Origin of the sequence: Methylobacterium hispanicum, from assembly GCF_022179285.1 — a bacterium.
GTDB lineage: Bacteria > Pseudomonadota > Alphaproteobacteria > Rhizobiales > Beijerinckiaceae > Methylobacterium > Methylobacterium hispanicum.
In genome coordinates this window covers 52,553-139,389 of the sequence record NZ_BPQO01000018.1, presented here as the reverse complement: position 1 = coordinate 139,389, position 86,837 = coordinate 52,553, and the positions used below count along the sequence as shown (strand labels likewise).

At 71.2% G+C, this 86,837-nt stretch carries 70 protein-coding genes and 4 pseudogenes; 31 read left to right on the top strand and 43 right to left on the bottom strand.

The genetic code is table 11. The features are described 5' to 3' along the window. Positions 1–173: 173 nt before the first annotated feature. Positions 174–1,496: a polysaccharide biosynthesis protein GumE gene (locus MFF56_RS20020; protein WP_238230650.1), complete on the top strand. Its 1,323-nt coding sequence runs from the start codon at positions 174–176 to the stop codon at positions 1,494–1,496. Between the two features lie 7 nt (positions 1,497–1,503). After that, positions 1,504–2,598, top strand: coding sequence for a glycosyltransferase (locus tag MFF56_RS20015; RefSeq protein WP_066918630.1), 1,095 nt, complete (start codon positions 1,504–1,506; stop codon positions 2,596–2,598). A gap of 13 nt (positions 2,599–2,611) precedes the next feature. On the opposite strand, the gene MFF56_RS20010 is transcribed toward MFF56_RS20015, so the two are convergent. The 6 genes from MFF56_RS20010 to MFF56_RS19985 all read right to left on the bottom strand — a co-directional run bounded on the left by MFF56_RS20010 (position 2,612) and on the right by MFF56_RS19985 (position 9,574). Then, positions 2,612–2,893, bottom strand: a complete 282-nt coding sequence (locus MFF56_RS20010; RefSeq protein WP_156453483.1) for a hypothetical protein — start codon at positions 2,891–2,893, stop codon at positions 2,612–2,614. 338 nt (positions 2,894–3,231) lie between these two features. Further along, entirely contained in the window at positions 3,232–4,008 is a 777-nt protein-coding gene (locus tag MFF56_RS20005) for a hypothetical protein (protein WP_066918626.1), read from the bottom strand. Positions 4,009–4,012: 4 nt separating this feature from the next. Next, the gene (locus MFF56_RS20000; protein ID WP_238230648.1) at positions 4,013–4,972 is read right to left on the bottom strand and encodes a UDP-glucuronic acid decarboxylase family protein; all 960 of its coding nucleotides are present in this window, start codon (positions 4,970–4,972) and stop codon (positions 4,013–4,015) included. After that, on the bottom strand, positions 4,969–5,979 hold the full coding sequence (locus MFF56_RS19995; protein WP_066922120.1) for a glycosyl transferase family 90: 1,011 nt from the start codon (positions 5,977–5,979) through the stop codon (positions 4,969–4,971). Before MFF56_RS19995 ends, MFF56_RS20000 begins: the two co-directional genes overlap by 4 nt. Positions 5,980–6,186: 207 nt before the next feature. Next, the gene (locus MFF56_RS19990) at positions 6,187–8,676 is read right to left on the bottom strand and encodes a glycosyltransferase family 2 protein (RefSeq protein WP_066918575.1); all 2,490 of its coding nucleotides are present in this window, start codon (positions 8,674–8,676) and stop codon (positions 6,187–6,189) included. Between the two features lie 85 nt (positions 8,677–8,761). Next, positions 8,762–9,574 carry an ABC transporter permease gene (locus tag MFF56_RS19985; RefSeq protein WP_066918577.1) on the bottom strand — a complete coding sequence of 271 codons (813 nt, stop codon included), beginning with the start codon at positions 9,572–9,574 and terminating at the stop codon, positions 8,762–8,764. A gap of 245 nt (positions 9,575–9,819) precedes the next feature. On the opposite strand from MFF56_RS19985, the gene MFF56_RS19980 reads away from it, so the two are divergent. From MFF56_RS19980 to MFF56_RS19950, 7 genes are all read left to right on the top strand, one after another. Further along, positions 9,820–10,707, top strand: a complete 888-nt coding sequence (locus tag MFF56_RS19980; protein WP_066918579.1) for an SMP-30/gluconolactonase/LRE family protein — start codon at positions 9,820–9,822, stop codon at positions 10,705–10,707. A 70-nt stretch (positions 10,708–10,777) separates the two neighbouring features. Beyond that, positions 10,778–12,610: a glycoside hydrolase family 15 protein gene (locus MFF56_RS19975; RefSeq protein ID WP_066918581.1), complete on the top strand. Its 1,833-nt coding sequence runs from the start codon at positions 10,778–10,780 to the stop codon at positions 12,608–12,610. Between the two features lie 82 nt (positions 12,611–12,692). After that, positions 12,693–13,670, top strand: a complete 978-nt coding sequence (locus tag MFF56_RS19970) for a TIGR03885 family FMN-dependent LLM class oxidoreductase (protein WP_066918583.1) — start codon at positions 12,693–12,695, stop codon at positions 13,668–13,670. Between the two features lie 388 nt (positions 13,671–14,058). Beyond that, positions 14,059–15,270 (top strand): ABC transporter substrate-binding protein, encoded by a 1,212-nt coding sequence (locus tag MFF56_RS19965; RefSeq protein WP_066918585.1) that lies wholly within the window; start codon positions 14,059–14,061, stop codon positions 15,268–15,270. A gap of 325 nt (positions 15,271–15,595) precedes the next feature. Continuing rightward, a complete protein-coding gene (locus MFF56_RS19960; RefSeq protein WP_066918588.1) occupies positions 15,596–16,468 on the top strand; it encodes a branched-chain amino acid ABC transporter permease in 873 nt (290 codons plus the stop codon). A 39-nt stretch (positions 16,469–16,507) separates the two neighbouring features. Next, complete coding sequence (locus tag MFF56_RS19955) at positions 16,508–18,562, top strand: branched-chain amino acid ABC transporter ATP-binding protein/permease (RefSeq protein WP_066923721.1); 2,055 nt, start codon at positions 16,508–16,510, stop codon at positions 18,560–18,562. After that, positions 18,555–19,277: an ABC transporter ATP-binding protein gene (locus tag MFF56_RS19950; RefSeq protein WP_066923719.1), complete on the top strand. Its 723-nt coding sequence runs from the start codon at positions 18,555–18,557 to the stop codon at positions 19,275–19,277. Before MFF56_RS19955 ends, MFF56_RS19950 begins: the two co-directional genes overlap by 8 nt. Positions 19,278–19,353: 76 nt before the next feature. On the opposite strand, the gene MFF56_RS19945 is transcribed toward MFF56_RS19950, so the two are convergent. The 14 genes from MFF56_RS19945 to MFF56_RS19880 form a co-directional block, all read right to left on the bottom strand. Further along, positions 19,354–19,995: a response regulator transcription factor gene (locus MFF56_RS19945; protein WP_066921384.1), complete on the bottom strand. Its 642-nt coding sequence runs from the start codon at positions 19,993–19,995 to the stop codon at positions 19,354–19,356. A 10-nt stretch (positions 19,996–20,005) separates the two neighbouring features. Next, positions 20,006–20,512: a hypothetical protein gene (locus MFF56_RS19940; RefSeq protein ID WP_238230647.1), complete on the bottom strand. Its 507-nt coding sequence runs from the start codon at positions 20,510–20,512 to the stop codon at positions 20,006–20,008. Further along, positions 20,509–21,441, bottom strand: a complete 933-nt coding sequence (locus tag MFF56_RS19935; protein WP_066921382.1) for a YncE family protein — start codon at positions 21,439–21,441, stop codon at positions 20,509–20,511. Before MFF56_RS19935 ends, MFF56_RS19940 begins: the two co-directional genes overlap by 4 nt. Further along, positions 21,438–21,977 carry an SRPBCC family protein gene (locus MFF56_RS19930; protein WP_066921381.1) on the bottom strand — a complete coding sequence of 180 codons (540 nt, stop codon included), beginning with the start codon at positions 21,975–21,977 and terminating at the stop codon, positions 21,438–21,440. Before MFF56_RS19930 ends, MFF56_RS19935 begins: the two co-directional genes overlap by 4 nt. Positions 21,978–21,983: 6 nt before the next feature. Further along, the gene (locus MFF56_RS19925; protein ID WP_156453663.1) at positions 21,984–22,925 is read right to left on the bottom strand and encodes a vWA domain-containing protein; all 942 of its coding nucleotides are present in this window, start codon (positions 22,923–22,925) and stop codon (positions 21,984–21,986) included. A 47-nt stretch (positions 22,926–22,972) separates the two neighbouring features. Continuing rightward, positions 22,973–23,548 carry an MxaK protein gene (locus MFF56_RS19920; protein ID WP_066921377.1) on the bottom strand — a complete coding sequence of 192 codons (576 nt, stop codon included), beginning with the start codon at positions 23,546–23,548 and terminating at the stop codon, positions 22,973–22,975. 233 nt (positions 23,549–23,781) lie between these two features. Further along, on the bottom strand, positions 23,782–24,831 hold the full coding sequence (locus MFF56_RS19915) for a vWA domain-containing protein (protein WP_066926796.1): 1,050 nt from the start codon (positions 24,829–24,831) through the stop codon (positions 23,782–23,784). A gap of 14 nt (positions 24,832–24,845) precedes the next feature. Then, positions 24,846–25,751: a nonribosomal peptide synthetase MxaA gene (locus MFF56_RS19910; protein WP_238230645.1), complete on the bottom strand. Its 906-nt coding sequence runs from the start codon at positions 25,749–25,751 to the stop codon at positions 24,846–24,848. 5 nt (positions 25,752–25,756) lie between these two features. Beyond that, on the bottom strand, positions 25,757–26,617 hold the full coding sequence (locus tag MFF56_RS19905; protein WP_238230643.1) for a DUF58 domain-containing protein: 861 nt from the start codon (positions 26,615–26,617) through the stop codon (positions 25,757–25,759). Then, positions 26,614–27,648, bottom strand: coding sequence for an AAA family ATPase (locus MFF56_RS19900; protein WP_066918710.1), 1,035 nt, complete (start codon positions 27,646–27,648; stop codon positions 26,614–26,616). The genes MFF56_RS19905 and MFF56_RS19900 overlap by 4 nt, the downstream gene beginning before the upstream one ends. Before the next feature lie 62 nt (positions 27,649–27,710). After that, positions 27,711–27,992, bottom strand: a complete 282-nt coding sequence (locus MFF56_RS19895) for a methanol dehydrogenase [cytochrome c] subunit (RefSeq protein ID WP_066918708.1) — start codon at positions 27,990–27,992, stop codon at positions 27,711–27,713. A 65-nt stretch (positions 27,993–28,057) separates the two neighbouring features. Beyond that, positions 28,058–28,648, bottom strand: a complete 591-nt coding sequence (gene moxG, locus MFF56_RS19890) for a cytochrome c(L), periplasmic (RefSeq protein WP_066918706.1) — start codon at positions 28,646–28,648, stop codon at positions 28,058–28,060. Between the two features lie 34 nt (positions 28,649–28,682). After that, entirely contained in the window at positions 28,683–29,594 is a 912-nt protein-coding gene (gene moxJ / locus MFF56_RS19885) for a methanol oxidation system protein MoxJ (RefSeq protein WP_066918704.1), read from the bottom strand. A gap of 157 nt (positions 29,595–29,751) precedes the next feature. Continuing rightward, entirely contained in the window at positions 29,752–31,638 is a 1,887-nt protein-coding gene (locus tag MFF56_RS19880; protein ID WP_066918702.1) for a methanol/ethanol family PQQ-dependent dehydrogenase, read from the bottom strand. Positions 31,639–31,997: 359 nt separating this feature from the next. On the opposite strand from MFF56_RS19880, the gene MFF56_RS19875 reads away from it, so the two are divergent. After that, positions 31,998–32,846: a trypsin-like serine peptidase gene (locus tag MFF56_RS19875; protein WP_082772829.1), complete on the top strand. Its 849-nt coding sequence runs from the start codon at positions 31,998–32,000 to the stop codon at positions 32,844–32,846. 429 nt (positions 32,847–33,275) lie between these two features. Here the strand turns inward: MFF56_RS19875 and MFF56_RS19870 are convergent, their stop codons facing one another. The 3 genes from MFF56_RS19870 to MFF56_RS19860 all read right to left on the bottom strand — a co-directional run bounded on the left by MFF56_RS19870 (position 33,276) and on the right by MFF56_RS19860 (position 36,001). After that, the gene (locus MFF56_RS19870) at positions 33,276–33,542 is read right to left on the bottom strand and encodes a hypothetical protein (protein ID WP_066921572.1); all 267 of its coding nucleotides are present in this window, start codon (positions 33,540–33,542) and stop codon (positions 33,276–33,278) included. Between the two features lie 103 nt (positions 33,543–33,645). Beyond that, positions 33,646–34,671: a histone deacetylase family protein gene (locus MFF56_RS19865; RefSeq protein ID WP_066921574.1), complete on the bottom strand. Its 1,026-nt coding sequence runs from the start codon at positions 34,669–34,671 to the stop codon at positions 33,646–33,648. A gap of 19 nt (positions 34,672–34,690) precedes the next feature. After that, positions 34,691–36,001, bottom strand: coding sequence for an MFS transporter (locus MFF56_RS19860; protein WP_238230641.1), 1,311 nt, complete (start codon positions 35,999–36,001; stop codon positions 34,691–34,693). Positions 36,002–36,229: 228 nt separating this feature from the next. Between MFF56_RS19860 and MFF56_RS19855 the strand changes: the two genes are divergently transcribed. The 10 genes from MFF56_RS19855 to rutD all read left to right on the top strand — a co-directional run bounded on the left by MFF56_RS19855 (position 36,230) and on the right by rutD (position 48,048). Next, on the top strand, positions 36,230–36,712 hold the full coding sequence (locus MFF56_RS19855) for a DUF882 domain-containing protein (protein ID WP_066919913.1): 483 nt from the start codon (positions 36,230–36,232) through the stop codon (positions 36,710–36,712). A gap of 180 nt (positions 36,713–36,892) precedes the next feature. Next, positions 36,893–40,540, top strand: a complete 3,648-nt coding sequence (gene putA, locus MFF56_RS19850) for a bifunctional proline dehydrogenase/L-glutamate gamma-semialdehyde dehydrogenase PutA (RefSeq protein WP_238230639.1) — start codon at positions 36,893–36,895, stop codon at positions 40,538–40,540. A 101-nt stretch (positions 40,541–40,641) separates the two neighbouring features. Next, the gene (locus MFF56_RS19845) at positions 40,642–41,634 is read left to right on the top strand and encodes an ABC transporter ATP-binding protein (RefSeq protein WP_238230638.1); all 993 of its coding nucleotides are present in this window, start codon (positions 40,642–40,644) and stop codon (positions 41,632–41,634) included. 31 nt (positions 41,635–41,665) lie between these two features. Then, positions 41,666–42,940 (top strand): ABC transporter substrate-binding protein, encoded by a 1,275-nt coding sequence (locus tag MFF56_RS19840; RefSeq protein ID WP_066920391.1) that lies wholly within the window; start codon positions 41,666–41,668, stop codon positions 42,938–42,940. 31 nt (positions 42,941–42,971) lie between these two features. After that, the gene (locus tag MFF56_RS19835) at positions 42,972–43,916 is read left to right on the top strand and encodes an ABC transporter permease (protein ID WP_066920389.1); all 945 of its coding nucleotides are present in this window, start codon (positions 42,972–42,974) and stop codon (positions 43,914–43,916) included. Between the two features lie 5 nt (positions 43,917–43,921). Further along, positions 43,922–44,812, top strand: a complete 891-nt coding sequence (locus MFF56_RS19830) for an ABC transporter permease (RefSeq protein WP_066920386.1) — start codon at positions 43,922–43,924, stop codon at positions 44,810–44,812. A gap of 179 nt (positions 44,813–44,991) precedes the next feature. After that, positions 44,992–46,089: a pyrimidine utilization protein A gene (rutA, locus tag MFF56_RS19825; protein WP_066918204.1), complete on the top strand. Its 1,098-nt coding sequence runs from the start codon at positions 44,992–44,994 to the stop codon at positions 46,087–46,089. Continuing rightward, a complete protein-coding gene (gene rutB, locus MFF56_RS19820) occupies positions 46,089–46,838 on the top strand; it encodes a pyrimidine utilization protein B (protein ID WP_066918202.1) in 750 nt (249 codons plus the stop codon). The genes rutA and rutB overlap by 1 nt, the downstream gene beginning before the upstream one ends. Positions 46,839–46,856: 18 nt before the next feature. Then, entirely contained in the window at positions 46,857–47,261 is a 405-nt protein-coding gene (gene rutC / locus MFF56_RS19815) for a pyrimidine utilization protein C (protein WP_066918200.1), read from the top strand. Positions 47,262–47,265: 4 nt separating this feature from the next. Next, complete coding sequence (rutD, locus tag MFF56_RS19810) at positions 47,266–48,048, top strand: pyrimidine utilization protein D (protein WP_238230636.1); 783 nt, start codon at positions 47,266–47,268, stop codon at positions 48,046–48,048. A 565-nt stretch (positions 48,049–48,613) separates the two neighbouring features. On the opposite strand, the gene MFF56_RS19805 is transcribed toward rutD, so the two are convergent. From MFF56_RS19805 to urtA, 8 genes are all read right to left on the bottom strand, one after another. Then, positions 48,614–49,663 (bottom strand): aliphatic amidase, encoded by a 1,050-nt coding sequence (locus tag MFF56_RS19805; protein ID WP_066927958.1) that lies wholly within the window; start codon positions 49,661–49,663, stop codon positions 48,614–48,616. Positions 49,664–49,737: 74 nt separating this feature from the next. After that, positions 49,738–50,055: an FmdB family zinc ribbon protein gene (locus MFF56_RS19800; protein WP_066927956.1), complete on the bottom strand. Its 318-nt coding sequence runs from the start codon at positions 50,053–50,055 to the stop codon at positions 49,738–49,740. A 2-nt stretch (positions 50,056–50,057) separates the two neighbouring features. Continuing rightward, a complete protein-coding gene (gene fmdA / locus MFF56_RS19795) occupies positions 50,058–51,287 on the bottom strand; it encodes a formamidase (RefSeq protein WP_066927953.1) in 1,230 nt (409 codons plus the stop codon). 90 nt (positions 51,288–51,377) lie between these two features. Then, positions 51,378–52,067 carry an urea ABC transporter ATP-binding subunit UrtE gene (gene urtE / locus MFF56_RS19790; RefSeq protein WP_066927960.1) on the bottom strand — a complete coding sequence of 230 codons (690 nt, stop codon included), beginning with the start codon at positions 52,065–52,067 and terminating at the stop codon, positions 51,378–51,380. A 68-nt stretch (positions 52,068–52,135) separates the two neighbouring features. Continuing rightward, positions 52,136–52,921 (bottom strand): urea ABC transporter ATP-binding protein UrtD, encoded by a 786-nt coding sequence (gene urtD, locus MFF56_RS19785; RefSeq protein ID WP_066927951.1) that lies wholly within the window; start codon positions 52,919–52,921, stop codon positions 52,136–52,138. A 10-nt stretch (positions 52,922–52,931) separates the two neighbouring features. After that, entirely contained in the window at positions 52,932–54,104 is a 1,173-nt protein-coding gene (urtC, locus tag MFF56_RS19780; RefSeq protein WP_066927949.1) for an urea ABC transporter permease subunit UrtC, read from the bottom strand. Positions 54,105–54,115: 11 nt separating this feature from the next. Continuing rightward, positions 54,116–55,042 carry an urea ABC transporter permease subunit UrtB gene (urtB, locus tag MFF56_RS19775; RefSeq protein ID WP_066927947.1) on the bottom strand — a complete coding sequence of 309 codons (927 nt, stop codon included), beginning with the start codon at positions 55,040–55,042 and terminating at the stop codon, positions 54,116–54,118. Positions 55,043–55,162: 120 nt separating this feature from the next. Then, a complete protein-coding gene (gene urtA / locus MFF56_RS19770) occupies positions 55,163–56,428 on the bottom strand; it encodes an urea ABC transporter substrate-binding protein (protein ID WP_066927945.1) in 1,266 nt (421 codons plus the stop codon). 271 nt (positions 56,429–56,699) lie between these two features. Between urtA and MFF56_RS19765 the strand changes: the two genes are divergently transcribed. Together MFF56_RS19765 and MFF56_RS19760 are read left to right on the top strand one after the other, a co-directional pair. After that, positions 56,700–60,098: a hybrid sensor histidine kinase/response regulator gene (locus MFF56_RS19765; RefSeq protein WP_238230634.1), complete on the top strand. Its 3,399-nt coding sequence runs from the start codon at positions 56,700–56,702 to the stop codon at positions 60,096–60,098. A gap of 28 nt (positions 60,099–60,126) precedes the next feature. After that, entirely contained in the window at positions 60,127–61,038 is a 912-nt protein-coding gene (locus MFF56_RS19760) for a response regulator (RefSeq protein WP_066921841.1), read from the top strand. Positions 61,039–61,135: 97 nt separating this feature from the next. Here the strand turns inward: MFF56_RS19760 and MFF56_RS19755 are convergent, their stop codons facing one another. The 5 genes and pseudogenes from MFF56_RS19755 to MFF56_RS19735 form a co-directional block, all read right to left on the bottom strand. Next, complete coding sequence (locus MFF56_RS19755; protein WP_066921839.1) at positions 61,136–61,273, bottom strand: DUF2474 domain-containing protein; 138 nt, start codon at positions 61,271–61,273, stop codon at positions 61,136–61,138. After that, positions 61,273–62,253, bottom strand: a pseudogene (cydB, locus tag MFF56_RS19750) (cytochrome d ubiquinol oxidase subunit II); the annotation flags it as partial. The pseudogene cydB and the gene MFF56_RS19755, both read right to left, overlap by 1 nt. 37 nt (positions 62,254–62,290) lie before the next feature. Then, positions 62,291–63,708: pseudogene (locus MFF56_RS19745) on the bottom strand (cytochrome ubiquinol oxidase subunit I). Between the two features lie 147 nt (positions 63,709–63,855). Next, positions 63,856–64,176, bottom strand: a pseudogene (locus MFF56_RS19740) (aminotransferase class I/II-fold pyridoxal phosphate-dependent enzyme); the annotation flags it as partial. A gap of 257 nt (positions 64,177–64,433) precedes the next feature. Continuing rightward, positions 64,434–64,811 (bottom strand): DUF983 domain-containing protein, encoded by a 378-nt coding sequence (locus tag MFF56_RS19735; protein ID WP_238230630.1) that lies wholly within the window; start codon positions 64,809–64,811, stop codon positions 64,434–64,436. A 219-nt stretch (positions 64,812–65,030) separates the two neighbouring features. Here MFF56_RS19735 and MFF56_RS19730 point away from each other — a divergent pair, with 219 nt between their 5' ends. The 3 genes from MFF56_RS19730 (at position 65,031) to MFF56_RS19720 (ending at position 68,534) form a co-directional block, all read left to right on the top strand. Then, the gene (locus MFF56_RS19730; protein WP_066921833.1) at positions 65,031–66,422 is read left to right on the top strand and encodes an aminotransferase-like domain-containing protein; all 1,392 of its coding nucleotides are present in this window, start codon (positions 65,031–65,033) and stop codon (positions 66,420–66,422) included. Between the two features lie 319 nt (positions 66,423–66,741). Beyond that, positions 66,742–67,917 (top strand): zinc-dependent alcohol dehydrogenase, encoded by a 1,176-nt coding sequence (locus tag MFF56_RS19725; RefSeq protein WP_066921831.1) that lies wholly within the window; start codon positions 66,742–66,744, stop codon positions 67,915–67,917. A 17-nt stretch (positions 67,918–67,934) separates the two neighbouring features. After that, positions 67,935–68,534: a hypothetical protein gene (locus MFF56_RS19720; protein ID WP_082773013.1), complete on the top strand. Its 600-nt coding sequence runs from the start codon at positions 67,935–67,937 to the stop codon at positions 68,532–68,534. Here the strand turns inward: MFF56_RS19720 and MFF56_RS19715 are convergent. After that, positions 68,464–69,005 (bottom strand): annotated as a pseudogene (locus MFF56_RS19715) (DJ-1/PfpI family protein); the annotation flags it as partial. The gene MFF56_RS19720 and the pseudogene MFF56_RS19715 sit on opposite strands and share 71 nt — an antisense overlap. A gap of 837 nt (positions 69,006–69,842) precedes the next feature. Here MFF56_RS19715 and MFF56_RS19710 point away from each other — a divergent pair. The 4 genes from MFF56_RS19710 (at position 69,843) to MFF56_RS19695 (ending at position 76,918) form a co-directional block, all read left to right on the top strand. Beyond that, entirely contained in the window at positions 69,843–71,465 is a 1,623-nt protein-coding gene (locus tag MFF56_RS19710) for an ABC-F family ATP-binding cassette domain-containing protein (RefSeq protein WP_066921829.1), read from the top strand. Between the two features lie 1,003 nt (positions 71,466–72,468). Then, positions 72,469–73,422: an LpxL/LpxP family acyltransferase gene (locus MFF56_RS19705; RefSeq protein ID WP_066920152.1), complete on the top strand. Its 954-nt coding sequence runs from the start codon at positions 72,469–72,471 to the stop codon at positions 73,420–73,422. Positions 73,423–73,431: 9 nt separating this feature from the next. Next, a complete protein-coding gene (locus MFF56_RS19700; RefSeq protein ID WP_238230629.1) occupies positions 73,432–74,730 on the top strand; it encodes an HlyD family secretion protein in 1,299 nt (432 codons plus the stop codon). 37 nt (positions 74,731–74,767) lie between these two features. Further along, the gene (locus tag MFF56_RS19695) at positions 74,768–76,918 is read left to right on the top strand and encodes a peptidase domain-containing ABC transporter (protein ID WP_066928012.1); all 2,151 of its coding nucleotides are present in this window, start codon (positions 74,768–74,770) and stop codon (positions 76,916–76,918) included. A 132-nt stretch (positions 76,919–77,050) separates the two neighbouring features. On the opposite strand, the gene MFF56_RS19690 is transcribed toward MFF56_RS19695, so the two are convergent. From MFF56_RS19690 to MFF56_RS19680, 3 genes are all read right to left on the bottom strand, one after another. Further along, a complete protein-coding gene (locus MFF56_RS19690) occupies positions 77,051–78,595 on the bottom strand; it encodes a TolC family protein (RefSeq protein WP_066928010.1) in 1,545 nt (514 codons plus the stop codon). Positions 78,596–78,879: 284 nt separating this feature from the next. Continuing rightward, positions 78,880–79,758 (bottom strand): SDR family oxidoreductase, encoded by an 879-nt coding sequence (locus MFF56_RS19685; RefSeq protein ID WP_066928008.1) that lies wholly within the window; start codon positions 79,756–79,758, stop codon positions 78,880–78,882. 215 nt (positions 79,759–79,973) lie between these two features. After that, entirely contained in the window at positions 79,974–80,759 is a 786-nt protein-coding gene (locus MFF56_RS19680) for a glutathione S-transferase family protein (RefSeq protein ID WP_066928007.1), read from the bottom strand. A gap of 14 nt (positions 80,760–80,773) precedes the next feature. On the opposite strand from MFF56_RS19680, the gene MFF56_RS19675 reads away from it, so the two are divergent. Beyond that, complete coding sequence (locus MFF56_RS19675; protein ID WP_238230627.1) at positions 80,774–81,802, top strand: alpha/beta hydrolase; 1,029 nt, start codon at positions 80,774–80,776, stop codon at positions 81,800–81,802. A 157-nt stretch (positions 81,803–81,959) separates the two neighbouring features. Further along, complete coding sequence (locus tag MFF56_RS19670; protein ID WP_238230625.1) at positions 81,960–82,151, top strand: hypothetical protein; 192 nt, start codon at positions 81,960–81,962, stop codon at positions 82,149–82,151. Between the two features lie 151 nt (positions 82,152–82,302). Here MFF56_RS19670 and MFF56_RS19665 read toward each other — a convergent pair whose 3' ends face one another. Genes MFF56_RS19665 through MFF56_RS19655 form a run of 3 tightly spaced genes read right to left on the bottom strand, consistent with a single transcriptional unit; the run spans position 82,303 to position 86,759 of the window. Continuing rightward, positions 82,303–84,021, bottom strand: coding sequence for a response regulator (locus tag MFF56_RS19665; protein WP_066925928.1), 1,719 nt, complete (start codon positions 84,019–84,021; stop codon positions 82,303–82,305). A gap of 10 nt (positions 84,022–84,031) precedes the next feature. Then, positions 84,032–84,493 (bottom strand): response regulator, encoded by a 462-nt coding sequence (locus MFF56_RS19660; protein WP_066925925.1) that lies wholly within the window; start codon positions 84,491–84,493, stop codon positions 84,032–84,034. 1 nt (position 84,494) lies between these two features. Continuing rightward, positions 84,495–86,759: an ATP-binding protein gene (locus tag MFF56_RS19655; RefSeq protein WP_066925922.1), complete on the bottom strand. Its 2,265-nt coding sequence runs from the start codon at positions 86,757–86,759 to the stop codon at positions 84,495–84,497. Positions 86,760–86,837: the final 78 nt, after the last annotated feature.

Sequence of the window (86,837 nt, the reverse complement as noted above, 5' to 3'; positions counted from 1 at the left end):
GTCGTCGAGAGCCCGGTCTCGGAGGCGCGCCTGCGCGCCATGTTCGAGGCCGTCGACGCCGTCCTGCGCCAGAACCCAGAGGTCGGCGCCTACAACCAGACCATCTAGGGCTGCCGGACCGACCGCGCGCCGCCCCCTGGGGGGCGGCGCGACCATTCCACGAGGAGCCCGAGATGTCGTCCGCCTCCCCGATCCCCGCAGGTTTGGCCGGCCCGATCTGGTCCGCGGTGCCGGCCGGGCGCGCGACGGCCGCCGCGGGGACGCGCCTCCTGCATCTGCCGTACTGGCTGATGCTGACCGCGCTCACCTTCAACGCCGCGCTCGCCTTCGTGAACGGCAACGTCCGACCGCTGACGCCCGCCGTGGTGATCGCCCTCGAGGGCGCGCTGACGCTCGGCTGCCTCCTCGTCGCGCTGCTGCATCACCGGCGCGAGATGAACCTCGCGGTGGCGTTCATCGTCTGGCTGTTCCTGTTCATGATCCTGCGCAGCGCGATCGTGGATCCGGCGACCAGCGTGAAGTACTTCCGCGACCTCCTGATCGCGCCGACCTTCTTCATGCTCGGCCTGTGCACCGATCGGCGCTACCTCAACCGCTACGTCCTTATCGGGCACACGATCGTCTTCACGATCGGGGCCCTGGAGGCCTTCCGGACGGACCTGTACTCGAGCCTGTTCCACGTCAAGGACTACTTCATCGCCACCCGCGGCCTGACGGAAGCGGATTTCTGGAACTCGGATTCGGACCTCTTCGTCAGCGCGACGCGCCCGAACGCGCGTTTCCTGAGCATCGCCGACGCCGTGATGGCGAGCCACCGCGTGTCCTCGGTCTTCCTCGAGCCGGTCTCGCTGGGCACCTACTGCATCATCGCGTCGGCCTACCTGTTCGCGCTCTGGCGCAGCCTCGGCTGGAAGAGCCGGGCCTACCTGCTCTCGACCAACCTGTTCCTCATCGTCGCCTGCGACGGCCGCCTCGCCTTCGTGACCTTCTTCGCGACGCTGTTCGTCTGCGTGTTCTGGCGGCGCTGGTCGCGCTACCTGCCCGCGCTCTACCTCCCGGGCATCCTGCTGGCGGCCTTCGTGTTCGTGCACATCGTCGATCCGGCCCGCGGCAACGACGACTTCCTGGGCCGGGTGGTCTGGACGACCGACCTGCTCGAATCCTACGACGTCTCGGAATTCCTCGGCCTGTCGGAGGCGTTCATCGACAAGGCGGTCGACAGCGGCGTCGGCTACATCATCACGACGCAATCCATCTTCGGGCTGGCCCTGTTCTGGCTCTTCTGCTCGTGCTGCTCCCGGTACGCGACCCGCGAGCAGATCTGCTTCAACCACGCGCTCTGTCTCTATGTCTGCTTCAACTCGCTGGTCAGCTACGGCTTCCTGAGCATCAAGACGGCCGCGCTCCTGTGGCTGGTGAAGGGCATCATCGAGATCGGGCAGGCCCCGCCGGCGCCCGGCGGCGCCCGCCTGCCGGCGCGGCCCCTCCTGCGGTAGGCTCAGCATGATTCCAGGACCCGCCCTCGTCGTCGATCGAACCCATCTCGGACGCCGCGCCTCCGGCATCGAGCGCATCACCGAGGAACTGTTCTCGGAGGCCGCGCTCGCGCCGCTGCCGGTTGCCGGATGGGACGCCTCGGGCAGCCGCCCCTCGATGATGCTGAACCAGAGGCTGGCGATCCCGGCCGCGGCGCTCGCCCACAGGGACAAGCTCTGGCTGTTCTCCGGCTACCCGCCCTCGCCCGTGATGACGCGGCTGCCGGAGCGGACGGTCTTCTACGTCCACGACCTCTTCCTGCTGACCCGGACCGACGAACTCAACCGCTCGGCGAAGCTCTACATGGTCGGGCCCTTCCGGGCGGCGCTGGCGCGGCTGCGCTACTTCCTGGCGAATTCCGAGACCACCGCCGAGGCGCTGCGCGCCGCCGTGCGGCCGGACGCGACGGTCCTGCCCTACCGGCCGGGGATCCGGAACGTGTTCGGCCTCGCCGCCCATCCGCGCGCGGACGCGGAGGACCGGCCGCTCGTGGTCGGCGCGATGGGAACGATCGAGCCGCGCAAGAACTTCGTCGGCGCGGCGCGCCTGTGCGAGCATCTCGCGCGCGCGCTCGGGCGGAGGGTGGAGCTGCACATCATCGGCCGCAGCGGCTGGGGCGAGGACGCCGCGCGCCTGCGGGAGATGCCCCACGTCCGGCTGCGAGGTTTTCTCGACGACGACGCCGCGCGCCGGGTCATCGATACGTTCGACCTGTTCCTGTGCAGCTCCCACGACGAGGGCCTCGGCCTCCCGCTCCTGGAGATGCAGTTCGCGGGCCTCCTCGTGGTCGCGCCCGACAAGCCGGTGTTCCGCGAGGTTCTGGGCACGTCCGGCCTGCTCGTCGACATCGCCGACCCGGACGGCGCGGCGCGCGCGGTCGCGGGGCGCCTCGCCGAGCCGGGCTGGCGGGCGCGCAGCGCCGCGCAGGCCGCGGCGAACATCGCCCGGTGGAACCGGCAGGCCGCGGGCGACCGCGACGCCGTCCTGGCCTTCCTGGAGGAACGCCTCGCCGCGCTCAAGCCCGTCGGCACGCCGGCGCCCGCGCGGCTGGCGGGGGAATGAGCGGGCCGGCCGGCTAGTCCTTCGAGTGGACGTGCTTGGTGCGGCGGAAGACGCCCGACGGCGCGGCGGCGCGCTCCGGCCTGTTGAGCAGGAAGCCGGCGACGGCGTAGCTGACCTGAAGGATCGTCACCGCGAGGGCCCCGCAGCCGAGCGCGACGAGGACGCCGTCCGTCGGCACGGTGTAGATCAGGACGGCGAGGAACAGCAGGATGCCGAGCAAAAGAACCGGAACCCAGGCAATCGCATAGGCCAGGAGCGCGCCGGCGGCTGCCACGACGACGAGAAACAGCAGCATCAACACCCCCAGCAGCCGAGCCGCGGCAACGAATAAGACGTTCTTGTTTCTCGACCGTGCAACCGCACGGGACGGAAGCGCTCCTGCTTGCCGAAAGGCTTACGGAATGCTTGAGAGAACCTCCACAACACCACCTGTAAGAAAGTAGCACGAAACCCGACCGAGCGCCAACACGACGCCCGCCCGTCGAGCCCGGTCCGCGCGGAGCACGCCGACCGGGTGTCCCGCCGCGACGGGCTCCCGTGGACGGCGAGGGCGCGGGATCGCGGAAGCGCCGAGGACGGACGCCCCACGCATCCGTCGGCCCATCCGTCGGCCCATCCGCCGGACCGCCCCCGTCAACGCGAGCGGATGTCGGCGAACAGGGTCCGCAGCGCCTCGAGGCGCGGCGCGACCCAGGAGCCCTCCGGCGGGACGACGGCCTCCTCAAGAGCCCGCTGGAACCGCTCCAGGAACCGCTCCGGCGCCTCTCGGAACCCGGCCGCCATCTGGGCTCGCACGGCGACCGTGCTGCACGGGTGCTTGACCGCGCAGGACAGGTAGAGCGGACAGTCCTCGACCTGGAAATCCGCCGCACCGAAGGTGCGCTGCGCGGCCGTGTGCTCGCCCGCGCCCGCAACGCCGGCCCGGACGAGACCGCGCCCGGACAGCGCGTAATTGTTGGTGTAGACGATCTCCCCGAGCGGGCGTGCCGCACAGAACGGCGCGCCCGGCGCGGTCGGATCGAAATCGAGGCCGATTCGCAGGGATCCCCAGCGGTAGCCGTCCGGACCCGTCTCGGGCCCGGGTGCCGGCAGGGCACCGAACAGGCCTGGGCTGAGCCAGTCGTCGTCGTCCGCGAAGAGGATGCGGTCCCCCGGGGCGCAGGATCCGGGCACGAAGGCGGCGAGCGGCACGAGCGTCGCCCCCGCCACCGCCCGGTAACTCGCGAGAGCGAGCTGCTTCACGGCCTCGCGGACGGAACGGTAGTCGCGCGTGAAGGTCCGGTCCCAGACCGCCGCGAAGTCGATCACCAGATCCGGATCGAAGCCGACCCCGGACAGGAAGGCGCGGGATTCGCAGAGGTCGAAGCGCGGCCAGTCCGGCGAGGGCCTCAGGACGATGATGTCGGGCATGCGCTCAAGCCCCGACCGGTTTGTGCGACAGCACCGTGCGGAAATAATCGATCGTGCGGGCGAGCCCCTCGCGCAGGGGGATGGTCGGCGCCCAGCCGAGCAGTTCCTCCGCCTGCGCGATATCGGGCCGGCGCTGGCGCGGGTCGTCGGGCGGCAGCGGCCGGTGCACGATCTCCGAGGTCGAACCTGTCAGCTCGCGCACGAGGTCGGCCAATTCCCGGATGGTGAACTCCCCCGGATTGCCGAGGTTGACCGGCCCCGTCACCGCGGGGCCCGTCTCCATCATCCGGATCAGGCCCTCGACGAGGTCGTCCACGTAGCAGAACGAGCGCGTCTGCGTGCCCTCCCCGTAGAGGGTGATCGGTTCGCCCCTGAGCGCCTGCACGATCAGGTTCGAGACCACGCGCCCGTCGTTGGGGTGCATGCGCGGCCCGTAGGTGTTGAAGATGCGCACCACCTTCACGGGCATGCCGTGCTGGCGCCGGTAGTCGAAGAACAGCGTCTCGGCGCAGCGCTTGCCCTCGTCGTAGCAGGAGCGGAAGCCGATCGGGTTGACCCGGCCCCAGTAGCTCTCGGGCTGCGGATGCACGTCCGGGTCGCCGTAGACCTCCGAGGTCGAGGCCTGCAGGATCTTCGCCTTCACCCGCTTGGCCAGGCGCAGCATGTTGATCGCACCCACCACGCTCGTCTTCGTGGTCTGGACCGGGTCGGCCTGGTAGTGCACCGGCGAGGCCGGGCAGGCGAGGTTGTAGATCTCGTCCACCTCCACGTAGAGCGGGAAGGTCACGTCGTGGCGCATCAGCTCGAAGCGCGGATGCCCGAGCAGGTGCGCCACGTTCGCCCGCGCGCCCGTGAAGAAGTTGTCCACGCACAGCACCTCGTGCCCCTGCCCCAGCAGCCGCTCGCACAGATGCGAGCCCACGAAGCCCGCCCCGCCGGTGACGAGGACGCGTTTGGTGGTCATGCGCATGGCTGGGCCTTCGCGGCTCGGATATGGGCGATCACGCGCGGAGCGACGTCCAGGAGCGCCTGATCGAAGGTGATCGCGCAAGCCAGCGCCCGGCCCCGCGCTGCGATGGCGCGGGCCGCCTCGGGCTCCCGCGCGAGCCAGGTCCGCACCGCGTCGAGATCGCCGAGATCGGCGGAGACGGGCACGAAGTCGATCCAGGGCACGAGCCGGTCGTAGTACCATTGCCGGTGCCCGAGCGGCGAATCCACCTTGACCACGGTGCAGCCCATCAGGAGCTTGGTGAACAGCCCCATCCAGGCGCAGGAATTGCCGTCGATGTCGATGGCATGGCGGTAGCGCGCGAAGTCATGAAGCGCGACCCGGTCTGCGAGCAGGCCGAGGTCGCCGATCTCGACCCATCCCTCGGAGCCCGCCGCATTGCGCGGGTCGCCCACGAGCTTGGCGTCGAGCGGAACGCCCACGACCGACGCGCGGCCGGCAAGGCAGAGGCGCGCGCGTTGAAGCGTGCGCCATCCGGGCGCCCGACGCTTCGGATCGCCCGATAGCGTGCCGCGCCAGAACAGGTCGTTCTCTCGCTCGGGCCAGGGCAGCATGCCCTCGGCCTCGCGCCGGAGCTGCCGGTAGCCGTCCGACGCGACGAAATCCGGATCGGGCACCAGAACGTTCGAGCTCGCGCAGCCCGAGAAGGCGAGGCCGGGGGCTTCCGGGACGTCGCCCAGCCAGAGGTCGCACGTTCCGTCCAGCCCCGGTTCGATGTCCCGCAACGCGCCGAAGAACAACCGCATTCCCGCCAAGCGCTGCGCGAGGAAGGACCGGTCGGTCCAGTCCGGGTAGCTCGCCGAGAGCGCGTATCCGATCGGGCGGCCGGGCACGAAGCGGATCGTCGCGATGCGTGGGTGGCGATGGTGGACTGTGAGATCGAACGGGTCCGGTTGCGCGCGCCCGAGGATCGGGGCGGCGAGGCGCGCCCGCACGTCCGCGATGTCGATCGGCTTCGTCATCGGGTTTCCTCGCTCATCCGCCGGAGCGGCGGGCCCCGCCGCGTGGGGCGCGGGGCACTCGACGCGGCCCGGCGGACGGGGGGCCCGCGGGGAACCCCGGGCAGCGCCCCGGCATCGCCCGGACCGCGCGAAGCGTCGCGCCGGCGCCGAGCGGGCGTCGGCGGGGCATCGCGGCCGCGGGGGGCGGCGGATCGTCCGCGCCGTCCCTCACAGCCCCGCCCGCCCCTCGGACGCGGGCTCGTACGCGACCTCGATCTCCGGCGGCGCCTCGGGGCGCACCTCGGCCAGACCGGCCGGGTCCTTCCAGGGGATCGCCACGCGCGGGAACTCGGCGAGTTCGAAATCGCCGCTCCGGGCGGAGAAGGCCGGGTTGTAGAAGGGATCGCGCAGGCCCTCGCGACCCCAGCGCGCCTCCATGAGCTCCGCCTCGCGGCGCAGGCGCACCACCTTCGTGGGATCGACGTCGCGCCCGCGGCTGACCGATTCCTTGTGCACCAGCCGGATGCCGGGGTCGCAGATCACCTTGAGGCCCCGTTGGCGCAGCTTCAGGCAGAGATCGACGTCGTTGTAGGCGACCGCGAACGCCTCATCCATGCCGCCGACCGCCTCGTAATCGGCCTTGCGCAGGAAGCAGCAGGCGGCCGTGACCGCCACGAACTGCTGCAGCAGCACGCTCTTGCTGAACTGCACGTGCGCGTCGTCCGCCCGGCCCGCATGGGCGTGGGTGGCGATGCCGTAGGGGCCGACGCCCGTGTAGACGCCGAAATGCTGGACCGCCCCGTGCGGGTAGAGCAGGCGCGCGCCGACCGCGCCGACGTCGGGGATCGACAGGAAGGCCCGGGCGCGCTGGAACAGGTCCTGGCTCAGCACCTCGGTGTCGTTGTTCAGGAGGCAGACGATCTCGCCGCGCGCCCGCGCCACGCCGAGGTTGCACAGGTGCGGGAAGTTGAACGCTGTCTCGGAGCGCACCACGGTGATGCGGGCGCGGTCACGGCGCAGCCCGTCCAGGTAGGCGAGCGTTCCGGGATCATCCGAGAAGTTGTCGACGACCACGATCTCGACGAGCGGGTCGCCGACCGCCAGCAGGGACTCGATGCAGGGCCGCAGGAGGTCGAGTCCGTTGCGCGTTGGGATGACGACGCTGATCCGCTTCGGGTCGGCGACGCCCAGGGTGCGCACGGCCGCGATCCCGGGACCCGGGCCGTCGATCGATTCGAGCGGGTAGCCCATCCGCTCGAAATGGCTGTCGATCGCGCGCTTGGCCGCCGCGAAGGCGTAGGATTTCTGGCCGCCCCCGAGGGCGGTCGAGCCGGGGAGCTGGCGCCAGCGGTAGAGCACGTGCGGGATGTGCACGATCTCGGCCTCGGCGCAGCGCTCCATGCAGCGCAAGGCGAGGTCGTAGTCCTGGCTGCCCTCGTAGCCGACGCGGAAGCCGCCGACCGCCTCGAACAGGGCGCGCTCGTAGACGCCCAGATGGCTGAACATGTTGTGGCCGTACATCAGGAAGCGGTCGAAGGCTCCCTTCCGGTAGGGCTGGGCCCGGCGCCCCTCGAGGTTGATCTTGTCCTCGTCCGAGAACAGCATCCGGCAGCCGGGATGGCGGTCGATGGCGTCGGCGACCGTCCAGAGCGCGTGGTCCGGCAGCAGGTCGTCGTTGTCCATCAGGACGAGGAACCGGCCCCGCGCCAGGGCGGCGGCCGCGTTCGAGGCCTGCGAGATGTGGCCGTTCGTCTCGCGGAAGACGGGTCGAATGCGCGGATCCTCGGCGGCGAGCCGGCGGACCACGTCGCGCACGGCGAAGTCCCGCGAGGCGTCGTCGGCGAGGCACAGCTCCCAGTGCGGATAGGTCTGCCGCTGCAGGCTGCGGATCGCCTCCTCGAGCAGGTCGAGCGGCGGGTCGTAGACCGGCATCACCACGGAGAGGAGCGGCCGCTCGGCGAAGGCCGCCATGCGGCCGTCCATCCAGGCCCGGTCGGCCTCGCCGAGCCGGTCGTCCCGCTCGACGACGCCGACGTAGCGCGGATCGGAGGGCGCGGACTGCGCGTGGTCGGCGAGCAGGCCGCACCCGATCGCGGCCGCGAGCGCGGATTGCGGGCGCTCGGCCGCGGCATCCTCGGCGACCGCGTCGCGCCGGTCCTCCAGCGCGGCCAGCACGCCCGCGACCTTGGCCCCGGTCAGGCGTTGCCGCTCGGGCGCGGGCAGGCGGAACAGGTGATCGAGGAGGTCGCGCAGGTCCGAGCGCTGCACGAGGCAGGCATGGATCGTGGCCGGGCCCACGATCTGGTTGTGGAATTCCAGGCGCAGGCCGCGCACGAATTGCGGCAGCGGCACGTGCAGGGTCCAGCGCGTGCCCGCGTCGGGCCGGCGCAGCGGGACGGTGTGCTCGGGCGCGAACCCCGCGCCGTAATCCACCGCCAGCCAGGGCGGCCCGTTGACGGTCTCGGCCTCGATGTCGAGGACGACCTGCACCGAGAGCGCCGAGGCCGCGAGATAGGGCTTGATGCCGAAGCCGATCCGCGCGCCGGGAGCCAGCACGACGCGGCCCCGGCCCGAGACCGTCAGGTTCTCGCACCGGGCCCCCGTGATGCCGGCGACGCGGCCGGCGAAATCGGGCGTCCCCCCGAACGGACCCAGGCTCCCCTGCCCCGTCGCGATCCGCCGGAGCGCGGCCCGCAGGCCCTTGATCGTCAGTCCCACACGCAACCCCGGCTCGGCCGCATCCGCGGCGCGGGCCGGCGCGGGGCGCCGGCCCGAAGATGACACGCTCAAGGCCCTCGCGCGGCTACGACAGCCTGCGGACCACGAACCGCTCCATGAGCAGGCCGATGCTCAGCGTCGTGAGCCCGAACATGATCACGTAGAAGTAGTCCACCTGGACGTCGAGTGTCGGATAGTACCCCAGCCGAACCCACTCGATGATCTGCACGGCCGGGTTGTACTTGAAGATCGCGTAGAGCTGCTCGGGCAGGTAGTTGGGCAGGAACATCACGCCGCTGGTGATGTAGATGATGATGTTGAACAGCACGTATCCCAGTGCCCAGGTGGGAAAGAACGCCATGATGCAGACGTTCACGAAGCCGATCCCGATCCCGAGCAGGATCGCCGCCAGGAAGCCGGTCACCGCCGTGAAGGGGTCGGCCGGCCGCGGATCGATGCCGAGCGCGGTCAGGATCGCCAGCACGGTGATCAGGGTGAGCGAGCCGCTCACGATCTCCACGAGCAGGCGGGCGATGATCACGTCGATGAGCTTGACCTGCGGGTAGTAGGTCAACGGCCGGTTCGCGCCGACCGACTTCATCACCTCGCGGGACATGTACTGGTAGACCAGCACCGGAACCGCGCCGCTGGCGAAGAAGATCGGGCTGCTCTCGCCGATCGGCGCCGGGACCTTGCGGAAGTAGTAGATCGCCACCAGCATGAAGACGTGGGCGCAGGGCCAGAGCACGACCACCGCGTAGCCCCAGTAGGAGGCGCCGAAGCGCGTGCGCATGTCGCGCAGCATCAGGGCGTGCAGCACGCGCAGGTAGGATTCGGTCGCGCTCAGCCGCGGCGCGGCTTCGGGGAGCGCGAGGGCCGGCTGACCCGGGTAGCTCATGGCGTCTTGCGTCTCTCGGCTCGGGGCGTCCGCCACCGGTTAAGCCGCAGGCTCTGCGGGGGCAACACGTCGAGAGTATGGCCTTGCGGCGCGGGGCGCGCACACCCGGGATTAATCCCCGCGCCGCGCGGGGCGCCGCACGCCGCGGTGCGCCCGCGCACCCGGGCCGGCGCGGGGCGCGGCGCGGCCGGAACCGCGCTCCCTCCCGGGACGTCGTCCTGCGCAGTCAGCCAGGAAAAAGAGCCTTGCAGCCAGCGCGCGTCCGCATCCTCGACACGTCCCGCTGCCATCTCGGCGAGGGGCCGAGCTACGATCCGGCGACCGATACGGCGTGGTGGGTCGATATCCCGGAGCGCCGGCTGTTCGAGCTGCGCCTCGGCGAAGCGGGTCCGGCCCGGATCCACGCGCTGCCCGTCATGGCGAGCGACGTCGCGGCGATCGACGACCGGCGGCAGCTCTTGTCGGCCGAGGACGGCCTCTACGTCCGGACGATCGCGGATGGCGGGCTCTCGCTCTGCTGCCCGCTCGAGGCGGACGACCCCGGCACCCGCTCGAACGACGGGCGCGTCCACCCGGCCGGCGCCGTCTGGATCGGCACGATGGGCCGCGACGCCGAGCCCGGGCGGGGCGCCATCTACCACGTCGCCGGCACGCGGGTGACGCGGCTCTTCGCCAACCTGACGATCCCGAACGGCATCGCCTTCTCGCCCGACGGCGCGACCGGCTACTTCGTGGATACGGACGAGGGCGTGCTGCGCCGGGTCGCCCTCGACCCCGCGACGGGCCTGCCGACGGGCGAGCCCGAGACGCATTACGACCATCGCGGCGGCGCGGGCGGCATCGACGGCGCCGCGGTGGACGCCGAGGGGCTGATCTGGACGGCCCGGTTCGGCGCGGGCTGCCTCGACGCCTACAGCCCGGCCGGCGAGCGGGTGCGCACGGTTCCGGTGCCCCCGTCCCGGCCGACCTGCCCGACCTTCGCGGGCCGCGCGCTCGACTGGCTCCTCGTGACCTCGGCTTACGAGGGCATGGACGCGGCGGAGCGCGGAGCCGACCCCGAGCACGGCCGCACGCTGCGGGTCGATGTCGGCGCGCGGGGCTTGCTGGAGCCCGCCTTCCGGCTCGCGGACTGAGCGGCCCTCGCGGCGGACGACGACGGCGACCGTCCGGGAGGCGGCGCAAGGCAAGGAGGGGGGAAGAGCCATGCCGGGATTCGACGACGAGCGCGACTACCAGCCGATCGAGGCCTACGCGCTCCTCAGCAACTGCGAGGGCTGCGCGCTGGTAGCGCGCGACGGCGGGATCGACTGGGCCTGCCTGGAGCGCTTCGACGCCGACCCGACCTTCTCGCGACTGCTCGACCGGCGGCGCGGGGGCCACTTCACGCTGCGGCCCGCCGAGCGCTTCGAGACGGCGCGGCAGTATCTGAGCCGCAGCAACATCCTCGAGACCACCTTCACCACCGCGACCGGCTTCGTCACCCTGCACGACTTCATGGTCGGGCCGGAGGGCGGGGCGGACCGGCCGCGCCTCGTCCGGCTCGTCGCCGGCGTCTCGGGGCGGGTGCCGATGGTCGCGGTCTACCGGCCGCTCGCGGGCTTCGCCGAGGCGGCCGCGCCGCTCGCCGCGACGGACGGGCGCGTGGCGGCGAACGGCTGCCCCGGGCTCGTCTCCGACGCCGCCTTCGCGGTCGAGGACGCGGGCGCTGTCGCCCGCTTCACCCTGGAGGCCGGGCAGGAGCGGCGCTTCGCGCTCTATCCGGGCGCCACGCCCGACGCCCCGCCGGACGCCCGCGCGCTGATGGAGGAGACCCGCCGGGCCTGGGTGCTGTGGACGCAAGGGGCGGCCTATGTGGGGCCGCTGGCGGGCGAGCTGATGCGCTCGGCCCTGGTGCTGAAGGCGCTGACCTACGCGCCCTCGGGGGCGATCGTGGCGGCGGCCACCACCTCGCTGCCCGAGGAGGTCGGCGGCATCCGGAACTGGGACTACCGCTTCTGCTGGATCCGCGACGCCTGCCTGTCCTTCTACGTCCTGAAGAAGTTTGGCATGGTCCGGGAGGCGGAGGCCTTCTTCGGCTTCGTCTCCGACCTGTGCGCGCGCGCCGAGGGCCGGCTGAAGCCTCTCTACGGCATCGCGGGCGAGGACGATCTCGGCGAGGTCACGATCTCGCATTTCGAGGGCTGGCGCGGCAGCGCGCCGGTGCGCCACGGCAACGAGGCCGCAGAGCAGCACCAGGCCGACGCCTACGGGCAGGTGCTCGACCTGCTCTACCTCTACGAGCGCCTCGGCGGCACGCTGCCGGAGGCGATGCGCGCGCACGGCGCGCGGCTGGCCGATATCTCGGCCGCGCACTGGGCGGAGCCGGATGCGGGCCTGTGGGAGCCGAGGAAGCCCGAGCAGCGCTACCTGCACGCCGCGATCATGAACTGGGTCGCCCTCGACCGGGCGATCCGCCTGTTCGGCGAGCGCCCGCACTGGTGCCGCGAGCGCGACCGGATCGTCGCCTGGGTCAACGGCGAGGCCATCCACCGCGACGGCCACTATCCGCAATATCTCGGCACCGACGAGCCGGACGCCGCCCTGCTCGTCGCACCGATGGTCGGCTTCCCCGTGGACGAGGCCGCCTTCGCCCGCACCGTCGATGCGGTGATCGCGCGGCTCGGCCACGGCCACCTCGTCTACCGCTACCGGAACGACGACGGCCTGCCGGGCCACGAGGGCACCTTCCTGCTCTGCGCCTTCTGGCTCGTCGATGCCCTGCTCTGGCTCGGCCGCGACGCGGAGGCCCGCACCCGTTTCGACGCGCTGCGGGCGCTGCAGAACGATGTCGGGCTCTACGCCGAGGAGGCGGCGGAGGACGGCGGCTTCCTCGGCAACTTCCCCCAGGCCTTCAGCCATCTGGGCTTCATCCACAGCGCTCTGACGCTCGACCTCTACGACCATGGCGGTCGGGCGGCCGTGCAGGGCACCTACGCCGACCGCTCCCTGCGCGAGACCGATTCGCGCCGGGCGCCGCGCATCGCCGGGGCGGATTGAGGCGTTTGCCCCGCCGCACGGAAGCGCGGGCCGGGCGTTTCCATCGACATCGACAGACCCCACGGCGACCGGGAGACCAGGTTTGGCACGCATCGGCTACCACGCGTCGCACGAGCAGCACGCGCCCTCCGCGCTGCTGCGCCATGTCCGGGCGGCCGAGGCGGCGGGCTTCGCCTGCGCGATGTCGTCCGAGCACTTCAAGCCGTGGAGCCGGGCACAGGGCCATTCGGGCCATGCCTGGTCCTGGCTCGGGGCCGCGCTCGCCGTCACCGGGATGCCGTTCGGGATCATCACCGCGCCGGGCTACCGCCACCACCCGGCCGTGCTCGCCCAGTCGGCCGCGACGCTCGCCGAGATGTTCCCCGACCGCCTGTGGCTGGCGCTCGGCAGCGGGCAGCGCCTCAACGAGGACGTCACCGGCCTGCCCTGGCCGGAGAAGGCCGAGCGGACCGAACGGCTCGGCGAGTGCGCGGCGATCATCCGGGCGCTCTTCGCGGGCGAGACCGTGACGCATCGCGGCCGCGTCACGGTGGTGGATGCCAAGCTCTACTCGCGGCCCCGGACTCCCCCGCTCCTGGTCGGCGGCGCCGTCACGCCCGCGACCGCGCGCAAGGTCGCGGCCTGGGCGGACGGGCTCGTCACGGTCGGGATCGATCCGGAGAAGCTGCGCCCGGTGCTCGACGCGTTCCGCGAGGGCGGCGGCGCGGGCAAGCCGGTCTTCCTGCAGACGAAGGTGTGCTGGGACCCCGATCCGGCCCGCGCGCTCGCCGAGGCGCACGCGCAGTGGGCGAGCAACGCCATCGAGGGGGACGTGAACTGGGAGCTGCGCACGCCCGAGGAGTTCGAGACCGCCGCACGCTTCGTGCGGCCGGAGGACATCCACGCCTGCGTGCGGGTCTCGGACGACCTGGGCCGGCACGCGGCCTGGCTCGCGGAACTGGCCGAGCTGGGCTTCGCGGAGATCATCGTCCACCAGGTCGGAGGCAGTCAGGAGGCCTTCTTGGAGGCGTTCGGCCGCGCGGTCCTGCCCGCCTTCGCGGACCCCGCCCGGGCCGGCTGAACCTCGCGCGCCGATCCGCGCACCGACGCATCCGTCGGCCGGGCTCGGAACGGGGGCTCGGAACGGGACGATCCGTCGCCGGCACGGTCGCGGCGCCGTTCGCGCGGACGCGCGTCGGCACCCGAAGAACCACGTCCCATCTCGGAGGGCACGAACGTAACGCGACGTTCTGCCAAGCGTGCGGTTTAATCCCCGCCGCGATGCGCGCCCGATACCCAGCCGCGCTGCTTTGTCATCGCGGTTCGGCAACATGCCCACATCATCGGCAGTAAAAACCCAGCTCCGCTCCCGTCGGCCGCTTGACGGTCGATCTGAATTCAAGGCACCTGAATACAGAGTGCCACATCGAAGGGCACGCCGCGCGAGCGGCCTGTTGGGAGAGGAAACGATGCGATTTACCGTAGGCGCGTCCGCGCTCGCGCTGAGCTGCGCGCTGGCGCTCACACCGGCCCGCGCCGCCGATCCGATCAAGATCGGCCTGACCGGCCCGTACACGGGCGGCTCCTCCTCGATGGGCGTGTCGATGCGCGACGGCGCCAAGCTCGCCGCGGCCGAGATCAACAAGGCCGGCGGCGTGCTCGGCCGGCAGATCCAGCTCGTGGAGCGGGACGACGAGGCCAAGAACGAGGTCGGCGCGCAGGTCGCGCAGGAACTCATTAACAAGGAGAAGGTCGTCGCCACCGTCGGCTTCATCAACACCGGCGTGGCGCTGGCCGCCCAGCGCTTCTACCAGGAAGCCGAGATCCCGGTGTTCAACAACGTCGCCACCGGCACGATCATCACCAACCAGTTCAAGGAACCGGATTACGACGCCAACTACGTCTTCCGGAACTCCGCCTACGACGTGCTCCAGGCCGGCCTGATGGTGGACGAGGCCCTGGCGCAGGGCCACAAGAAGATCGCGGTGCTGGCCGACTCGACCAATTACGGCCAGCTCGGCCGTGAGGACATCGAGAAGTACCTTGCCACCAAGTCGATCAAGCCGGTCGCCGTCGAGAAGTTCAACATCAAGGACGTCGACATGACGGCCCAGCTGCTGAAGGCGCAGCAGGCCGGCGCCGAGGTCATCCTCGCCTACGGCATCGGGCCGGAGCTGGCCCAGATCTCCAACGGCATGGCCAAGCTCGGCTGGAAGGTGCCGATGATCACGAGCTGGCCCTCTTCGATGCAGAGCTTCATCGATATCGCGGGTGCCAACGGCAACGGCGTGATCATGCCGCAGACCTTCATCGAGGATCAGACGCTGCCGAAGCGCAAGGCGTTCCTCGAGAACTACTACAAGACCTACGGCGTGACGAAGATTCCGACCCCGGTGGCGGGCGCTCAAGGCTACGACTCGATCTTCCTGCTGGCCGCCGCCATCAAGCAGGCGGGCGGCACCGACGGGCCGAAGATCCGCGCCGCGCTCGAGAACCTGAACGAGCGGGTCGAGGGCGTCGTCACCACCTACGAGAAGCCCTTCACGGCCAAGGACCACAACGCGATCTCGCGGAACATGGTCGTGTTCGGCAAGGTGCAGGACGGCAAGATCGTCTACGCCAAGCCCGAGGACGCCAAGAACGCGGGCGTCGTGCGCCTCAAGGAGAAGAGCTCGAACTGAGCTCGGCTATGGCCGCCGCCGGTCACGACCGGCGGCGCACTAACGTAGCCCGAACACAGGGCACGCGCGAACCACGACCGTGCCGGACGTGTTGGCCACCACCGCCGTCATTCCGGGGCGCCGCAGGCGAACCCGGAATCCATGAACACCGAAGCGGCAGGACGAGGCTCTGCGGTGTTCATGGATCCCGGGTTCCGCTGCGCGGCCCCGGGATGACGAAGCGGGGTCGGCATCGAAGCGGCCAAGCCGGAAGACGGCAACCCCACCCATCGATCCGGCGGCGCTATCCGCGGATCCCAGACTTCCACCCCCTCACGGCGCACCCATGGCCATCCTGCTCCAGCTCATCGCGTCCGGCGTCGCGGTCGGCATGATCTACGCGGCGATCGCGTTCGGCTACCAGCTGACCTTCGCCACCTCGAAGACGCTGAATTTCGGCCAGGGCGAGGCGCTGGCGCTCGGCGCCCTGTTCGGCCTGACGCTGGTGCCCTTCACGGGCTACTGGTTGATGATCCCGCTGGTCCTCGTCTTCGGCTTCGCGCTCGGCGCCGTGGTCGAGCGGCTCGGCGTCCGCCCGGCCGTGAAGATCAAATCCGAGTACGGATGGATCATGGCCACCATCGCGCTCGGCATCATCTTCAAGAACGTCGCCGAGAACGTCTGGGGCCGCGACGACCTCAAGTTCCCCTCGCCGCTCCCCGAGGAGGCGATCCAGGTCGCGGGCATCCGCATCCTGCCGATGGAGCTGCTGATCGTGGCCGGCGCTCTGCTGATGATGCTCGCGGTCGAGATCTTCAACCGCAAGTCGATCTGGGGGAAGGCGGTCGTCGCCACCTCCAACGACATCGACGCCGCCGGCCTGATGGGCATCAACACCCAAAAGGTCATCACGCTGTCCTACTCGATCAGCGCCATGACGGCGGCCTTCGCGGGCGTGCTCGTCGCTCCCGTGACGCTCACCGGCGCCACCATGGGCGCGGTGCTGGCCCTGAAGGCGTTCGCGGTGGCGATCATCGGCGGCCTCGAATCCGGCCTCGGCGTCATCGTCGGCGGCCTGATCCTCGGCGTCGCCGAGACGCTCACCGGCTTCTACATCTCGACCGGCTACAAGGACGTGCCGGGCCTGATCCTGCTTCTCGTCGTTCTCTCGATCCGCCCCGTCGGCCTGTTCGGCAAGGCGGTCATCAAGAAGGTCTGAGCGTGTTCCCCCGCCTCCCCCTGACGGCAGCCTGACGCCATGGCGCAGACCCTCGCCCCCAACTCCGCCGCGGCGCCCGCGCCCGCCTCCGCCCCCGGCCTGTCGCGCTACGCGGGCCTCGTCGGCACGATCCTGCTGGTGGCGTTCCTCGCCGCCTTCCCGCACGTGGTCACCAGCTCGTACTACATCCACCTCGTGGTGGTGATCGCGATCTACGCGATCCTGATCCTCGGCCTCGACATCGTGGTCGGCTACACGGGTCAGGTCAGCCTCGGCCATGCCGGCCTGTTCGGCGTCGGCGCCTACGGGGCGGCGGTGCTGTTCCTGCACTTCAAGCTCGGCCTGTGGTGGGGGATCCTCGCCGGCATCGGCGTGACCTCGGCCTTCGGCGTGCTGCTCGCCGTGCCGGCGCTGCGCGTCACCGGCCCCTACCTCGCCATGGTGACGCTCGCCTTCGGCACGATCGTGCAGATCTTCATCAACGAGCTGACGCCGCTGACCAACGGCCCGCTGGGCATCACCCTGCCGCCGGCCCGCGTGCTCGACTTCTCGCTCATCGGCATGCAGGCGCCCTGGGGCGCGGCCGGGCGCAAGCTCGAGTTCTACTATCTCACCTGCATCGCGCTGCTCGGCACGATCCTCGTGGTCAACCGGGTGGTGCGCTCGCCCTTCGGTCGCGCCTTCGAGGCTTTGCGCGATTCGCCGATCGCCTGCGACTGCATGGGCGTCTCGGTCTACCGCTACAAGGTCTACGCCTTCGTGATCTCGGCCGCGCTCGCCGGGCTCGCGGGCGCGCTCTTCGCGTGGTCCGAGCGCTACGTCGCGCCGAACTCCTACGGGTTCGAGCTGACGGTGCTGTTCCTGCTCGCAGTCACGATGGGCGGCCGCAAGTCGCGCGCCGGCCCGATCATCGGCGCGGCCATCATCGTGATGATGCCCAACATCCTGGCCGACATCGAGCTGGTGCGGATCATGGCCGGCCTCATCGCGGCGGTCGCCCTGGTGGTCGGCGCGCTGGCCTTCCTGCGCCGCCAGGAGAACCGCTTCGCGATCCTCGTGCCCGTGCTGCTCTGCCTTGCCTTCTTCCCGGCGACGCTCGCCCTGCAATCGGTCACGGATTTCCGCCTGACGGTCTTCGGCCTGATGATCCTGTTCGTGGTCTACTACCTGCCGGACGGCATCGTCGGCTTCGTCCGCGAGAAGATCCCGGCGCTCCGCCCGGCCCACACGGCCGAGGGCAAGAGCGTGCAGGCCGCGGGGGCGGCGCTCAGCGTCCAGAGCGGGCGCGGCGGCGCCGACCCGCTCCTCCGGGTCGAGCAGGCGCTGATGCAGTTCGGCGGCCTGAAGGCGCTGGCCGGGGTGGACCTGACGGTGCGACCGGGCACGATCCACGGGCTGATCGGCCCGAACGGCTCGGGCAAGAGCACGATGATGAACGTGCTCACCGGCATCTACAAACCCACCGCCGGCTCGGTGACGCTCGCCCGCGCCGACGGGAGCACGCGGCTCGACGGGCGCACGCCCTCCGAGATCGCGGCCTCCGGCGTCGCCCGCACCTTCCAGAACGTGCAGCTCTTCCGCGAGATGACCGCCCTGGAGAACGTGCTGGTGGGCCTCCATCACAGCTTCCGCGGCAACATCTTCGACGCGATCCTCGGCACGCCGCGGCGCAAGCGCGAGGAGCGCGAGCAGCGCGCCCGCGCCATGTCGATCCTTGACTTCGTGGGCTTGGGCGCGCTCGCGCAGGTGGAGGCGAGGAACCTTCCCTACGGCAAGCAGCGCCTCCTCGAGATCGGCCGCGCGCTCGCGCTCGACCCGGTGCTGCTCCTCCTCGACGAGCCGGCGGCGGGCCTCACCGCCCCCGACATCGCGGAGCTGACCGCGATCATCCGCAAGATCCGCGATGCCGGCATCACCGTGATCCTGATCGAGCATCACATGGACGTGGTGATGGGGCTCTGCGACCGGGTCAGCGTGCTCGATTTCGGCCACAAGATCGCCGAGGGCAGCGCGCGGGAGGTGCAGCAGGATCCCAAGGTCGTCGAGGCCTATCTCGGCAGCCCGGTCGCCGACGAGGAGACGACCCATGCTTGAGGTCTCGGGTCTGTCGGCCGGCTACGGCCAGATCGAGGTGCTGCACGGCCTCGATTTCGCGGTGCCGAAAGGTCAGGTCGTGGCGCTGATCGGCTCGAACGGGGCCGGCAAGACCACGACGATGCGGGCGCTCTCAGGGATGATCCGGCCGCGTGCCGGCTCGATCCGCCTCAACGGGCGCGAGATCGGCGGGCTCGAGAGCTACGACGTCGCCCGCTTCGGCCTCGCCCACTCGCCCGAGGGGCGCCGGGTCTTCCCGACCCTCTCGGTGGAGGACAACCTGACGCTCGGCGCCTTCCCGCGGCTCACCGGCTCGCGGCCGAAGGGCGACGTGGCCGCCGACCGCGACCGGGCCTTCGAGCTGTTCCCGCGGCTGAAGGAGCGGCGCACGCAGCTCGCCGGCACGCTGTCGGGCGGCGAGCAGCAGATGCTCGCCATGGGCCGCGCGCTGATGCTGCGCCCGGAGATCCTGCTCCTCGACGAGCCCTCGATGGGGCTCGCCCCGAAGCTCGTGGAGGAGGTGTTCCGGATCATCCGCCAGCTCAAGACCGAGCAGGTGACGATGCTGCTGGTCGAGCAGTTCGCCATGGCGGCGCTGGGCGTGGCCGACCACGCCTACGTGCTGGAGAACGGCCGCATCCGCTTCCAGGGCCCGGCCCAGCAGCTCCGCAACGACCCGGCCGTGCGCGCGGCCTATCTGGGCGGCGGGCACTGACGGGGGCGCGACGCCTCCCGCATCCTCCCTCCCCCCTCCCTCCCCCTCCCGCGGGGGAGGGAGAACGCGCGGTGCATCACCCGTGCGAGCCGAGATCCTCCACGGCGAGGATCATCCCGAGCAACTCCGCCTGCGTGCGGGCGCCGAGCTTCTTCCGGATCGACGCGCAGGTGTTGACCACCGACCGGTAGCCGATCGACAGGTTGTCGGCGATGAAGCGGTAGTCGCGCCCCTCCCGGAGCAGGATCGAGACCTGGATCTCGCGCGCGCTCAGCGTGTCGTAGCGCGACGGCTCCGAGGCCGCGCCGAGACCCGCGATCTGCGTCGCGAGGCGGTGGGGCAGGTAGGGGCGGCCCGCCCGGACGGCGTCGAAGGCCGCCAGGAAATCGCCCACCGGCAGGTCCTTGAAGACGTAGCCGATGGCGCCCGCTTCCAGCGCGCGCGCCGCGATGACGGGGTCGCGGTGCATGCTGAAGGCGAGGATGCGGGCGCGCGGCTCGAGCGCGCGCATGCGCCGGATCAGCGCGAGCCCCGCGAGCCCGCTGCCCCGGAAGGCCAGATCGACCACCGCCACCTGCGGGCGGATGCGGTGGAACAGCCGGTAGCCCGAGACCGGGTCTGCCGCCTCGAGGATCATGGCGACGCCCGCATCCTCGACCACCCGCCGGAAGCCCTGCAGGATCACCGGGTGATCGTCCACGATCAGGACGCCCGTCACCGCGCCCTCCTCACCGGGCCTGCGCGGCGTAGCGCTCGCGCAGGCGCGCCAGCGCCGCCTCGCGGGAGTGCCCGTCGCGCCGCACCGTGACGTAGTGCTGGCACATCTCGCCGTAGAGCTGGCGCCGCCCGCTCGCGGCCGCGACCCCGGCGAGATCGGCTATCAAGGCGGCCGGGCTCTCCGCGACCCGGATCTCGGCGAGCATCGCCTCGAGCTGCATCGTGCGGTTGGCGACCATGCGGGGATCCTCGACGAAGCGCCCGCGCGCCTCCGCGAGGCTCGCCCGCAGCGCCACGAGCGCGGACGGATCGACCGGCTGGCCGCCGGCCGCGTGCCGGGCGAGCCAGACCGCCGGCTCGGTCCGGTCGGTGGGCGAGAGCCACGCGGTCTCGGGGGCCGCCCGGTCGCTGCGCGCCGCGATGGCGCCGGGCTCGCGCTCCCGCTCCTCCTCGCCGCCGCAGCCGGCGAGCGGGAGCGCGACGGCCCCGAGGAGCGCGAGGGCGCGCAGGGTCGTCACCGCCCGGCCCCGGCCGGCAGCGCCACGGCGGCGCGCGGCCCGCCCGGCACCTTGCGCCGGGCCACCTCGCGCATCTGCGCGAGATCGATCACCGAGACGTCGTCCGAGAACCAGTTCGCCACGTAGGCGCGCGCGCCCTCGACCGCGATCCCCTCCGGATAGCGGCCCACCGGAATCGTGGCCGTGATCGCGAGATCCGCGTCGAGCACCGAGACGCTGGCCGATTCCTGGTTCGTCACCAGGATCCGCTCGCCGTGGACCGCGACACCGTAGGGGCTGCGCCCGGCGGGCCTCGTCGCGAGGGCCTCGAGCGCGGCGGTGTCGATCGCCGTGAGGTCGTTGCTGCGCACGTTGCCGACATAGAGGCGGTGCCCGTCCGCCGATAGCCCGAGCGCGAAGGGTGCCCGGCCCACGGGCACGCGGGCGAGGCGGGTCATCGTGGCCCCGTCCACCACCGCGACCGAATCGCCGCCGCGCTCGGCCACGTAGAGGCGCCCGGCCGCGTCCGCCACCAGCCCGGCGGGCTCGGGCCCGACCGCGGCCTCGGCCTCGCGCGCGCCGCTCGCGGCGTCGATCCGCACCAGCCGCCCGCCCTGCCAGTCGCCGACGAAAAGCTTGGCGCCGTCGCCCGAGACCGCGATGCCGAAGGGCTGGCCGGCGAAGGGCAGCTGCCGCAGCACCCGCGCTCCGCCGGGCGCGACCGCAGTGATCGTGCGGCGGTCGGGATGGGTGAGGTAGAGCGTGCCGTCCGGCCCCGCCGCGAGGCCGGCCGGGCCGGCGCCGACGGCGACGGGCGCCGGCTCGGAGGCGTCGCCGACCTCGGTCAGCGCGCCGCCGTCCTGGCTCGCCACGTAGACGGCCGCCTCGCCCCGCGGGGCGCAGAGCGCGAGAGCGAGCGCCGCCGCGAGCCCGGCCGGGCCGAGTCTCACCGCGTCCCCTCGACCTTGGCCTTCAGGCCTTTCAGCCCGTCGGCGAAGTAGCGCGCCATCGCGGCGTGGCCGGCGGCGTCGCTCAGCTCCTCCGGCGGCTCGTTGCCGGTGTCGCCGCGGTAGAACCGCCCGGCCCAGGAGACCTTCGCGCCCTGGCCGTCCGGCGTCACCGTGACGGTGGCCGAGTAGGAGGAGACCGGCAGCGCCTTCAGGTCGGGCTCGCCCATCCGGTACGAATAGGTCATCGCGTCGGCCTTCCACTCGTCGAGGCCCTCGTCGAGGGTGCCTCCGCTCTTCAGCGTCACCTTGCGGCTCGCGCCGCTGGCGTCGCCGCCCGTGGCCTCGACCTTGGCCACGTCCGGATGCCATGCGCCGATAGTGCCGAACGGCCCGACCACCTTCCAGACCGCGGCCGGGGGCGCCGCGATGGTGACCGTCTGCTCGACCTTCTGGGGCGTCGGGCCGTGGGCGAGCGTCGCGACCGGCGCGAGGCCGGGGAGAAAAGCGAGGACGAGCGTCGGCAGGGTGAGGCGCATGCAGGATCAGGCCTTTCGCGGGGTGGGAACGCGCATCGTGAGGGCGCGCAGCGGCGCGGCCAGGAAGGCCGCGAGCACGAGGACGAGGGCGGCGGCGCCGAGGTACGGCCGCAGGTCGAGCCGCCCGGCCACCGGGCTCCGTGTAGCGACCGCCCGCAGGGGCGCATCGAGCGAGGCCGGCCCGTCGAGATGGGCGTAGGCGAGGCCGGTGCGGTCGGCGAGCGCCTTCAGGTGGGGCTCGCGCACCGACGAGAGGTGTTCGGTGCCGCCCGCGGCCGCGGCGCCGAACGGGGCGTTCCTCGGGTTGTAGCCCTCGCGCGATTCGGCGTCGGCCGGGGGCGGGCCGAAGCGGTTCTCCTGCTGCACGTCGGTCTCGCCGTAGAAGCCGGTCTCGCGGCCGCGGTCGTTGTACTTCGGGATCGGCGAGAGGCCGTAGCCGCCCGCGCCCACGATCAGCCCCCGCACCGCACCGGGCTGCCCCTCGAAGGGCGGCAGCGCGCCGGCCCGGAGCGGCGGCGCCTCCTGCCCGTCCGTGACGAAGACGAGGTCGGTGCCGATCTCGCCCGCCATCGCGATCGCGCGGTCGAGCCCGGCGGTGATGCGGCTGTCGGCCTCCCAGGCCATGCGCCAATCGAGCGCCGCGATGGCGCCGTCGAGCGGCGCGAAGTTCTCGCAGACCTCGACGGGCGCGAAGAGCAGGAACGGCCGCCGCTCGGTGAACAAGCCGAGCGCCAGCCGGGAGCCGCAGGGCAGGCCCGCGAGCAGGTGGCGCAGCGCCGCCTTTGCGGCCTCCAGCCGGCTCTGCGGCTGGCCGCCCGCCGCGTAGTCGCGCACGTTCATGCTGCCGGTGATGTCGACCACCGCCAGCACCTGCACGCCGGTCCGGGTGAGCGGCAGCGGCGGCACCCAGGCGGTCGCGAGCGCCAGGGCGAGCGCGGCGGCGAGCATCCGGAAGCGGGCGTCGCGCAGGTTGCGCCGCCAGGGCGGCCGGGCGCTCACGGCGCCCCCCGCGGCTGGCCGGGGATGTCGGTCCAGATCTTCTTGGGCTCGGCCTTCAGCTCGTCGCCGATCTGGCGATCCAGTTCGGGGAAATCGCGGATCAGCCGGGAGGCGACGTCGAGGTTGAACTTGGCGTCCCAGAACGCGGGCCGGGCCTGGAGGGCGCGGCGGTATTCCTGCCGGGCCAGCACGATCAGCGGGCCGGCCGGGTCGAGCTGACCGCGCTCGATCAAGTCGAGGGCGCGGCGCAGGCGCGCGTTGCCGAGCGCGTAGCGGGCGCGGGCGAGGAGGGCCGGGGCATCGCGGGATTCGAGGGCGGCGACGAGGGGCTCCATCGCCTCGGTGGCGTCGCGGCGGGCGAGCTGGAGCACGCGGGCCAGGATGAGCTGGGCCGGGGCCTCGGTCGTCACCGGGCGGTCGTGGTTGGCCTCCAGCGCGGCGATGTCGCGGTTGGTGGCCTGCGCCCGCCAGGACAGCCCGCCCGCGACGAGCGCGCCCGCGAGGAGCAGGCCGGGCAGTGCGAGGAGCAGGTGCGGCCGCGAGCGGGACCAGGCGCTGCTGAGGGAGGACATGCGCTACCCCCGATCCCGAACACGCCCTCCCTCCCCCCTCTGCGGGGGAGGGTACCCTGCAAAGCAGGGGGGGAGAGGGGAGCGACGGTGCAGGGTGAGGTTTCGCCCTACATGACGGCCACGCCCATCTCGGAAACGTCGCTCCCCTCTCCCGACCCCCTTCGGGGGCCACCCTCCCCCGCAGAGGGGGGAGGGAGTGCCGCGGTGCGGGCGGTGCCTATCCAAGATCCGGATCATGCCGCCATCCTCCGCTCCGGCGCGCGGGCCGCCCCCTGCCCGGCCCGGCCGCGGGCGAGATCCACCTCGGCGAGCTTGGCCAGCACCAGGAGCACCAGCCCGAAGGCCGCGAAGCCGTAGGCCCGTCCGGCGAGATCGCGGCGCGGGCGCACCTCCACGTAGGGGATCGGGTCGCGCTCCAGGCTCTCGATCTGCCGGATCGCGGCGGCGACCGCCTCCGGCCCCTCGGCCTCGAAGGCGCGGTAGGGCACGCGCAGGCTCTTGAAGAACAGGTCGAGATGGCGCTCGGGCGCGGCCTGCGGCGTGTCCTCGCCGGCCGGGCGGTCGGCGATGCCGGGCGAGCCCTTGGTGCGCAGGAAGAGCCAGTACAGGTTCGGCCGGATCTTGGCGAAGGCGGCCCGCAGGGTGTCCTGCACCCGCGGATCGATCACCGCCGCCCCGTCCGAGACGAGGAGCAGCACCCGCGAGGCGTCGCCCGAGGCCGCACCGAACTGGCCGAGCGCCATGGCGAGCCCCCGCCCGACATTGGTGTAGTCGAGGCCGGGCCGGTCGATCGCCGTGATCGCGGCGCGGACCGCGTCGTGCCGGTCGGTCATCGGCAGGACCAGCATCGGCGCGGTCGAGAAGGCGGTGACGGCGAAGAGGTCGTGCGCCCGGCTGCCCACGAAGTCGCCGAGGATCCGCCGCGAGGCCGCGGCCTTCGATTCCTCCGCGCCCGAGGGCTGCCGCCCGGCGAAGGTCTCGTTCATGCTGCCCGAGCGGTCGATCAGCATCGAGACCTCGGCGCCGATGCCGGTGCGGGTCACCCGCTCGCCGGCCCGGTAGGGACCGGCGATCCCGGCGACGAGCCCCGTCACCGCGAGGCATCCCGCCGCCCGCAGCAGGCCCGCGAGCGCGCGCGAGAACGGGTCCGGTGGCACCGCGGCGAGGTCCGCCCAGGCGGCTCGGCGGCGGGGCGCGGCGACGAGCGGCAGCAGGGCGAGCGGCAGAAGCCAGAGCACCCACGGCCGTTCGGCCCCGAACCGGGCGAGTTCCGCCGGAAGCATGGTCCAGGGCCCGCTCACGCGGCGCGCTCAGCCGCCGCCAGCGCGCGGGCGGTCGCCCCCGCCTCGGCGAGCGGCAGGCGGTCGCGCGCCTCGGCGACCGAACCGCCGAAGAAGGCGATCCGCGAGGCCGCGAAGAAGCGGGCCAAGCCCTCCCGCTGCGCCCGGAAGGCGGGGTGCCGGGCGAGGAAGTCGTCGAGGTCGTCGGCGAGCAGGCGGTGCCCGGCCTTGGCGTCGAGCCCGCGGTGGAGCGCCAGCAGCCCCTCGCGGTAGCCCGCCTCGCTCTCCGGCCCACGGGCGAGCGCGGCGAGCCGCCGGGCGGCGTCCGCGAAGGCGCGGGCCGGGCGCGGCCGGAACGGCCACCAGGCGCGGTCGCGGGCGAGCAGCACCAGGGCGAGGAGCCCCGCCACGCCCAGGCCCAGGGCAGCGTTCCGGGCAGGGATAGGGTCGAGCCGGGGCCCGAGCCCGTCCGGGCGCAGGTAGTCGGCCGGGTCGGCGCGGCGGGCCGGCTGCACCTCGCGCAACGGCGAGAGGCCGAGGCTCCAGCCCGGCACCTCCACGGGCGCGGTGGTGGAGCCGTGATCCGCCCCGCGGGTCAGCACCAGGGGAAAGCCCGGCACCTCGAGGCTGCGCGCGTCGATCGCCGCGTAGAAGGTCTGGTAGGTCAGGTGCAGGATGTGGCGCGTGCCCTCCTGCCGGGTCTCCACCCGGCGCAGGTCGAGCCAGTAGGTCACCGGCCCCGCTTGCGGCAGCGAGGAGGCCTGGAGCGCGAAGCCGGGCTCGGCCTCGACCGCGACGGTGGCCTCCACGAGGTCGCCGAGGAAATAGCCGAAGGTGCGCGGCACCCGCACCTCGACGCCGCGCAGCTGCGCGACGGCCGGGCCGGCGAGAACCGTGAGGAGGAGCGCGAGGGCGAGGCGCATCGGGCTCAGGCCCCTAGCAGGTGGCGGCTGAGCGCGGCGGGATCGAAGCGCTCGGCCAGCCGAAATGGCGCGCGCCCATGGCGGCGCGCGAGGCGGGCGAGGTGGGCCAGCCGCTCCTGCTCCGCGGCGATCCAGCGTCGGCGGAGCGCCGGCCGCATCAGCACGAGGCGGGTGCCCGCGCCTTCCAGATCCTCCAGCTCGACGAGGCCCCATTCGGGCAGCGCCTCCGCCTCGGCCGGGTCGGCGAGGACGACCGGCACCACATCGTGGAAGGCGAGGCCCGCGAAGACCCGCTCGATCAGGGCAGCGGGCCAGCGATAATCCGAGACGAGGAAGACCAGCTTGGGCCGGCCGGCGATGCGGGAGGCGGCCGCCACGAGACCGGCGGCGCTCGCACCCGCCGGCACGGCCCCGGCGAGGCGCCGAGCCGCGAGCGCCGCCCCGGCACGGCTCCGGGTGGGGGGCAGGAACAGCTCCTCGCGGATGGCGGCGTCGCAGGCGATCAGCCCGAAGCCGTCGCCGATGCGCGTGGCGGAGGCGGCGAGACTCGCGCAGAGCGCGCCGGCCAGCGCCATCCGGTCGGCGGTGCCGCGGAAGCGCATCGAGGCCGAGAGATCGATGAGCGCCCAGACCTCGACCGCCTTGCGCGCCTCGAAGCGGCGCACGTAGGTGCCCTCGAACGGGTCGCGCAACGTGGCGCGCAGATCGAGCCGGCGCGCGTCCGGCTCGCGCAGGAACGGGACCTGATCCTTGAAGGTGCCGGGCCCGCCGGCGTCGCGCCCGCGATGGGCGCCGAGGCGGTTCCCGCGCGCGCGCCAGCGCGGCAGGTAGAGGATGTCGGCGCCGGTCCGGGGCTCCTCGCTCACGGAGCCGGCACCGTCTCGAACACCGCCCGGCACAGCGCGGGCACGATCTCGCTGCGGTGCAACTCGTGGATCGGCTCCAGGAAGACGCGGTGGGCCATCACCGGCTCGAAGACCGCGCGGATGTCCTCCGGCACCAGCCAGTCGCGCTCCTCCAGCCAGGCGCGCACGCGGGCGGCGCGGACGAGCGCCGCCACGCCGCGGGGCGAGGCGCCGCCCTGGACGAGGCCCGCCATGTCGTCGATGCCGGGAAGCCGGATGCCGGCTTCGTGCGGGCGGACCAGAGCCTCCCAGAGGGCGACCACGTAGGCTTGAATCGCCTCGCTCGCCCGCACCCCGTGCTGGATCGCCGAGGCGATGCCGCCGAGCCGGGCGGGATCGAGCAATCCCGTCGGGATGCCGGCGATCAGCCCGTCGGTGTCGTGGAAGCGTGGGTCGAAGGCCAGTGCGCGGCGCGTCGCGGGATCGCGCGGCGCCTCCATGCCGATCTCCATCAGGAAGCGGTCGCGGGCGGCGGCCGGCAGCTCGAAGGTCTCCTCGCGCTCGACCCGGTTGCGGTCGGCGAAGACCTGCAGGAGCGGGAACCGGTACTCGCGGTTGAAGGCCTGGAGGCTGCGCTCGGCCATCAGGCGCAGGAGCAGCGCGTGGACCTGGGGGCGCGCCCGGTTGATCTCGTTGAAGAAGAAGATCGCGAGGTCTTCGGACGAGCGCAGCACCGGCCCCGGCTCGACGCGCGGGCGCCCGTCCTCGGCGAGGTAGGTGTGGTAGACGAGGTCCGTCGGCATCATGTCGACCGTGCCCTCGACGCGCTCGTAGGCGCCGCCCATGGCGCGGGCGACCGCGCGCAGCAGCGTGGTCTTGCCGACGCCGACATCGCCCTCCAGCAGCACGTGGCCGCGGGCGAAGACCGCGATGGTGACGAGGCGGATGATCCGCTCCTGCCCGAGCACCGCGCCCGCCACCGCCGCCTCGAAGGCCTGCGCGGCGGCGCGCCAGTCTGTCAGCATCGCGTCGCCGCGGCGGATGTCGTTCATGGATGCCCCTGGCAAGGCGCGCCCGCGCGAGGCGGGCGCGCGCGTCGATCAATTGCCGATCTTCAATTGCCGATCTTGGCGACGTCGTACTCGAACTTGCCGGTCTTCTTGGCGTTCTCGATGCGCTTCTTGTTGCGCTCCTCCATGCCCTTGATCGACTCGGCCTGCTTGTTGAGTTCCTTCGGGTCGTGCTTCGGGTCGTACTTCGAGCCGGCGATCTTCTCCGGGAAGCCGGGCTTGGGCTCCCAGCAATTGCCCGGCGCCTTGCACTTGGTGCCGTCGTAGGCGAGCGCGGGGGCGGCCAGCGCCAGGGTCGCTCCGAGGGCGAGGATCAGGGTGCGCATGCGGTTTCCTCCTTGGGATGGGTGCGTTCTGGGCGCGCCCGGGGCGCGCGGTGTCCTGCAGGGCCTCACTCCAGCGGCTTGCACTGGCCCTTGGCGTCCTGCGGGATCTTCTCGCCCTCCTTGTAGGGCGTGTAGGCCTTCTTCTGGTCGGCGGTGAGCCAGACCGCGTCCTTCGCCGGCCCGGTGTAGAGATGCCGGATCCAGGCGATGGTCTGGAGCATCTCGTCCGGGGTCAGGTTCTCGTTGTGCGGGCCCATCATGCCGTTGGCGCCGCCGAAGATCGTGGCGAACAGGCCCGTATCCTCGGTGTTGGACGGATAGGTCCAGTAATTGTCGTTGAGGCCGGGCCCGAGCTTGCCCTCGGCCAGGTGCCCGTGACAGCCGGAGCACGAGGTGGCGTAGAGGCTCTCGCCGTTGCGGAGACACGACTTGTCGTCGATGTAGAGGTTCTTGCCGGTCTCGAAGAAGGTCTTCACGGCCTGGGTGTCGCGGCCGCCTTCCTTGCCCTCCGCGGTGTTCAAGGGCTCGCCCGTCACGGTGTTGCGGAAGACGATGCCGGTCTGCGGCCCGGCACTCGGCTGGGCCAGTGCGGCGAGTCCGGCGCCGGCCAGCGCGAGACCCAGGAAGGCAGCGAGCGTTTTCTTGGTCTTGATCATGCGGGGATCCGGATCGCTCTCTCGCCAGAGGGGGTCAGTTCGAGGCGGGCGCGACCGGCACGCCCTCCTGCTTGAGGATCGCGTCGATCTGGGGCTTGGCCTTCACCAGGGCTGCGTCGAGGGCGTCGCGGAGCGCCGTGTCGTCCCGGCGCACCCCCATCGACTGGTCGAAGACCTGCGGCATCCGCTTGCCGTCGCTGCGGGTGGTGTCGTCGGGCACTGGCGTCATGCGCAGCTTCACGCTCGAATCGCGCACGTAGCGGGCCACGTCCGGCGCGAAGGCGACGCCCACGTCGGCCTTGCCCTGCGCCACCTCCGAGACCATCCGGGCCGGATCGATCTGGGTGTACTGGTTGCGCGGCGCGCGGAAGTTCACCAGCGAGTAGAGGTAGGCCATGTCCTCCTCGTAGCGGCCGATGTCCTTGAGCATCGCCTCGCCCGGCGTGCCGAAGCCCACCACCATGTGGCCGATGTCCTTCAGGCGCGGGTCGGACCAGGACTTCACGTCGAGGTCGCCGTCGGCCTTGGTGAGGAAGACGTAGCCGGCCCGGTAGTAGGGCTTGGTGGCGAGCACCCGCTGGTCGTCGGAATCGAGGCCGACGACGACGTCGCAGGTCTTCTTGTCGAGGCCGTCGCGCACCGCGTAGACCGCGGGCTTGCCGGAGAACACGAAGACGGGCTTGCGCCCCATCGCCTCCGCGACCGCGACCGCGATCCTGTTCTCGAGCCCCGAGCCGTCCTTCAGCGAGAGCGGCGGCTGCTCGGCCGCGCAGATGCGCAGGGTGCCGGGATCGGCGGCCTGCTGGGCATCCTTGGACTGGGAATCCTTGGACTGGGAATCCTTGGCCGCGGGCTCTTGCGCGGCGGCGGTGCCGCCGAGGCAGGCCAGGGCGATCAGGAGGGCGGCCGGACGGGCCGCGCCGTGTCGTCCGATGACGCGCGACATGATGGATCTTCCGTTTCCTCGGGGTTTTCTCGTTCGGCGCGGCGGCGGGTCATCGCGAGGGAGCATGGCGTGCCCCTCTTCGCTTCGTCCTGCGCCCGGTGGCTTGGGAAACCCCGCCGGCTGAGAGCCGGCGGGGCGTCCGTTCGCTGAGCGGGCCTTACTTCTTGGCGGCCTGCTGCTCGTACTCGCCGACGTTCGGGTCGTCGTAGGGGTTCTTGCCGTCGAGCGAGAACACCATCACGCCGCCGCCCATCTGGGTGTAGTTGGCGAGCTTCTTGAAGGCTCCGACCGCGCCGAGGCCGGCGGTCGGGTCGGCGAGGTCGAACACCAGGCCCACGCCCGGCCATCCGCCGACGCCGTAGTAGATGGCGACGTACTGCGTGCCCTTGTGGCTGTAGGTCATCGGGTAGCCGATCGCGCCCGACGGCAGCTTGTGCTTCCAGAGCAGGTCGCCGTTGTCGGAGTCGCGGGCCTTGATGAAGCCGTCGAGCGTTCCGTAGATCACGAGGTTGCCGGCGGTGGCCGTCGTGCCGCCCCAGACCGCGAAGCGCTCCATCTTCTCCCAGTTGAACTTGCCGGTGATCGCGTTGTAGCTCTTGATCTGGCCAAGTCCCTCGTAGTTCTGCCGGTCACCCTTCGGGCCCGGATACATGTTCAGCGTCGCGCCGACGAAGAACTGACCCGCCCGGTAGGGCAGCATGAAGGGCTCCCAATCCATGCAGATGTGGTTGATGCCCATGAAGAAGGCCTGACGCTTCGGATCGTACGAATCGTGGCCCTGGTTGTGGTAGCCCATCGCCGAGGGGCAGATGTCCTTGGCGAGGTGGTCCATCCGGGTGCCGTACTCGGGGTCGCGCACCGGCTGGCCGGTCTTCAGGTCGACCGACTTGAACACGTTGACGGTATCGTCGATCTTGTCGGCCGAGACGAGCGAGCCGTCCGTCCGGTCGAGCGTGTAGACGATGCCGTTGCGGTCGGGGTGGGTCAGAAGCTTGCGCATCTTACCCGACTTGTCCTTCTGCTCGGACAGCATCATCACGTTGACGCCGGCATAATCCCACTCGTCGTGCGGGGTCTTCTGGTAGCCGAACTTGGCCTCGCCCGTGTCGGCGTCGCGGCCGAAGATCGTCATCGTCCACTTGTTGTCGCCCGGACGCATGGTCTCGTTCCACGGCGCCGGGTTGCCGGTGCCGAAGTAGATCAGGTTCGTGCCCGGGTCGTAGGCGTACCAGCCCCAGTTGGTGCCGCCGCCGATCTTCCAGGCGTCGCCCTCCCAGGTCGCGGTGCCGAGGCCCTTCTGGCCGTAATGGGCGTTCTTGATGTTGAAGTCGTCGGCCAGCAGCAGGTCCTTGTCCGGACCCGTGGCGTAGGCGCGCCACTTCTGCTCGCCGGTGCGCACGTCGTAGGCGGTGAGGTAGCCGCGCACGCCGAGCTCGGCGCCCGAGGAGCCGATGATCACCTTGTCCTTGACCACGTAGGGGGCGATGGTGAGCGTCGAACCGACCTTGATGTCCGAGTTCTCGACCTTCCACACCGTCTCGCCGGTCTCGGCGTTGAGCGCCGCGACGTTGCCGTCGAGCTGCGTCTTCAGGATGAGCGCGGGCACCTTGCCGTCGCCCGGCCAGTAGGCGAGGCCGCGGTTGACGAGGTCGCAGCAGGCGACGGCGCGCGCGGCCGGGTTCTGCTTCGGCTTGTCCTGCCACAGGATCCGGCCCGGATCGTTGAGATCGAGCGCGAAGGTGTTGTTCGGGAACGAGGTGTGGACGAACATCTTGCCGTCCACCACCAGGGGCGCGCCCTCGTGGCCGTTGAGCAGGCCGGTCGAGAAGCTCCAGGCGGGCTTGAGGTTCTTGACGGTGTCCTTGTTGATCTGGGTCAGCTCGCTGTAATTGTTCGAATCGTAGTTCTTGCCGGGCATCACCCAGTTCTCGTCGCTCTTGGCCATCTCGACGAGCTTGTCGTTCGCCTGTGCCGTCGCGGCGAGGCCGAGGGGCGCCATCGCCATCACGGCGAGCACCGAGACCGAATTCAGAAGCCTCAACATGTGCGTCTCCTTGCCGTCTCGTTCCGTCTCTCGACCCCGTGGTCTCGCGGAACCTCTAGCGTCGGAAGTCTGAAGCAGATCCGGGATCAGTCCCGACATCTCCGCACTTTCTAAGAAGAGAAGCTTGCGTTCTTATCTTATGAAGTGCTTATTACTGCCTCAGTCCCCAATATTTCTAAGACGAAGGATCGGCGCGTGTCTGCGGGAAGGCGGTCATTTTAGGCCGGGAGCATCCGGCAAGTCGCGCCTGTGCTTTGGGCATGTGGCAACACGGTTCTTGACCGGCTCGGCGCCCGCGCCAACACTCGGGTGACGAGGGGTGCGGCAACGGTGCACCGGCGGCGCGGGGGGCTGAAACGATGAGGGCAGTGCGCGCGCGCCGGCCGCATTCCGGGTCCGGGATCGCCCTCGCACTGGCCCTCGCGCCGCTCGGCCCGCTCGCGCCCTCCGTCGCCGCCGCGCCGGATGCGGCGCATGTCCGGGAGGCCGCGCTCTACCCGCGCGACGGGCGCCGCGAGATGGGGGGCGAGGATCATCGGCGCTTTCCCGGGGCGGGCGTGCTCTGGTGCCGGCGCTCGGACGGCGTGCCCCAGAAGGCCGCCGCCGCGTGGCTCGTCGGCGCGCCCGATCTCGTGGTGCTGAACGCCCACAATTTCCGCGATCGGCGCCTCGCCGTCACCCGCGCGGTCTCGGATTGCCACTTCCAGATCGGCGGGCGGAACTACGCTTTCGTGGCCGCCTCGCTGCAGATCGGCACCGCGCCCGACGCGCAGGCCCTCCACATCACCGACGACTGGGCGCTGCTGCGCCTCGCCGGCCCCGTCGAGGGGGTGCGGCCGCAGCCGGTGCCGGCGGCGCCCGACCTCGCGCTCGGGCCGGTCTCGATCCCGGTCACGATGGTCTCACCCGGGGGGCACGGCAATTTCGAAGGGGGCAGCAGCCTCGAATCCTGCACGATCCACTTCGTCGATCCGCCGGGCGAGGACGCCATCCGGCGGGTGCGCCACGATTGCAACGACGGGTACGGCGGCTCGGGATCAGGGCTGTTCGACGAGGGCGGCCGCCTCGTGGCGCTCCAGAGCGCGTCGCTCTCCATGAACTCGCGGCGGCCGTTCGACGTGGAGTTCCACTACGGCTCGGCGATGCTGTTCGAGGGCGCGCTCCTGGCGGCGATCCGGGCGGTGGCGGGGGACAGGCCGGCGCCGTGAGGACGGGGGCTGCGGCGTAGGACCGCGCGAGGGCGGCTCAGGAAAAGGCTCGTTCGCCGAAGCTTCCACCGCTCTCCCTCCCCCTCTGCGGCAGGGCGATCGCATATGCCGAGCGAGCCTAGCCCCGGTCAGGCGCGGGTCCCCTCTCCCATAGGGAGAGGGACAGGGTGAGGGGTATGAGGTTTCGGAGTGTGGCGCTGTCCTGAACGCGCGTCGATGGCGTGCTCAGATCTGAAAGGTCATACCCCTCACCCCAACCCTCTCCCTATGGGAGAGGGGGCGCGGCGCGGTTCCAGTGGCGATCGAGGAGACGACCCCCGCCATATGCGATCGCCCTGCCTCTGCGGAGAGGGAGAGCTTGGCGGGCGTCGGCACACTCCGCTCAAACCCGGTCGCGGCGCGTCGGGAGAGAGGATACGCGCCCCGAACTCAGCGGCTGCTGCCGCCGCCGTTCGCGCTGCCCTGGGGCACGCCGCGCTCGGGCTGGCCGGCATTGCCGCCTGCGGCCGAGTTCGTGGTGGCGGTCTCCGCGCCCGTGCCGCCGCGGGAGATCACGACGTCGGGGGTGTTGCCGGTGGTGTTGGGCTGGGTCGTCACGGTGCCGCCCGCCGGGGGCGCGGCCGTGGTCGCGGGCTGCGCCAGCGCGGGACCGGCCACCAGGACGGCGAGGATGGCGAGCGGGCGTGCTTTGATCATCGAGTGCTCCGAGGAATCGTTACGGTCACGGATGCAACTGCGACGTGTGGCCATGGTTTCACGGACGCGACCGAACGTCCCGCAACACCGCGGGCGGGCCGCCTCAGGCGCGGGCCGCTGCGAAGCCCGTGAAGAAGCGCCGGGACAGATCGGTCAGGGCTTCGATGCAGTAGCCGCCCTCCTGCACGACGAGCGTCGGCAGGCGAAGGCCGCCGACCGCCGCACCCAGGCGCGCGAAACCCTCCGCGCCGACCGCCACCTTCGCCTGGGGATCGCCCGCGTAGATGTCGAAGCCGAGCGACAGGACGAGGGCGTCCGGGCGGTAGAGGTCGAGCGCCCGCAGCGCCCGCGCGAGTTCGCCGAAGAACACCGCCTCGTCGGAGCCGTGCGGCATCGGCAGGTTCAGGTTGTAGCCCTCCCCTGCCCCGCTGCCGCGCTCCTCGGCGAAGCCCGCCACCGCGGGGTAGAAGTTCGTCGGGTCGCCGTGGATCGAGACGTAGAACACGTCCGCCCGGTCGTAGAAGATCTCCTGGATCCCCTGGCCGTGGTGCATGTCGGTGTCGAGGATGGCGACCCGGGGGTGGCGCATGCGCAGGCGCTCGGCCGCGACGGCCGCGTTGTTGAGGAAGCAGAAGCCGCCGGCCGCCTCGCGCCGCGCGTGGTGGCCGGGCGGTCGGCAGAGCGCGTAGGCCTCCCGCGCGCCCGCGTTCAGCGCGTCGGCGCCCGCGATCGCGCATTGCGCGGAGGCGTAGGCCGCCTGGAAGGTACCGGGACCGATCGGGGCGCTGCCGTCCGCGATGTAGCGCCCGGCCCGCGCCAGCACGCCGCGCAGGGCGTTCGGCTCGCGCACGAAGATGTTCGAGACCACCTCGTCCCCCCAGTCTGGGCCGAGCGCCGTCCAGTCCGCGTGCGCGTCCTGCAGGAAGCGCAGGTAGTCCATCCCGTGCACGGCGAGGATCGGGCCTGCGCCGGCGTCGGGCGGCTCCGCCACGGGGAAGCCGAGGTCGCGCACCGCGGCGAGCAGCGCCGGCTCGCGGGCGGGCACCTCCTGCGGCTCGCGCATCTGCCCGCGGGAGAAGTAGCTGCGCGGGTGGTGGAGCGCTTGGTCGGGGTGGTGGAAGGTCTTCATCCGGTCCTCCTCTCGGGGCTCAGGCCGCGCGCAGCATCTGGCGCTCGCGCGGGGCCCGTAGCGCCAGGACCGAGACCAGCGAGATCGCCGCGATCGCGCTGAACAGGAGGGCCAGCGGCCACCACGCGCCGCCGGCCCGCTCGGCGAGGATCGTGCCGAGGATCGGGGTGAGGCCGCCGAAGATCGCGCCGCTGAGCTGGTAGGCCATCGAGATGCCGGTGTAGCGCGTGCGGGTCGGGAAGGCGTCGCTGACGTAGCCCGCGATCACCGCGTAGAAGGCGCCGAGCCCGGCCACCGCGAGGCCGACGCCGAGCGTGAGGCCGGTGAGCGTGCCCTGATCGACCAGGGTGAACATCGCGTAGGGGGTGAGCACCGAGACCGCCGCGGTGGCGACGAGGAAGCGGTGCACGCCGACCCGCTCGGCGATGTAGGCCGAGAGCGGCGTGATCAGGAACTGCATCACCGAGACGATCAGCAGGCAGTCGAGCACGAGGGCGCGCGGGATCTTCAGGTAGGTCGTCGTGTAGGCGATCATGAACGTGTTGGTGAAGTAGAAGCCCGCGATGCCGAGCACGTTGGCGCAGATCGCCAGCGCCAAGAGGCCCGGCGCGCCGCGCAGCACCTCGCCGAGCGGGGGCGCCGCCGCCTGCGCCTGCGCGAGCCGGCGCCGCCGCTCGGCGAGGAAATCGGGCGATTCGCTGACGCCGAGCCGGATGGCGAGCCCCACCACCAGCATCACGGCGCTGAACCAGAACGGCACCCGCCAGCCCCAGGCGAGGAAGTCGGCGTCCGGCAGGGTGGTGACCAGCTTGAACATCAGCATCGACAGGATCAGCCCCGCCGGGCTGCCGAGCTGCGCGAAGGAGGCGAAGAAGGTGCGCCGGTCCCGGGTCGGCGCGTGCTCGCCCGCCATCAGCACCGCCCCGCCCCACTCGCCGCCGACCGCGATGCCCTGGACGAGGCGCAGGGCGACCAGCAGCACCGGCGCCCAGATGCCGGCAGTCTCGTAGGTCGGCAGGCAGCCGATCAGCACCGTGACGACGCCCATCATCAGCAGGGTGATGATCAGCGAGGTCTTGCGCCCGACCCGGTCGCCGAGATGGCCGAACACCGCCCCGCCGAGCGGCCGCGCCAGGAAGCCGACCGCGAAGGTGCCGAAGGCCGCAAGCGTCCCGTAGAACCCATCGACCTGCGGGAAGAACAAGCGGCCGAAGACCAGGGCGGCGGCGGTGCCGTAGACGTAGAAGTCGTACCACTCGATCATCGTGCCGACGAAGGCGGCGATGGATGCGCGCACCGGTTGGTGCACGCCGTCTGAAGCCTGTGCCATCGTTCCCCGTCGTCTCCCCCGCCGCAGCACCGGCCGCACGCGTGGCCGCGATCATAGGCGGGTGCCCGCCCGCAGGCGGGCACCCGCCCACCGGCGGGCATCAGGCCAGCCCCCGGCCGCCGGATCAAGGGCGCGGGCCTGCAACCGGGGCGTGTGCCCGCTCCGGTTGACCCCGCCGGAGGCTTCCCCTAACCCGCCCGCCTTCTCCAACAACCAAGGGATGACTGGATGCGGATCCGGATCGCGCTCGCCTGCCTCGCCGCCCTCTCGGGCCTCTCGACGGCCGCCCAAGCCCGACCAATTCACGCCCGACCCGCCACGAGCTACGTCTCCTTCCAACCCCAGGTCCGCGGCCTCGGCTGCCTGCAGCCCCGCACCCGCGCGATGATCGCCCGGCTGACCGCCCGCGTCGGACCGATCCAGATCACCTCGACCTGCGGCGGGCGCCACGCCCACAACTCGCAGCACTATCGCGGCGCGGCGGTCGACTTCCGGCCCCGCGCAGCCTCCGTCGCCCGCACGCTCGCGGCTTTGCGCGGCATGCCCGAGGTCGGCGGCATCGGCTCCTATCCGGGCGGCCTCATCCACGCCGATACGGGCCCGCGCCGGCTCGCCTGGCACGGGAGCGCCCGCCACCGCGTCGCCCGGGCGCATCGCGGCTACGCGCGCTACGCGGTTCGGCGCGGGTCGTCCCGGTCGGGCTCCGTCTGATACGGTCTTCGGCCGAACCATGCGCCCGGAAGCCGTCTGATCCGCAGTCCGGGGTATTTTTCGGGATGCCGAGGGATATCCTCCTCCCTGCGCGCGGGGGAAGCCGCACCGATCGAGGCGGCGGCCCCTGGCTCCGCCTGCGGCGGGTGGTAAGCTCCGGCGCGAGGAGGCCGCCGGACGATGACCGAGATCGCAGGTTCGCCCTTCGCCGACCTCGCCGGGCCACCGGCCCCGGGCGACCCGCTGCGGGCCCGCATCCGCGCCGCCGGCCGTCGATCCGAGCCCGAATGCCTGCTGCCGCTCCTCGCCGAGGCCGCCCCGACCCCGGCCGAGGAAGCCGTGGCCGGGCCGCTCGCCCGCCGCCTCGTCGAGGCGCTGCGTGCGCGGGGGCAGCGCGGCCCGGTCGAGAGCCTGATGCGGGAATACGACCTCTCGACCCGCGAGGGCGTCGCGCTGATGTGCCTCGCCGAGGCGCTGCTGCGCATCCCCGACGCGGCGACCCGGGACGCGCTGATCCGCGACAAGGTCGGCGGCGGCGACTGGCAGGCCCATCTCGCCCATCCCGCCTCGCTCTTCGCGGGCGCGGCGACCTGGGGGCTCGTGGTGGCGGGCGCCATCCTGGCGCCCGACGCGCCGGAGGGGCTCGGGCCCGCGCTGACCCCCCTGCTGCGCCGGGGCGGCGAGCCGCTGGTGCGGGCCGGGCTCGACCGGGCCATGCGGGTGCTGGGCGGCCAGTTCGTCACCGGCCGCACCATCGCCGAGGCGCTGGCGCACGCCGCGCCCTGGGAGGCGCGGGGCTTCACCCACTCCTACGACATGCTCGGCGAGGCGGCGATGACCGCGGCCGACGCGGACGGCTACGCGGCCGCCTACGCGGAGGCCGTCGCGGCGATCGGCGCGGCCTCGGCGGGGCGCGGGCCTTATGCGGGGCCGGGCATCTCGATCAAGCTCTCGGCGCTCCACCCCCGCTACACCCGCGCACAGCGCGAGCGGGTGATGGCCGAGCTCCTGCCCCGCGTCGCCGACCTCGCCGCGGCGGCGCGCGCCGGGGACATCGGCCTCAACATCGACGCCGAGGAAGCCGACCGGCTCGACCTCTCCCTCGACATCCTGGCGGCGCTCGCGGCGGATCCGCGGCTCGCCGGCTGGGACGGCCTCGGCTTCGTGGTGCAGGCCTACGGCCGGCGGGCGCCGGCCGTGATCGACATGGTCGTCGATCTCGCCCGGCGGACGCGGCGCCGCCTCATGCTCCGCCTCGTCAAGGGCGCCTACTGGGACACCGAGATCAAGCGCGCCCAGGTCGAGGGGATCGGCGAATTCCCGGTCTTCACCCGCAAGCTCCACACAGACGTCGCCTACCTCGCCTGCGCGCGACGACTGCTCGCGGCGCGGGACGCGGTCTTCCCGCAATTCGCCACCCACAACGCCCGCACCCTCGCCGCCGTGCTGGCGATGGCGGGGCCGCGGTTCCGGCCCGGCGACTACGAGTTCCAGTGCCTGCACGGGATGGGCGAGGCCCTCTACGGAGAGGTGGTCGGCCCGGCCAAGCTCGACCGGCCCTGCCGCATCTACGCGCCGGTTGGCAGCCACGAGACGCTGCTCGCCTACCTCGTGCGCCGGCTTCTGGAGAACGGCGCGAACGCCTCCTTCGTCCACCGGATCGGCGACCCCGCGGTGCCGGTGGCGGAGCTGGCCCTGGACCCGGTCGCGGAGGCGATGGCGCTCGTCCCGCCCGGCGCGGCCCATCCCGGCATCCGCCAGCCCGGCGCGTTGTTTCCGGACCGGGCGAACGCGTCCGGCTACGACCTCGCCGACGAGGACGTGCTGGCGGACCTCGCGCGCGGCCTCGCGGCGGCGGCTCGCGTGCCGGCCGAGGCCGGGCCGCTCCTCGGCGACGGGCCGGGCACGGGCGAGGCCCGCCCGGTCGCGAACCCGGCCGACGGGGCCGACATCGTCGGGCGGGTCGTGGAGGCCGACGCGCGGACCGTGGAGGCCGCGCTCGTCCAGGCCGCCTCCGCCGATTGGGCCCTGACGCCTCCGGACGCGCGCGCCGCGATCCTCGAGCGCGCCGCCGACCGGATGGAGGCCGAGCCCCACGCGCTGCTGGCCCTGATGATCCGTGAAGCCGGCAAGAGCCTGCCGAACGCGATCGCCGAACTGCGCGAGGCGGTCGATTTCCTGCGCGCCTACGCGGGTGAGGTCCGGCGGGACTTCGCGAACGACACGCACCGCCCGCTCGGACCCGTCGCCTGCATCAGCCCCTGGAACTTCCCGCTGGCGATCTTCACGGGGCAGGTCGCGGCCGCGCTCGCCGCCGGCAACCCGGTCCTGGCCAAGCCCGCCGAGGAGACGCCGCTCACCGCCGCGCGCGCCGTCGCCATCCTGCGCGCGGCCGGGGTGCCGCCGGACGCCCTCCAGCTCCTGCCGGGCGACGGCGCGGTCGGGGCGCGTCTCGTCGCCGACGCGCGCGTCTGCGGGGTGATGTTCACCGGCTCGACCGAGGTCGCCAAGCGCATCCAGGCCGCGCTCGCCGGGCGGCTCGGGCCGGACGGGCGCCCGGTGCCGCTGGTGGCCGAGACCGGCGGCCTGAACGCGATGGTGGTGGATTCCTCCGCGCTGCCCGAGCAGGTGGTGGCCGACGTGCTGGCCTCCGCCTTCGATTCGGCCGGCCAGCGCTGCTCGGCCCTGCGGGTGCTCTGCCTGCAGGCGGAGATCGCCGACCGGGTGCTCGCCATGCTGAAGGGCGCGATGGCGGAACTGCGCGTCGGCGACCCGGCCCGGCTCGCCACCGATGTCGGCCCGGTGATCTCGGAGACGGCGCGCACGGGCATCCTCGACCACGTGGCACGGATGCGCGCGCGGGGCCGGCCGGTCCACGCCCCGTCCCTGCCGCCGGAGACCGCGGCCGGGCACTTCGTGGCCCCGACGCTCGTCGAGGTCGCCGACCTCGCGGCGTTGGAGCGCGAGGTGTTCGGGCCGGTGCTGCACGTGCTGCGCTACGAGGCGGCGGGGCTCGACGCGCTGCTCGCCGGGATCGCGGCGACCGGCTACGGCCTGACCTTCGGCGCGCACAGCCGCATCGACGCCGCAGCCCGGCGGATGGCCGACGCGGCGGAGGCCGGCAACATCTACGTGAATCGCAACATGATCGGCGCGGTCGTCGGAACGCAGCCCTTCGGCGGCGCGGGCCTCTCCGGCACCGGCCCGAAGGCCGGCGGCCCGCTCTACCTGCGCCGCTTGCTCGCCGCCTGCCCGGCCGAGACCGGCCTCGCCGCGGACGCGCCGATCCCGGCCCCCTTGCGGGACCTGCGCGACGCGCTGCGTCGGGAGGGCCGCACGGCGGAGGCGGCCCTCGCCGAACGGACGGCGGCCCACTCGCCACTCGGCCACGGCGCGCTCCTGCCCGGCCCGGTCGGCGAGGAGAACCGCTACGACCTGCTCCCGCGCGGGACGATCCTCTGCCTGCCGCTGACGGAAGCCGGCCTGCACGCCCAGCTCGCCGCCGCGCTCGCCACGGGCAACCGGGTGCGGCTCTGCGCAAGGGACGTCTTGCGCAGCCGGGTCGCGGACCTGCCCGAATCGGTTCGCACCGTGATCGACCTCTCGGACGCGCCCGATCCGGCGGGCTGCGCGGCGGTCCTCGCCGAGGCGGAAGGAGCCGCGCTCGAAGCGGTGCTGCACGCGGTCGCCGAGGGCGCGCCCGCCGTGATCCCGGTCCACACGGCGGTGGACGGCCTCTACCCGACCGGATGGCTCCTGCGCGAGCGCAGCCTCAGCATCAACACCGCCGCGGCCGGAGGCAACGCGAGCCTGATGGCACTGGGGTGAGTCCGGCTCGGAGGAGCGTGCGCGGGGCCCGCAGCGGGGTGAGGATCCGATCCGTGCCTCGGCTGGCCCGCCCCTTGCTGGACCTGCCGCGGGAGAGACGCATGGAAGTCGAGCTGATCCGCCTGACGAAGCGCTACGGCGGCACGGTCGCCGTGGACGGGATCGACCTCAAGGTCCGCTCCGGCGCCTATTGCTGCCTGCTCGGCCCCTCGGGCTGCGGCAAGACCACGACCCTGCGGATGATCGGCGGCCACGAGACGGTGTCCTCCGGCGACGTGGTGATCGGCCCGCGCGCGGTGGGCGACGCGGCGCCCTCTGAGCGCGGCACCGCGATGATGTTCCAGAGCTACGCCCTCTTCCCGCACCTCGATTGCCGCGACAACGTCGCCTTCAGCCTGAAGATGCGGGGCGTGGGCAAGGCCGAGCGCCGCGCCCGGGCGCTGGCCATGCTCGACCTCGTGCAGATGGCCCACCTCGCCGAGCGGATGCCGGCCCAGCTCTCCGGCGGCCAGCAGCAGCGCGTGGCGCTCGCCCGCGCCCTCGTCACCGGCCCGAAGGTCCTGCTCCTCGACGAGCCGCTCTCGGCCCTCGACCCGTTCCTGCGGGTGCGGATGCGGACCGAGCTGAAGCGGATCCAGGCGGAACTCGGCCTCACCTTCATCCACGTCACCCACAGCCAGGAGGAGGCGATGGCGCTCTCCGACCTCGTGGTGGTGATGAACGGCGGCCGCATCGAGCAGGCCGCCGACCCGCGCACCGTCTTCGAGCGGCCCGCCACCGCCTTCGTCGCCCGCTTCATCGGCGGCCACAACGTCATCCGCCTGCCCGATGCCGGCGAGATCGCCGTGCGCGCCGACCGGATGCGCCTCGGTCCGGAGGCGGGCGCCGAGGCCGTACCGGCCCGCGTCGTATCGATCGAGTACCAGGGCACCAGCGTGCATGTCGGTCTGGAGGCGGACGGCCTCGGCGGCCGGGAGCCCGCCGCGCTCACCGCCATCATCGACGACGGCGCCTACGCCGCCCGGCCGCTCGCCCTCGGCCAGACCGTGCCGCTCGGCTGGGACGAGGCCGCCGCCCACCGCCTGAGCGCCTGATCCGTTCTCTCACCTGCGTCGAGGACCCCGCATGACCACCACGATCAAGCTCAGCCGCCGCACCCTGCTCCGCGGGGCGGGTGCCGCCGGGCTGACGCTCGGTGCCGGCCCGATCACCGGATTCCCGAACGTGATCGCCGCCGAGCCCGTGACCCTGCGCTACCTCGGCACCGCCGTGAACCAGTCCGGCGACATCGCCCGCAAGGTCAAGGAGGATCTCGGCATCACCATCGAGTACATCCCCGTCGTCACCGACGAGGTGACCAAGCGCGTGGTGACGCAGCCGAACTCTTTCGACCTCCTCGACACGGAGTATTTCAGCCTCCGGAAGCTCATCCCGTCCGGCAACATCCAGGGCATGGACGCCCGCCGGATCAAGCAGGCCGACAACATCACGCCGGTCTTCACCCGGGGCGAGGTGGGTAGTAAGAAGATCGGCGACCAGGGCACGGCCCCGAAGAAGGTCTTCTACCTGGAAGGCCAGAACGCCAAGACCTTCGCCGGCTCGGCCACCGAGTGGATCACCCTGATCCCCACCACCTACAACGCCGACACCCTCGGCATCCGCCCGGACCTGATCAAGCGCCCGGTCACGAGCTGGCGGGAGCTGCTCAACCCCGAATTCAAGGGCAAGGCCTCGATCCTCAACATCCCCTCCATCGGCATCATGGACGCCGCCATGGTGATCGAGGCCAGCGGCGACTACACCTATCCCGACAAGGGCAACATGACGAAGGCCGAGATCGACCGCACCATCAAGGTGCTGATCGAGGCCAAGCGCGCCGGCCAGTTCCGCGCCTTCTGGCAGGATTTCAACGAGTCCGTGAACCTGATGGCGTCGGGCGAGACGGTGATCCAGTCCATGTGGTCGCCCGCCGTGACCAAGGTGCGCTCGCAGGGCGTGGCCTGCACCTACCAGCCGCTGAAGGAGGGCTACCGGGCCTGGGCCTCGGGCTTCGGCCTGCCCAAGACGCTCACGGGCCGCAAGCTCGACGCGGCCTACGACTTCATCAACTGGTTCCTCTCCGGCTGGGCCGGCGCCTACCTCAACCGCCAGGGCTACTACTCGGCGGTGCTGGAGACCGCCAAGGCGCAGATGGAGCCCTACGAGTGGGCCTACTGGATGGAGGGCAAGCCCGCCGAGCGGGACATCAAGGGCCCGGACGGAAGCGTGCTGGAGAAGGCCGGCGCCACCCGCGACGGCGGCTCCTTCGAGGCGCGCATGGGCGGCGTCGCCTGCTGGAACGCGGTGATGGACGAGAACACCTACATGGTCCGCAAGTGGAACGAGTTCATCGCGGCGTGAGGGCGCCCCGGTGTCCCGCGGGGGCGGAGCCATGACCGAGGCCGCCCTGCCCGCCCTCGCGGACGCGCCCATCGCGCCGGCCGCCGCGAGCCTTGCCGCGAAGACCCGACGACGGCGGGCGCTGGCCTACGTCCAGGCGGCGCCGATGGCGCTGGTCTTCGGGTTCTTCTTCCTCGTGCCGCTCCTCCTGACCCTGATGGTCAGCTTCTGGGAGTACAACGAGTACGAGATCATCCCCGCCTTCACGCTGCAGAACTACGTCGACGTGTTCGAGGGCTGCCTCGACACGGGCAACGCCTGCACGACCCTGCGGACCTACCTCTCGACGCTGAAGTTCTGCGCGCTCACCTGGGTCTTCACCCTGCTGATCGGCTTCACGGTGGCGTATTTCGTCGCCTTCCACGTCCGCTCGCGCAACGTTCAGATGGTGCTGTTCCTCGTCTGCACCATCCCGTTCTGGACCTCGAACGTGATTCGGATGATCTCGTGGATCCCGCTGCTCGGCCGCAACGGCCTCGTCAACGACACGCTGATGGGGCTGGGGCTGATCGCGCGGCCGATCGAGGGGCTGCTCTACTCCGACTTCGCGGTGGTGCTGGCCTTCGTGCACCTCAACACGGTCTTCATGATCGTGCCGATCTTCAACAGCATGGCGCGCATCGACCGCGCGCTGATCGAGGCGGCCTACGACGCCGGCGCCACCGGCTGGCAGACCCTGTGGAACGTGGTGATCCCGCTCGCGAAACCCGGCATCGCCATCGGGTCGATCTTCGTGATCACGCTGGTGATGGGCGACTTCGTCACCGTCGGCGTCATGGGCGGCCAGCAGATCGCCTCGGTCGGCAAGATCATCCAGGTGCAGATGTCGGCGCTCCAGCTGCCCGCGGCGGCCGCGAACGCCGCGGTGCTGCTCGGCGCCGTGATGCTGATGATCGTCGCGATGACGCGGCTCATCGACCTGCGCAAGGAGCTGTGAGCCAGATGACCGACCGGCCCCGCACCCCCGCCTTCTACGCGCTTGCGGCCTTCTTCGCCCTGTTCGTCGCCTTCCTGTACGGGCCGACGCTGACCATCCTGGTCCTCAGCTTCCAGGGCCCGCAGGGCGGCCTGACCTTCCCGATGAACGGGGTCTCGACGCACTGGTTCGGCAAGCTCTGGGCGGGCTCCGGCATCGTCGACATCTGGGGCGCGCTCTGGCGCTCGCTCCGCCTCGGCCTCGTGGTGATGGGGCTCACCGTCGGGATCGCGTTCTTTGCAGGGTTGGCCTTCCGCAAGCGCTTCGCCGGCGAGGGCGCGCTGTTCACGGTCGCGGTGGCGAGCCTGATCGTGCCCTCCATCGTGGTCTCGCTCGGCATCGGGTTGGAGTTCCGGCTCCTCGACGACGCGGTGAAGTGGCTGGCTGCCGAAACCGGCTGGGGCTGGCTGCAGGAGCATGGCACGCTGATGGGGCTCTACACCTCGGCGCTCGGCGCCCATCTCACCTGGACGCTGCCCTTCGGCCTCCTGATCATGTTCGCGGTCTTCAACCGCTTCGACCCGGCCTACGAGGAGGCCGCCCGCGACCTCGGCGCCACGGGCGCCCAGACCCTGCGCCACGTCGTGGTGCCGATCCTCGGGCCCTCGCTCGTCGGCGTCGCGCTGTTCGGCTTCACCCTGTCCTTCGACGAGCTCGCCCGCACCAGCCAGGCCATCGGCGGCCGCAACACCCTGCCGCTGGAATTGCAGGGCCTGACCACCACCGTGACGACGCCGGAGATCTACGCGCTCGGCACACTCACCACCGGCCTCTCCCTCGCGGTGATCGCCGCGGCGCTCGGCGCCAGCCTGTACCTGCAGCGGCGCAGGGCCAGGCGGGGGCTGCGGCTCGGGTGAGTCTCGCCGCGCGCGCGGGCAGGCCCCGCCTATCCCGCGGGCAGCCCGCGGAGAGTTTGTGCAAATGGCCGAGCGCCGCGATTTGACGTTTGACCACCCGGCTCGATTGGCCAACCTTACTCGATGGGACAAGTCTTCGGACGGCTCCTGCGCTGCACGAGGTGACTATGACCGAGCCTATGGAGATCGGCGTCTTCATCCCGATCGGAAACAACGGCTGGCTGCTGTCCGAGAACGCGCCGCAATACATGCCGAGCTTCGCGCTGAACAAGGCAGTGACGCTGAAGGCGGAAGGGTACGGGCTCGATTTCGCCCTCTCGATGATCAAGCTGCGCGGCTTCGGCGGCAAGACCGAGTTCTGGGACCACAACCTCGAATCCTTCACGCTGATGTCGGGGCTCGCCGCCGTCACCAGCCGGATCAAGCTCTACGCGACCGCGCCGACCCTGTGCCTGCCGCCGGCGATCGTCGCCCGGATGGCCTCGACCATCGACTCGATCTCGAACGGCCGCTTCGGCCTCAACCTGATCACCGGTTGGCAGAAGCCAGAATATTCCCAGATGGGCCTCTGGCCGGGCGATGAATATTTCGCCCGCCGCTACGAGTACCTGTCCGAGTACGCGCAGATCCTGCGCGACCTCTGGGAGACCGGCCGCAGCGACCGCAAGGGCGCGTTCTTCCAGATGGACGATTGCCGCCTGAGCCCGCGCCCGCAGGCGCCGATGAAGCTGATCTGCGCCGGCCAGAGCGGCGCCGGCATGGCTTTCGCCGCGACCCATGCGGACTACAATTTCTGCTTCGGCAAGGGCGTCAACACCCCGACCGCCTTCGCGCCGACCGTGGCGCGGCTGGAGGAGGCGCGGGCGAAGACCGGCCGCGCGGTCTCGTCCTACGTGCTGTTCATGATCATCTCGGACGAGACCGACGCGGCGGCCGAGGCCAAGTGGGAGCACTACAAGGCCGGGGCGGATCAGGAGGCGATCGCCTGGCTCGGGCTCCAGGGCCAGGCCGACACGAAGTCCGGCGCCGACACCAACGTGCGCCAGATGGCCGACCCGACCTCGGCGGTGAACATCAACATGGGCACGCTGGTCGGCTCCTACGCCACCGTCGCGCGGCTCCTCGACGCGGTGATGACGGTGCCCGGCACCGGCGGCGTGCTCCTCGTCTTCGACGACTTCCTCGCGGGGCTCGACGCCTTCGGACAGCGGATTCAGCCGCTGATGGAGACGCGCCGGCACGTCGCGGCCGCCGCACCGATGGCGCAGGTGGCGTGATGGGGGACGAGGCACCGGCCGGATACCGCGACCCGGCGGGCCGCTACGGCGGCGTGGTCCTCCCCGCGCGCCCTGAGCCGATCGCCCTCGATCCGGCCATGAGCGCGCTCATCGTGGTCGACATGCAGAACGCCTACGCCAGCGCGGGGGGGTATCTCGATCTCGCCGGCTTCGACGTCTCGGCGACCGGGCCCGTGATCGAGCGGATCGCCCAGGCCGTCGCCGCCGCGCGCGCGGCCGGCATCTTGGTGATCTGGTTCCAGAACGGCTGGGACGCCGACTACGTCGAGGCGGGCGGCCCGGGCTCGCCGAACTGGCACAAGTCGAACGCGCTCAAGACTATGCGGCGGCGCCCCGAGATGAACCAGCGGCTGCTGGCCAAGGGGAGCTGGGACTATGAACTGGTCGATGCGCTGAGGCCGGAGCCGGGCGACATCGTCCTGCCCAAGCCCCGCTACAGCGGCTTCTACAACACCCCGCTCGACAGCATGCTCCGGGCGCGCGGCATCCGCAGCCTGATCTTCACCGGCATCGCCACCAATGTCTGCGTGGAATCGACCCTGCGCGACGGCTACCACCGCGAGTATTTCGGCATCGTGCTCGCCGACGCCACCCACCAGGCCGGGCCGCCGAGCCTGCAGGAGGGCGCGCTCCGCAACATCGAGACGTTCTTCGGCTGGGTCTCCGACGTCGAGGCCCTGACGGCGGCGCTCGCTGCGGAACCGAGCCGCGCGGCCGAACGGGCCTGAACAGGGAAACGTGAGACCATGCCGAAGACCGCAGTGATCCCGCCCGGCACCGGCAAGCCGCTCGCGCCCTACGTGCCCGGAACGCTGGCCGACGGCGTGCTCTACGTCTCGGGCACCCTGCCGCTCGATGCCGAGGCCAACGTCGTGCATGTGGGTGATGCGGGCGCGCAGACCCGCCACGTGCTGGAGACGATCAAGGGCGTCGTCGAGGCCGCGGGCGGCAGCATGGACGACGTCACCTTCAACCACGTCTTCCTGAAAGATTGGGCCGATTACGCCGCGATCAACGCGGTCTACGGGGCGTACTTTCCGGGCGAGAAGCCGGCGCGCTACTGTATCCAGTGCGGGTTGGTGAAGCCCGAGGCGCTGGTCGAGATCGCCTCGGTCGCGCATCTCGGGACGGCTGGCCGAGGGGCTGCCTGAGCGGATGATCGCGCCGGTTCACCACGAGATCCACGGCCGGGCCGAGGGCCGGACCGTCCTGCTCTCGCCGGGGCTCGGCGGATCGGCCGGCTACTTCGCGCCGCAGATCCCGGCCCTCGCCGAGCGCTTCCGCGTCGTCGCCTACGATCATCGCGGGACCGGCCGTTCGGCCGGACCGCTGGAGCCCGGCCACGACATTCCGGCCATGGCCGAGGACGTGCGCGCCCTCCTCGACCGTCTCGATGTGGAGACGGCCGACATCGTCGGGCACGCGCTCGGCGGGTTGATCGCGCTGCAACTCGCGCTCGCCTGCCCCGGGCGGGTCGGGCGCATCGTCGTGATCAACGGCTGGGACGTGATGGACCCGGCGACCCGGCGCTGCTTCGCGGCCCGCAAGGCGCTGCTGACGCGGGCCGGTCCCGAGGCCTTCGTCCGGGCGCAAGCGATCTTCCTGTATCCGGCGCCCTGGATCTCGGCTGAAGGGGAGCGCTTGGCGGCGGACGAGGCGCACGCCCTGGCGCATTTCCCCGGGGCCGACACCGTTCTGGCGCGCATCGCCGCCCTGGAGACCTTCGATCTGACGGGCCGCCTCGGCGCTATCTCCCACGAGACGCTGGTGATGGCCGCGCGCGACGACGTGCTGGTGCCCTACACCGCCTCGGAGCGGCTTGCCGCGGGGCTGCCGAACGCGCGGCTCGACCTCATGCCCGATGGCGGCCACGCCCACAGCGTGACGCGCGCCGAGACCGTGACCAGGACCCTCCTCGGATTTCTCGATCGGGCCTGACCCTCGGCACCCACCTGTCGGGACGATGCTTCAGGGCTGGCGGGTCATGCCATGTCCGATTGTCTGGTTCGGTCTGACGCATCGTCTGAGGACGAAGCGCGGGTCCCCTCTCCCATAGGGAGAGGTCTGCTTTCGCAGAAAGCCGGGTGAGGGGTATGAGGTTTCCGAACGAGACGCGGCCCCGAACGCGCGTCGATGCCGTGCTCAGTCCTGTAAGGTCATACCCCTCACCCCGACCCTCTCCCTATGGGCAGGGCGATCGCATATGCCGGCCGAGCCCCGAGGCGGATAGGGCGCGGGTCCCCTCTCCCGTGCGGGAGAGGGACAGGATGAGGGACGAGAACTGTCAGGATGGGGCGTAGCAGGCCCGCTCGGTGGCGTCGCGTCATGTCCGTAGAGTTCTCATCCCTCACCCCAACCCTCTCCCGCACGGGAGAGGGGGCGCGGTGCGGTTCAGGTGCGAGCCGAGGAAGGGGGCCCGCCATATGCGATCGCCCTGCCCTATGGGAGAGGGGGCCCGGCGCGGTTCGCCGCACGCGGCCGAACCGATCGACCGGGGGCCGTATCAGGGGTCGGGCGGCGCTTCACCCTGGCCGATGAAGGGGATGCCCGCGATCGGGCATTCCTCCGTGCCGACGCTCCGACGGGTGATGGCTCGCACCGCTTCGCGGGTGCCGTCGGGATCCTCGATCCAGCGCCGGTAGAAGTCGTAAGGGCAATCCGACATCCCGTGCCGATTTTCCTTCGAGTTGATCATGCCCGTATAGCCGCGGTGCAGCAGCTTGAAGAGGTGGTTCTCGGACTGGCCATGGGCCCGGAAGTCGCGGATCAGGAACTTCGACAGGGCCGCGTACTGGATGCCCATCGCCTCCTCGCCGCACTCGCCGAGCGTGCGCCCGTCGAAGCCGATCAGCGCCGAATGGCCGAAATAGGTGTAGACGCCGTCGAAGCCGGCCGCGTTGGCCACCGCCACGTAGGTGTTGTTGGCGAAGGCCATCGCCTTCGAGATGACGATCTGCTGCTCCTTGGCCGGATACATGTAGCCCTGGCAGCGGACGATCAGCTCGGCCCCGCGCATGGCGCAGTCGCGCCAGATCTCGGGATAGTTGCCGTCGTCGCAGATGATCAGGCTGACCTTCAGTCCCTTGGGACCGTCCGAGACGTAGGTCCGATCGCCCGGATACCAGCCCTCGATCGGCGTCCAGGGCATGATCTTGCGATACTTCTGCACGATCTCGCCCTGGTCGTTCATCAGGATCAGGGTGTTGTAGGGCGCCTTGCGGGGGTGCTCCTCGTGGCGCTCGCCGGTCAGCGAGAACACGCCCCAGACCTTAGCCTCCCGGCAGGCGGCGGCGAAGATCTCGGTTTCGGCCCCCGGGATGGCCGAGGCGGTCTCGTACATCTCCGCGGCGTCGTACATGATCCCGTGCGTCGAGTATTCGGGGAAGATCACGAGGTCGAGCCCGGGCAGGCCCGACTTCATGCCGACGATCATCCGGCCGATCGCCCGGGCGTTCTCCAAGACCTCGGCCCGCGTGTGCAGGCGGGGCATCGTGTAGTTCACGACGGCGACGCCGACGCTGTCCTGGCTGGACGAGATGTCTCCGTGGATCATGGTGTCGCTCCTCCCCATCTCATGGCCGCGCGCCTCCTCCCGCTCCGCGGCGGAACGGGAGGGGGGTGGCGGCGTCAGTGGCTGATCATCCAGGGCCGCGCGTTCGGGAAGCTCTTGGCCGCCGCGGGCGGGGACGCCGTCTTCCGCGGCGTGCAGCAGCCGCAGCCCGCCCCGTGCCCACCCGAGCGCCGCGGCGCGTGGCGGCTGCGCTCGTTGGTGGCGTGGGCGGCCTTCAACGCCGGATCGAGCCCCGAGAGGCGCGGCGCGGTGAGGAAGGCCCGGCGACAGGCCGCCCCGCATCCGGGGCAGTCGTGCGGGTGCTGGAACTCGGCCATCGGCCGCATCACCGTGAACGGGCCGCAGGCTGCGCAGGCGTAGTCGTAGACCGGCATGATCAGAGATCCGGCGAGAGCGGCATCTGGATCGAGCCGTCGAGGAACTTCGTCGGCCCGGCGGCGCTCGGATTGATGTCGAACTCGAAGATCTTCGTCGGGATCCAGAGCGTCGCGCAGGCGTTCGGGATGTCGACCACGCCCGAGATGTGGCCCTGGACCGGCGCGGTGCCGAGGATCGAGTAGGCCTGCGCGCCGGAATAGCCGAACTTCTTCAGGTACTCGATCGCGTTGAGGCAGGCCTGCCGGTAGGCGACGTGGACGTCGAGGTAGTGCTGCTTGCCCCACTCGTCGACCGAGATGCCCTCGAAGATCAGGTAGTCGTCGTATTGCGGCGTGATCGGCGACGGCTTGAAGATCGGGTTCTTGATCCCGTACTTGGCCATGCCGTCCTTGATCAGGTCGACCTTGAGATGGACCCAGCCCGCCATCTCGATGGCGCCGCAGAAGGTGATCTCGCCGTCGCCCTGGCTGAAATGGAGGTCGCCCATCGAGAGGCCGGCGCCCGGCACGTAGACCGGGAAGTAGATCTTCGAACCGCGCGACAGGTCCTTGATGTCGCAATTGCCGCCGTGCTCGCGCGGCGGCACGGTACGGGCGCCCTCGGCCGCCGCCTTGTCCCGCGCCTCGCCCGTGAGCCGGCCCATATGGGCGGTCGGCCCGAACGGCACGGTGCCGAGCGCCGGCACCCGCTCCGGATCGGTGTTGACGAAGGCGATCTCGCGCTCGTTCCAGGTCGCGAGCAGCTTCGGGTCGGGCAGGCAGCCGATCAGGCCGGGATGGATCAGGCCGGGGAAGCGCACGCCCGGGATGTGGCGGGACTTGGTGAACATCCCCTCGAAGTCCCAGATCGACTTCTGGGCCTGCGGGAAGTGCTCGGTGAGGAAGCCGCCGCCGTTCTTCTTCGAGAAGAAGCCGTTGAAGCCCCACTGGCTCTCGGGCTTGGCGCCGATGTCGAGGAGGTCGACCACCAGGAGGTCGCCGGGCTCGGCGCCCTCGACGCCGATCGGACCCGAGAGGAAATGCACGATCGAGAGGTCGATGTCGCGCACGTCGTCGGCGGAATCGTTGTTCTTGATGAAGCCGCCGGTCCAGTCGTAGGTCTCGACGATGAAGTCGGCCCCGGGCTTGACGGTGGCGACCATCGGGATGTCCGGGTGCCAGCGGTTGTGCACCATGTCGTTGTCGTAGGCCGACTGGCTCAGATCGACCTTGATCAGCGTCTCGGGCATGTTCTCTCGTCTCCAGCTCCCTGTCCGCCGGGGCGGACGCCTTTCCGCGCGGGGCGCGCGCGAACTTCGCCGTCGGCCGGCCCAGCCCTCTCAGACCGAGAGGAAGCGGGCGACCTGCGCCTCGTCGATGTCGGCGCGCGGGCTCTCGTGGACGATCGCGCCGTTCTCGATGACGAGCACCCGGTCGGCCACGTCGAGGGCGAAGCTCAGCACCTGCTCGGAGACGACGATGGAGAGCCCGCGCGCGTCGCGGATCGCCTTGAGGGTGCGGCCCATCTCGCGGATGATCGAGGGCTGGATGCCCTCCGTCGGCTCGTCGAGGAGGAGTACCTTCGGCCGGCTCGCGAGCGCCCGCGCGATGGCGAGCTGCTGCTGCTGGCCGCCCGAGAGGTTGCCCCCGCGCCGGCCCTTCATCTCGAGGAGCACCGGGAACATCGCGTAGAGGTCCTCGGGCACCCGCCGCGCGCCCGTGACGGTGAGGCCCGTCTCGATGTTCTCCTGCACCGTCATGGTGGAGAAGATCATCCGCCCTTGCGGCACGTAGGCGAGGCCGCGGGCGACGCGGGCGTGGCTCTTGAGCCCTGTGACGTCGTGGCCGTCGACCGCGATCGTGCCGAAGGTCGCGGGCAGGATCCCCATCAGGGTCTTCATGAGCGTGGACTTGCCCATGCCGTTGCGGCCCATCACCGCGACGATCTCGCCGGGGGCCACCGCGATGTCGAGACCGTGCAGGACCTCGCTCTGCCCGTAGGCGGCGTGGAGCCCGCGGATCGCCAGCATGGCGGGGTCGGTCGGCCTCACGTCCGGAGGCGGCGGCGCGGGGACGGTCTGCAGCATCTGCGGCTCCTCTAATGGCCGAGATAGACTTCGATCACCTTGGGGTCGTTCTTGACGCGCTCCATCGAGCCCTCGGAGAGGACCCGCCCCTGGTGCAGCACGGTGACCCGGTGGGCGATGTCCTCGACGAACTTCATGTCGTGCTCGATCACCAGCACCGAGCGGCCCCGGATGATCTGGTTGAGGAGCTCGGCGGTCTTCACACGCTCGCCCACGCTCATCCCGGCCACCGGCTCGTCGAGCATCAGGAGTTCCGGGTCCTGGATCAGCAGCATGCCGATCTCCAGCCACTGCTTCTGGCCGTGGCTCAGGAACTCGGCGCGCTCCGCGAGGTGGTCCTTGAGGAAGATCGTCTCGGCGATCTCGTGGATGCGCTCGCGCACCGCGGCGTCCCGCCGGAAGGTCAGCGCGCCCAGCACCGAGCGCCCGCGCGGATAGGAGATCTCCAGGTTCTCGAACACCGTGAGGTCGTCGTAGATCGACGGCGTCTGGAACTTGCGGCCCACGCCCGCCTGGACGATCGCGCTCTCGGAGAGCCGCGTCAGCTCCTGGCCCTTGTAGCGGATCGAGCCGGCGCTCGCCCGCGTGCGCCCGCAGATCAGGTCGAGCACGGTGGTCTTGCCGGCCCCGTTCGGACCGATGATCACCCGGATCTCGTCCGGATCGACGTAGAACGAGACGTCGTTGACCGCCTTGAACCCGTCGAAGGAGACGGTGAGCGCCTCGACCGCCAGGAGGTAGTCGGGCGCGGCCGAGGCGGCGCCGATGACGGGGGAGGCGAGGAGCGCGGCGTTCATCGGGGAATCCTCAGGCGGCCGGGGCGCCGTGGGGCGGGGCGATCGCGGGCGGTGGCGCGCGGAGCGCCTTCACCCGGCGGGTGAGGCGCGGCTCGATCCGCTCGCGCCAGAGGCCGGCGAGCCCGTTCGGGAAGGCCAGCACTACGCCGATGAACAGCGCGCCGAGGCCGAACAGCCAGAGTTCGGGGAAGCTCTCGGAGAAGGTGGTCTTGGCCCAGTTGACCAGCAGCGTCCCCCAGACCGCGCCGAACAGCGACAGGCGCCCGCCGACCGCGGTGTAGATCACCATCTCGATCGAGGGCACGATGCCGACGAAGGAGGGCGACATGAACCCGACCTGGAGGGTGAACATCGCGCCCCCGACCGCCGCGAAGGCCGCCGCGAGGCAGAAGGCGAAGACCTTGAAGCCCGCCACCGAGTAGCCGGAGAAGCGGACCCGGTCCTCCTTGTCGCGCAGGGCGACGAGGATGCGGCCGAGCTTCGAGCGCTTCACGTACTGCGCCGCCAGGATGCAGGCGACGAGAAGCCCGCCGTTGACGAAGTACAGCACGGTCTTGGCGTGGTTGGTGCGGATGTCCCAGCCGTGGAGCGTGCGCAGGTCCGTGATGCCGTTGATGCCGCCCGTGTAGCCCTGCTGGCCGACGATCAGGATCGTCAGGATCGCGGCGATCGCCTGGGTGATGATCGCGAAATAGGTGCCGCCGACCCGGCGCTTGAACATCGCGAAGGAGATCAGAAGCGCGAACAGCACCGGCACCGCGACCACCAGGAGGAGCGTCAGCGGCAGGCTCTTGAACGGCTGCCAGAACCATGGCAGCGCCGTGATCTGGTTCCAGTCCATGAAGTCGGGGATCCCCGGCGTCGACTGGATCTTCGTGTTCTCGACGCTCGAGGCTTCGAGCTTCAGGTACATCGCCATGCAGTACCCGCCGAGCCCGAAGAACACGCCCTGGCCGAGCGACAGGATGCCGGCATAGCCCCAGCAGATCACGAGGCCGAGCGCCACGAAGGCGTAGGTGAGGTACTTGCCCACGAGGTTGAGCCGGAACCCGTCGAGCGCGAGCGGCAGCACGACCAGGATCACGGCGGCGAGGAGGAGAAGGCTCAGCCACTCCATCGGCTTCATGAAGGGATTGTCGTTGACCGTGACGGATTTCGTCAGCGCCTGGACGGGATTCGTCATCGCGGGCCTCCTCAGCGCCGGACCTTGAGGGTGAAGAGGCCCTGCGGCCGCAGCATCAGGATGCCGACCACGGCGAGCAGGGTGAGCACCTTGGCCATCGAGCCGGAGAGGAAGAATTCGAGCGTGGACTGGGTCTGGGAGATCGAGAAGGCGGACGCGATGGTGCCGACGAGGCTCGCGGCGCCGCCGAAGACCACGATCAGGAACGTGTCGACGATGTAGAGCTGGCCCGAGGTCGGACCCGTGGAGCCGATCATCGTGAAGGCCGAGCCCGCGACGCCCGCGATGCCGCAGCCGAGGCCGAAGGTGGTGCGGTCGACCTTGTCCGTATCGATGCCGACGGCGCCCGCCATGGCGCGGTTGGCCATCACGGCGCGCATCTGCTGGCCGAAGCGCGAGCGGAAGATCAGCAGCGCCACCGCGCCGGTGATCAGCAGGGTGACGGCCATCACGAACAGGCCGTTGATCGGCACCTCGATCGTGTCGGTGACCTGAACCGAACCGATCAGCCAGGCGGGCAGCTCGACGCCAACCTCGCGCGCGCCGAAGATCGAGCGGTAGGCCTGCTGCAGGATCAGCGACAGGCCCCAGGTGGCGAGCAGGGTGTCGAGGGGGCGCTTGTAGAGGAAGCGGATCAGGCCCCACTCGACCAGCATCCCGAGCGCGCCCGAGGCCAGGAAGGCGAGGCCCATCGCCACGAAGAAGGAGATCGGGAACAGGCCCGGCAGGTAGGACTGGAAGAACGTCGAGCACAGATAGGTGACGTAGGCGCCGAGGATCATGAACTCCCCGTGCGCCATGTTGATCACGCCCATCTGGCCGAAGATGATCGCGAGCCCCAGCGCCATCAGCAGGTAGACCGAGAACAGGATCAGGCCGGCAAAGCCCTGCATCGCGAAGATCGCGCCGAGATCGCCGAGGGAGTAGTCGCCGAACATGCCGTCACGGGCCTCCGGGGCGGTGTGGGGGCGGAGGGCGGTTGTCCTCCGATCGTGTCTCGCGGCGTTCCCGGAACGCCTTCCCTCCCCCCCCTCTGCGGGGGAGGGAGAATCTCGCGCCTACTGGTACCCCTTCGGGAAGGGATCGGGCCTGATCAGGTCCGGGCTGGTGTAGACGATCTCGAACTGGCCGTCGGTCTTGGCCCGGCCCACCCGGGTCTTCGACCAGAGGTGATGGTTCGGGTCGATCTTCACGTAGCCCTCGGGCGCGGCCGTGAACTCGATGCCGGGGGAGGCCGCGACCACCTTGTCCACGTCGAAGGAGCCCGCCTTCTCGCAGGCCATCTTCCAGAGGAACGGCCCGAGATAGGCCGCCTGGGTCACGTCGCCGATGACGGTCTTCTCGCCCCACATCTTCTTGAAGGCGGCCACGAAGGCCTTGTTGTTGTCGTTCTCGATCGACTGGAAGTACTTCATGCAGGCGTAGGCGCCGGCGATGTTCTCGCCGCCGATGCCGTCGATCTCGTCCTCGGTGACCGAGATCGTGATCAGCACCTGCTTCGAGAGGTCGATGCCCGCGGCCTTGAGCTGCTTGTAGAAGGCCACGTTCGAGCCGCCGACCACGTCGGTGAAGATCACCTTCGGCTTGGTGAGCTTGATCTTGTTGATCACCGAGTTGAACTGCGTGTGGCCCAGCGGGAAGTACTCCTCGCCGACGACACGCCCCTTGAGCACGTTCTCGACGTGCTTGCGGGCGATCTTGTTCGAGGTGCGCGGCCAGATATAGTCCGAGCCGATGAAGTAGAAGGTGTCGCCGCCCTTCTCCTTGTGCACCCAGTCGAGCCCGGCGAGGATCTGCTGCGTCGCCTCCTGGCCGGTGTAGAAGACGTTCTTGGACTGCTCCAGGCCCTCGTAGAAGGTCGGGTAGTACAGGAGACCGTTGTACTGCTCGAACACCGGCAGCACCGCCTTGCGGGAGGCCGAGGTCCAGCAGCCCATCACGGCCGCGCACTTGTCGTTGACGAGGAGCTTCTTGGCCTTCTCGGCGAAGGTCGGCCAGTCGGAGGCGCCGTCCTCCTGGATGATCCGGATCTTGCGGCCGAGCACGCCGCCCGCCTCGTTGATCTGGGCGATCGCGAGCTTCTCGGCCTGCTGCGCCCCGGTCTCGGAGATCGCCATCGTACCGGTGACCGAGTGCAGGATGCCGACCGTGACCTCGCTGTCCGTCACCGCGAGCCCGGTCGTGTTGACCGCAGCGGTCGGGGCCGCGGCCCGTGCGGGCCCCGGCAGCAGCGCCAGCGCCGGGAGGCCGGCCATTCCCATGAGCAGCCTGCGCCGCAGCGGCGAGAAGCCGGAATCCGAACCGGTATCGGTGTCGTCTGCCATCGTGCCTGACCCCGTGGACGTCCGGCGGTCTTGAGAGGCGACCGCGGATCGACGGGGTTCAGGCTAGGTCGGCCGCCGCGGCGCGGCCTATACGCGGTTTTGCGTATGGCCGGGCCTTTGCGTGGGCGGCACAGTCGATCCGTCTATTCCGGAAACCGATGGAAGCCAGGGCAGAGCATTCGGGCCGCGTCGGGGCGACTGGCCGCGCGCGCCGCATCGTTCGCGCCGCAGTCTTGGCGCGCGCGCCGGGCCGCGTCGGGATCCGCGCGCGATGAGCGGCTCGCAGCGCATCGTCCCGATCCGGCGCGCCTACAACCGCTTCGTGGCGGACGAGACCCTGGAGGATTACGCGCTCCGCTTCACCGCCAAGAAGGCCCGGCGCTGGTCGGGCTCCGCGGTGGCGCAGACGGCGCTCGGCTCGGTCTCGTTCCTGGCGCTGGAGGCGATCGGCGGCACGCTGGTGCTCACCGCGGGCTTCACGAACGCCCTCGCGGCGATCCTCTTCGTCGGGCTGGTCATCTTCGCCACCGCCGCGCCGATCACCGTCTACGCCGCCCGCCACGGCGTCGACATGGACCTGCTCACCCGCGGGGCCGGCTTCGGCTATCTCGGCTCGACCGTGACCTCGCTGATCTACGCGAGCTTCACCTTCCTGTTCTTCGCCATCGAAGCGGCGATCATGGCGTTGGCGCTGCAGATCTGCCTCGGGCTGCCGCTCTGGCTCGGCTATCTCGTCTGCGCGGGCGCGGTGATCCCCCTCGTGGCCTACGGCATCCGCCTGATCAGCCGGTTCCAGATCTGGACGCAGCCGCTCTGGATCGGTCTCAACCTCCTGCCGCTCGTCTGCATCGCCGCGCAGGATCCGGCCGCGCTCGGCGCGGCGGCCGCCTTCCCGGGCCTCGACGGCGGCGGGGGCGGGTTCGATGTCGTGCGCTTCGGCGCCGCGACCGGCGTGCTGCTGGCTCTCCTGGCACAGGTCGGCGAGCAGGTGGACTTCCTGCGCTTCGTGCCCGAGCCCGCCTCGCCCCGCGACCGGCGCTGGTGGCTCGCCGTGCTGGCGGGGGGCGCCGGCTGGATCCTGCCCGGCATGGCCAAGATCCTGCTCGGCGCCGGGCTCGCGGTCCTGGCCCTCGCACACGGCGTCCCCCCGGGGGAGGCGGCGGAGCCGACCCAGATGTACCGGGTCGCCTTCGGCTACGTGGCGGGCGCGGACAGCCGGGCCGCCCTGCTGCTGATGGGGGCCTTCGTGCTCGTCTCGCAGCTCAAGATCAACCTGACCAACGCCTATGCGGGCTCGATCGCGTGGTCGAACTTCTTCTCGCGGCTCACCCACAGCCATCCGGGCCGGGTGGTCTGGCTCGTCTTCAACGTCGCCATCGCCGTGCTGCTGATGATGCTCGGCATCGACAAGACGATCGGCAGCACCCTGCCGCTCTACGCCTGCGTCGTCTCGGCCTGGGTCGGGGCGCTCGCCGCCGATCTTGCGGTCAACAAGCCGCTGCGCCTCTCGCCGCCCGGCATCGAGTTCAAGCGGGCGCATCTCTACGCGGTCAATCCGGTCGGCACCGGGGCGATGCTGCTGGCGCTCACGGCGGGCTGCCTCGTCCATCTCGGGCTCGCGGGGCCGGCGTTCCAGCCCTTCGCCCCGCTGCTGACGCTCGCCATCGCCTTCTGCGCGGCGCCCGCCATCGCCTGGGCGACGGGCGGGCGCTGGTACCTCGCGCGCCGGCCGCGTCGGGACTGGGGTGCCGGCGAGATCGCCTGCCGGGTCTGCGAGCTGCCCTTCGAGGGCGAGGACATGGCCCATTGCCCGGCCTACGACGCCCCGATCTGCTCGCTCTGCTGCTCCCTCGACGCGCGCTGCGCCGACCTCTGCAAGCCGCACGGCCGGCTGGAGGCCCAGGCCCAGCACATGCTCGGCCGCCTCCTGCCGCGCCGGACCGCCGCCTGGATCGGCGCCCCGCTCGGGCGCTACCTCGCGGTGATGCTGACGCTCTGCGCGGTGATCGGCCTGATCCTCGCCATCGTGCACGCGGGCGCGAGCCTCGCCCATCCGGAGCATCGTGCGGTGCTGCGCGCCGCGCTGACCAGCGTGTTCTTCACCCTCGTGATCATCCTCGGCGTGGTCGCGTGGCTGTTCGTGCTGGCGCAGGAGAGCCGGCGCGTCGCCCAGGCCGAGACCCTGCGGCAGACCGCCCTCTACGAGGCCGAGATCGCCGCCCACAGGATCACCGACGCGAAGCTGCAGGAGGCCAAGGAGCGGGCCGAGGCGGCCAACCACGCCAAGAGCCGCTACGTCGTCGGGCTGAGCCACGAGCTGCGCACGCCGCTCTCCAGCGTGCTCGGCTACGCCCAGCTCCTCGAGACCGACCCCACGATCCCGCCGGCCCGGCTCAACGGCATCCGGGTGATCCGGCGCAGCGCCCAGCACCTCTCGGGCCTGATCGACGGACTGCTCGACATCTCGCGGATGGAGGCGGGCCGCCTGCAGATCAACCGCGACGAGGTGCGGCTCGCCGACTTCCTCGACCAGCTCGCCGACATGGTCCGGCTCCAGGCCCGCGAGGCGGGGCTCGACTTCCGCTTCACCCGGCCCGAGATCCTGCCGCAGGTGGTCGCCACCGACGAGAAGCGCCTGCGGCAGGTGCTCCTCAACCTCCTCTCGAACGCCATCAAGTTCACGCCCCGCGGGACCGTCTCGCTCGACCTGAGCTACCGCAGCCAAGTCGCGGTCTTCACGATCCACGACACCGGGCCCGGCATCCCCGCGGCGGACCTCGCCCGGATCTTCGAGCCGTTCGAGCGCGGATCGACCCCGGCCGCCCGCCGCACGCCCGGAACCGGGCTCGGGCTCACCATCGCCAACCTGCTGGCGCAGCTCCTCGGCGGCGAGATCGCGCTGACGGCGGCGCCCGGCGGCGGGACGCAGGCGCGGCTGCGCCTGATGCTGGCCGCGGTGGCGCAGCCCGCCCTCGCGCCCGCGCCGGCGGCGCGCGCCGAGCCGGTCTATGCCGGGCCGCGCCGGACCGTCCTCGTGGTCGACGACGACCCGGCTCACCGCACCCTGATGGGCGCCATCCTCGAACCGCTCGGGCTCACGGTGCGCGAGGCCGGGACGGGCGCGGCCTGCCTCGCCTGCGTGGCGGAGGCGGCGGGCGGCATCGACCTGATCGTCCTGGACATCGCGATGCCGGGCATGAGCGGCTGGGACGTGGCGGAGACCCTGCGCGCGCGGGGCCATGCCGGGCCGATCGCGATGATGTCGGCCAACGTTCACGAGCTCGGCCCCGTGCGCGGCGACAGCCCGCCCCACAACGCGATCCTCGCCAAGCCCTTCGACCTGCGCGACGTGCGGGACCGGACCATGGCGCTGCTGCGCCTCGACTGGACGGATGCGGATGCGGCGGCGCTCCCGGCCGCCGCGGTGGACGCGGTACCCGCCGCGGTGGACGCGGTGCCCGCGGCGGTCCGTCCCGGCGCGGACCATGTCGGGGAGTTGCTGCGGCTCGGTCGCATCGGGCACATCCGGGGCATCGAGGCGAAGCTCTCGGCGATGGAACAGGACGGAACCGGGCCGCAGACCTTCGTGAAGCAGATGCGCGGGCTGATCGCCGGCTACGACCTGCGCCGCTACCTCGCCGTGCTGACGGAGCTTGTCGGCGATGACTGAGCCGATGACTGAATCGATGACTGAACCGATGACCGGGCCCGCCCGGGACGTGGTCCTCGTCGTCGACGATTCGCCCGAGACCCTGAGCTTCCTCACCGAGGCGATCGAGCGCTCCGGCGCGACGGTCCTGATCGCGGTCGCAGGCGATCTCGCCCTCTCCCTCGTCGACGAGGTCACCCCCGACGTGATCCTGCTCGACGCGGTCATGCCCGGCATGGACGGGTTCGAGACCTGCCGCCGCCTCAAGGCGAAGCCGCATCTCGCAGGCGTGCCGGTGATCTTCATGACCGGCCTCAGCGAGACCGAGCACATTGTCCGGGGGCTCGATGCGGGCGGGGTCGATTACGTCACGAAGCCCATCGCCCCCGACGAAATCCTTGCGCGCATCCGCACCCACCTCGCCGGGGCCCGCTCGGCCCGCAGCGCGCGCACCGCCCTCGACACGATGGGCCGGACCCTGCTGGCGGTCTCGGCGGACGGTCGGGTCCTCTGGTGCACGCCCCAGGCCGGGCAGCTCATCGCCGCTCTGGCCTCGACACCCGACGGCGTCCTCTCCCTGCCTCCCGAGGCTGCCGCGTGGCTGCGGGCCTGTCTCGCGGGTACGACGACCGGCTCCGTGACGCTGAGGGGACCGAACGGTCCGCCCCACAGCCTCAGCTTCGTCGGCGGGACGGCCGACGAGATCCTTTTGCGGCTGTCGCAGGACGATCTGGCGCTGAGCCTCGCCCGATTGCGCACGTGCCTGCCTGTGACCGCGCGAGAGGCGGACGTCCTGTTCTGGCTGTCCCAGGGCAAGTCGAGCCGCGACATCGGAGAGATCCTGGGTCTCAGTCACCGGACCGTGACCAAGCATCTCGAAGCCATCTATGCCAAGCTCGGGGTCGAGAACCGGACTGCGGCCTCGATGATCGCCAATCGCTACATCGGAGGCGCTCGGTGACGCGCCGCGAGGCCGCCGACGGCACGCGATCCGTCCTGAGCGACCCCGGCCTTGGCGTAGCGGTAGCCCTCGCGCCGGACCTTGCGCGCGCCGTGGGTCAGCCCGCCTTCAGCCAGGCTCTCAGGAGGCCGGCGACGACACCGAGCGAGAGGACGCTGCCGGCCCACAGCAAGGCGAACCAGACGAGGCGGCGCCACAAGGGAGCGGGGTGTCGGGGAGCGGAGGTGGTGCCCATCAGTGGTACCCCGCCGCGTCGACCTTCCCGCGGAAGACCCAGTACGAGTAGGCCGTGTAGATCAGGATGACCGGGATCAAGACGGACGCGCCCACGAGTAGGAAGACCTGGCTCGAATGCGGTGCCGCCGCCTCCCAGATGGTGATCCGACCCGGCACGATGTCGGGAAAGATGCTGATCCCGAGCCCAACGAAGGAGAGCAGGAACAGGCCGAGCGCCAGCAGGAACGGCGTCCTCTCCGCACCGCCGCGAAGCAGACGGAAGAACAGGAACGAGGCCACCGCGACGAGGAGCGGCACCTGGGCGGTGAGAAGCACGTTCGGCATCGCGAACCAGCGTTCCCAATATTTGCCTTCCAGGAAGGGCGTCGCCGCGCTGACGGCCGCAATCACCGCGACCGTGGCCGCGCCGAGCCAGAGCGAGAAGGTGCGCGACCGATCCTGCAGGCTCCCCTCCGTCCGCATCACCAGCCACGTGGCGCCGAGCAGCGCGTAGCCGCAGACGATGCCGAGACCGACGAGCAGGCTGAACGGCGTGAGCCAGTCCCACCAGCCGCCCGCGTAGGCGCGGCCCTCCACCTTGATGCCCTGCAGGAGCGCGCCGAGGGTGATCCCTTGAGCGAGCGCCGCCACGACCGAGCCCCCGGTGAAGGCGACATCCCAGAGCGCCCGGTGGCCGGGATCGCGCCAGCGGAACTCGAAGGCGACGCCGCGGAAGATCAGCCCGAGCAGCATCGCGATGATCGGCGCGTAGAGGGCCGGCATGATCACCGCGTAGGCCAGCGGGAACACCGCGAACAGGCCGCCGCCGCCGAGCACCAGCCAGGTCTCGTTGCCGTCCCAGACCGGCGCGATGGAATTCATCGCGGTGTCGCGCTCGTGGCCCGGCCTGAAGGCCGGGAACAGGATGCCGATGCCGAGATCGAAGCCGTCCATCACGATATAGGCGAACACCGCGAAGGCGATGATCAGCGCCCAAACGACCGAGAGATCGACGTTGGCGAGCATGGTGGGCTCCTCACTCGGCCGGGTGGAGGGTGCGGTCGCGGTCGACCAGGGCGCGGGCGTGATGCCGGCGGTGCGGATCGGTGCCCCGGGCTCGATCCCGCGTTCGCCACGATGCGGCGACTTCGCCATGAGGTGCAGGATGTAGACGGTGCCCATCCCGAACACGGCGAAGTAGACCAGCACGAAGGCGGTGAGCGACGCGGCGACGGCCGGCGCGTGGAGCGGGGAGGCCGATTCCGCCGTGCGCAGCAGGCCGTAGACCGTGAAGGGCTGGCGCCCGACCTCGGTGGTGATCCACCCGGCCACGACGGCCACGAAGCCGGCCGGGCCCATGGCGAGGGCGAAGCGGTGCAGGGCCGCCCACTGGTAGAGCTTGCCCTTGTAGCGGGCGAGCAGGCTGAGGCAGCCCAGCAGGAGCATCAGCATGCCGAGGCCGACCATCACCCGGAAGGACCAGAACACCACGGGCACCGGCGGCCAGTTCTCCCGCGGCACGCTGTCGAGGCCCTTCAGCGGCTCGTCGAGGCCGTGCTTCAGGATCAGGGAGGAGAGCTTCGGCACCTCGACGGCGTAGCGCACCGTGCCGGCCTCCTGGTCGGGCAGGCCGAACAGGATGAGCGGCGCGCCGTCGGGGTGGCTCCGGTAATGGCCCTCCATGGCCATGACCTTGGTCGGCTGGTGCTCCAACGTGTTGAGGCCGTGGGCGTCGCCGGCCAGGATCTGGAGGGGCGCGACGACGGCAAGCATCCACATGGCCATCGAGAACATCGTCCGCGCGCCCTCGTTCGTCCGGTCGCGCAGCAGGTGCCAGGCGCCGACCGCGCCGACGACGAGGGCGGTCGTCAGGTAGGCGGCCAGGACCATGTGGACGAGGCGGTAGGGGAAGGACGGGTTGAAAACGATGGCCCACCAGTCGGCCGGCACGAATTGCCCGGCGTCGTTCGTGGCGTAACCCTGCGGCGTCTGCATCCAGGAGTTCACGGACAGGATCCAGAACGCCGAGAAGAAGGTCCCGACGGCTACCATCAGGGTGGCGAGGAAGTGCAAGCGCGGCCCGACCTTCGTCATCCCGAACAGCATGACCCCCAGGAAGCCGGCCTCCAGGAAGAAGGCCGAGAGCACCTCGTAGGCCATCAGCGGACCGAGCACGGGCCCCGTCTTGTCGGCGTAGACCGACCAGTTCGTGCCGAACTGGTAGGACATGACCAGCCCGGACACGACGCCCATGGCAAAGCCGATGGCGAAGATCTTGATCCAGTACCGGAACAGATCGATGAACACCTGTCGGCCGGTGGCGAGCCACAGGCCCTCCAAAACCATCAGGTAGCTCGCCAACCCGATGGAGAAGGCTGGGAACACGATGTGGAAGGCCACCGTGAAACCGAATTGCCACCGCGCGAGCAGCAGGGCGTCAACGTTCGCCAGCATGTCGGTCACCTCTTGCGCATCTCGATGGGGCCGCGGTCGGGCGGCCAGCGAAACCTCGCCCCGGCCCAGGCGCGAGCGATCCTCGACCAGCGCCTCCACGAGTGCCCGCCTGTGCGTCTCGGTTCGCAGCGGCGACGGGGTGATCCTCAGGCGCTCGCCGCCGCGCGGCACGGTCGGGTCGTCGATGGGCTGCACGGAGATGCCGTGAGGCTCCAGCAACGCCTCGCTGATCCGGCGACGGAGGTGGACGTCGCCGGCCATGACCGGCAAGACGTGGCTCTGGCCCGGCAGGACCGGCAGGCCGGCCTTGCGCAGCCTCGCCATCAAGGCCGCCGCGCTCCGCTGCTGCGCGCCCCGCTCCGCTCGACTGGCCCCGAGGTGCCGCAGCGCCGCCCGCGCGCCGGCGGCGCGGTACGGGACATAGCGAGGTCGTGACGTTGAAGTCGGCCGCGCGGCCGCGGATGACATCGAGGACCGTGACGGGCCGACGGCTGCCGTCCGGATGCCTTCGGACAGCCGTCGGAAGCATGCCGACGTTCCGCACGCGCCCGATGGACGTTCGGTAGCAACCGTCCTCGCGCCGCGCCTGGAGGGAGGTCTCGAACACGTCGGAAGCGGGGAGCATCGTCCCGGTCCTCGTCAGGTCGGATGACGTCACGGCAAGCCCGGGGGCAGGCGATGCCGCCAGCGCGTCCGCCCGCGACCGCGCCGGGCCGGGGGCGCGATCAGTCCCGGGTCGTGGCACCGACAACAGGCACTTCCGGGACCGCGAAGCGCCCCTCCTCGGCCTTGTGGATGTACTGGCTGGCGATGAAGAGCCCCTTCATCGGCCGGATGATCGGCACGCAGGCCAGAAGCAGCAGCGGCAGCGTCACGACCGCATGGAGCCAGAGCGGCGGGTCGTAGGCGAGCTCGAGCCAGATACCGAATGCGGTGACCGGGAAGGCCATCGTCATCATGATGAAGAAGGCGGGTCCGTCGGCCGGGTCGGCGAAGCTGAAATCGAGGCCACACGCCTCGCAGCGCGGCTTGAGGGTGATGAACCCATCGAACAGGCGTCCCTCGCCGCACCGCGGGCAGCGGCACCGCAGGCCGACGGACATCAGGGATCGATCGGTCGTCCTTTGCATCGTCCACGTTCCTGAACCGCCCGCCATCCGGCCGCACGGAGGGGCGCCTTGCGCGCTCCGAATGTATGGCTTAGATATCCATACATTCCTGGCGGAGTCCCGCGACTCGTCGAAGTTCTCTCCAGGGCAACGCGGCCTTTCGCCTCGCCTGCCCGGTGCGGGTATGCATACGCCAACGCGAGATCAGGGGCAATGTTGGAATCCTGGAACCCGACAATAGCCGGCGACGCAGGCCCGAAATACCTCGCCATCGTGAAGGCGCTGGCCGAGGACATCCGTGCCGGCCGTTTGCCGCCGGGCGTGCGCCTGCCGCCGCAGCGCGCTCTGGCCAAGCACCTCAACGTCGATCTCACCACGGTCACGCGCGCCTTCAACGTGGCGCGCAGGTCGGGCCTGATCGATGCCACCGCCGGCCGGGGCAGCTTCGTTCGCGCCGCCGCGCGACCGGCCGCCGAGATGCGCCGGCCGGACCCGGGGGGAAGCGTCGACTTCAGCATGAACATGCCACCGCAGCCGGTCCTGGCGCGTTTGGCCGAGCGTATGGGGGCGGGTCTGTCGAGGCTTGCCGGCTCGCCGGGCTTCCTCGACCGCATGCAGTACCAGGACAGCGCCGGGAACCTCGCGGACCGGACCGCGGCGGTGCAGTGGCTCGGCGGCCGGCTCGGGCCACTTCCCGTGCAGCGCGTCCTCGTGGGGGGCGGGGCCCAGGCGGTCCTTGCCGCCGTGCTCGCAGCCATCCTCAAGCCGGGCGACGCGCTCTGCGTGCCGGCCTTGACCTATCCTGGCCTGCGTATGGCCGCCGAGCGCCGCGGACTTCGCCTCGTTCCGGTCGCCTGCGACGAGGAGGGCCTCGACCCGGACGCATTCCTCGAATGCTGCAAGGCCGGGCGGCCGCGGGCCCTCTACCTGGTCCCGACCCTCGACAACCCGACGACCGCGACGCTGCCGAGGTCGCGCCGCGAGCGGATCGCCGAGGTCGCGCGCTCGCACGGCGTCGCGATCATCGAGGACGACGCCTACGGCGCATTGCCGCCCGAGGCTCCGGCACCCATCGCGGCCATCGCGGGTGACATCACCTGGCACATCGCGACGCTGTCCAAGTGCGTCAGCCCAGGCCTGCGCATCGCCTACGTCGCGGTACCCGGGACGAACGAGGCGGTACGGCTCTCCGCCGAGCTACGGGCCGTCAACATGATGGCCTCGCCCCTCGCGGCCGCGCTCGCCTCGCAGTGGATCGCCGAGGGCGAGCTCGATGCGGTCGTCGCGGCCATCCGCCAGGAGAACGGCCTCCGGCAATCGGTCGCGCGCGAGGCCTTGCGTGGTCTCGATGTCCGCGCGCATCCCTGCGGGCACCACCTCTGGCTCCGGCTTCCCGAGCCGTGGCGGCGCGGCGAGTTCGGGGCCCATGCCCGGCAGCTCGGGCTGTCCGTCATCCTGAGCGACGCCTTCGCGGTCGGACCCGCTCCGGACGCCATCCGCGTCTCCCTGGGCGCGGCATCGGATGCCGAGACGCTGCGCTACGGCCTCAGCCTGCTGGCGACGTTGCTCACGCATCCGCCCGGCGCGATCTCGACGGTCGTCTGACATTTCCGACGCGGCGAGCGCGTCCGGCGAGGAGGAATGCTCGGGCAAGCGCCGGCGGCCCTCCACCCGGCCTCGGCGGACCAGGGCCCCTTCGCCGGTCTGACGCGGCCTCGCGCCGCCCGCGGGGGCGGTCCGCGCTCGACCCGGGACCTCCGCTCACGCCGGAGGTCTCCTAGGGGATTGTCCGCAGGAACGGGGCGGTCGTCGCCCCGGTTCGCCTCGTTGCAGTACCGACCACCATCCCCGCGAGCGCCCTGGCCCGGACCGGTCGTCCCGCCAGGATTCGGCCTCGCACCTCAGCCGATGGGAGAAGACGGCTATGCGAGCCCTGGTTTGGCACGGGAAGGAAGACATCCGCTGCGACACCGTCAGCGATCCGGAGATCGAGGACGGGCGCGACGTCATCGTCAAGGTCACGAGCTGCGCGATCTGCGGCTCCGACCTCCACCTGTTTCACAACTTCATCCCCGCCATGCTCCCCGGCGACGTCCTGGGCCACGAGACCATGGGCGAGGTCGTCGAGACCGGGCGCGGGCTCAACGGCACGGTGAAGAAGGGCGACCGGGTCGTGGTACCCTTCACCATCGTCTGCGGCGAGTGCGACCAGTGCAAGCGCGGCTACTTCTCCGTGTGTCAGCGGAGCAATCGGAAGAAGCACCTCGCCGACAAGGTCTTCGGCCACACCACGGCGGGCCTGTTCGGCTACTCGCACCTCACCGGCGGCTATCCGGGCGGCCAGGCCGAGTACCTGCGCGTGCCCTTCGCCGACGCGACGGTCCAGAAGGTGCCCGAGGGCATCCCCGACGAGAAGCTGCTCTTCCTCTCCGACATCTTCCCGACCGGCTGGCAGGCGGCGGTCCAGGCGGACATCCAGCCCACCGATACCGTGGCGATCTGGGGTTGCGGGCCCGTCGGCCAGATGACGATCCGCTCCGCGGTCCTCCTCGGCGCCGAGCAGGTCGTCGCCATCGACCACCTCCCGGAGCGGCTGGAAATGGCCGAGGCCGGGGGCGCCATCACCATCAACTTCGAGGAGGAGAACGTCGTCGAACGGCTGAACGAGCTGACCGGGGGCGAGGGTCCCGAGAAGTGCATCGACTGCATCGGCATGGAGAGCCATGTCACGCCCGCCATGCCGGACACGGTCTACGACCGGGCCAAGCAGATCCTGCTCGCCGAGAGCGACCGGCCGCACGTGCTGCGCGAGATGATCTACGTCTGTCGGCCGGGCGGCCTGATCTCGATCCCGGGCGTCTACGGCGGCCTGGCCGACAAGATCCCGATGGGCGCGGCGATGAACAAGGGCCTGACCTTCCGCATGGGCCAGACCCACGTCCAGCGCTGGACCGCCGACCTGCTGCGCCGGATCGAGGAGGACCAGATCGATCCCTCCTTCGTCATCACGCACGAGGTCCCGCTCGACAAGGGACCCGAGATGTACCGGACGTTCCGGGACAAGCAGGACAGCTGCATCAAGGTCGTTCTCAAACCCTGACACGCGAGAGGGAGATCATGACGAACATCTCAAGCATCGCGAGCCTCTCGAACATCACGCGCTCCGAGGGCGATCCGAAGGTGCTCCGTTCCGGGCCGAGTTCGCGCGGCGTACCGGACAGGCTCGCCAAGGGGCTCGGCTGGTTCAGCCTCGGCCTCGGGCTGACCGAACTGCTGGCGCCCCGACGCATCACCCGGGCGCTCGGGATGGAGGGCAAGGAAGCCCTGGTGCGCGTCTATGGTGCGCGGGAGATCGGCAGCGGCATCCTCTCGCTGTCGGTCGACAAGAATCTCGGCCTCTGGAGCCGGGTCGCCGGTGACGGCCTCGATATCGCGACGGTGATGACGGCGCTTCGATCGGACAATCCGAAGCGGGAGAATGCCGTCATCGCCCTGGCGCTCCTCCTCGGCATCACGGCGATCGACCTGATCGATGCCCAAGCCAGCACGGCGCGGCACAGCCGCAATGTGGGGCGGAAGAGATCCTACCGGGACCGCAGCGGTTTTCCGCGCGGCGTCCAGGCCTCCCGCGGCGCCGCCCGGGACTTCAAGACACCGCCCGACCTCCGGCATGCCCCCTCCCTCGCCGCGGTCTCGCCGCATACGTCCGCGGCTTGAGGCAGTCCTCGGCCTCGCGGGCGCGGCGGTTCAGGCCGGTGATCGGCAGCCCGTCCCCGACCACGTCGGACTGCCGGTCGGCGGCCCTGGGGTAGACGCCGCCACTCCGCCTGATCTCGTCCTCGACGAGGAAGGGGACGATGGCGGTCAGGCCCAAAGCCGCCGCCTCGGTGTTCGTGAAGCCGGTGACGGCCTTGTACGCGACGAGTGGCGTGCCGTCCGGTGCCTTGGCCTGACGCAGCACGCCGGGGGCGTGGCAGACGCGGGCAACCGGCTTGCCGGCCCGGAGCGCCCTCTCGATCAGCCGGATCGAGGCGGGGTCTTCGGCCAGATGCCATAAGGGACCGTGCCCGCCGGGATAGAAAACGGCGTCGACCCCGCGTGGGCGACGCCGTCAAGCTGGACCGTGTTCGACAGGGCGTCGTTGGCTTCGCCGTCGGTCTCGAAGCGCCGGGTCAGGTCGGTCTGATACCCTTTTCGATTGATGGGTTTGCAACCATCCGCTTAAGAGCGCTTATCCATTCAAGCCGACATCGCTCTTGCGCCCCTGCTGACCCACTGCATGTCTCACGTGCTAGGGTTTTATCACTTTGCAGGCGGGCACAACGAGGATCCGATCTAATGCGCTTAAAATTGGCAGCCATTCTTATATCTCTTGCTGAAACTGCCAACGCAGAGTGCAAACAAGTTCAATGCATGCCATGGTCACCCGACGATTTTAATGCATGCAAATATTCAATCGCGCCTACTTCAACAAATATGTACGAGTTCCGGGAAATTAGCGTGATCATAACAGGATTGTCATTTAACGATGATTGCTCTACGAAAATGGATGTTGAAGGCAAGGAGGCGCGCAAACTCGGAATAACATCTCTAAAAGTTCGGAGATGTATGTTCGTCAGAAAGCCTAAGGGGTCGAGCGTCACGATTGTTGCTGCTCGCAGAAGAGACGGGAGCGATTGGCGCCTGTCTTGTCCTTCGGACTTCTAGGTTTCACTCTCTCGAAGTACAAGTAACTGGGGCAGCCCACGCTATGCCGAAGTTCCAGGGTGGCCGACACGTGACCGCCTAGGGGAAGCGCATGCTGCGGTCTGGATGGCCGTCATGGGTCGGAAACGGAATGTTCGCTCTCGGGCAGCTAGGTAGGCGCCGCTTCCCACCCTCTGCGGCGCTTCGCATCCTGAACTGAACGAATCTCGAACCGAGCGCCGCGCAGGCGGCATTCGAGCCGGCTCCGCGGCCGCGCCTTCCGCTCGCCCGTCCCATGCCGTAAGGCCGGCGGCGACCCTCCTCAGCACCCGCGACCCGATGATACGCCTCGACAAGATCACCAAGCAGAACGGCCGGCAGCTCGTCTTCGTCGAGGCCTCGGCCGCCCTGCAGCGCGGCGAGAAGGCCGGGCTCGTCGGGCCGAACGGGGCCGGCAAGACCACCCTGTTCCGGATGATGACCGGCGAGGAGCAGCCCGACGAGGGCCAGGTCGCGGCCGACCGCGGCATCACCATCGGGTATTTCAGCCAGGATGTCGGCGAGATGTCCGGTTGCTCCACCGTCGCGGCGGTGATGGAGGGCGCCGGCCCCGTGAGCGCGGTCGCGACGGAGCTGCAGGCGCTCGAGACGGCGCTGGCCGACCCCGACCGGATGGACGAGATGGAGGCGCTGGTCGAGCGCTACGGCGAGGTCCAGGCCCGCTTCGAGGAACTCGACGGCTACGCCCTCGAGGGCCGCGCCCAGGAGGTGCTGGCCGGGCTCGGCTTCAGCCAGGAGATGATGGAGGGCGACGTCGGCAAGCTCTCGGGCGGGTGGAAGATGCGGGTCGCGCTCGCCCGCATCCTGCTGATGCGGCCCGACGTGATGCTGCTCGACGAGCCCTCCAACCATCTCGACATCGAGAGCCTGATCTGGCTCGAGAGCTTCCTCAAGGGCTTCGAGGGCGCCCTGATGATGACCTCGCACGACCGCGAGTTCATGAACCGCATCGTCTCGAAGGTCATCGAGATCGACGGCGGCACGCTGACCACCTATTCGGGCGATTTCGCCTTCTACGAGCAGCAGCGCCAACTCGCCGAGCAGCAGCAGCAGGCCCAGTTCGAGCGCCAGCAGGCGATGCTCGCCAAGGAGATCGCCTTCATCGAGCGCTTCAAGGCCCGCGCCTCCCACGCCGCCCAGGTGCAGAGCCGGGTGAAGAAGCTCGACAAGATCGAGCGCGTCGAGCCGCCGAAGCGGCGCCAGTCCGTCGCCTTCGAGTTCCAGCCCGCGCCCCGCTCCGGCGAGGAGGTCGCGACCCTGAAGGGCGTGCACAAGCGCTACGGCAGCCGCACCATCTACGAGGGTCTGGACTTCGCGGTGCGCCGCCGCGAGCGCTGGTGCGTGATGGGCATCAACGGCGCCGGCAAATCGACGCTCCTCAAGCTCGTCACCGGCACGACCGAGCCCGACACCGGCAGCGTGGCGCTCGGATCGAGCGTGAAGCTCGGCTACTTCGCCCAGCACGCGATGGACATCCTCGACGGCGATCAGACCATCTTCGAGATGCTGGAAGAGACCTTCCCGCAGGCCGGGCAAGGGTCGCTGCGCAACCTCGCGGGCTGCTTCGGCTTCTCGGGCGACGACGTGGAGAAGCGCTGCCGGGTGCTGTCGGGCGGCGAGAAGGCTCGCCTCGTGATGGCCCGGATGCTCTACGACCCGCCGAACTTCCTGGTGCTCGACGAGCCGACCAACCACCTCGACATGGCCACCAAGGAGATGCTGATCGCCGCGCTCGCGCGCTACGAGGGCACGATGCTGTTCGTCTCCCACGACCGGCACTTCCTGGCCGCGCTCTCGAACCGCGTGCTGGAGCTGACCCCGGACGGGGTGCACCATTACGGCGGCGGCTACACCGAGTACGTCGCCCGCACCGGCCAGGAAGCGCCGGGCCTGCGCGGCTGAGGCCGCACCCGGCCGCCAGCCATCCCGCACGCGCGGCCGACGCCCCGCCCCTCCCCTCCCCGCCCGCCTCAAGGCCGCCATCCGGCGGGCTGCGGCTCCGTGCGCCGCGCAACGGACCCGGCCGGTCCCGCGGGAGCCGCCGGGGCGCCGGGCCTGCCACCACCAAGAATTGGCACGTTCTCTCAAGTTCAAACTTCCGGTTGTATTGATCTCGCTACGTACGTAGTCTTCGATCGGCTTAACCAAGACTTTCTATCCTGTGCAGAGATGGTATAAAATCCCTTACCGTTCGCTGGACATCAATGTTTCAAATCAGCATTCTCCCCTTACCGAACGGGGGAACACCGGTTCGGATCAGGAGGCAGAACCATGACGAAGCTCGACGCGAAGACCCTCAAGGCCGTCACCGGCGGCAATGCCGCCCCGTGCCCCCCGGCCAAGGACCCCTGCGCCCCCAAGGGCAACGGCGACAAGTCCAAGAAGTGCTGATCTGACGGGCGCGCGCCGCGCTCGCGGCGCGCGCCCTCCGAGACATCGACGCACAGACGCAATCCAGAGATCGGGAATCCACGCCATGACGAAGCTCGACGCCAAGACCCTCAAGGCCGTCACCGGCGGCAACGCCGCCCCGTGCCCCCCGGCCAAGGACCCCTGCGCCCCCAAGGGCAACGGCGACAAGTCCAAGAAGTGCTGATCTGACGGGCGCGCGCCGCGCTCGCGGCGCGCGCCCTCCGAGACATCGACGCACAGACGCAATCCAGAGATCGGGAATCCACGCCATGACGAAGCTCGACGCCAAGACCCTCAAGGCCGTCACCGGCGGCAACGCCGCCCCGTGCCCACCGGCCAAGGCCCCCTGCGCCCCCAAGGGCAACGGCGACAAGTCCAAGAAGTGCTGAGGACGTGATGCGGGGCGCGCGGCCCGCAGCCGCGCGCCCCGATGGGCGACGAGGAGGCGCGCCCCGGCGCGAACCCTCGTGCGAGGGGAGGCTGAGGCCGCGACATGACGGAGAATGACCCCCGCATCGGCTTTCTGGCCCGCCGCATCGCCGGCCTGCCGCTGCGGACCCGGCGCCGCATCCTGCGCGCGCGGTTCACGCTCGCAGGCGCCCTGCGGGGCTTCGAGAAGACCGGCCATGCCGGCCTGTTCCAGCGCGTCCTGCGCCAGTCGAGCCGGGAGGCCCGGCGCCTGGAGCGCGAGGTGAACCTGCACAACCTGCAGACCGAGGCGGAGTGGGCGGCGCTCCTCGTGCGCAGCGTGCCCGCGCTCAAGCGGGACGCGCGCCACATCGCGGTCACGGACCCGGCCGCCCTGGAGCGGGCCGCCGCGACCGGACGGCCGGTGATCCTGACGCCGCTGCACATGGGCGCCTACGTCCTCGCGCTCGCCTGCCTGATGGTGCGCTTCTTCCCCGGCCGGCCGCTCCTCGTGCTGCGCCAGCGCGACGACATGCCCCTGGAGACCGCCGTGATGGAGCGGATCCGCGAGGTCGGCGTCACGATGCGCTTCCATCAGGTCACCGACCGGATGGGCTTCCTGGAGGCCGTGCGCTTCGCCCGCAACGGCGCGGTGATCGTGAACTTCTGCGACCTCGATCCCGCCTACGGCGCCGCCGCCCCGATGCCGGTGCTGGGCCTGGAGACGCGGTTCGCCTTCGGCACGGACACGCTGGCCCGCCTCACCAACGGCCTCGTCGTGCCGCTGGCCTGCACGATGGAGCCGGAGGGCGACCTCGTCCGGGTCGGCCCCACCTTCGAGGTCCACACGAGCGCGCCCGAGGAGCGGGCCCGCGTCGCCGGGCTGGTGCGCGCCCATATCGAGGCGAGCCTCAGGGCCCGGCCCGAGCAGTGGCACCTCTGGTCCGCGCTGCGAGACTATTTACCGGTCACCGATACAGTCACGGACGCCGCCTCCCGGACCGAAGAGGCGGATGAACAGATCCGGACCGCCGCGTGATCCCGAACCATGAGCGAGACTGATACGCCGGACGCCGGTCCCGACCGGTCCTCTGCCGTCGCAGCCTTCCAGAGGCGCCGGCCCGGCGCGACGATCCACCTGCAGCAGGACCGCGGCGCCGCGTGGATGGCGTGGTTCTTCGGCGCGATCGTGGTCGCCCTGGTGGCGGCCCTGTTCCTCGGGCGCTTCGCGCGCAGCGAATCGGTGCGCGGCTACGTCTCGGCCGCCTCCGGCCTGACCCGGCTCGACGCGCGGGCCGCGGGCATCGTCCAGACCATCGACGTGAGACAGGGCGACCGCGTCGCCCGCGGCCAGCGCCTGATGCAGATCCAGGTGCGCGACCAGACCACGGGCGGCGTCTCGACCGTGACGGCCAACCTGCGCAGCCTGCGCGAGCGCAAGGCCAACCTCCAGCGCGACCGCGAGCGCCTGATCACCTTCCTCGACGCCACGAAGGGCGACCGCAGCGAGACCGAGCGCAACGTCGCCAACGTCACCCGCGCCTTCGACGAGCAGGAGCGGGCCCTGAAGGAGGGCCTGCGCCAGCAGGAGGAGATGGTGGCCCGCGTCCAGACCTACATGAACCAGGGCTACGCGACGCGCGAATCGCTCAACGGCCAGCGCCGCATCGCCCTCGACTACGCGCGCCAGATCGCGGAGCTGCGCGCCCGCCGGGCCGAGCTGAAGCAATCGACCGCCGAGCGCCTGACGGGGCAGCGCACCACCGCCACCGAGAAGGCCGCCCAGCTCGCCGCCACCGAGAACGAGTTGAGCGCGATCGAGGCGCAGCTCACCGGCTACAGCGCGCTGGAGCGCCTCGACATCGTCTCGCCCGTGGACGGCGAGGTGGCGGGCCTGTTCGTGGAGCCCGGCGCCTCGGTCTCCGCCGACCAGATCCTCGCGATCGTGGGCGATTCCGGCGCCGAGCCGGTGATCGTGCTGGAGGTGCCGGCCCGCGCCATCGGCCTCGCCAAGGTCGGCCAGGACGTGGTGATCAAGTACGACGCCTTCCCGTTCAAGACCTTCGGCATCGCGCACGGCACGATCACGCAGATCGCCGGCACGCCGCTCCGCGCGCCCGCCGTCGCGATGGCGGATGCGGGCGAGGCGGTGTTCGACCCGACCTCGCTCACCCGCCAATCGACCTACCGGATCGACGTGCGGCCCGACGCGCGCACGATCCGGGCCTACGGCGTGGACGAGCCGATCCGCGTCGGCTCGACGCTGTCGGCCGACATCGTGGTCGAGAAGCGGCGGCTGATCGACTGGATGCTGGACCCGATCCGCGCCATGCGCGGCCGCGGCTGACCCCTCACCACCTGCCAGGAACCGGAACGAGGCTCGGATGAGCGAGTGGCTGAAGGGCTTGGGCCCCGGACGGCGGCGCGTGCGCTCGCTGGTCCAGAGCGAGGCCAACGAGTGCGGGCTGACCTGCCTCGCCATGGTGGCGAACTACCACCGGCACGACATCGACCTCGCCTACCTGCGCGCGCTCTTTCCCCTCTCCCGCACCGGCATGTCGCTCGCCGACATCGTGGAGCTCGCCGACACGCTGGGCCTGGATGCCGGCGGCTACGCGCTCACGAACATCGACGAGCTGAAGGGCGTCCAGCTGCCCGCGATCCTGCACTGGAAGGGCAACCACTTCGTGGTGCTCGAATCGGTCCGGGGCGGGCGCTACCGGGTGCACGACCCGGAATTCGGCCCGCGCCTCTACGAGCGCGCCGACATGGAGCAGCTGTTCTCGGGCGTGGTGCTGGAATTCGCGCCCCGGATGGACCTCGAACGGGTCCGCGCCGAGAAGAAGCTGACCTTCCGCGCGGTGTTCCGCGCGACGAGCGGGCTCGGCAGCACGGTCTGGCAGATCAGCCTCGTCACGGTGGCGATCGCGCTCCTCGGCCTCGCCATGCCGGTCCTCCTGCAGATCGCCCTCGACGTGGTGATCCCGCAGGTCGATCTCGACCTGCTCCACGTGCTGGCGATCGGCCTCGTCCTGCTGATGGGCTTCGAGGCGATCGGGCGCTGGCTGCGGGACTACGTGACGCTCAGGGCCTCGACGCTGCTCCAGCTCCAGTTCACCCGCAACGTCGTCGGCCACGCCTTCCGGCTGCCGCTGAACTACTTCGAGCTGCGCCACCCCGGCGACTTCGTGGCCCGGGTCGACTCGATCGAGCACGTCAAGGCGTTCCTCGTCGGCGGCCTCGTCACGGCGTTTGCCGACAGCGCCACCTCGATCCTGATCATCGGGCTGATGCTCTACTACGCGCCCGCCATGGCGGTGGTGACCATGCTCACCCTGGTCGCGGTGATCGGGATGCGCTTCCTCACCTTCCCGAAGCTCAACCAGGCGACCTTCGGCTCGCTGGAGGCGCGCTCGGAGGAGCGGGCCCGCCTCCTCGACGGCCTGCGCCGGGTCGACAGCCTGAAGGCGCATAACGGCACCGAACGCTTCGCGATGCGCTGGTTCGAGAGCTTCTCGCGCTTCGCCAACCTCGACTTCCGGGCGCGCAAGGCCGAGATCGACGCCGAACTGTTCATGCACGTCGTCATCGTGCTGAGCACGGTCGCGACCCTCTACATGGGCATCGTCGGCGTGATCGCGAACACGCTGACGATCGGCACGCTCTACGCCTTCTTCGCCCTGCGCTCCGAGTTCTTCGCGCGCGTCAACCTGCTCACCAGCAACCTGATGCACCTCTCGGCGATGCGGGTGCACTTCCAGCGCCTCGACGACGTGCTCGGCCAGGAGCCGGAGGCGGGCCTGCAGGACGCGACCTTCCACCGGACGCTCAACCGCGAGGTCCGCCTGGAGGACGTGACGGTGCAGTTCGGTCGGGCCGACGAACCGATCCTGCGCGCGGTGAACCTGAGCATCGATCTCGGCGCGCACGAGACCGTGGCGATCGTCGGCGTGTCGGGCTCGGGCAAGTCCTCGCTGATGAAGATCCTGGCGAGCCTGCACGAGCCGGCGGAAGGCCGCGTCATGGTGGACGGCAGCCCGCTCGCCCAGTTCGGCAAGCGCGAGTACCGCAGCAACCTCGGCGTGGTCTTCGCCGACGACGGCCTGTTCGCCGGCACGGTCGCCGACAACCTCGCGCTGTTCGACCCGGCCGTCTCGCGGGCCGAGATGGAGGCGGCGCTCGTCTGCGTCGGTCTGCGCGACGAGATCGAGCGCCTGCCGCAGGGCTACGCCACCCAGGTCTCGGAAGAGGGCGGCCTGCTCTCGACCGGCCAGCGCCGCCGGCTGCTCCTCGCCCGCGCGCTCTGCCGCCGCCCGCGCCTGCTGCTCCTCGACGAGGTCACGGCCAACCTCGACCCGACCACCGAGGCGGCGCTCGTCGAGAGCCTGAAGCGGGTCCGGGCCGCCAAGGTCTTCATCACCCACAGCGAGCGCATGCTCGATCAGGTCGATCGCGTCCTGCGCATCGAGGGCGGCCGCCTCGTCGAGGACGACTGGGCGCCGGGCGCGGGGCGCAGGATCCCGGCGCGGGCGTGAGACGGCCCCCGGTCGATCGGTTCGGCTGGTCGGGGTGAACGCGCGCCGCGCCCCCTCTCCCCTACGGGAGAGGGGACCCGCGCTTCCTCCCGAGACGACGCGTCGAACCGAACGCTTCGACCGGACACGGTATCACCGGGTCAGCACCACCCATCCGGTGCGCCCGTGGGAGGCGAGGCCGAAGCGGGCCGGGGCCGGCTCGCCGATCGAGCCGCGCAGGGCGGGCACACCCGGTTCCGGCCGGGCGCCCCCGGCGCGGGCGGCGCGCCTCACCGGGCCGGCCTCGCCGCCGCGACGCAGCGCGGCGGTCGTCAGCGGGTCGCGCACGGCGGCGAGCGTCTCGAAGCGGCGGTCCGCCGGCACGCTCTGGCCGACGTCGAGGAGGTTCGCGGCGGCCGAGAGCTGCAGGCTCAGCGCGTCGCGCTCGGTCGTCACGATCGCGGTCGCGACCTCCGCGTCGGCGAGTTCCGCCCGCAGGTTCAGCTCGTCCAGAACGGTGCGGAAACCCGCGCCGCGCTCCACCTCGAAGCCCCGGATCGTCGCCCGCAGGAAGGTGACACGCTCGGTCAGGCGCCGGACCTGATCGGTCACCGCCACCCGCCGGGCGAAGGCGGTGCGGGCCGCGGTCAGCGTCGCCAGCTCCTGGTCCTGCACCTCGTAGCCGCGCTGGCGCGCGAGCGCCGATGCCTCGGCGATCCTCGGGAAGGCGCCGGGCTGGTAGAGGGGCACGCGCGCGATCACCCGGGCGGTGGTGTCGGTGATGCGGTCGAGGGTGGGGCTGTAGCCGAAGGTCGAGCCGTGGCTGACCTGGAGGTTCACCTGCGGCAGCACCGCGCCCACCGTCGCGCTCGCCTGGAAGGCGGCCGACTTCGCGTCGAGGCGGGCGGCGGCGAGCCCCGGATTGGCCGCGCGCACCAGTTCGGCATAGGCCAGCTCGTCGCGCGGCAGCCGGTCGGGGAAGCGCGGCGGCACCATCCGCTCGGGCTCGATCTGCGTGACGCGCTTGAAGCCGAGGCGGGCGGCGGCCAGTTCCGCCTGGGCCCGGTCGCGGGCGGCCTCGGCCGCCTGCACGCGGGACTCGGTCAGCGCCACGTCGGTGCGGGTCGCGTCGTTGACCTCGAACTGCCGCGCGGTCGCGTCGCGGATGCGCAGGATCGCGCCGATCTGCGCCTCGCGGGCGGCGAGGATCCGGACGTCGCGCAGCACCGTGATGTAGGCGACCGCCGTGTCGAGCAGCACCTGCTGGCGCTGGCCGAGGGTGATGAAGCGGCCGGCATCGGTCAGCGCCTCGGCCGAGCGCAGGGTGTGCAGGCGCCCGAAGCCGTCGAACAGGGGCAGGTCGGCGGTGATGCCGTACTGGCGGGGGGCCGCGCGGGGCGTCGAATCGATGCCGATCTGGGTCGGCTCGATGCGCGGGCCGTAGGTGAAGCGGCTGGAGAGCGGCTTGTCGCCGAGGAGCGACACCGTCGGCATGAAGGCGTCGAGCGCGCCGCGCTCGCGCGCCTCCGCGCCCTCCTGCCGCGCCCGGTCGGCGCGCAGGACGAAGCTGTTCTCCAGCGCCGCAGCGGCGGCCTGATCGAGGGTCTGGGCCTGCGCGGGCGCGCCGTGGAGGGCCGCGGCGAGGACGACGAGCAGCGCGCGCTCACCGGTCCGTGCTGTGATGGTGCGACCCGACATCCCTCGTCCCATGGCGCGAAGCCTGAAGACCGCTCGGGACCCGGCGGGCGCCGGTCCGCGAACGTGACCGCCATTCATCCGGGATTAGGCTTAATGAATCGCTCTCGCCGCCCGGATCCGGACAGTCGATCCGGGCAGATCCGGAACCTGGGAGGGATTTTTCTCTACATTCGCGCCAAGGTTGCATATGGATGCTGCAGATCCGGGCGCGCGTCAGGTATTGGGGGGCCGGACGAGCCTCTCCCGCCCGCGCCGGGCGGGTCCTGGCCGTCCGGCCGGGCCGCTCAGAGCACGGGCATCGCGCCCGCGACCGTGACGAGGGCGCCCGAGGTGTAGCTGCTCTCGTCCGCCGCGAGCATCACGTAGGCCGAGGCGAGTTCGGCCGGCTGCCCGGGGCGACCGAACGGGACCTGGCTGCCGAAATTCTTCACGGAATCCTCCTCCATCCCCGAGGGGATGAACGGCGTCCAGATCGGGCCCGGCAGCACGCCGTTCACCCGGACGCCCTTCGGGGCCAGGAGCTGCGCGAGGCTGAGCACGAGGTTGCTCAGCGCGCCCTTGGTGGCGCTGTAGGCGAGCAGCGATGGCATCGGGTGCTTCGAGTTGACCGACGAGGTGAAGATCACCGAGGCGCCGGGCTTCAGATGGCCGGCTGCCGCCTTGGTCACGTAGAAGGCCCCGAAGACGTTCGTGCGGAAATGGTCCTCGAACACCGCGTCCTCGATCCCGTCGAGATCCTGGTTCGGCTGCTGGAAGGCGCCGTTGTTTACCACCACGTCGAGGCGGCCGAACGTCTCGGCGGTGCGGGACACGATCTCGCGGGCGTAGGCCGCGTCCTTGAGGTCGCCCGGCAGCAGCAGGGCGCGCCGTCCGGCCCGCTCGATCCAGGCGCCGACCGCCTCGGCGTCCGCCTGCTCCTCGGGCAGGTAGGACAGGGCGACGTCGGCCCCCTCGCGCGCGTACGCGATGGCGACCGCCCGGCCGATGCCCGAATCGCCGCCGGTGATCAGCGCAGCCTTGCCGGCGAGCTTGCCCGAACCCCGGTAGCTCTCCTCGCCGTGGTCCGGCTCCGGCGCCATCCGGCCGGTCTTGCCGGGGAAGCTCTGCGGCTGGCCCTCGAAGGGCGGGCGCGGGTACTTGGTCAGCGGGTTGCTGTCGGTCATCGGTCGCTCCGGATGATTTGGAGGGCCAACCGGGCGCGCCGCCGGGCGTTCCGCGGCGGGGTGGGCGTCGCGATGCCGCGAACGTCGCCGGCGCCGCCCGCCGGGACGCCCCTAGAGCCGCTCCCGATCGCGTTACGCTCGGGAACGGCTCCGACCTCTCGTCCCGACGCGCTCTCATGCGCCGGACCGGCGTCCACTTCGGCGCTGAGAGCGCTCTATTCGCCGTGCGGCCAGGAGAAGCGGATGTTGTCCTCGCGCAGACCCGCCAGCACCACCGCGACGCCGCCGGACCTGACCATCCATTCGAGCCGGTGGTCGCGGTACGCCCGGCGGCGCCCGCCCGTCGTGTAGTGCTCCGAGGCCGCCGCCATCTGCGCGGCGGCGGCGTCGAACTCCGCGAAGGTCGCGGCGACGGCGGGGCGTTCGCACAGGCGCGCGTGCCAGCGCGCGAGCGGGCTGCCCGCGTCCGGCCCGAGGCCGTAATGGACCGAGCGGTTGACCATCGGGGCCGCAGCGGCGTCGGCCCAGCCGAAACGCGCGCCGCCGAACCAGTCCGCCTCGCCGAGCCGCTCCGTCAGCCAGGCCTGAAGCTCCGCGGTCTGGCGGGCGGCCCGCGCCTTCAGCCGGCCGGCGAGGTCCCCGGTGGCGCGGCGGAACCAGAGCACCTCGCCGAAGCCCCAGTTCACGGCCTCGTACTGCGTGTCGCAGACCTCCTCGGTCAGGCGCGCCCGGGCGCGGGCGGCGGGCGCGCGCGGCAGCAGCGGCGGCTCCGGCCAGCGTTCCTCGATGTATTCGAGGATCACGGTCGATTCGAAGAGCGTGACGTCCCCGTCGATGAGGACCGGGACCTCGGCCCGTGGGTTGGCCTGCCCGAGGGGCCCGCCGCGGTGCCCCGTGCCGAAATCCGCGGGGCGTTCCGCGGTGAAGTCCAGGCCCTTCTCCCGCAGCGCGATCTTCACCTTCTGCGCGTAGGACGAGAGCGGGTGCTCGTAGAGCAGCATGGTCGGACTCCGCCATGGGGATCGGTGCCGTCATCGGCGCGCCCGCGGCGGAAGTCGAGCCCGGCGGCGTGACACGGATCGGTGATGCGGGGGAGCGTGCGGTGGATCTGGACCCGGAGGCTGCGGCTTTCCTCGAGCGCATCGCGCGGCGGCGCACCCCGCCGATGAGCGCGCTGGCGGTCTCCGAGGCCCGCGCGATGTACCGGCGCCAGAGCCGGCATTTCGGCGGCCCCGCGGTCGAGATGGCGTCGGTCGCGGACATTCCGGCGGCGGGTCCGGCCGGCCCGATCCCGCTCCGCCTCTACCGGCCGTGGGCGGCCGGGGACGCGCCGGCCCCGGCGCTCGTCTACCTGCACGGCGGCGGCTGGGTGGTGGGCGATCTCGAATCGCACGACAAGGTCTGCCGCCAGATCGCGGCGCGGGCGGGCGTCGCGGTCGTCGCGGTCGATTACCGGCTCGCCCCGGAGCACCCGGCGCCCGCCGCCGCCGAGGACGCGGTCGCGGCCCTGCGCTGGATCGCCGCGGAGGCCGGCAGGCTCGGGCTCGACCCGGCCCGGCTCGCGGTCGGCGGCGACAGTGCCGGGGGCAGCCTCGCGGCCGTCGCGGCGATCGCGGCGCGCGACGCCGGCCTGGCCCTGCGCGGGCAGGTGCTGATCTACCCGAGCACCGACAACCGCCTCGATCCGGACCTCTACCCCTCCCGCCGCCGCAACGCGGCGGTGCCGCCGCTGACCTGGGAGATGGTGCGCTATTTCCACGCCCGGCACATGCCCGACCCGAGCCTCGCCCTCGACTGGCGGACCTCGCCGATCCTCGTGCCGGACGCCGCCGGCCTCGCGCCCGCGCTGCTCGTCGGCGGCGCCCGCGACGTGCTGCACGACGAGGGCGAGGCCTATGCCGACCGGCTGGCCGCCGCGGGCGTCGCGGTGGAGCGGCGGACCTATCCGGGCATGGTCCACGGCTTCATCGAGCTTGGCGGCGTGATCGCGGCCGCGGCAGACGCGCTCGACCTGATCGCGGGCTGGCTGCGGCGCCGGCTCTGATCCCCCTGCCCGGCTGAGCTCGCCGGAGGCCGTCGGATCCGCTCACCTGCGCGGCGATCGCGCCCCGGCCCCGCGGTCGTCCACGATCTTGCGAGGATCGGACTCCTCCCCTGTGGCGTTCATCGACTGCGACTTCGGCCAATCAGGAGGAACACCCATGCGCATCCGCACCGTCTTGCCGCTCGTCGGCCTGCTCGCGCTCACGGCCTGCAAGGACGAGAAGAAGGCCGAGGCTCCCCCGCCGCCGGCGCCCGCCGCACCCGCGCCCACCACTGCCGCGCCCGCCAACCCCGCCCCTCCGGCGTCGAACACCAACCCCGCTCCGGCCAGCAAGCCCGCCGGTCAGTAACCCCCGCGGGACGGTCGGCCCCCGGCATCGCGTCGAGCCCGGGGGCCGACCCGGCGGAGGGCGGTCGCGACCGGGCCGCCTCCACCGGCTACTGCGGCTCCGGGACATCCGGATCCCGCGAGGAGCCCCGCCGGATCCGGACGCCCGCGCCTCACGCGCTCCGGTCGCGGTCCGTGACCAGCCTCAAGCGCGGCACCGGGCGAGCCGCGAGCGCTGCGGCGACCTTGCGCTCCAGTTCACCGTCCCGGAACGGCTTCTGCACGATGCCGTCGGCCCCCACCGCACCCGCCTGGGTCAGCGCCGCGGTGTCGGCGTAGCCCGTGACGAACAGGACCGGGATGTGCGGCCAGCGCTTGCGGAGCTCGATCGCGGCCTCCGCCCCGTTCATGCCGGGCATCGCGAAATCGATCACCACGAGATCGACGCACGGGTCCGCCTCGAGCGCCGCCAGGGCCTGCAGGCCCGAGGCCGCCTCGCGCACGGCGTAGCCCGCCTCGCCGAGCCGGGTCGCGGTCACCTCGCGCACGCCGCCGTCGTCGTCGACGACCAGCAGCGCGGGCTTGGCGCCCAGCGGGTGGTCGCGCAGGCAATCGACCTCGTCGTCCGCGGCCGGGGCGATCGCCCGCTCGCCTTCGGCCCGCGGCAGGTACACCTTGATCGACGTGCCCTCGCCGGGCGCCGTGTCGATGCGCAGGCCGCCGCCGGACTGCTTCACGAAGCCGTAGACCTGGGCGAGCCCGAGGCCCGATCCCTTGCCGACCGCCTTGGTGGTGAAGAAGGGCTCGAAGACCCGCGCCAGCACCTCCGGCGACATCCCGGTCCCGGTGTCGCTGACCGAGACCATGACGTACGCGCCCGGCTGCGGGTGCTCGGGCCGCGTCGGCCTCGCCTGCACCGTCATGTTGGCGGTCTCGATGGTGAGGCGGCCGCCCACCGCCATCGCGTCCCGGGCGTTGATGGCGAGGTTCAGGATGACGAGCTCGACCTGGGTGGCATCGACCAGGGCCCGCCAGAGCCCCTCGTGCAGGGCGGTCTCGATCCGCACCGCCCCGCCGATCGAGCTGGTGAGCAGGTCGCGCATCGAGGCGACCGTCCGGTTCAGGTTCACCGGGGTCGGCTCGAGACGCTGGCGTCGGGAGAAGGCGAGGAGCTGGGCGGTCAGGTTGGCGCCGCGCGCGGCGGCGCCGCGCATCATGTCGAGGCGCCGCCGCGAGCGCTCGTCGGCGACGGCGCGCTCCAGGAACTCGATGTTGCCGGCGATCACCGTGAGGAGGTTGTTGAAGTCGTGCGCGACGCCGCTGGTGAGCTGTCCGACGGCCTCGAGGCGCTGGGCCAGCCGCAGGGCCTCCTCGACGCGCTCGCGCTCCTCGATCTGCGCCTTGAGCGCGGCGTTGGCCTCGGCGAGTTCGCGGGTCCGCTCGGCGACGCGCGCCTCCAGCGTCCGGTTCAGGGCCTCGAGTTCGGCCCGCGCGGCGCTCTTCTCCGCCCGGATGCGGGCCTCGGCGAGCGCCCGCACGATCGTGCGCGGCAGGCGGTCGAGCCGCTGCTTGGTCACGTAGTCGGTGGCGCCGTTCTTGAGCGCCTCGACGGCGACCTCCTCGCCGAGCGTGCCCGAGCAGAAGACGAACGGGACCTCGGGGCACTGGGCGTTGGCCAGGGAGAGCGCGCTGATGCCGTCGAAGGTCGGCAGCACGTAGTCGGCGAGGATCAGGTCGTGCCGGCCGGGCACGGCCTCGGCGGCGAACGCGTCGCGGCTCATCACGCGCACGATCCGCACGGCCTGTCCGAGACGCTCGAGTTCGGCCTCGATCAGCTCGGCGTCGAGGTCGCTGTCCTCGAGGTGCAGGAGGCGCAAGGGTGCGGCGTCCATCAGTGGGTCATCACGCGTTCGATGGCCAGCCTCCCCGGTGCGGCGGCGGTTCGTTCAGGAGCGCCCAGAAGACGCCGATCTCCTTGATGGCGGCGAAGAACTCGTCGAAGGCGACGGGCTTCACCACGAAGGCGTTCACGCCGAGATTGTAGGAGCGCACCACGTCGGTCTCCTCCCGCGAGGAGGTCAGCATCACCACCGGGATGGCGCGCGTGCCCGGGTCGCCCTTCACCTTGGCCAGCACCTCCAGCCCGTCGACCTTGGGCAGTTTCAGGTCGAGCAGCACCACGGCCGGGTCCTGCCGCGCGCGGCCCTCGTGGCTGCCGCGCCGGTAGATGAAGTCGAGCGCCTCGGCGCCGTCGCGGCAGATGACGATCTCGTTGGCGAGCTGGCTCGATTCGAGCGCGGCGAGCGTCAGCTCGATGTCGTTCGGGTTGTCCTCGACGAGGAGGATGGGCTTCAGGGCCGCCATCTCAGTGCGCTTCCTCCCGGACCGGCAGTGTGAAGTAGAACGTCGCGCCCTCGCCCAGCCGGCTCTCGGCCCAGGTCCGGCCGCCGTGACGCTCGACGATGCGGCGGACGTTCGCGAGCCCGATGCCGGTGCCCTCGAACTCCTCGACCCGGTGCAGGCGCTGGAACACGCCGAAGAGCTTGTCCACGTAGGCCATGTCGAAGCCGACGCCGTTGTCGCGCACGTAGAAGACGCTCTCCCCGTCGCGCGGGGGCAGGCGGCCGACCTCGATGACCGCCTCGTCCCGGCCGCGGGTGTACTTCACGGCGTTCGAGAGCAGGTTCTCGAGCACCAGCCGCAGCATCGCCGGGTCGGCGTAGGCGCGCCCGAGCGGCGCCACCTCCCACCGGACGACGCGCTCGGGTCCCACGTCGCGCAGGACCTTGCGCCGGACCTCCTCGACGAGCGCGCCCATATCCCCCGTCACCCGGTTCAGGGCGTGCCGCCCCATCTGCGAGAAGCTCAGCAGGTTGTCGACGAGCGTGCCCGCCGAGAAGGCCGCCTCGATGATGGTCTCGACGTAGTGCCGTCCCTTGTCGGAGAGGTTCGGGCCCTCCCGGTTCTTGAGCAGGTTGGCGTAGCCGACGATGTGGCGGAAGGGGGCGCGCAGGTCGTGGCTGACCGAGTAGGAGAACGCCTCCAGCTCCTTGTTCGAGCGCTGCAGTTCCTCGCTCATGGCGGCGAGTTCCTCGGCCCTGCGCAGCACGATCCCGAGGACCGAGGCGCGCAGGTCCTCGGCCACCTCGACCTCCGGGAGCGACCAGGGCAGCGAGCGGCCCTTCACCGTCTCCTTCCAGATGTCGAAGGACTTGCGCGGGTGCAGCCGGTCCGGGCCGCCCTCCGGGTCGGGGCTGGCGGCCTTCACGGGGTTGCCGCCCCACCGCACGGTGCGCACCACCTCCGGCCGGAACCAGAGGATGTAGCTCGCGTACCGTTTCGAGACCGAGATCGCCAGGAGGCCGCTCGCCCGGTCGGCGAAGCCCGCGGCGCGCGGGAAGGCCTCGGCCAGGCACTCGGTGACGTAGACGTCGTCGGCCTCCCCGCGCGCCGAGAGCCATGCGTAGAGGGCGCGCACCTCCGCCTCCGGGGGCGCCGCGCCGAGGAGACGGCAGCGGTCGGCCGTGACGACGGCCGCGCCCGAGGCGTTCACCAGCGCGAGGACGTCGTCCGGGTGGTTCAGGAGCCCGTCGACGAAGCTGTCCTCCTCCGCCATGAATCCGAGGAGACGGCCCTGCACGGCGCCGAGCGCGAGGCGCTGCTCGGCCTGCTCGCCGCGGACCTTCGCGGAGAGCTGCAGCGCGAAGATCTGGGTGAGGACGTCGCAGGCGTTGCGGGCCTGGAACGGGACGCGTCGCGGCTCCCGGTTGTGGCAGGAGACCAGCCCCCAGAGCGCCCCGTCCACCAGGATCGACACCGACATCGACGCCATGGTGCCCATGTTGCGCATGTAGGCGACGTGGACCGGCGAGACCGAGCGGAGGATCGACTGGCTGAGGTCGAGGGGCTCGCCGGCGGCCGTCGTGCCGGGGCGGATCGGCACCGGCACGTAGCCGGCGTCCGGAATGATGCGCAGGCGGTTGCGCCGGTAGAGCTCGCGCGCCTGGGCTGGGATGTCGGAGGCGGGGAAACGCAGGTCGAGGTAGGACGGCAGCACGCCGTTGCCGTCCTCGGCGAGCACCGTGCCGTGCCAGTCCCGATCGAAGCGGTAGACCAGCGCGCGGTCGAAGCCGGTGAGGCGGCGGATGTCCTGCGCGAGCAGCTGGCAGAGATCCTCGACCCCGCGGGCCCCGTGCAGGCGCCGCACGAAGGCGCGCAGCCGCGGGTTCAGCGCGTCGAGGCCGGCCTCCCCGGAGGCGTCGTCGGTCTCCTCCAGCTCCAGGACGAGGAGGTCGTCGATCCGGTGCGCCGCGACCTCGTAGGATTGGCGCGCGGGGCCGAGCCCCAGCGTGACGGTGCGCAGGTAGAGGGCGCCGTCCTCCTCCGCACCCGCGTCGCGGTAGCGTTCGGCGAGCGCGGCGAGTTCGGGATAGGCGCTCTCCAGGGCCGTGCCGACCGATGCGGCCGCGGGTGCGTTCGCGCTCGCCTGGAGGACGACGAGGCTTCGCGGATCGAGGGCGAGCAGGAAGCCGTGCGGCTGGACGCTGCCCACGATGTGGATGGGCTCGCGGTCGCAGGCGGAGAGGTCGATGTGCTGGGCGGCGCTGCCTGCTCGATCCAAGTCGGACATCCCTTCGGGCGGCGGCCCGCTCGGCCCCGGCCAGACCCTTAGCAGTCGCGCCCGGATGCTCAAAGGGCGGACCGGGAC

What these genes read in the sequence shown, in the direction of transcription:
- MFF56_RS19955 (WP_066923721.1), top strand. Translation starts at nt 16,508, where the DNA reads ATGGCGCAGACCCTCGCCCCCAACTCCGCCGCGGCGCCCGCGCCCGCC.
- MFF56_RS19695 (WP_066928012.1), top strand. Translation starts at nt 74,768, where the DNA reads ATGAGCGAGTGGCTGAAGGGCTTGGGCCCCGGACGGCGGCGCGTGCGC.
- MFF56_RS19910 (WP_238230645.1), bottom strand. Translation starts at nt 25,751, where the DNA reads ATGCGCCTCGCCCTCGCGCTCCTCCTCACGGTTCTCGCCGGCCCGGCC.
- MFF56_RS19720 (WP_082773013.1), top strand. Translation starts at nt 67,935, where the DNA reads ATGACGAACATCTCAAGCATCGCGAGCCTCTCGAACATCACGCGCTCC.
- moxG (WP_066918706.1), bottom strand. Translation starts at nt 28,648, where the DNA reads ATGATCAAGACCAAGAAAACGCTCGCTGCCTTCCTGGGTCTCGCGCTG.
- rutD (WP_238230636.1), top strand. Translation starts at nt 47,266, where the DNA reads ATGATCGCGCCGGTTCACCACGAGATCCACGGCCGGGCCGAGGGCCGG.
- rutA (WP_066918204.1), top strand. Translation starts at nt 44,992, where the DNA reads ATGGAGATCGGCGTCTTCATCCCGATCGGAAACAACGGCTGGCTGCTG.
- MFF56_RS19660 (WP_066925925.1), bottom strand. Translation starts at nt 84,493, where the DNA reads ATGGCGGCCCTGAAGCCCATCCTCCTCGTCGAGGACAACCCGAACGAC.
- MFF56_RS20020 (WP_238230650.1), top strand. Translation starts at nt 174, where the DNA reads ATGTCGTCCGCCTCCCCGATCCCCGCAGGTTTGGCCGGCCCGATCTGG.
- MFF56_RS20010 (WP_156453483.1), bottom strand. Translation starts at nt 2,893, where the DNA reads ATGCTGCTGTTTCTCGTCGTCGTGGCAGCCGCCGGCGCGCTCCTGGCC.
- MFF56_RS19755 (WP_066921839.1), bottom strand. Translation starts at nt 61,273, where the DNA reads ATGGGCACCACCTCCGCTCCCCGACACCCCGCTCCCTTGTGGCGCCGC.
- MFF56_RS19960 (WP_066918588.1), top strand. Translation starts at nt 15,596, where the DNA reads ATGGCCATCCTGCTCCAGCTCATCGCGTCCGGCGTCGCGGTCGGCATG.
- MFF56_RS19875 (WP_082772829.1), top strand. Translation starts at nt 31,998, where the DNA reads ATGAGGGCAGTGCGCGCGCGCCGGCCGCATTCCGGGTCCGGGATCGCC.
- MFF56_RS19860 (WP_238230641.1), bottom strand. Translation starts at nt 36,001, where the DNA reads ATGGCACAGGCTTCAGACGGCGTGCACCAACCGGTGCGCGCATCCATC.
- MFF56_RS19680 (WP_066928007.1), bottom strand. Translation starts at nt 80,759, where the DNA reads ATGCTGCTCTACGAGCACCCGCTCTCGTCCTACGCGCAGAAGGTGAAG.
- MFF56_RS19965 (WP_066918585.1), top strand. Translation starts at nt 14,059, where the DNA reads ATGCGATTTACCGTAGGCGCGTCCGCGCTCGCGCTGAGCTGCGCGCTG.
- MFF56_RS19805 (WP_066927958.1), bottom strand. Translation starts at nt 49,663, where the DNA reads ATGATCCACGGAGACATCTCGTCCAGCCAGGACAGCGTCGGCGTCGCC.
- urtA (WP_066927945.1), bottom strand. Translation starts at nt 56,428, where the DNA reads ATGGCAGACGACACCGATACCGGTTCGGATTCCGGCTTCTCGCCGCTG.
- MFF56_RS19880 (WP_066918702.1), bottom strand. Translation starts at nt 31,638, where the DNA reads ATGTTGAGGCTTCTGAATTCGGTCTCGGTGCTCGCCGTGATGGCGATG.
- MFF56_RS19985 (WP_066918577.1), bottom strand. Translation starts at nt 9,574, where the DNA reads ATGAGCTACCCGGGTCAGCCGGCCCTCGCGCTCCCCGAAGCCGCGCCG.
- MFF56_RS19865 (WP_066921574.1), bottom strand. Translation starts at nt 34,671, where the DNA reads ATGAAGACCTTCCACCACCCCGACCAAGCGCTCCACCACCCGCGCAGC.
- MFF56_RS19685 (WP_066928008.1), bottom strand. Translation starts at nt 79,758, where the DNA reads ATGACCGACAGCAACCCGCTGACCAAGTACCCGCGCCCGCCCTTCGAG.
- urtE (WP_066927960.1), bottom strand. Translation starts at nt 52,067, where the DNA reads ATGCTGGCGATCCGCGGGCTCCACGCCGCCTACGGGCAGAGCGAGGTC.
- MFF56_RS19700 (WP_238230629.1), top strand. Translation starts at nt 73,432, where the DNA reads ATGAGCGAGACTGATACGCCGGACGCCGGTCCCGACCGGTCCTCTGCC.
- MFF56_RS19675 (WP_238230627.1), top strand. Translation starts at nt 80,774, where the DNA reads ATGGGGATCGGTGCCGTCATCGGCGCGCCCGCGGCGGAAGTCGAGCCC.
- rutC (WP_066918200.1), top strand. Translation starts at nt 46,857, where the DNA reads ATGCCGAAGACCGCAGTGATCCCGCCCGGCACCGGCAAGCCGCTCGCG.
- MFF56_RS19710 (WP_066921829.1), top strand. Translation starts at nt 69,843, where the DNA reads ATGATACGCCTCGACAAGATCACCAAGCAGAACGGCCGGCAGCTCGTC.
- urtC (WP_066927949.1), bottom strand. Translation starts at nt 54,104, where the DNA reads ATGACGAATCCCGTCCAGGCGCTGACGAAATCCGTCACGGTCAACGAC.
- urtD (WP_066927951.1), bottom strand. Translation starts at nt 52,921, where the DNA reads ATGAACGCCGCGCTCCTCGCCTCCCCCGTCATCGGCGCCGCCTCGGCC.
- MFF56_RS19840 (WP_066920391.1), top strand. Translation starts at nt 41,666, where the DNA reads ATGACCACCACGATCAAGCTCAGCCGCCGCACCCTGCTCCGCGGGGCG.
- MFF56_RS19925 (WP_156453663.1), bottom strand. Translation starts at nt 22,925, where the DNA reads ATGCTCGCCGCCGCGCTCGCCCTGGCGCTCGCGACCGCCTGGGTGCCG.
- MFF56_RS19995 (WP_066922120.1), bottom strand. Translation starts at nt 5,979, where the DNA reads ATGACGAAGCCGATCGACATCGCGGACGTGCGGGCGCGCCTCGCCGCC.
- MFF56_RS19765 (WP_238230634.1), top strand. Translation starts at nt 56,700, where the DNA reads ATGAGCGGCTCGCAGCGCATCGTCCCGATCCGGCGCGCCTACAACCGC.
- MFF56_RS19975 (WP_066918581.1), top strand. Translation starts at nt 10,778, where the DNA reads ATGCCGGGATTCGACGACGAGCGCGACTACCAGCCGATCGAGGCCTAC.
- fmdA (WP_066927953.1), bottom strand. Translation starts at nt 51,287, where the DNA reads ATGCCCGAGACGCTGATCAAGGTCGATCTGAGCCAGTCGGCCTACGAC.
- MFF56_RS19845 (WP_238230638.1), top strand. Translation starts at nt 40,642, where the DNA reads ATGGAAGTCGAGCTGATCCGCCTGACGAAGCGCTACGGCGGCACGGTC.
- rutB (WP_066918202.1), top strand. Translation starts at nt 46,089, where the DNA reads ATGGGGGACGAGGCACCGGCCGGATACCGCGACCCGGCGGGCCGCTAC.
- MFF56_RS20005 (WP_066918626.1), bottom strand. Translation starts at nt 4,008, where the DNA reads ATGCCCGACATCATCGTCCTGAGGCCCTCGCCGGACTGGCCGCGCTTC.
- MFF56_RS19870 (WP_066921572.1), bottom strand. Translation starts at nt 33,542, where the DNA reads ATGATCAAAGCACGCCCGCTCGCCATCCTCGCCGTCCTGGTGGCCGGT.
- MFF56_RS19895 (WP_066918708.1), bottom strand. Translation starts at nt 27,992, where the DNA reads ATGCGCACCCTGATCCTCGCCCTCGGAGCGACCCTGGCGCTGGCCGCC.
- MFF56_RS19930 (WP_066921381.1), bottom strand. Translation starts at nt 21,977, where the DNA reads ATGCGCCTCACCCTGCCGACGCTCGTCCTCGCTTTTCTCCCCGGCCTC.
- MFF56_RS19760 (WP_066921841.1), top strand. Translation starts at nt 60,127, where the DNA reads ATGACCGGGCCCGCCCGGGACGTGGTCCTCGTCGTCGACGATTCGCCC.
- MFF56_RS20015 (WP_066918630.1), top strand. Translation starts at nt 1,504, where the DNA reads ATGATTCCAGGACCCGCCCTCGTCGTCGATCGAACCCATCTCGGACGC.
- MFF56_RS19690 (WP_066928010.1), bottom strand. Translation starts at nt 78,595, where the DNA reads ATGTCGGGTCGCACCATCACAGCACGGACCGGTGAGCGCGCGCTGCTC.
- MFF56_RS19950 (WP_066923719.1), top strand. Translation starts at nt 18,555, where the DNA reads ATGCTTGAGGTCTCGGGTCTGTCGGCCGGCTACGGCCAGATCGAGGTG.
- MFF56_RS19665 (WP_066925928.1), bottom strand. Translation starts at nt 84,021, where the DNA reads ATGGACGCCGCACCCTTGCGCCTCCTGCACCTCGAGGACAGCGACCTC.
- MFF56_RS19735 (WP_238230630.1), bottom strand. Translation starts at nt 64,811, where the DNA reads ATGTCCGTCGGCCTGCGGTGCCGCTGCCCGCGGTGCGGCGAGGGACGC.
- putA (WP_238230639.1), top strand. Translation starts at nt 36,893, where the DNA reads ATGACCGAGATCGCAGGTTCGCCCTTCGCCGACCTCGCCGGGCCACCG.
- MFF56_RS19915 (WP_066926796.1), bottom strand. Translation starts at nt 24,831, where the DNA reads ATGCTTCCGGCGGAACTCGCCCGGTTCGGGGCCGAACGGCCGTGGGTG.
- MFF56_RS19900 (WP_066918710.1), bottom strand. Translation starts at nt 27,648, where the DNA reads ATGAACGACATCCGCCGCGGCGACGCGATGCTGACAGACTGGCGCGCC.
- MFF56_RS19655 (WP_066925922.1), bottom strand. Translation starts at nt 86,759, where the DNA reads ATGTCCGACTTGGATCGAGCAGGCAGCGCCGCCCAGCACATCGACCTC.
- MFF56_RS19855 (WP_066919913.1), top strand. Translation starts at nt 36,230, where the DNA reads ATGCGGATCCGGATCGCGCTCGCCTGCCTCGCCGCCCTCTCGGGCCTC.
- MFF56_RS19920 (WP_066921377.1), bottom strand. Translation starts at nt 23,548, where the DNA reads ATGTCCTCCCTCAGCAGCGCCTGGTCCCGCTCGCGGCCGCACCTGCTC.
- MFF56_RS19670 (WP_238230625.1), top strand. Translation starts at nt 81,960, where the DNA reads ATGCGCATCCGCACCGTCTTGCCGCTCGTCGGCCTGCTCGCGCTCACG.
- MFF56_RS19830 (WP_066920386.1), top strand. Translation starts at nt 43,922, where the DNA reads ATGACCGACCGGCCCCGCACCCCCGCCTTCTACGCGCTTGCGGCCTTC.
- MFF56_RS19800 (WP_066927956.1), bottom strand. Translation starts at nt 50,055, where the DNA reads ATGCCGGTCTACGACTACGCCTGCGCAGCCTGCGGCCCGTTCACGGTG.
- MFF56_RS19730 (WP_066921833.1), top strand. Translation starts at nt 65,031, where the DNA reads ATGTTGGAATCCTGGAACCCGACAATAGCCGGCGACGCAGGCCCGAAA.
- MFF56_RS19705 (WP_066920152.1), top strand. Translation starts at nt 72,469, where the DNA reads ATGACGGAGAATGACCCCCGCATCGGCTTTCTGGCCCGCCGCATCGCC.
- MFF56_RS19835 (WP_066920389.1), top strand. Translation starts at nt 42,972, where the DNA reads ATGACCGAGGCCGCCCTGCCCGCCCTCGCGGACGCGCCCATCGCGCCG.
- urtB (WP_066927947.1), bottom strand. Translation starts at nt 55,042, where the DNA reads ATGTTCGGCGACTACTCCCTCGGCGATCTCGGCGCGATCTTCGCGATG.
- MFF56_RS20000 (WP_238230648.1), bottom strand. Translation starts at nt 4,972, where the DNA reads ATGACCACCAAACGCGTCCTCGTCACCGGCGGGGCGGGCTTCGTGGGC.
- moxJ (WP_066918704.1), bottom strand. Translation starts at nt 29,594, where the DNA reads ATGTCGCGCGTCATCGGACGACACGGCGCGGCCCGTCCGGCCGCCCTC.
- MFF56_RS19725 (WP_066921831.1), top strand. Translation starts at nt 66,742, where the DNA reads ATGCGAGCCCTGGTTTGGCACGGGAAGGAAGACATCCGCTGCGACACC.